This is a genomic window from Enterococcus moraviensis ATCC BAA-383 (genome assembly GCF_000407445.1).
In the GTDB taxonomy this organism is placed as follows: domain Bacteria; phylum Bacillota; class Bacilli; order Lactobacillales; family Enterococcaceae; genus Enterococcus_L; species Enterococcus_L moraviensis.
The window spans coordinates 57,672-173,014 of record NZ_ASWB01000003.1 but is presented as its reverse complement, the minus strand read 5'-3'; the positions used below and the strand labels follow the sequence as shown (position 1 = coordinate 173,014).

At 36.2% G+C, this 115,343-nt stretch carries 92 protein-coding genes and 1 CRISPR repeat array (2 of these 93 cut by a window edge); of the genes, 75 read left to right on the top strand and 17 right to left on the bottom strand.

Annotated elements, in window-relative coordinates; all coding sequences use genetic code 11:
- Both I586_RS10820 and I586_RS10815 read left to right on the top strand, forming a co-directional pair.
- Positions 1 to 946, top strand: the 3' portion of a protein-coding gene (locus I586_RS10820; protein ID WP_010766194.1) for an MFS transporter. It extends 284 nt beyond the left edge of the window; only the last 946 of its 1,230 coding nucleotides appear in the window; its start codon lies off the left edge, out of view; its stop codon occupies positions 944 to 946.
- A gap of 93 nt (positions 947 to 1,039) precedes the next feature.
- Complete coding sequence (locus tag I586_RS10815; RefSeq protein WP_010766193.1) at positions 1,040 to 2,431, top strand: MFS transporter; 1,392 nt, start codon at positions 1,040 to 1,042, stop codon at positions 2,429 to 2,431.
- A 367-nt stretch (positions 2,432 to 2,798) separates the two neighbouring features.
- Here the strand turns inward: I586_RS10815 and I586_RS10805 are convergent, their stop codons facing one another.
- Both I586_RS10805 and I586_RS10800 read right to left on the bottom strand, forming a co-directional pair.
- A complete protein-coding gene (locus I586_RS10805) occupies positions 2,799 to 4,574 on the bottom strand; it encodes an ABC transporter ATP-binding protein (protein WP_010766192.1) in 1,776 nt (591 codons plus the stop codon).
- A 5-nt stretch (positions 4,575 to 4,579) separates the two neighbouring features.
- Positions 4,580 to 6,316 (bottom strand): ABC transporter ATP-binding protein, encoded by a 1,737-nt coding sequence (locus I586_RS10800; RefSeq protein ID WP_010766191.1) that lies wholly within the window; start codon positions 6,314 to 6,316, stop codon positions 4,580 to 4,582.
- 98 nt (positions 6,317 to 6,414) lie between these two features.
- Here I586_RS10800 and I586_RS10795 point away from each other — a divergent pair, with 98 nt between their 5' ends.
- The 17 genes from I586_RS10795 to I586_RS10715 all read left to right on the top strand — a co-directional run bounded on the left by I586_RS10795 (position 6,415) and on the right by I586_RS10715 (position 29,635).
- The gene (locus I586_RS10795) at positions 6,415 to 7,182 is read left to right on the top strand and encodes a MerR family transcriptional regulator (protein WP_010766190.1); all 768 of its coding nucleotides are present in this window, start codon (positions 6,415 to 6,417) and stop codon (positions 7,180 to 7,182) included.
- A gap of 72 nt (positions 7,183 to 7,254) precedes the next feature.
- A complete protein-coding gene (locus tag I586_RS10790) occupies positions 7,255 to 7,587 on the top strand; it encodes a thioredoxin family protein (RefSeq protein ID WP_010766189.1) in 333 nt (110 codons plus the stop codon).
- A gap of 218 nt (positions 7,588 to 7,805) precedes the next feature.
- Positions 7,806 to 8,642: a BglG family transcription antiterminator LicT gene (gene licT / locus I586_RS10785; protein WP_010766188.1), complete on the top strand. Its 837-nt coding sequence runs from the start codon at positions 7,806 to 7,808 to the stop codon at positions 8,640 to 8,642.
- 110 nt (positions 8,643 to 8,752) lie between these two features.
- Positions 8,753 to 10,633, top strand: coding sequence for a beta-glucoside-specific PTS transporter subunit IIABC (locus I586_RS10780; protein ID WP_010766187.1), 1,881 nt, complete (start codon positions 8,753 to 8,755; stop codon positions 10,631 to 10,633).
- A complete protein-coding gene (locus I586_RS10775; RefSeq protein ID WP_010766186.1) occupies positions 10,630 to 12,054 on the top strand; it encodes a 6-phospho-beta-glucosidase in 1,425 nt (474 codons plus the stop codon). The genes I586_RS10780 and I586_RS10775 overlap by 4 nt, the downstream gene beginning before the upstream one ends.
- Positions 12,055 to 12,167: 113 nt before the next feature.
- Entirely contained in the window at positions 12,168 to 13,481 is a 1,314-nt protein-coding gene (locus I586_RS10770) for a metallophosphoesterase (protein ID WP_010766185.1), read from the top strand.
- Between the two features lie 173 nt (positions 13,482 to 13,654).
- Positions 13,655 to 14,032 (top strand): OsmC family protein, encoded by a 378-nt coding sequence (locus I586_RS10765; protein WP_010766184.1) that lies wholly within the window; start codon positions 13,655 to 13,657, stop codon positions 14,030 to 14,032.
- A 36-nt stretch (positions 14,033 to 14,068) separates the two neighbouring features.
- Positions 14,069 to 15,709: a peptide ABC transporter substrate-binding protein gene (locus I586_RS10760; RefSeq protein WP_010766183.1), complete on the top strand. Its 1,641-nt coding sequence runs from the start codon at positions 14,069 to 14,071 to the stop codon at positions 15,707 to 15,709.
- Between the two features lie 243 nt (positions 15,710 to 15,952).
- Positions 15,953 to 17,908 (top strand): heavy metal translocating P-type ATPase, encoded by a 1,956-nt coding sequence (locus tag I586_RS10755; protein WP_010766182.1) that lies wholly within the window; start codon positions 15,953 to 15,955, stop codon positions 17,906 to 17,908.
- 244 nt (positions 17,909 to 18,152) lie between these two features.
- Positions 18,153 to 18,986: a BglG family transcription antiterminator LicT gene (gene licT / locus I586_RS10750; RefSeq protein ID WP_010766181.1), complete on the top strand. Its 834-nt coding sequence runs from the start codon at positions 18,153 to 18,155 to the stop codon at positions 18,984 to 18,986.
- Between the two features lie 96 nt (positions 18,987 to 19,082).
- On the top strand, positions 19,083 to 20,945 hold the full coding sequence (locus I586_RS10745; protein ID WP_010766180.1) for a beta-glucoside-specific PTS transporter subunit IIABC: 1,863 nt from the start codon (positions 19,083 to 19,085) through the stop codon (positions 20,943 to 20,945).
- Between the two features lie 22 nt (positions 20,946 to 20,967).
- Positions 20,968 to 22,374 carry a glycoside hydrolase family 1 protein gene (locus I586_RS10740; protein WP_010766179.1) on the top strand — a complete coding sequence of 469 codons (1,407 nt, stop codon included), beginning with the start codon at positions 20,968 to 20,970 and terminating at the stop codon, positions 22,372 to 22,374.
- Between the two features lie 869 nt (positions 22,375 to 23,243).
- Positions 23,244 to 24,416: a coiled-coil domain-containing protein gene (locus I586_RS10735; RefSeq protein WP_010766178.1), complete on the top strand. Its 1,173-nt coding sequence runs from the start codon at positions 23,244 to 23,246 to the stop codon at positions 24,414 to 24,416.
- A 17-nt stretch (positions 24,417 to 24,433) separates the two neighbouring features.
- Positions 24,434 to 26,236 carry a glucosaminidase domain-containing protein gene (locus tag I586_RS10730; RefSeq protein WP_010766177.1) on the top strand — a complete coding sequence of 601 codons (1,803 nt, stop codon included), beginning with the start codon at positions 24,434 to 24,436 and terminating at the stop codon, positions 26,234 to 26,236.
- A 24-nt stretch (positions 26,237 to 26,260) separates the two neighbouring features.
- Complete coding sequence (locus tag I586_RS10725; RefSeq protein ID WP_010766176.1) at positions 26,261 to 27,493, top strand: hypothetical protein; 1,233 nt, start codon at positions 26,261 to 26,263, stop codon at positions 27,491 to 27,493.
- A gap of 435 nt (positions 27,494 to 27,928) precedes the next feature.
- Entirely contained in the window at positions 27,929 to 28,516 is a 588-nt protein-coding gene (apf, locus tag I586_RS10720; RefSeq protein ID WP_010766175.1) for an aggregation-promoting factor, read from the top strand.
- A 303-nt stretch (positions 28,517 to 28,819) separates the two neighbouring features.
- Positions 28,820 to 29,635: an LssY C-terminal domain-containing protein gene (locus I586_RS10715; protein WP_010766174.1), complete on the top strand. Its 816-nt coding sequence runs from the start codon at positions 28,820 to 28,822 to the stop codon at positions 29,633 to 29,635.
- A gap of 22 nt (positions 29,636 to 29,657) precedes the next feature.
- Here the strand turns inward: I586_RS10715 and I586_RS10710 are convergent, their stop codons facing one another.
- Positions 29,658 to 30,290: a YczE/YyaS/YitT family protein gene (locus tag I586_RS10710; protein ID WP_010766173.1), complete on the bottom strand. Its 633-nt coding sequence runs from the start codon at positions 30,288 to 30,290 to the stop codon at positions 29,658 to 29,660.
- A 159-nt stretch (positions 30,291 to 30,449) separates the two neighbouring features.
- Here I586_RS10710 and yeiL point away from each other — a divergent pair, with 159 nt between their 5' ends.
- Positions 30,450 to 31,124, top strand: coding sequence for a transcriptional regulator YeiL (gene yeiL, locus I586_RS10705; RefSeq protein WP_010766172.1), 675 nt, complete (start codon positions 30,450 to 30,452; stop codon positions 31,122 to 31,124).
- Positions 31,125 to 31,429: 305 nt separating this feature from the next.
- Complete coding sequence (locus tag I586_RS10700) at positions 31,430 to 33,715, top strand: glycosyl hydrolase family 18 protein (RefSeq protein WP_010766171.1); 2,286 nt, start codon at positions 31,430 to 31,432, stop codon at positions 33,713 to 33,715.
- A gap of 51 nt (positions 33,716 to 33,766) precedes the next feature.
- On the opposite strand, the gene I586_RS10695 is transcribed toward I586_RS10700, so the two are convergent.
- Positions 33,767 to 34,558 (bottom strand): MurR/RpiR family transcriptional regulator, encoded by a 792-nt coding sequence (locus I586_RS10695; RefSeq protein WP_010766170.1) that lies wholly within the window; start codon positions 34,556 to 34,558, stop codon positions 33,767 to 33,769.
- A 161-nt stretch (positions 34,559 to 34,719) separates the two neighbouring features.
- Between I586_RS10695 and I586_RS10690 the strand changes: the two genes are divergently transcribed.
- The 10 genes from I586_RS10690 to I586_RS10645 all read left to right on the top strand — a co-directional run bounded on the left by I586_RS10690 (position 34,720) and on the right by I586_RS10645 (position 50,021).
- Complete coding sequence (locus tag I586_RS10690) at positions 34,720 to 36,168, top strand: glycoside hydrolase family 1 protein (protein ID WP_010766169.1); 1,449 nt, start codon at positions 34,720 to 34,722, stop codon at positions 36,166 to 36,168.
- A 203-nt stretch (positions 36,169 to 36,371) separates the two neighbouring features.
- Positions 36,372 to 37,220, top strand: a complete 849-nt coding sequence (locus tag I586_RS10685; RefSeq protein ID WP_010766168.1) for a PRD domain-containing protein — start codon at positions 36,372 to 36,374, stop codon at positions 37,218 to 37,220.
- A 4-nt stretch (positions 37,221 to 37,224) separates the two neighbouring features.
- On the top strand, positions 37,225 to 39,081 hold the full coding sequence (locus tag I586_RS10680) for a beta-glucoside-specific PTS transporter subunit IIABC (protein ID WP_010766167.1): 1,857 nt from the start codon (positions 37,225 to 37,227) through the stop codon (positions 39,079 to 39,081).
- Between the two features lie 49 nt (positions 39,082 to 39,130).
- Positions 39,131 to 40,558, top strand: coding sequence for a family 1 glycosylhydrolase (locus tag I586_RS10675; RefSeq protein WP_010766166.1), 1,428 nt, complete (start codon positions 39,131 to 39,133; stop codon positions 40,556 to 40,558).
- A 1,108-nt stretch (positions 40,559 to 41,666) separates the two neighbouring features.
- The gene (locus I586_RS10670) at positions 41,667 to 42,758 is read left to right on the top strand and encodes a tyrosine-type recombinase/integrase (protein ID WP_010766165.1); all 1,092 of its coding nucleotides are present in this window, start codon (positions 41,667 to 41,669) and stop codon (positions 42,756 to 42,758) included.
- A gap of 336 nt (positions 42,759 to 43,094) precedes the next feature.
- Entirely contained in the window at positions 43,095 to 46,376 is a 3,282-nt protein-coding gene (locus I586_RS10665) for a KxYKxGKxW signal peptide domain-containing protein (protein ID WP_010766164.1), read from the top strand.
- A 374-nt stretch (positions 46,377 to 46,750) separates the two neighbouring features.
- On the top strand, positions 46,751 to 47,764 hold the full coding sequence (gene lplA / locus I586_RS10660) for a lipoate--protein ligase (RefSeq protein WP_010766163.1): 1,014 nt from the start codon (positions 46,751 to 46,753) through the stop codon (positions 47,762 to 47,764).
- Between the two features lie 15 nt (positions 47,765 to 47,779).
- Positions 47,780 to 48,511, top strand: a complete 732-nt coding sequence (locus tag I586_RS10655) for a methionine ABC transporter ATP-binding protein (protein ID WP_010766162.1) — start codon at positions 47,780 to 47,782, stop codon at positions 48,509 to 48,511.
- Complete coding sequence (locus I586_RS10650; protein WP_010766161.1) at positions 48,508 to 49,182, top strand: methionine ABC transporter permease; 675 nt, start codon at positions 48,508 to 48,510, stop codon at positions 49,180 to 49,182. The genes I586_RS10655 and I586_RS10650 overlap by 4 nt, the downstream gene beginning before the upstream one ends.
- 17 nt (positions 49,183 to 49,199) lie before the next feature.
- Positions 49,200 to 50,021 carry a MetQ/NlpA family ABC transporter substrate-binding protein gene (locus tag I586_RS10645; protein ID WP_010766160.1) on the top strand — a complete coding sequence of 274 codons (822 nt, stop codon included), beginning with the start codon at positions 49,200 to 49,202 and terminating at the stop codon, positions 50,019 to 50,021.
- 57 nt (positions 50,022 to 50,078) lie between these two features.
- Here I586_RS10645 and I586_RS10640 read toward each other — a convergent pair whose 3' ends face one another.
- Both I586_RS10640 and I586_RS10635 read right to left on the bottom strand, forming a co-directional pair.
- Positions 50,079 to 50,261 (bottom strand): hypothetical protein, encoded by a 183-nt coding sequence (locus I586_RS10640; protein ID WP_010766159.1) that lies wholly within the window; start codon positions 50,259 to 50,261, stop codon positions 50,079 to 50,081.
- A gap of 12 nt (positions 50,262 to 50,273) precedes the next feature.
- Entirely contained in the window at positions 50,274 to 51,479 is a 1,206-nt protein-coding gene (locus I586_RS10635) for an MFS transporter (RefSeq protein ID WP_010766158.1), read from the bottom strand.
- A gap of 244 nt (positions 51,480 to 51,723) precedes the next feature.
- Here I586_RS10635 and I586_RS10630 point away from each other — a divergent pair, with 244 nt between their 5' ends.
- The 5 genes from I586_RS10630 (at position 51,724) to I586_RS10610 (ending at position 55,000) form a co-directional block, all read left to right on the top strand.
- Positions 51,724 to 52,380 carry a Crp/Fnr family transcriptional regulator gene (locus tag I586_RS10630; RefSeq protein ID WP_010766157.1) on the top strand — a complete coding sequence of 219 codons (657 nt, stop codon included), beginning with the start codon at positions 51,724 to 51,726 and terminating at the stop codon, positions 52,378 to 52,380.
- 171 nt (positions 52,381 to 52,551) lie between these two features.
- A complete protein-coding gene (locus I586_RS10625; RefSeq protein ID WP_010766156.1) occupies positions 52,552 to 53,487 on the top strand; it encodes a helix-turn-helix transcriptional regulator in 936 nt (311 codons plus the stop codon).
- Positions 53,488 to 53,741: 254 nt separating this feature from the next.
- Positions 53,742 to 54,380, top strand: coding sequence for a type 1 glutamine amidotransferase family protein (locus I586_RS10620; protein WP_010766155.1), 639 nt, complete (start codon positions 53,742 to 53,744; stop codon positions 54,378 to 54,380).
- 126 nt (positions 54,381 to 54,506) lie between these two features.
- Complete coding sequence (gene relB / locus I586_RS10615; protein ID WP_010766154.1) at positions 54,507 to 54,728, top strand: type II toxin-antitoxin system RelB family antitoxin; 222 nt, start codon at positions 54,507 to 54,509, stop codon at positions 54,726 to 54,728.
- The gene (locus I586_RS10610) at positions 54,725 to 55,000 is read left to right on the top strand and encodes a type II toxin-antitoxin system RelE family toxin (protein ID WP_010766153.1); all 276 of its coding nucleotides are present in this window, start codon (positions 54,725 to 54,727) and stop codon (positions 54,998 to 55,000) included. The genes relB and I586_RS10610 overlap by 4 nt, the downstream gene beginning before the upstream one ends.
- 54 nt (positions 55,001 to 55,054) lie before the next feature.
- Here I586_RS10610 and I586_RS10605 read toward each other — a convergent pair whose 3' ends face one another.
- The 3 genes from I586_RS10605 to I586_RS10595 all read right to left on the bottom strand — a co-directional run bounded on the left by I586_RS10605 (position 55,055) and on the right by I586_RS10595 (position 56,010).
- Complete coding sequence (locus I586_RS10605) at positions 55,055 to 55,408, bottom strand: type II toxin-antitoxin system PemK/MazF family toxin (protein WP_034702362.1); 354 nt, start codon at positions 55,406 to 55,408, stop codon at positions 55,055 to 55,057.
- On the bottom strand, positions 55,392 to 55,625 hold the full coding sequence (gene mazE, locus I586_RS10600) for a type II toxin-antitoxin system PemI/MazE family antitoxin (RefSeq protein WP_010766151.1): 234 nt from the start codon (positions 55,623 to 55,625) through the stop codon (positions 55,392 to 55,394). Before mazE ends, I586_RS10605 begins: the two co-directional genes overlap by 17 nt.
- Positions 55,626 to 55,737: 112 nt before the next feature.
- Positions 55,738 to 56,010, bottom strand: coding sequence for a hypothetical protein (locus I586_RS10595; protein WP_010766150.1), 273 nt, complete (start codon positions 56,008 to 56,010; stop codon positions 55,738 to 55,740).
- 929 nt (positions 56,011 to 56,939) lie between these two features.
- On the opposite strand from I586_RS10595, the gene I586_RS17260 reads away from it, so the two are divergent.
- The 26 genes from I586_RS17260 to I586_RS10465 all read left to right on the top strand — a co-directional run bounded on the left by I586_RS17260 (position 56,940) and on the right by I586_RS10465 (position 87,414).
- Positions 56,940 to 57,089, top strand: a complete 150-nt coding sequence (locus I586_RS17260; RefSeq protein ID WP_425250067.1) for a type I toxin-antitoxin system Fst family toxin — start codon at positions 56,940 to 56,942, stop codon at positions 57,087 to 57,089.
- A gap of 848 nt (positions 57,090 to 57,937) precedes the next feature.
- Positions 57,938 to 60,367, top strand: a complete 2,430-nt coding sequence (locus tag I586_RS10590) for a CRISPR-associated helicase/endonuclease Cas3 (protein WP_010766148.1) — start codon at positions 57,938 to 57,940, stop codon at positions 60,365 to 60,367.
- Positions 60,368 to 60,506: 139 nt separating this feature from the next.
- Positions 60,507 to 61,238 carry a type I-C CRISPR-associated protein Cas5c gene (cas5c, locus tag I586_RS10585; RefSeq protein WP_010766147.1) on the top strand — a complete coding sequence of 244 codons (732 nt, stop codon included), beginning with the start codon at positions 60,507 to 60,509 and terminating at the stop codon, positions 61,236 to 61,238.
- Complete coding sequence (gene cas8c / locus I586_RS10580; RefSeq protein ID WP_010766146.1) at positions 61,238 to 63,160, top strand: type I-C CRISPR-associated protein Cas8c/Csd1; 1,923 nt, start codon at positions 61,238 to 61,240, stop codon at positions 63,158 to 63,160. The genes cas5c and cas8c overlap by 1 nt, the downstream gene beginning before the upstream one ends.
- Before the next feature lie 3 nt (positions 63,161 to 63,163).
- Positions 63,164 to 64,027, top strand: coding sequence for a type I-C CRISPR-associated protein Cas7/Csd2 (cas7c, locus tag I586_RS10575; RefSeq protein WP_010766145.1), 864 nt, complete (start codon positions 63,164 to 63,166; stop codon positions 64,025 to 64,027).
- Position 64,028: 1 nt separating this feature from the next.
- Complete coding sequence (cas4, locus tag I586_RS10570) at positions 64,029 to 64,682, top strand: CRISPR-associated protein Cas4 (protein ID WP_010766144.1); 654 nt, start codon at positions 64,029 to 64,031, stop codon at positions 64,680 to 64,682.
- Positions 64,679 to 65,707, top strand: a complete 1,029-nt coding sequence (cas1c, locus tag I586_RS10565; protein ID WP_010766143.1) for a type I-C CRISPR-associated endonuclease Cas1c — start codon at positions 64,679 to 64,681, stop codon at positions 65,705 to 65,707. Before cas4 ends, cas1c begins: the two co-directional genes overlap by 4 nt.
- A 55-nt stretch (positions 65,708 to 65,762) precedes the next feature.
- On the top strand, positions 65,763 to 66,656 hold the full coding sequence (locus tag I586_RS10560) for a hypothetical protein (protein ID WP_010766142.1): 894 nt from the start codon (positions 65,763 to 65,765) through the stop codon (positions 66,654 to 66,656).
- Positions 66,657 to 66,669: 13 nt separating this feature from the next.
- Entirely contained in the window at positions 66,670 to 66,960 is a 291-nt protein-coding gene (cas2, locus tag I586_RS10555) for a CRISPR-associated endonuclease Cas2 (RefSeq protein ID WP_010766141.1), read from the top strand.
- A gap of 169 nt (positions 66,961 to 67,129) precedes the next feature.
- A CRISPR array of direct repeats spans positions 67,130 to 68,171; the repeat unit is 33 nt; unit sequence GTCTAGCTCTGTTTAGAGCTAGTGGATTGAAAT.
- Between the two features lie 164 nt (positions 68,172 to 68,335).
- Complete coding sequence (locus I586_RS10550) at positions 68,336 to 69,043, top strand: response regulator transcription factor (protein WP_010766140.1); 708 nt, start codon at positions 68,336 to 68,338, stop codon at positions 69,041 to 69,043.
- Complete coding sequence (locus tag I586_RS10545; RefSeq protein WP_010766139.1) at positions 69,030 to 70,406, top strand: sensor histidine kinase; 1,377 nt, start codon at positions 69,030 to 69,032, stop codon at positions 70,404 to 70,406. The genes I586_RS10550 and I586_RS10545 overlap by 14 nt, the downstream gene beginning before the upstream one ends.
- A 108-nt stretch (positions 70,407 to 70,514) precedes the next feature.
- The gene (locus I586_RS10540) at positions 70,515 to 71,135 is read left to right on the top strand and encodes a PepSY domain-containing protein (protein WP_010766138.1); all 621 of its coding nucleotides are present in this window, start codon (positions 70,515 to 70,517) and stop codon (positions 71,133 to 71,135) included.
- A gap of 187 nt (positions 71,136 to 71,322) precedes the next feature.
- A complete protein-coding gene (locus tag I586_RS10535; protein ID WP_010766137.1) occupies positions 71,323 to 71,859 on the top strand; it encodes an HdeD family acid-resistance protein in 537 nt (178 codons plus the stop codon).
- A gap of 486 nt (positions 71,860 to 72,345) precedes the next feature.
- Positions 72,346 to 73,173, top strand: a complete 828-nt coding sequence (locus I586_RS10525) for an AraC family transcriptional regulator (protein WP_010766136.1) — start codon at positions 72,346 to 72,348, stop codon at positions 73,171 to 73,173.
- 113 nt (positions 73,174 to 73,286) lie between these two features.
- A complete protein-coding gene (locus tag I586_RS10520; protein WP_010766135.1) occupies positions 73,287 to 74,555 on the top strand; it encodes a PTS sugar transporter subunit IIC in 1,269 nt (422 codons plus the stop codon).
- A 2-nt stretch (positions 74,556 to 74,557) separates the two neighbouring features.
- Complete coding sequence (gene bglX / locus I586_RS10515) at positions 74,558 to 76,774, top strand: beta-glucosidase BglX (protein ID WP_010766134.1); 2,217 nt, start codon at positions 74,558 to 74,560, stop codon at positions 76,772 to 76,774.
- A 281-nt stretch (positions 76,775 to 77,055) separates the two neighbouring features.
- A complete protein-coding gene (locus I586_RS10510) occupies positions 77,056 to 77,685 on the top strand; it encodes a nitroreductase family protein (RefSeq protein ID WP_010766133.1) in 630 nt (209 codons plus the stop codon).
- 28 nt (positions 77,686 to 77,713) lie between these two features.
- Positions 77,714 to 78,805, top strand: a complete 1,092-nt coding sequence (locus I586_RS10505; protein ID WP_010766132.1) for a FecCD family ABC transporter permease — start codon at positions 77,714 to 77,716, stop codon at positions 78,803 to 78,805.
- Positions 78,806 to 78,807: 2 nt separating this feature from the next.
- Positions 78,808 to 79,572: an ABC transporter ATP-binding protein gene (locus I586_RS10500; protein ID WP_010766131.1), complete on the top strand. Its 765-nt coding sequence runs from the start codon at positions 78,808 to 78,810 to the stop codon at positions 79,570 to 79,572.
- A 37-nt stretch (positions 79,573 to 79,609) separates the two neighbouring features.
- On the top strand, positions 79,610 to 80,617 hold the full coding sequence (locus I586_RS10495) for an ABC transporter substrate-binding protein (RefSeq protein ID WP_010766130.1): 1,008 nt from the start codon (positions 79,610 to 79,612) through the stop codon (positions 80,615 to 80,617).
- A gap of 673 nt (positions 80,618 to 81,290) precedes the next feature.
- Positions 81,291 to 82,229 (top strand): phosphate/phosphite/phosphonate ABC transporter substrate-binding protein, encoded by a 939-nt coding sequence (locus I586_RS10490; protein WP_034702350.1) that lies wholly within the window; start codon positions 81,291 to 81,293, stop codon positions 82,227 to 82,229.
- Between the two features lie 83 nt (positions 82,230 to 82,312).
- Positions 82,313 to 83,077: a phosphonate ABC transporter ATP-binding protein gene (gene phnC, locus I586_RS10485; protein WP_010766127.1), complete on the top strand. Its 765-nt coding sequence runs from the start codon at positions 82,313 to 82,315 to the stop codon at positions 83,075 to 83,077.
- Entirely contained in the window at positions 83,077 to 83,856 is a 780-nt protein-coding gene (gene phnE / locus I586_RS10480) for a phosphonate ABC transporter, permease protein PhnE (protein ID WP_010766126.1), read from the top strand. Before phnC ends, phnE (I586_RS10480) begins: the two co-directional genes overlap by 1 nt.
- A complete protein-coding gene (gene phnE / locus I586_RS10475) occupies positions 83,856 to 84,635 on the top strand; it encodes a phosphonate ABC transporter, permease protein PhnE (RefSeq protein ID WP_010766125.1) in 780 nt (259 codons plus the stop codon). Before phnE (I586_RS10480) ends, phnE (I586_RS10475) begins: the two co-directional genes overlap by 1 nt.
- Before the next feature lie 17 nt (positions 84,636 to 84,652).
- The gene (locus I586_RS10470; RefSeq protein WP_010766124.1) at positions 84,653 to 85,861 is read left to right on the top strand and encodes a metallophosphoesterase; all 1,209 of its coding nucleotides are present in this window, start codon (positions 84,653 to 84,655) and stop codon (positions 85,859 to 85,861) included.
- 26 nt (positions 85,862 to 85,887) lie between these two features.
- Complete coding sequence (locus I586_RS10465; RefSeq protein WP_010766123.1) at positions 85,888 to 87,414, top strand: bifunctional metallophosphatase/5'-nucleotidase; 1,527 nt, start codon at positions 85,888 to 85,890, stop codon at positions 87,412 to 87,414.
- A 110-nt stretch (positions 87,415 to 87,524) separates the two neighbouring features.
- Here I586_RS10465 and I586_RS10460 read toward each other — a convergent pair whose 3' ends face one another.
- Positions 87,525 to 88,073 carry a LysM peptidoglycan-binding domain-containing protein gene (locus tag I586_RS10460; protein WP_010766122.1) on the bottom strand — a complete coding sequence of 183 codons (549 nt, stop codon included), beginning with the start codon at positions 88,071 to 88,073 and terminating at the stop codon, positions 87,525 to 87,527.
- A 414-nt stretch (positions 88,074 to 88,487) separates the two neighbouring features.
- Here I586_RS10460 and I586_RS10455 point away from each other — a divergent pair, with 414 nt between their 5' ends.
- The 3 genes from I586_RS10455 to I586_RS10445 all read left to right on the top strand — a co-directional run bounded on the left by I586_RS10455 (position 88,488) and on the right by I586_RS10445 (position 92,915).
- The gene (locus I586_RS10455; RefSeq protein WP_010766121.1) at positions 88,488 to 89,924 is read left to right on the top strand and encodes a glycoside hydrolase family 1 protein; all 1,437 of its coding nucleotides are present in this window, start codon (positions 88,488 to 88,490) and stop codon (positions 89,922 to 89,924) included.
- 105 nt (positions 89,925 to 90,029) lie between these two features.
- Positions 90,030 to 91,361 (top strand): dihydrolipoyl dehydrogenase family protein, encoded by a 1,332-nt coding sequence (locus I586_RS10450; protein ID WP_010766120.1) that lies wholly within the window; start codon positions 90,030 to 90,032, stop codon positions 91,359 to 91,361.
- Positions 91,362 to 91,658: 297 nt separating this feature from the next.
- The gene (locus I586_RS10445; RefSeq protein ID WP_010766119.1) at positions 91,659 to 92,915 is read left to right on the top strand and encodes an MFS transporter; all 1,257 of its coding nucleotides are present in this window, start codon (positions 91,659 to 91,661) and stop codon (positions 92,913 to 92,915) included.
- 72 nt (positions 92,916 to 92,987) lie between these two features.
- Here the strand turns inward: I586_RS10445 and I586_RS10440 are convergent, their stop codons facing one another.
- The 4 genes from I586_RS10440 to I586_RS10425 are packed head-to-tail and all read right to left on the bottom strand — an operon-like array spanning position 92,988 to position 96,407.
- Entirely contained in the window at positions 92,988 to 94,157 is a 1,170-nt protein-coding gene (locus I586_RS10440) for a hypothetical protein (RefSeq protein WP_010766118.1), read from the bottom strand.
- A 30-nt stretch (positions 94,158 to 94,187) separates the two neighbouring features.
- The gene (locus I586_RS10435; protein WP_010766117.1) at positions 94,188 to 95,033 is read right to left on the bottom strand and encodes a YitT family protein; all 846 of its coding nucleotides are present in this window, start codon (positions 95,031 to 95,033) and stop codon (positions 94,188 to 94,190) included.
- Entirely contained in the window at positions 95,030 to 96,169 is a 1,140-nt protein-coding gene (locus tag I586_RS10430; RefSeq protein WP_010766116.1) for a M20/M25/M40 family metallo-hydrolase, read from the bottom strand. The genes I586_RS10435 and I586_RS10430 overlap by 4 nt, the downstream gene beginning before the upstream one ends.
- A gap of 28 nt (positions 96,170 to 96,197) precedes the next feature.
- Entirely contained in the window at positions 96,198 to 96,407 is a 210-nt protein-coding gene (locus I586_RS10425) for a hypothetical protein (RefSeq protein ID WP_010766115.1), read from the bottom strand.
- 313 nt (positions 96,408 to 96,720) lie between these two features.
- Here I586_RS10425 and cls point away from each other — a divergent pair, with 313 nt between their 5' ends.
- Together cls and I586_RS10415 are read left to right on the top strand one after the other, a co-directional pair.
- Positions 96,721 to 98,217 (top strand): cardiolipin synthase, encoded by a 1,497-nt coding sequence (cls, locus tag I586_RS10420; RefSeq protein ID WP_010766114.1) that lies wholly within the window; start codon positions 96,721 to 96,723, stop codon positions 98,215 to 98,217.
- Between the two features lie 110 nt (positions 98,218 to 98,327).
- Complete coding sequence (locus tag I586_RS10415) at positions 98,328 to 99,809, top strand: AcpB/EbpR/MafR family transcriptional regulator (RefSeq protein ID WP_010766113.1); 1,482 nt, start codon at positions 98,328 to 98,330, stop codon at positions 99,807 to 99,809.
- Between the two features lie 67 nt (positions 99,810 to 99,876).
- Here the strand turns inward: I586_RS10415 and I586_RS10410 are convergent, their stop codons facing one another.
- From I586_RS10410 to I586_RS10400, 3 genes are read right to left on the bottom strand one after another with little or no spacing between them, the layout of a single operon-like run.
- Positions 99,877 to 101,022: an ArgE/DapE family deacylase gene (locus I586_RS10410; RefSeq protein WP_010766112.1), complete on the bottom strand. Its 1,146-nt coding sequence runs from the start codon at positions 101,020 to 101,022 to the stop codon at positions 99,877 to 99,879.
- A gap of 13 nt (positions 101,023 to 101,035) precedes the next feature.
- Positions 101,036 to 102,436, bottom strand: coding sequence for an MFS transporter (locus I586_RS10405; RefSeq protein ID WP_010766111.1), 1,401 nt, complete (start codon positions 102,434 to 102,436; stop codon positions 101,036 to 101,038).
- A 2-nt stretch (positions 102,437 to 102,438) separates the two neighbouring features.
- Positions 102,439 to 103,635: a M20 family metallopeptidase gene (locus tag I586_RS10400; protein WP_010766110.1), complete on the bottom strand. Its 1,197-nt coding sequence runs from the start codon at positions 103,633 to 103,635 to the stop codon at positions 102,439 to 102,441.
- Between the two features lie 189 nt (positions 103,636 to 103,824).
- Here I586_RS10400 and I586_RS10395 point away from each other — a divergent pair, with 189 nt between their 5' ends.
- The 8 genes from I586_RS10395 to I586_RS10355 form a co-directional block, all read left to right on the top strand.
- Positions 103,825 to 106,164 (top strand): helix-turn-helix domain-containing protein, encoded by a 2,340-nt coding sequence (locus tag I586_RS10395; RefSeq protein WP_010766109.1) that lies wholly within the window; start codon positions 103,825 to 103,827, stop codon positions 106,162 to 106,164.
- A gap of 80 nt (positions 106,165 to 106,244) precedes the next feature.
- A complete protein-coding gene (locus I586_RS10390) occupies positions 106,245 to 106,718 on the top strand; it encodes a glutathione peroxidase (protein WP_010766108.1) in 474 nt (157 codons plus the stop codon).
- 565 nt (positions 106,719 to 107,283) lie between these two features.
- A complete protein-coding gene (locus tag I586_RS10385; RefSeq protein WP_010766107.1) occupies positions 107,284 to 107,538 on the top strand; it encodes a SemiSWEET family transporter in 255 nt (84 codons plus the stop codon).
- A 456-nt stretch (positions 107,539 to 107,994) separates the two neighbouring features.
- Positions 107,995 to 109,677: a potassium-transporting ATPase subunit KdpA gene (gene kdpA / locus I586_RS10375; RefSeq protein WP_010766105.1), complete on the top strand. Its 1,683-nt coding sequence runs from the start codon at positions 107,995 to 107,997 to the stop codon at positions 109,675 to 109,677.
- A 19-nt stretch (positions 109,678 to 109,696) separates the two neighbouring features.
- Positions 109,697 to 111,757 carry a potassium-transporting ATPase subunit KdpB gene (kdpB, locus tag I586_RS10370; protein WP_010766104.1) on the top strand — a complete coding sequence of 687 codons (2,061 nt, stop codon included), beginning with the start codon at positions 109,697 to 109,699 and terminating at the stop codon, positions 111,755 to 111,757.
- 145 nt (positions 111,758 to 111,902) lie between these two features.
- Entirely contained in the window at positions 111,903 to 112,421 is a 519-nt protein-coding gene (locus I586_RS10365; RefSeq protein ID WP_010766103.1) for a potassium-transporting ATPase subunit C, read from the top strand.
- A 44-nt stretch (positions 112,422 to 112,465) separates the two neighbouring features.
- On the top strand, positions 112,466 to 115,120 hold the full coding sequence (locus I586_RS10360; protein ID WP_010766102.1) for a sensor histidine kinase: 2,655 nt from the start codon (positions 112,466 to 112,468) through the stop codon (positions 115,118 to 115,120).
- A 5-nt stretch (positions 115,121 to 115,125) separates the two neighbouring features.
- Positions 115,126 to 115,343, top strand: partial view of a response regulator transcription factor gene (locus I586_RS10355; protein ID WP_010766101.1) — the 5' end (the start) only. 469 nt of this gene lie beyond the right edge of the window; 218 of the gene's 687 nt are visible here — the first part of the coding sequence; the start codon lies at positions 115,126 to 115,128; its stop codon lies off the right edge, out of view.

Genomic DNA, 115,343 nt, shown 5'->3' with positions numbered 1-115,343 from the left:
ATTAGGTGCAGCGATCGGGTTCTTGGTTTTTGGGATCGGCGGTTCTTTATGGGTGTTATTTGCTGGTCGAATCATTGAAGGAATAACAGGAGGAAGTATTAGTACGATTTTTGCTTATTTTGCTGATATCACGCCAAAAGAACAGCGAACAAAGTATTTCGGATGGGTCAGCGCCATTGCAGGTGTAGGTTCTGTTATGGGACCAACTTTGGGTGGACTAATAGCAGCAAAATTTGGGTATGCTGCACCATTGTATTTTGGCGCAATCATCACCTTGTTGAATGTAGTTTATGGTTTCTTTTTTATGCCAGAAAGTCTAAACGCAAGCAATCGTTTAAAAGAAATTCCTTTTTCAAGGCTGAATCCATTTCTACAACTCTTCAGTGTATTGTCGATCAAGAAATTAAATCGTTTGCTTATTGCTGGATTCTTACTATGGATTCCAAGTGGCTCGTTACAAGCAATTTTGTCACAATTTACAATCGACACATTCAATTGGAAACCTGCTCTGATTGGTCTAGTATTTTCGATTATGGGTATTCAAGATATTGTTTCACAAGGATTGATTATGCCACGATTATTACGCAAATTGAATGACAAAAAAATTGTTATTTTAGGAATGGTTTCAGAAGTTATCGGTTATGGGTTGATTGGTTTGTCAGCAGTATGTTCTTTTTATCCTTTTTTTATCATAGGAATGTTTATCTTTGGTTTTGGGGATTCGATTTTTGGCCCTGCATTTAATGGAATGGTCTCTAAATCTGCTAACGCAAGTGAACAAGGGCGTGTTCAAGGTGGAAGCCAATCAATTCAGTCTTTAGCAAGAATCATTGGTCCAATTATTGGTGGACAATTGTATGTAACGTTAGGGTCTGCTGCGCCAGCAGTTATGGGAGTATTTTTGCTTATAATAGCAATCACTGTTTTAGTCAAGGACAGAGTGTAAACAAATGGAACTAAAAAAATAACTAGACCCGCTTATTTCTTATGGTAAACTAATAGTTACAGGGTTTGTCAAAAGGGAGTTTTTGATGATAAGTTGGGAGGAATTGGTATTATAAAATTTAAAAAGTTAACAAAAACAGCGGTGTTATTGCCGCTCTTGATTTTTATCGTAACATTTATCTACGGAGCGTTGAAATTTGATTTTTCAGGGAACACGCCGAATCAGCCATACGGATTGATTTATTCTTTTGTGATACTACAATTTGTTTTTATTGGTTATATCGTTTCGTTTATCGTAAATGGCGTTGTGGCGGTCTTTTTTTTGAAAAAAATGAATCAAAAGGAGCCACAAGTTCAACGGTTGATCAGTATTTATGTAACATCTTGGCTTTTATTACTCGTTTTATTTTGGAAGATTGGCTATTCTTCTCTGTTTCCGTATACGACACTTTTTAGTCCTGGAACAATCGGTGTAGGGCTAATGGTGCTTTTTGTAGCTATAACGGGTTGGCTAGTTGTTGATCGTTCACGTGATTTTACGGGGGATAGAGTAAAATCTATTCATGTAAAATCTGTTGTTTTTGGCGGGATGATTCCGATTGTCCTTATCCTTTTGACCGTTGGAACACGTCTAGGCTTCCTTACCTATGCTCAAAATAATCGAAATGATGAATACCAACAAGTAATTGAAGAAAAGCTTCATAGTGTTGGAACAAAAGGAGACGTACAGATTGTCAAAGCGTATGATTCTTCAAATTCGACACATGTTCAGCTGGATTATACGGTAACGCAAGAAGGTATTTCTGTATCTGCTAAAGGAGTCTTGGAACGATCGAATCTAAAGGATAAGTGGGAACTAACGGATAGTACTCTGACTACGTATGATCACTCAATTCAAACGATTCTTCAAGTACCGGCACATTCAAAAGAAGCGAAAGCATTTCTAGATGGATTTTCAGAAGAAGTTGAAAAGAGTATTGCTAAGAGTGGATTGACAAAAGAGATAGGGGTAAATACACCACTTGAAAAAAATGAGATTCGAACAGCTTATGACTTGCCTTATCTAGCCTATAATAATGAAGGTAGTACTAAAAAAATCAAGCAATGGGCGAAAGAAAATAGTCAATCTACAAATAAAAAACAGTCCGTTTTTGGTGGGTATGCAGCAGTGACAGTCAAACAATTGATGAAAAGTCAGATGATCATTGCGAATGTCCCAATACAATATCCTTATGTGGAAGAGAGTGATTTTGATGAACGAGAAGAAAATGCGATAAAGTATCGTGATGAAGTCATAAAAAATCTAGATTACTCCAAGTTAATGGATGGGTATTATGAGATAAAGGTTGACTCATCGAGTTATCCCCGATTGTTTCTTGTGAAAAATCATCAGATGAGTGAAGTTGACGGACTTTTAAGTAGTTCGATGTTACGAGAACCAACGGATGATTTAGGAAGTTTTGGTTCTGATTATAAAGAATGGTGATAAATCGACCAGTGAAGAACCAATAAGCAACAATAAAAAGAGGTTGGGACAGGAGTGTTTAACCCCGAGAAATAAGAAGGAATTCACGAAAATTGCACTTCCGATTTTTGTGAATTTCAGCTTATTTCCGAAGGGGTTGCTTCTGCCTCTACGGTTCTCGTTTCACTCCGATCCTCGAAGCATCGAGGACCATTTGCTCCCACCGTTTATTCGTATACTAGGTGTCTGGGATATGACTCGCAGAGTTATGTCCCAGACACTTTATTATTCATTTGTACATGCGTTGACTGGTTTTCTTTTTTTTTGTGTTTTATATAATAAGAATGAGCGGCCTAAACGTTATAGCAATCACCTTTTAGAATGGTAGTTAAGTTTGCTGAAACTGGCTATTATACAAAGAGGCATATAACGAAGGTTTGGCCAGTAGTTCTTGATGATTTCCTTTTTCCACGATATCGCCATCTTTCATCACTAAAATCAAGTCCGCATTTTCAATCGTAGATAAACGATGTGCAATCACAAAGCTAGTCCGATTATTCGTTACCTCATCCATTGCTTTTTGGATATGCGCTTCTGTTCTCGTATCCACGCTAGAGGTTGCTTCATCCAAAATAACCACAGGGGGATTTGCCAAAATGATTCTGGCGATCGTCAATAGTTGTTGCTGTCCTTGTGACAATGAGCCGTTTTCACTTGAAATGATTGAATCATAACCGTTAGGCAATGTTCTAATAAAGTGGTCACATTGTGCGATTTTAGCCGCTTCAATCACTTCTTCTCGGGTTGCATCCATGCGTCCATACGCAATATTCTCTGCAATTGTACCTTCAAATAACCACGTATTTTGTAAAACCATTCCAAACATTGCACGTAGATTTGTTCTTGAAAGGTCTGTGATATCTACGCCATCAAAGGTGATACGACCTCCATTTAACTCGTAAAAACGCATCAATAAGTTTACTAATGTGGTTTTACCCGCACCAGTTGGGCCAACGATGGCTACCATTTGTTTTGGCTTTACAGTGAAATCAACTTGCTTCATCAATATTTTTTCTTTAGTATAACCAAATTGCACGTTATCAAAAGTTATTGCACCAGTTGGATGATCGATGAGTTGGATGTTCGCTTTTTCTGGCACATCGTCTTCTGCATCTAAAATTTCAAAAATCCGATCAACAGCTGCCAACGCTGCTTGAATGGAGTTGATAACATAAGAAGCTGTAGAAATCGGTTCAGATACTTGATTGATATATTGTAGATAAGCTTGAAGCAAACCAATTGTGATTCCGCCTTGTAGAACCAAGAAGGCGCCGATGATCGCACTGACGATAAACGCTAATTGATTGATCAAACGAATTGCAGGATAAATCGCAAAGTTCATAAATTGAGCACTTAAAAAGGCTTTGTAGTGCTTTTGATTTGTTTGAGAGATGACGTCTTTTGCATGATTTTGTTGATTGAAGGTTTTTGTCACTAAATTCCCAGATAAAAACTCTTCAGTTTTGTTGTTCAAAATCCCAAGTTCTGACTGACTTGCTTCGGCTAGTTTCTTATTTTTATTGGCAATTTTGCCAGTTAGGAATGAGCTTCCTGCAATCAAGACAACAACGATCAAAGTTAGTTTTACATCAATATAGAACAACATGATCCCAGCAAAGACAATCGTTGAAATCGAAGTGAAAAATTGATTGATCCCAGTTAAGAAAACTTGAGACAACTGGTTTAAACTGGTCGTTGTTCGGCTGAGAATATCTCCAACTTGATGTTGATCAAAAAACGCCATCGGCAATGATTTGAATTTTTTTGTGACTTCTTTTCGGACTCTTAGGGTGATCCGTTCGCTTAAAGATGCCATCACACGTTCTTGTGTATAAGACATCAAGCTACTGATGATCGAAAAGACAATCAAAATCAAAACAGGTATCAATAAAGCATCTTGAACCATCAAAAATGTGATATGACCGACTCCGTGAGTTTTGATCAGTGTAAGCAAATCATCAATAGCGATACCCATAATAAATGGCATAGCGATGACTAAAGCATTCCCCACTAAGCTACATAAAATCAAGCCGAAAAATATCGGGCGTTCAGGTCGAATCAATTGAAAGAACCGTTTTAGTGTTTGTTTATTTAATTTTTCCATCATGACTATGCTCCTTCCGTGATAATCCCTTGTGAGCGGGCAAACTCTTGGTAGGTTTTATTTTGTTGTAACAGTTGGCTATGTGTTCCTTGACCTACAATTTTTCCCTCATCTAAAACGATGATTGTATCAGCTTGTTGGATTGTGCTTAAACGTTGAGCGACGATCAGTAAGGTTTTATCGGACATTTCTTCTTTTAATGCGAGTCTTAATGCAGCATCCGTTTTATAATCAAGTGCTGAAAAACTATCGTCAAAAATATAAATATCTGCAGGTTTGATCAAGGCGCGGGCGATACACAAACGCTGTCTTTGTCCACCAGAGAAGTTAGTTCCCCCTTGAGCCACAAATGAATCATAACCATCTTCTAATGTAGCGAGGTAAGAAGAAAGCTGAGAAATTTTGGCTGCTCGATCCATATCAGCTTTTGTTGCATCAGGATAGCCCATCAATAAATTACTCTTGATCGTTCCGCTGAATAGAAACGCTTTTTGAGGAACATAACTGATTTTAGAGCGTAATTCTTCTTGTGTAACATTTCTAATATCTATGCCATCAAATAAAATCGCACCTTCTGAGACATCACTAAGTCTTAGCAGTAATTTGGCAACCGTACTCTTACCAGAACCTGTACCACCAACGATTGCGGTTGTTTTTCCTTTTGGAATACTGAAATGGATATCCTCTAAAACGGGTTCATCCGCTTGATCATAACTGAAGGTTACGTGATTTAAATTGATCAAGGCATCTTGCGGTTCCGTTTCTTCAAGTAAAACAGGTTGATCAGTATCAAGAATTTGGTCTTGGGTATTTAAAATTTCTTCAATTCTTTTTACTGAAGCAAGGGATCTAGGTAACATGACTAACACCATTGCTGCAATCATTAAGTAAGCAAGCGTTAGTAAAGAATATTCAACGACGGCAGAAACCGTACCAATTTGCAAGGTACCAAGTGCCACAAAGTTTCCACCAAACCATAAGATAGAAGAGAACACCACACCCATTAATAAGAAGGCAACTGGTGTAATAAACGCGAAAATACTGTTTACGCGGATCATGCCGTTTGCATAGTCAGAAAATGTTTTATTTGTTCGTTCTTCTTCATATTCTTGATTGTTAAAAGCTCGAATCATATTAATCCCAGTGAAAAATTCCCGCAAGGTTACGATGATTTTATCCATTTTAGGTTGGATCAATAATGAAAGTGGCGTTCCTTTTTTCATCAAGATATAGACGATCAACCCAAAAGCTGCGATTGCAATCAGTGGTACCAAAGCCAATGTCGCTGAATAAGTGTACGTCATATAAAGTGAGAAAATCGCAATGATCGGTGCAGGTAAAATGAGTTGTAGAAACAAAACGATCATTTGTTGAATATTATCAACGTCATTTGTCATTCGTGTTAGTAGGGAACCTGTTCCAAAGTTATCTGCATCTTTAATAGAAAATGTTTGTAGTTTTGTAAAAAACATTTCTCGAGTTTCCAATCCAAATTTTGCAGCTACTTTAGCGGAAAGATAACTTCCAGCAATGGCTGAGAGCGCACCAAATAAAGCCATTGTGAGCATTTTAAGCCCAATCATTTTTATGGATTGTTCATCGCCGCTAGCAATCCCAACGTCGATCAATTGTGCTACGAGTAACGGTACACCAAGTGTTCCGATAATTTGTAAACATAAACAAAGAACTGTCGCTAAAATAAGTGTCAGATTCTTTTTAATGAAAAACTGAATGATTTTCATATAAATTCCTCCTTTTCAAGACTCAAAGGGAATTCTACACCTTCAAGCTACTTGAATGTCAACGGTTTTTGTTTATAATTAAAATTAGAGGTGAGAGTATGGAAAAAGAGAAGTTATTAACTGTAGGACAAGTAGCTGAAATTATGAATTTACCAAAATCGAAGATTCGCTATTGGGACGATATGAACCTATTGACATCCTCTAGAAATAGACAAAACGGTTATCGGCTTTTTGATATGGAGGATATTTTGACGATCAGTGATATTGATTTTTACCGCAGACTCGATATCCCCATTAATAAAATGACCAATCTTTATCGGAAATCACCAGAGGAATTATGGACGATATTAGATGAAACAGAAACACGCGTTACGGCAGAATTAGCGGAACTAAAGAAAAAAAAGCAAGGAATAAAACGCAGAAAAGATCAACTGTTGAGTTTGATAGAACTAAAAGAAAAAGAATTTATTGATGAGCCGCTAGATGTCGAACGAATTATTCCAATTGATTTAAAAGATCCCGATGAATTGCAGACCTACATTGATAATCCATCAAGCTTAGTAATTTACAGTGACTCTAACTATGAAAAAGAGCTCACATACGGATTTGCGGTAACACCCAAAGAATTTATGGAAGAAGAGACAATTTGGCAACAATCAGAGCAAACGAACCCCCAATACAAACAATTCTTACTTACAATCAAATCAGACAGTCCGTTAGAAAATAATTTCAAATTTATAAAAGAGAAATTAGAAAAACATGGGTATCAAACAGGTACAATGATTGGGCGGTTTATCATGACAGCAGAAGACGAAGATGGCTTTTATAGAGATTATTATAAAACCTGGGTGGAAGTGAGTAAGTGACATGGGCATAAATATCGTAATCTTCCTGATAAGGTGCTATGATTTAGCCAACTAAAAAAGGATGATTGGTCTATGAAAAAAATACAAACAATACAAGAGGTAATAACCTTTATAGAGAACAACCCACTTGCATTTTTATATGTATCACAAGAGGATTGTTCGGTGTGTCATGCACTTAGACCCAAATTGATGGAGCTATTAAAAAACTATCCTACTATTGAACTGAGAGAAGTGGAAGCAGACAAAGTCAAAGAAATTTCGGCTGAATATTTGATTTTTTCAGCGCCAACCTTACTTTTTTTCGTTGATGGAAAAGAGTATATTCGTGAAGGAAAGTTTGTTCAGTTTAAAAAACTAGCGAACACAATTGATAGGATTTATTCGTTCGAAGAAAGCCGAATCTAACACGAAATCAATAAGGACAAGGCTCAAAGTTATGTGTGAGGTAAAGTCTTGCCCAAATGTAAGCGTACTATTGACAAAGAAAATAAGACGTTGTATACTTTGGTCAACGGATCGTTACTGGTTAAGCAGGCGTGACCTCTCACATTACTTTTTTTGGTGATGTTTGATATGGTCAGGTCTTTTTTCGTTTTTCAAGTCAAGAACAGGAGATAATTGCAATGAAAATACTGAAAGTTTTTAATAATAATGTTTCTTTGATCTTAAATGATGATAGCGTTGAAGAAATCATTATGGGCAAAGGCGTCGGCTTTAACAAGTGTGAAGGTGACGTGATCGATCCTGTCTTGATTGAAAAAAGATTTGTTCTAGAAGGTAACAATTCCGTCAGCAATTTAGATAATCTACTTGCAAGAATCGACATTGAAGATATTGAACTGGCCAGTGATATTATTCAATTAGGTGAAACTGAATTAGAGCAAGCAATCGATGACTCCATATTGCTGACATTATCCGATCATATCGGTTTTGTCTTAAATCGTGCGGCAGAGGGCTTACAAATGCGCTCGCCACTAGAATGGGACATTAAACAAATTTATACAAAAGAATATGCCTTTGCGTTGAAAGCCGTTCAAATGATGCGGGAGAAAACAGGCATTGAGATTCCAGACCAGGAAGCCGCTTTTATTACCCTTCATTTTGTGAATGCCTATAATTCTACGAGCAATATGAACGAAACCATGCTGACAACCAAAATCATTCAAAGCATTATCGACATTATTAAATACCATTATGGCAAAGAATATGATGAAACATCTTATGATTTTACTCGTTTCATTACCCATATTCGTTACTTTGTCAAAAGGCAGCTAGATAAAGAAGTATCGTCAAATGAGGATTCGTCTTTGATCAATCTGATCGCTGTCAAATACGAACAAGATTATCAGTGTGCAGTCAAAATCAAAACATTTTTGGCCCAACAATATGATTGGACGATTTCCAATGATGAATTGATGTACCTAACACTTCACTTAAATCGCTTATCAAGCAATCAATAGGATCGTTACTGGTTAAGCAGGCGTGACCTAAGAAAAACACTTAGTCTATAAGTGTTTCTTCTTGGGTCACTTTTTTTCTAAAAAATGAATCAAAGAGAGGAATTACTATCATGCGTTATGAAGAAGAAAGTAAAAAAATCATTGAACTGGTCGGCGGTAAGTCGAATATCAATAGTTTAGTTCATTGTGCGACACGTTTAAGATTTAGCTTGAAAAATACGAAAAAAGCGGACAAAGAAGCATTGGAGAACTTACCCTATGTGATGTCCGTTGTAAATAGCGGTGGACAATACCAGGTCGTGATTGGTAGTAAAGTCCCTGATTATTATGCAGCGATTCAGTCGCTCGCAGATTTAAACGAAGATGCACCTAAAACAGAGAAGAAACTAAGCTTTAATTATGTGTTCGAAGTGATCTCTGGAGCCTTTTCACCGCTGATTCCAGCAATGGCGGGATCTGGCATGATCAAAGCAGTTTTAACGATTTTAGTTGAAATGAAATTATTGGCTGATACTAGTTCAACGTATATGGTATTAAGTGCGGCTAGTAATGCAATCTTTTACTTCTTGCCTGTTTTTCTAGGGATCACCTTAACGAAAAAAATCGGTGGAAATATGTATGTTGGTGGTGTAATCGGTGCGGCCTTGCTGGAACCGTCATTCACTGGAATGATTGGTCAGGAAAAGCTTGATTTTCTAGGAATCAATTTAAACGTTGTTGATTATGCAACGACGATTTTCCCGATTTTTGTAGCGATTTTCATTTATTCATTCGTGGATAAATTCTTACGTAAAATTATTTTTAGAGACCTTCAATTATTCGCTGTTCCGATGTTTAGTTTGATGATCATGGTGCCTTTGACTGCGTTGCTTTTCGGCCCATTTGGAACGGTGATTGGGGATGCGTTATCTCAAGGTGTCATGTGGTTGATCGGTAAAAGTGCGTTACTTTCAGGGATCGTTTTAGGTGGCGGCATGCCATTTATGGTTATGTTTGGTTTGCATTGGGGCTTTTCACCGATCACACTGGAAAACTTGACAGTGATGGGTGGCGATCCGATCGAAGGTATGGCTGTGGCAGCTGTATTTGCACAAATCGGGATCGCAATTGGGTTCTATTTAAAATCTAAAAAACATTCTAAAATGAAAGCTTTAGCTGGACCATTAGCGTTGACAGGTTTATTTGCAGGTGTAACAGAACCAATTGTATATGGTTTGATTTTAAGATATAAACGCTTATTACCGATCGTTGCGATTTCAGGTGCGATTGGTGGCGCAATTTGTGGAGTGACAGGTGTGACGATGAATGCCTATGTGTTCCATAACATTTTCTCTATTCCAGTGTATACACCGAAAATCGGGTATTTCATTGGCGTCGGTTCAGCTTTGATTGCGGGCGCTGTATTAACCTATTTCTTCGGAGTGAAAGAAGACGAAATGACTGATTTCTTGCCTGAAACTGATCAAGGAGAAGATGATTTTCAAGAAACAGTAACAGAGGTACAAGAGCATCCAGAAACAACTGTTTATGCGCCGTTTGCAGGAACTGTGATTCCTTTGAAAGAAGTAGAGGACGATGTATTTTCTAGTGAAATTGCTGGAAAAGGTGTGGCGATTATCCCGACTGCTGATAAAGTTGTGGCACCATTCGATGGAACAGTTGTCGCCATTTTCCCATCAAAACATGCGATTGGGTTAAAATCAACTGGCGGTAGCGAGTTATTGATCCATATCGGAATTAATACAGTGAACTTAAATGGCGAACATTTTGAAACGAAAGTTGCAATGGGGGATACGATCACACGGGGCCAAACATTAGTAGTTTTCGATCGTGAAAAGATCGAGCAAGCAGGCTATGCGATGACATCGCCAGTTATTTTAACAGACGCACCAAGTATGGAATCATTGAATATTATCAATGATAGCGATAAAGTGACACCAGAAACAAAATTATTTGTTGTTGGAACGAGCAAGGAGGCTGACGGTCAATGAGAAACGATTTTCTGTGGGGCGGCGCAGTTGCGGCTCATCAAGTAGAAGGCAGTTTTAATCAAGGCGGCAAAGGAATCAGTATTGCAGATGTAATGACGGCGGGGTCAAAAGATCATGCTAGAGAAATTACTGACGGAGTTATTGAAGGAAAGTTTTATCCTAACCATGAAGCAATCGATTTTTATGGGAACTATAAAGCAGATGTCCAACTATTTGCAGAAATGGGCTTTAAATGTTTAAGAACCAGTATTGCGTGGACAAGAATTTTTCCAAATGGCGATGAGCAAGAACCAAATGAAGCTGGGTTAGCCTTTTATGATGATCTATTTGATGAATTATTGAAATACGGAATCGAGCCTGTGATTACGTTGTCTCACTTTGAGATGCCCTATTATTTAGTTAAACACTATGGAGGTTGGCGTAGCCGCGAATTGGTCGGCTTTTTCACTACATTTGCTGTGACTGTGATGGAGCGTTATAAAGATAAAGTAAAATATTGGATGACGTTCAATGAAATCAATAATCAACGCATTTTGGAAAATCCTATTTATTCATTTACCAACTCAGGTATTCTTTATCAAGAAGGCGAAGACAAATTAAAAACGATGTACCAAGCTGCGCATTATCAATTTGTAGCTAGTGCAATCACTGTAGCTGAAGGAAAGAAAATCAATCCTGATTTCCAAATTGGTTGTATGTTAGCAGCGACACCAAATTATCCCTTGACGAGTGATCCCGAAGATATTATCGCAGCACAACAAGAGGACGAAAAACAGTTATTTTTTACCGATGTCCAAGTAAGAGGAAATTATCCACGTTGGGCACTCAAAGAGTGGGACAGAAATGGCTATCAATTGGATATTACGGCTGAAGATCTACAATTACTAAAAGCTGGAACAGTTGATTATATCGGTATCAGCTACTATTTAAGTAATACGATTTCAACACGTCCTGAAGCCGTTCGTTTAGAAGATGACTTGCTTGGAGACAGCTCTCTTGTTGAAAATCCTTATGTAAGTAAGACAGAATGGGGCTGGTCGATCGATCCAGCTGGATTACGTCACTATTTAAATCTTTTAAGTAATCGGTATGAACGTCCTATTTTTATTGTGGAAAATGGATTTGGGTATGCAGATAAACTGGTAGAAGATCAAATCCATGATGTGGAACGAATCGACTTTCTTAGTCAACATATCAAAGAAATGAAAAAAGCCATTGAGATAGATGGTGTAGATGTGTTAGGTTACACTGTTTGGGGCTGTATTGATCCAATTTCGTTCACTACTGGTGAAATGCGGAAACGTTACGGTTTTATTTATGTGGATCGTGACAATCAAGGAAATGGCTCATTGAAACGAATAAAAAAAGATTCATTTGAGTGGTATAAACACTTGATCCAATCAAATGGTGCCAATATATAAGTTGCCATTTAAGGGGTTCTCTCATTGTATTTTAGTAAACTAAATACAGTGAGAGCTTTTTTGTGTGAAAAAGCATAAAATAGAGTGGACAATAAAGAATGGGGAATCAATGCATGAAAAAGAAACTGGGGATTATATTACTAGGGCTACTCGTTGTTTTTACTACAATCATTTATTTTAACAAGGATAAAATGCCAAAAGAGGAAACGCTTCTCCAAAAAGAAGCAATTGAATTTTGGGTGGTCAGTGATCCTCATTATATCGATAAAAGTTTGACTGATTCAGGCGTGGCTTTTAAAAAAATCAAACAGACTGCGGCTGGAAAAGAACTCGATTATCAAAAAGAAAGCTGGCAAGCATTTTTGACTAAAGCAATCGAACAAAAACCAGATATGTTGATCATTACAGGAGATTTGACATTAAATGGTGAAAAGGTTAGTGCAGAAAAATTAGCAGAATTACTTAAACAACTAACTAATAAAGGAATCCACGTTTTTGTTATCCCTGGAAATCATGATGTCAACGATGGCTGGGCTAGAAAATTCGTTGATGACCAGCAGGAAAAAACGGACTCCATTTCAATTGCGGATTTTAAAGAGATATTTGCGGATTTTGGGTATCAAAATGCAACAAATTACGATAAAAGCTCATTAAGCTATTCAGTGGCAGTCAACAAAAAATACAATTTTCTCTTCCTTGATTCCAATCTTTATCCAAAAGACAATCAACCACAAACGAGACCGACAACAGGTGGAACGATACGTAGGAAAACGATGAATTGGGTCAAAGAACAATTAGAAGAAGCAAAACAAGAGAAAAAACAAACACTGGTTTTTATGCATCATAATATTTATGCACATAATAACCTATTATCAACGGGCTTTGTCATCAATAATGCGGATGAATTTAAACAAGTTTTAGCGGACTATCAAGTTCCTATCGTCTTTTCAGGTCATATTCACGCACAAGATATCATGACCGAAACAATCAAAGAGCACCAACTAACGGAAATTGTCTCGAGCTCATTTTCAATTGCACCCCAAGCATACGGTGTGGTGAAACTGGATGGAAATTCATTTCATTATCAAAAAAAAGAAAATACACATTCTGTTTCAAAAATAGAAAATTATTCTGAGTATATCAAGGACCTTTTTGTTGAAGATGGTAAAAGACTGGGCTATAGCCAGCTGATTGATTCAGGTGTTTCAGACAGCCGAAAATTAGATACTGCTGCCGAATTCATGGGGCGAGTAAATTATCGCTTTTTCTCTGGAAATGACTTTATTACAGATGAAGAAGTTGAAACACTCAAAGCGGAGGAAGGGTATCAAATTATTGCAAAAAATAGCAAATTTTTAAAAGAATATATTGATTCCATCATTCAAGATAAAAATCAAAATGACAATCAATTGAAGCAAAAATTTTAATAACAGACCGCTTCCCGTGTTCTAATTGAACGCGGGGAGTTTTTTATTGATAGCTTTTAGTTATCATACCTACTAAATAACTATTATAATGTTTCACTATTTTGTACTATGATAGTAAGATAAAAGAAAACGCTATAAAAATAGATAGGTAAGCAAGAAAAGGAGTGGAAGAAATGGAATTGATTTCAAGTGAAAAAGGATTTGAATTGGTGCATCAAAGTGGCAACTGGGTGTTGAAAAAAGAGATTGGATTTTCACCAGTAGAAATGTTAGTGGCCTCTATCGGTGCATGTGGCGCGTATGTTTACGAAAAAATATTAACGAATTCTCACATCGATTTTACAATTGAGAAAGTAGATATTTCTTATGAAAGAACAGAGGAAAAACAAGCTAAGCCTTTGAGTAGCGTTGCCATCACCTTTTCAATTAAAGTGGCTGAAGAAAAACAAGGTAAAGCTGAACGCGCATTAAAATTGATTGGGAATAATTGCCCAGTAATACAATCATTAGATCCAGAAATAACGGTCGTTGAAAATGTGATTTTTGTCTAAGGACTAAAAGCATTCGAGTATATCAGGAGGAATAAAATGAAGAATTTTTTTACAATTAGCACGTTGGCGCTGTTGGTATTTATAACAGGCTGCAATTCAACTGGTAAAACAGAGTCGAATGAAACGAAAAAAGCAGTCGTTCACTTCACCGAACCAGCAGAATTATTAACGTTGGATACCACACAAGAAGAAGACTTTACGAGTTTCAATGCTCAAAACCAGGTCCTTGAAGGTCTTTACCAATTGAACGAAAAAGACGAAGCAATCCCGGCGGTAGCCAAAGAATTACCGCAAATCAGTGAAGACAAACAAACATATACTATCTCTTTACGAGACGATGCAACATGGTCAAATGGAGAACCTGTCACAGCCAACGATTTCCTTTATGCTTGGCGCCGTGCAGTCACGCCAGAAACAGCACCATCCTATGCTAGTTTATTTGTTTCTTCTATAAAAAATGCTGATGCTATTTACCAAGGGAAAATGAAACCCGAGCAACTAGGCGTTGAAGCGCCAGATGAACATACGTTAGTAATTCAACTGATCAAACCAGTTCCTTATTTTACTTCTTTACTAACATTTGAAACCTTTTTCCCAATCAATCAAGCTTTTGCTGAGAAACAAGGCAGTGACTATGGAACTTCAGCTAAAACAACATTGTATAATGGACCATTCGTTTTAGAAGGTTGGGAGCAAAATTCTGATACATGGCAGTACGTAAAAAATTCTAAGTATTGGGATAAGAAAAATGTGAAGATAGATGAAATTCAAACAACTGTTGTGAAATCAACAAGTACAGCAGTGAATTTATATCAAACCGATGAATTAGATCGAGTTGTTTTAGATGGGGAATTTTCAAAACAATACAAAAATGATGCAGATTTCCAAAATCAAAACGATACAAAAATGGGCTATCTTCGCTTTAATCAAGGCGAAGGAAAACCTTTAGAAAATGTTAACTTACGAAAAGCAATTTCCTTAGCAATCGATCGAGAAACGTTTGTTAAAAATGTCTTAGGAGATGGCTCGATTGCGGCGACAGGTTTTGTCCCAGAAAACTTCGTTCAAAATCCAAAAACAGGGGAAGATTTCCGCAAAGAAAATGGCGTTCAACAAAAATTTGATAAATCTGCTGCACAAGCTGCTTATGCAAAAGCAAAAGCCGAATTAAAAAAAGAGGACATCACTTTAGTCTATTTAACGAAAGATACAGATACAGAAAAGAAAACAGCTGAATATCTGGCTAGTCAAATTGCTGAAGTGTTGCCAGAAATCAAATTTGAAATCACTACATTGCCAAGTAACAATTTACAAGAACGCTATCTGTCAGGTGATTACGATATTGCTTTTGGACAATGGATGCCTGATTTTAAAGATGCTATCACCTTTTTAGATATGTTTGCTTCAACATCTGGATTGAACCACGTTAATTACAAAAATTCAGAGTACGACCAATTGATCAACGCAGCTTCTGAAACAGATGCGGCAAATGAAGAAAAAAGATGGGCAGATCTTCTTCAAGCAGAACAACGTTTATTGGCAAAAGATTACACGATTGCACCAATCTATCAACAACAAACGGCGTTACTGCAAAATAAAAAAATCAGTGGTGTTGTAAAACATAGCTTTGGTTCACCTTATAGTTTTAAATATATCCAAGTAGCAGAAAAAAACTAAAGAAATGGGACGAAACAAAGCACATATTGTTTTTTCCGACCATTTGTTTGAGTTTAAAGAGCTGAGACATAACTCGAAGAGTTGTGCCTTGGCTCTATTTTTTTGTAATAAAAAAGAATCGATTTTCACTTGACACATGAATGGTCGTTCATGTATTATGAATATACGATATATGAATGATTACTCATTTGAAAAACGAGAGTGTATTTTTTCAGAAAACAACCAAAAAGGAGGAAACATAAAATGGAAACAACAACACATAATCACGATTGTTTAAACGAAAAAGGCCATCAACATGACCATGAAGGCGGTCATGGACATAGTCACAGTCACGGGAAATCTCCTGTCGTTTTATTTTTTACAGGATTAGTTCTTTTTATTGGTGCATTTTTTATTAATGAAGGTTCTCTGCTGCAAAGTATTCTTTTTGTCAGTGCCATGCTATTATCCGGTTATCACATTATTTTAGAAGGTATCGTGGATACAATCAACGAATCAAAGGAAAAAAGAAAGTTTGTACCGAATGTTCATATCTTGATGACCTTAGCCGCATTTGGTGCGACCATTATTGGCAATTACGAAGAAGGTGCGTTGTTGATTATCATTTTTGCAGCTGCTCATTTTCTTGAAGAATATGCAGAAGGCCGCAGTAAAAGAGAAATCACCAACCTACTTAAAATGAACCCAACAGAAGCTCGTTTGATTCAAGCAGATGGCAGTGTGAAGACAGTCGATGTAAGTACGTTAAAAATTGGAGATAAGCTACAAGTATTAAATGGTGATCAAATCGCAACAGACGGAGTGATCTTATCGGGACGAACATCAATTGATGAGTCTTCTATTAATGGTGAAAGTATTCCTAGAGAAAAAACAATCGGTGATGAAGTATTTGGCAGTACGATCAATGGTTCTGGGACGTTTACAATGGAAGTTACTAAGGATAGTAGTGATACAGTCTTTGCTAAAATCCTTCAATTGGTCAATCAATCCCAATCTAATTTGTCGAAGACGGCTACTAAGATTCAAAAATTAGAACCCTATTATGTAACGGTCGTCTTGATTTTAGTACCGATTTTTATAGCAGCAGGTCCGTTTATTTTTAATTGGTCATGGAATGAAAGTTTTTATCGTGGTATGGTGTTCTTGATTTCAGCCTCTCCTTGTGCATTGGCTGCTAGCGCAGTGCCAGCAACATTATCAGGAATTTCTAACTTAGCTAAACGAGGTGTTTTGTTCAAAGGTGGTTCTTATCTAGCCAACTTAGCTACCATTAAATCAGTCGCTTTTGACAAGACTGGAACATTGACGAAAGGAAAACCCTCTGTTACCGATTTTTATTTCTTAGCCGATTCAGCTCAAGTAACCGAACAAACCTGTATCGATTTAATTGTTGCAATGGAAAAAACAGCAAATCATCCACTAGCAAATGCGATTTTAGATAAATTTAAAGCCGAGACAGAACTAAGTTTAAATGTCGAAAATGAAATCGGTAAAGGGCTGGTTACTGAATACCAAGGAGATACATATCAAATTGGTAAACCAGAAATCTTCAGTTTAGTAAATACTCAAATCAATGCGCATAATGAACAATATGCCAAAGAAGGAAAAACAGTCGTTTATTTTGCGAAAAATAATGAAGTGATCGGGTTGATCGCAATGATGGACGTACCTAATGAAAATGCTAAAACTGTAATTAGTTATCTGAAATCACAAGGAATTCATACCACAATGATTACGGGTGATGCAGAATTGACAGGACAAGCAGTGGGGCGTCAAATTGGAATCGATGAAGTTGTCGGAAATGTAATGCCAGAAAATAAAGCAGCAATCATTCAAGATCAACAAGCCCGATTTGGGAATGTTGTGATGCTGGGTGATGGCGTCAATGATGCTCCAGCTTTAGTAACAGCAGATATCGGTGTTGCGATGGGTGATGGTACAGATATTGCGATTGATGTTGCAGATGCTGTCTTGATGAAAAATGATTTAACGAAATTTAGCTATGCACACAAGATTTCTAAACGTCTAGATCGAGTTGTTTGGCAAAATATCATTTTCTCAATGTTTATCGTTGTCTTGCTGATTACATTGAATATTCTTGGAAAAATGGATATTACGATTGGTGTTATCGCCCATGAGGGAAGTACTTTGTTGGTCATTTTAAATGGATTACGGTTATTGATCCCCTCAAAAGAGTAGGAAAAAGAAGTGCTGATGAGCACTTCTTTTTTTTGTTGTCCATTTTACCTTAAATTTAATATTGACAGCCCTTCCAATATTTGCTATGCTAAGCAACAAGCAATGGATGTTATTACTTCGGGTAAGCATGCCATGCGTGTTTAGAAATTATTTAATTGGATGTTATCACGAAAGTGAGCAGGACCTATTTGCACCGTTATTTAGCGACGGGTAAATGGGATTTTTTTGTAATTGGGGACTTATTATGATCATAAAACGAGTACTAAACAACAATACAATCATCTCCATCAATAGTAAAGGTGTGGAAGTTCTGTTAATGGGAAAAGGCATTGCTTTTGGGCAAAAAAAAGGACAACCCGTTGATCTAGAATTGGTCGAAAAAACCTTTCTATTAAGAGATAAAGATACACAAAATAAATTTACAGAACTGTTGATCGATGTGCCGATGGAGCATATCTTAGTAGCAGAAAAAATCATTAATTTTGGTAAGATCAAACTTGGGAAAAATCTAAGTGAAACGATTTATGTTAATTTAACAGATCATATTCACTCAGCTGTGGAACGTTATCAAGAAGGCATTATCTTGAAAAATCCTTTAAGATGGGATATTGAGCGTTTTTACCCAGATGAATACGCAGTTGGTGAAAAGGCGATAGAAGTCGTTCGCAAAGAATTGGGTGTTGAATTTGTTATAGACGAAGCGGCATTTATCGCTATCCATTTTGTCAATGCAGAACAGTCTAAAAGTTTTGATTTAGCATATGAAGTGGCAGAAATCACTAAAAATATCGAAGATATCGTCAAAAGAGCATACAATACAGAGTTTGATGAGTCATCATTAGATTATTATCGCTTCATAACCCATGTTAAATTTTTTGCCCAAAGACTATTGACGGGTGAGCACTATGAAGATGACGATTCTGAACTACTGGATACACTCAAGAAAAAATACGAACTGGAATATCGCTGTGCGTTAAAAATTGGCGAGTACGTAGAAGAAACGTTTGAGTATTGTTTAAGTTCGACAGAATTGGTTTATTTAACTGCACATATCAGAAGAATCACAAAAAATTTATAAGCAAATAGGATTGTTATCCATCAGGAGCATGACCTAAAACAGTATCCATAGAGATGGGCTGATTTAGGTCTTTTTTACGTAGAAAGGAAGAAAGAAATGAACCATAAAGATTCAGCCAAACAAATACTAGAGTTAGTCGGTGGGGAACAGAATGTTCAGTCCGTAACACATTGTATGACACGATTACGCTTTGTGCTACACAAGGAAGGGTTAGTTGAAGACGCCCGTATTAAAGAAATTCCAGGCGTGATGGGCGTAATGAGAAAAGGTGGACAATATCAGATTATTATCGGAAATGATGTTGCGTCTTATTATAAAGAGTTGCAAAAACTAGGTCATTTTAGCAATCAAGCGCCAAGTGGTGAGACTGGGGAAAAGAAAAATTTATTTGAAGCGTTTGTGGATGTGATTTCAGGTTGTATGTCACCTTTAATACCTGCAATGCTCGGTGGTGGAATGATCAAAGTGTTATTGATTTTACTACCATTGATGGGGATTTTAGATGATAGTAGTCAAACATTTTCTATCTTATCATTCTTCGGGGATGCACCCTTTTATTTTATGCCAATCATGTTAGCTTTTACGGCTGCGCAAAAATTTAATGTAACACCAATGTTAGCTGTAACGGTAGCGGGAATCATGTTACATCCAAACTTCGTAGAGATGGTCAATCTTGGAGACCCTATTCATTTTCTAGGTTTACCAGTGACACTTGCATCGTATGGCTCCTCTGTGATCCCAATTTTGATTATGGTCTGGCTAATGAAGTATATCGAAAGCTTCTTTGATAAAGTAATTCCAACTGTAATCAAAAGCTTTACAAAACCATTACTTATTTTGTTGATTTCAGGGCTATTAGCATTAATTGTAGTTGGACCGTTGGGAACATTTGCTGGACAATTATTATCTTCTGCCATTATTTGGATACAGAGTAAAGCTGGTTGGTTAGCATTGGGCTTGATGGCAGCCTTTATGCCATTGATTGTAATGACTGGTATGCATTGGGCATTTGCCCCGATTTTCCTGATAGCTTCACCAGCCACTCCAGATATTTTGATTCTTCCAGCAATGTTAGCAGCAAACTTAGCACAAGGTGCAGCAGCACTAGCGGTTTCAGCCAAAACGAAAGATAAAAACCTAAAACAAGTGGCTGCGGCTTCAGGGATTTCTGCATTATTAGCAGGTGTCACCGAACCAGCACTTTATGGTATTACACTGAAATATAAAAAACCATTGTACGCCGCAATGATTTCAGGTGCGATTTGTGGTGTCTATATGGGAATTACTGGATTAGAATCATATGCCTTTGCAGTACCGTCACTTGTATCACTACCTCAATTTATTGGAGGGCAAGGAAATGGGAACATCATCAATGCGATTATTGTTGCAGTGATTTCAATCGTCTTAACATTCATTTTGACGTGGGTATTTGGAATCGATGAAGCAGAAAAAATAGAGTCAGACCAACTAGTTGAAATTTCAGAAACCGTTGAAACTGGCAGCAATGATCCAAAAAAAATCTATGCACCGGTAAAAGGTCAAGTGATTCCATTAGAACAAGTTAATGATTCTGCGTTTTCAGGAAAAATGATGGGAGAAGGAATTGCCATCATTCCAGAAGAAGATACACTTACAGCACCTTTTGACGGGGAAGTGACAGCGTTATTTCCTACAAAGCATGCAATTGGTTTAACCAGTGAGAATGGAATCGAGCTTTTGATTCACGTAGGAATTGACACGGTAGAGTTAGCTGGACAACATTTTACAGCATTTGTTGAGAGTGGCGATAAAGTAAAAAAAGGGCAAAAGATGTTATCAGTAGATTTTGCTAAAGTAAAAGAAGCTGGCTATGATATTACAACGCCGATCGTTGTAACGAACACAGATTCATTTATTGATGTTGTAGCAAAAGAAATCACTGAAACAAAGAACCAAGATACGGTACTTTATGTTGTATAAAAAGAATAGAGGAGAATCAACTATGTCAAAATTTCCAAAAGATTTTTTATGGGGTGGCGCGATTGCTGCCAACCAATGTGAGGGAGCCTATAATGAAGATGGCAAAGGATTAAGCGTTGAAGATGTTGCGCCACTTGGCTGGAAAGGACTACCAACAAGTGAGCCAACTTCTGATAATATGAAGCTTATTGGAATTGATTTTTATCACCGTTATAAAGAAGACATCAAGCTATTTGCTGAGATGGGCTTTAAAGTTTTTCGATTATCGATTGCATGGTCACGAATTTTCCCACAAGGTGATGAACAAGAGCCAAATGAAAAAGGGTTAGAATTTTACGATAAAGTGTTTGATGAATGTCATAAATATGGAATGGAACCACTCGTTACGTTATCACATTATGAAACACCTCTTCATTTGTCTAAAACTTATGATGGATGGCGTAATCGAAAAATGATCGACTTTTTTGAACATTATGCTAAAACAGTTTTTACACGTTATAAGGGGAAAGTAAAGTATTGGTTGACCTTTAATGAAATCAATTCGATTACACATGCTCCCTTTTTGAGCGGAGGAATCTATACACCAAAAGAAAAACTTTCAAAACAAGATTTATATCAGGCAATCCATCATGAACTAGTAGCAAGTGCTAGAGCAGTAAAAGCGTGTCACGAAATACTGCCAGAAGCGAAAATTGGGTGTATGATTTTAGGGATGCCAGTTTATCCATTAACACCAGCTCCTGCTGACGTCCTAGCCTCTTTACAAACAGAAAGGGAAAACTTCTTCTTTTCAGATATTCAAGTAAGAGGTGCATATCCTGCTTACACAAAACGATTTTTTAATGAAAATAATATTTGTCTTGAAATAACGGAACAAGATCGACAAGATTTACTTGAAACGGTTGACTTTATTTCTTTTAGTTACTACATGAGTACATGTGAATCGGCAGATACATCTTTAGAAACTGGAGAAGGAAATATTTTGGGCGGTGTTCCGAATCCCTATTTGAAAGCGAGCGAATGGGGCTGGCAAATCGATCCAGAAGGGCTACGTTACTATTTAAATATCTTACATGATCGTTATCAAAAGCCTGTATTTATAGTTGAAAATGGGTTTGGCGCAGTGGATGAATTAGTAGAACTGGAAGATGGAACAATGACTGTAATAGATGACTATCGTATCGATTATTTAAATGACCACTTAGTTCAAGTTGCAGAAGCAATTGAAGATGGCGTTGACATCATGGGATACACGTCATGGGGATGTATCGATTTAGTTAGCTTTACAACGGCGGAATTAAAAAAACGTTACGGCTTTATCTATGTTGATAGACATGATGATGGAACGGGGACTCTGAACCGATACAAAAAGAAAAGCTTTAGTTGGTATAAAGATGTGATTGCTACAAATGGAGAAAATCTTGTGTAATCATAATTAGTTATTCGTAAACATAGGATCTTAATTGATTAAAAAATGACTTCATAGTATAGTTGGGTTAGAAAATGCTAGTTTAAAATGTGAAAAAAACAAGGAATTTATATGAAGAAATAGTGAATGGTGAAAAAAATGTTACGATCGCTAATCTAATTATTATTAAATTAATAACAAATAAAAAATGATATAAAACAAGAATGTATTTAATTGTTTTTAATTTTTAGAAAGAGTGGTTTCTTATTTTTATAGGAAACCACTCTTTTTTTAATCTGCTTATAAAGATTGAAAGGATAAAATATTATGCGGAAATAAGGAATTTGTTAGGTTTTTCATATGTAAGACGAAGATTTTTTTTGATGTCTGGCCGAGAATTAAATAAATATTATTTTAGCCAGAAAAGTAGATTGGTATATAAAAATAAAAAATAATAACCTAGTTCCGAAATTTATAATAATAAAAAAACATGTGGAAAATTGTTTATATATATATTTAATTAGAAAATAAACTAGAGAGCGATTTTAGTTCCATGAAAATGAAAATAAACCGCTAAATCAGTTTGTTTGTTGAAGCTTTATCTGATAAAATAGAAAGAGGTAGGCATGTTTTAAAGTTTTTTTATGTAGCTTTTTTATCGTTTGAATAATAACTAACTATGTTGAATATGATTAAACGAATGAGAAGAGTTTAATGAACTAAGAATGGTACCTAAAATGAAAAGGATTATTTTTAAGAAATTAAGATTACTACACTTGTCACTGTAGTTACACATATAGCAATCTACATAATTTACTTAGTATTGAACTTGACACATTAAAAATAATCAATTAAAGAGAGCGTCTTATTTTTTAGAAGGAAGTGAGAATATGCTGAAAATTTTTGGCAAAGGTAAAAAAAGAAAAAAATATGAAGATTACGATGATGAAGATTACGATGACGATGAATATGATGATGACGAAGATTATGATGACGACGACTACGATGACGACGAAGATTATGATGATGATGACGACTACGATGACGAAGATGATGACTACGATGACGAAGATGATGATGACGACGACTACGATGACGACGAAGATTATGATGATGACGACGACTACGACGAAGATTATGATGATGATGACGACTATGATGACGATGACGAAGATTATGACGACGATGAAGATGAAGCACGTCCGTTATTCTCACTGAAAAAGAAAAAACAAGCTCCAGCACCTAAAAAAGCAAAACCAAAAGTAAAACCAAAGAAAAAGAGCTTGCCAGTCAATGAATTCATCGATGATGATGAGCTGGAAGAACTACAAGAAGAGAACAACCAACTTCAAAATCAACTTCGAGAATTGAGAACAGAGCTACGTAAGAGTAAAAGAGAGGTTTCTCAATTACAAAATGAAGTAGAAGCAGTACGTCAAACAAATGAATCTTTGGAAAATGAATTATCGATGGTACAAGCAGTACCAAAAGATTACGATGCTCGAATGGCAGAGTTAGAGCAAGTAAAAAGCAAATACAACAGTTTATTGCGTGATAGCAATCGTCAAATCGATGAAACTGACTTGAACCGTAAAAAAGCAGAGCGCTTTGCAAACAAAATCAGACAGTACGAACAAGAATTACTAGCGAAGCAAGAAGAAATCGACAAGCTTTCAGAAGATCGTATTGTGATTATGGCATCTGACACTCCAACGGATACAGGGGCTTACGAAGAATTAGCAAAAGTTCGCCAAGAACTAGATGCAACAAAACGTCAGCTAGCTCAAAAAACGCTGGATGTCGATCAACAATTATCTAAAGAAGATATTGGTGAGGTTTTACTGGAAGCGAAAAGACAAGCAAAAGAAATTGTCAATCAAGCACAACAACGTGCTCAGCTTATAAACGAAGAAACAAAGAAAAAAGCAAGCGTCCTAAAACGTTTAGAACGTGCCGAACAAGAATACCAAAACTACTACAAACGTATTAAAGATGTTAAGGAAGAGTCAGAACATGCATTTAATCAAATCATTAATTTGGTGAAAGACGATCCTTATCAATAAGAAAGAGAGGACACAAAATGAAAAAAAGAAATCTAAACAGTAAAAAGTTACGATTATTAAGTGTAGGGTTGCTTACTTCAAGTGCTGTCCTTTCTGTTACAGATGTCCAACCAATCGTTGCGAAAGAAATCGACGAACAAGCACTAGCTTCCGAAGAAGAACAAGTAGAGATTTTATCTTCAACTAAAGAACTGGAAACAACAGAAAGTACCGTAGAAGGGATACAAACTAGCTCAACAACTGATACTAGTACAACATCTTCAACAGAAGAGTCAACAGACGAAACAAGTAGCGATTCTTCTGATACAACCGACACAACAGATGATACTAGTACAACAGATCCTACGGATGATACAGGAACAACTACTGATACAACCGACACGACAGGGACAACTGATACAACAGGAACAACTGACACAACAGGAACAACGACAACAACGACTGAACCAACAAAACCAAGTAAGCCAAAACCAAGTAAACCAAAACCAAGTAAGCCAAAACCAAGTAAGCCAAAACCAAGTAAACCAAAACCAAGCAAGCCAGCACCAAGTAAACCTACACCACCAATTCAAGGACCGATTCAACAACCAAGTGTACCAACACCACAGCCAGGTATACCATCTGTTGGACCTTCCGTTGGTACAACAAATGGAATCAATACTGGCGGTAGTTCAGCTAGTGGTTCGGATCAGGTGTTCCATATCAGTCCTAACCTGACAACAAAAAGCTTTGTCAAAGTAATTGGTGAAGATGCACGCTCCATTGCTGGTGAAAATAATTTGTATGCATCAGTAATGATTGCACAAGCAATTTTAGAAAGTGCCTCTGGAAACAGCGCCTTGGCTTCTGCGCCAAACTATAACTTGTTTGGTATAAAAGGGAGTTATCAAGGTTCAAGTGCTAATTTCTTGACGAGCGAAGATAACGGATCTGGAAGTATGTTTACGATTCGTTCTGACTTTAGAAAGTATCCATCATACAAAGAATCATTAGGTGACTATGTGAAGTTACTTCGTGGTGGCACCGATTCGAGCAGCGCCTTTTACAACGGCACTTGGAAGAGTAATACGCAATCATATAAAGATGCAACCAAATTTTTAACTGGACGTTATGCGACAGATACAAGTTATAACTCAAAGTTGAACGGTTTGATTGATGCTTATAATTTAACGCAGTATGATACGCTAAAAGACAATAAAAAGTCTAAAAAAGCTAAAAAAATTACGCTGAATACTTCTTTTGATAAATTAGAGAAGAAAGATAATCTAAAAGACCAAAACATTGAATACCTTACACATATTGTGAAAAAAGGTGAGTCACTTAAATCAATTAGTGAATTATATAATATTTCAACGCTAGCAATTTTAGAAAAAAATCAATTAGATCGACGTATGCTGTTTATTGGTCAAAAATTAAGTGTTCCAAAACAAGAAGAAACGGTAACGACTGTCGTAAAAGAGGACGCAGTAGACCGTTCGTTGGATATGGTGCAAAACCTATCGAATGCATTCAAAGGACAAGAAACGACCAAATCAACAGCTAAAAAAGAAGTAACGAATAAAAAAGAAACAAAAGAAAAGAAAACAACCAAACAAACGAGTGAATCAACAACAAAAGAATCAAAAGAGTATCAAGTAAGTGCAACTCGTAAAAAGACAAAAGAAACTTATGAAGTGAAAAAAGGCGATACGTTAGCGAGTATTTCGAAGAAAACAGGTGTTTCAGTGTGGTCGTTAAAAGAGTGGAACGACTTGGAACAATATTTCTTAACTGAAGGACAACAGCTAATTTTAGCGCCAGCATATGATCTTCAATCATAAAAAACAAGAAAGGAGAACGGTCAAATGAATGATTATTTCGATGTGTTTTTTCATCAACAAGCAATTCCCTTCACGACTGGGGCCGTTCTCTACCAAAAAGATAATACAGAAGAAATTGTTGAAGCGGCTGAAACACTCTATGAACGCTCAACAGGAGATTTCCTAACTTTTCGAGAGAATGATGAACTTTCTCGAAAAGTTATTTCTTCGCCTATAAAAAAACATGTAGAGATTCAGTTTTTTCATGCTCAGTTGAATTGGGATGTTTTACTTGAAGAATTAGAAATGCTTTTTCCACAGTTTATTTGGACGAAAATAGTAGAAGAAGTTGATGGAGCTTTTAGTACATATTTTTGTGAGTTGATTCCAATTTCTTTTAGTTCTGAAGAAGAGCCGATACAATTTGTTGTTTCTGCTAGTTTAGAACAAATGAACTACTCAAAAGGCGAATCTATTAGCAGTATCCTGGAGGCAAAACTTCTTTCTATCTTTCAAGAAGAAGAAGAAATTCCTTTATCTGGAGAAACACTTAGTTTTCCTGTAGAAGTATCTATAGAAGAAACTGTTGAAGAAGAAGAAATAGAAGAACCGAATGATCGTTTTTTAGAAAATGAATTTTCAGATAAAGAAATTTTTGAATTAGAACCACTAGATAAGACGGAAGAGATGGACGTTATTCGTTCGGAAGAAAGTGAAGTTCTATTTCTAAAAGAAAGTTTAAAGCGAGAAAAAGCGTCAAAGGAACGCGTGCGGGTGGCAAAAGAAAAATTGGAGTACGAGCTGCTCGCCATAGAAAACAGCTTACTCGTTAGTGGCTTAAAACGATTTAAGAAACACCAAAAAAGTTCAATTGATGAAGAAGACTGGTATAAACCAGTCCGTATAGATCTGATTCAGTATGATGATTTGTATAAAAAAGCTAAGTTTATTGAGCAATCGTGGCGGTTGAATCGTCAATTGGTTACAATCACTGAAAAAATGACAGTTACTAAAGATCAATGGGTCTATGAAAGAGCGCGCATTGAAAAAATTAAAAATAGTGTGTCAGAAATGGATTTACAATCAATGATGGAGCAATGTCATTTGATTAATGAGCGAGTTAAAATACGTCCAGGCTTCTTATTTTTCAAACCTAGAGTAAAGCTTTATCAAATTGATTTCGAGCAATTGGAGAAAATCAGTGCCTTTTTTGATATTATCCAAACAGAAAATCGATTGTTAGAATCAGTGATTGAGCAAAAAGATATTAGTCTATAAATATGATATGGAAAACAGAAACACTAGAAAACTAGAAGTGTTTCTGTTTTTTTGTGCATAAAAATGCTAGAAGTCCGTCTTATTTAGTTCTGATTTGCAAAATGAAACGACATAAACAGAGCCGAAAATGGCTTTTTTTATGAGAAAACTTCCCAAAATTCTGTAACAATTCCAGAATTTTGTAATATGACGTATGTTATCGAGGACGTCAATGGCTTTTTTTTAGAAAAAATCATGAATTTTCTCAAACGAAAAGTTGCAGCAAAATACAGTGCGAACAAGTGTTTCAATGCTTGTATTTTACAAGCTGTTACGAAATGAAAACACTCGTAACGAATTGTCACTGTATCTTCACCTATGAAATATTTTTAGATGTTAAAGTATGCAAAGTCGATAAACAAACGACAAAAATATTTTTTACAAAGGAGAAACAACATGAAATCACTTAAAACGATTTTATTAGCAACAACTTTGACTGCAGGATTTGGCATTTTTATGGGAACGACTGACGCGCACGCTGATAGCTTATATACAGTAAAATCTGGAGATACATTATCTACTATCTCTCACCAATTCAGCGGAGACAATAGCATGATTGATCTAATTGCAAAAGATAACAGTATTTCTAATATAAATATGATCTTTGAAGGAGATCAATTAACAATCCGTACAGCTGAAGAAGCTGCACAAAAACCAGTACAACAAGAAGTAGCTCAACAAGAAGTAGCTGCGGCTCCTGTACAAGAAGAAGCACAAGTGCAAACAGCACCAGTTGAACAAGCAGAAGCAGCACCAGCTGCAACGACTTCTTCTGCAAAAGAATGGATTGCTCAAAAAGAATCTAGCGGTTCTTATGATGCAACGAATGGTAAATATATCGGTAGATATCAACTAGATGCTTCTTACTTAAACGGTGACTATTCTCAAGCGAATCAAGAACGTGTTGCAGATAGTTACGTAGCAGGACGTTACGGTTCTTGGGAAGCAGCACAAGCTTTCTGGATGGCTAACGGCTGGTATTAAACAAAAAAATTAACCATGAATACTCACTAATTTTCGAAGAGGTTGGTGCAAATGTTTCGTTTTAAAGGAATGATTTTTGCTCCCACCGTTTATTCGGATTCCTTGAGGTTGAGATATGACTCGTAGAGTTGTGTCTCAGCCTCTTTTCTTTTTATTTAATAAGTAGTGTGTTAATAGGCGACTTTATTTCAGAAGTGAGTATAATTTAGTTAGGTGCATTCTAAGAATAATCAATACAATGGATGGACCGTTATTATTCGGAAAAAGAGGCAGAGTGATTCGTTAGAAAAAAGGAGGAATTAGATGAAAAAACAATCATTGTTAAATAGTACGTTTAGAGTCCTTCGATTTCTTTTTATTGTATTTTTAGGATATTTAGTTTATAAATCCTTATTCGCGGAAATTTTGACACGTAAAATCCATATTTTTTTGTATATCTTTTTATGGCTATTTAGCTCTTATTTGATGATTCCGTTTATCAACAAACTGATGACAGGCCGTTATTTACCAGATTACTTTATTGGACGTTCTAGGACAAGTGATGGACTTCTCGGTGATCCAATCAACCTGGCATTTATAGGATCTGAAACAGAATTGGAAGAACTCTTTATAGAAGCTGGTTGGACGAAAGCAGAACCGTTATCTTTACAATCTAGTTTTCACATGGTCACTGCTAGTGTGTTTGGTAAGTCTTATCCGAGTGCACCTGTCAGCTCATTATTCTTATTTAATAAAAAACAAGATATGGCTTTTGAAAAGGAAATTGAAAATAATCCAAGAAGAAGACACCATATTCGTTTTTGGCAAACACCTGATAACTGGTATTTACCAGGAGGAAGGAAAGCAGACTGGTTGGGTGCAGCGACATATGATAAAAAAGTGGGTTTTTCTGTTTTTACAGGACAAGTCACACATAAAATCAATTCAGATGTCGATCAAGAACGAGACTTTGTTTTAGAGACACTCAAACAATCAAATCAATCAATTTCTGTTGAAGTAGTGGAACATTTTACAACGAGCTATCATGGAAGAAATGGTGGTGGAGATGAGATCTTTACAGATGGAGCGCTCCCTTTTATTAAGCAAAAACATAATAAAGAGAGCAGAAAAATGGTTTAAATGACCGTTTTCTGCTCTTGTTCTATTTAGCTACTTTTTGGTTAGGTAAGTAGGGTTCAAAATTTATTTTTGTAAAAGAAATTACACCAGATAATAAAAATAAGCTGATAAGCGTACCTTCTCGCACAAAAATTTGTAAATTATAAATCATGGAAAGTAATAAAGAAACTGTAACGGAAAATAGATCGATCCCATATCTAAATTTAGCAAAAGAATAACCAGTTGATTTTGATAAGACAATACAAACACTTTCAATCGGAAACGGTAAAACATCAAGTGAAATCACCATGCCAGTCGCAAAACCGGCCACACAAGTGCCTAAGATAAAGAGTGCTAATTTCAGAAAATAATTTTCTATGTTTACAGGAGCCAATAGTGTATAGGAAAAAAAGTTAATAATACTGCCCAAACACAGTACCGAAAGAAACATGAATAAATATTTTGAGTATTGCTTTTGCTTTGATAAAAAAATAAAAAGAATTAGAAATAAAGTGTTCATCAAAATGGTGATTGTTCCTACTTTGATCTCGCTTATGGAAGCAATTGCTACGTTTAAAGAATTAAAACTACTAACGCCGATATCCGCTTTTAATGTTAGGCTAATCCCTATTCCGCTAAGTGTATAAAAGAAAAGAGAAGACAAAATTTTTTTCATAATAACCCTCCTAATATAAGAGTAAAATAGGTTTCTTCATATAAATGACTTGTTTTGATCAGTCATACTAACAAAAGAAAACGAATAACCTCTTAGTAGTAATTTAACGGATACTCAGTCATAATAATAGGAGATATCTCACGTTTGGAGGAGAAAAAAATGAATATATATCATTTGAATCAATTAACTGACTTAACGACAAGGAAAGAGATAAACGTATCCGACTATTTTTCAGATTCGGTATTAGAGCAGGCGAAAATCTACGTTTACGATAAAAAAGAGTACATTGTTCGTTTTGACAAACAGATCGATCATCTATTTTTTTTGCTTGAGGGACGAGCGAAAATTTATAAAATCCATGAAAATGGTCGACGTTCGTTGATTCAATTCATAGGCAAAGGTGATTTTATTGGTGAATTATCTTTATTAGAAGTAGAAGAACAAGTAAAAGATGTACAAGCGATTGATAAATGTATTTGCTTGGCGTTGCCTTATCATAAAATAAAAAAAGAATTATTGAACGATCCTCATTTTTTGAGACTCATTGCGCAATATTTAGGTAGAAAGGTTTTATTAAGAGTAGAACATTTTTCAAATAATCAAAATTATGAATTAAAACATCGTCTAGCTGCTTATATGCTACAAACAGAAGTGGATGGAGTATATAATGAAAAACAAACTGAAACCGCCGAATTTTTAGGCGTTAGTTACCGACATTTGATTTATACACTAACAGAATTTCAAAAATCTGGATTGGTTATAAAAAACGGTAGGAGCTACCAATTAAACCAAGAAGAATTACAGGTCTTAGCATCAGGTCTTCTTACGTTGTAGCCGTACCAAGATTCGCAACAACTTTATATTCACTAAGAAAACGTACTTTATTATAGAGAAGTTCGTTTTTTTTTGCGTAGAGTGATTGAAATGTTTGAGTTAAATATTTTTTAGATAATGAATTTATATTTTTTAAAGAGTGTTTTGTTAGCGGTTTCATCCTAAATGTTATAATATTAACGAGTAAGATCAAAAGAATATCAGGAGGTGCTATCTAGAGTTAAAATCGGTTTTCTAATTATAGAAGACAGATGGGTAGTTAATAGGGGAATACGTAAAACAAAACTTAGAACGAGGTGGAAAATTTGAAAAAAGTGTTTAGAAAAGAACTGACTATTTTATCCATTGCATTACTGGTTGTTTCAAGTTTGATGTTATCATTATCTGTATTAATACCAAATAAAACTGTAGAGGCTGCGGAACCTTCGCCATATCGTAACGTGATGTATTACGGCGACTGGTCTATCTGGGGTGGAGAGGATAATTTTTATCCTAAAGATATTCCAGCGGATCAATTAACACATTTAAACTATGCTTTTTTAGATTTTGATAGTAGTGGTAATTTGAAATTTACAGATAAAGACGCGGCAGTAGGTGCACCTGTTGGACAAGATGGTGTTCAGTGGAACAGTGCCAGTGCTGGGGTTTTAAATGCCATTCAAGATATTCGAGCTAAAAATCCTAATTTGAAAATCGGTATTTCGATCGGCGGCTGGTCTAAATCAGGAGATTTTTCTGACGTTGCATCAAATCCAACGGTTCGAGCAAATTTTGTCCGTAATATTACTAAGTTTATTAAGTATACCAATATGGATTTTGTCGACTTGGATTGGGAATATCCTGCCTCTGTTCGTGAACCTGATAAGGTCGATAATACCAATGATGAAGGAACACCACATGCCAAACCTGAAGACAAACAAAACTTTATCACATTGTTACAAGATATCCGTACAGCAATCGACAAGCAAGGAAAAGATTTAGGAAAGACCTATGAATTATCTGTTGCCCTACCAGCGGCACAAACTACTTTGAAAAATGGGGTAGATGTGGGCCAACTATTTAAAGTAATCGATTTTGCGAATGTGATGACGTATGATATGAACGGGGCTTGGACACCGAACAGTGCGCATCACAGCGCATTGTATGGTAATCCAGCTGACCCTAATTATGCGAGTGGTTTTTCTGTTGATCAAACAGTGAAATATCTACAAGCTAATGGAGCACCGTCCAGTAAAATTGTGATTGGTGCGGCCTTTTATACTCGTGGATGGAACAAGGTAGCGCCAGGCACAAATGCGGCTCAACCAGGCTTATTCCAAGCAGCAGAAAAAAATAATAAAGATGCAGATTTAACACCAACCTATGGTGCTAATAATAAAAATCCACTAAAATCTGGTGATGGTGGTCGTGCGGGTGGCGTTTGGGCATACCGTAATATTGCGGATCTTAAAGTAAAATCACCTGATTTAAAAGAGTATTGGGATGATGTAGCAAAAGCGCCCTATATGTATAATCAAAAAACAGGTGAGTTTTACACATATGATAATCCTCGTTCGGTTGGTTATAAAGCGGAGTATGTGAAGAATAACCAATTAGGCGGCGTCATTTCATGGATGCAATCACAAGACAAAGCAACAGATACAACAAAGCGTGATGAATTAACAAAAGCGATCAAAACAGGTTTGTTTGGTTCAACGAACTTACAAGCAAATAAAACTGTTTATGCAGATTTAAATGTTAAAGCAAGCATTACACCATACAATGAAAATGGTGCGGGATATGAAATTACAATCAAGAATAATGAAACCACTGGGGAAACAGGCGAAGTCTTAACGGCTGTTGAAGCGGCTTTTGAAACAGTGAAGTTACCAAAATTGTATATTCCAGTAAATACCGCAGAAACGTTGACTGCAGGCGATTATAAGGCTGGGACTGTAACCGTTGATCAAGGAAATGTCGTAGTAGATCTATCATCTGTTTATGATGCGCAACAAATTCCACAAGGTGCGAGCTACACATTTAGATTAAAATCTAGTGCTGCCGCAGTTGACGTCAATCGAATCAGCAGTATTACATTAACACAACGCATTGCTAAAACGGGTGCTGAACTTAGCAAACAAACAATTTACGGTGGAGGAGCAGTCAATCCAGATCCAACAGATACAACACCACCGACGACTCCTGGAAATCTTACCGCTGTATCTATTACAGAATCTACCGTTGCTTTAAATTGGTCAGCTTCTACAGATAATGTGAAGCTAGCTGGATATAAAGTGTATCGGGACAATGTTTTGGTCAATACAAGTGGTGAAACGACCTATACGGATACAAACTTAAAAGCAAATACTACCTATAGTTACAGTGTAAAAGCGTATGATGCCGCTGGAAATCTTTCTGCGGATAGTAATTCAATCTCTATCAAAACCAAAGAAAGTACGACACCACCAGTAACGAATGCATGGGATGCAGCGAAAACGTATAATGCAGGTGATACCGTAACGTATCAAGGAAAAACATACAAAGCGAAATGGTGGACACAAGGCAACGTACCAGGTGCAGAACAATGGGGACCTTGGGAATTAGTAGGCTAATAAAATAAAAGGTTAGGCAAAACAATCATTGTTTTGCCTAACCTTTTTGATTTATTGGTATAAACTTGTATAGCGTCGTACAAAGTAATCTAAAAAGAAACTCAAAGGATAACTACCGATGCGGACATAATTAGTAGTTGTTACATTAACGGATAGATCAAACTGGTTCGTCAATGTATTTTGGGTATGTTGTGTTAAAAGAATTGATTTAGCAGGACTATCATTTATTTTTCTCATTAACTCACTACTTCTGTTGAGAACGGAGCCATAAGATGAAATGACAATTATAACAGAGTCTTTGCTTAATTCTTCTACAAAAGCTTGCTGTGTTTCCTCTGTTTCGCCGACAAAAATCAGCTTTTGACTTAGGAGAAAAGAGGTTTGTAAATCTTTGGCCAAATCAAGTGTAGAACTGTAGCCAATCAAAATAACTTCTTCTGCTTGGTGGATATCCGCTAATATGTTATCTACTTGTGCAATATCGATCGTTTCTAAGACGTCATTTATTGCTGTGATAATCTCAGTCCCATAGGAAGCTAAATAGCTTTTGGGATCATTCGTAAGATCTAGTAGTTCTTGTTCTTTCATTCGTAATCCACTGTGTTTTTTCATGGAAGCTAAAGAAACCAGTGATTCTCGTAAAGAAGCAAAATTTGAAATACCAAAATGACGGCAAAATCGTGAGAGTGTTGCAGGGGAAACAAAACAGCGATCCGCAATCTCGGTAATAGTCAATGTCCGAATTTCATTAAGGTGATTAAAGAGATAAATGATGATCCGAGAATATGTTGCATCTCGTTTATTTGTATTTAAATAATGTAGAAAATCAAAAAGGTCAAGCATCAAAAAACTCCTTTACAGTGCCCCATTTTCACGATGGTGAAAATAAGACGAAATAATGAAAATAACACCCAAAACATAAAAATAACTCTGTAACTTCTCGTGTTAAGATAAGTTTGTTAAGACAATTATACACTAAATCAATAACCGAGAGGATGAAAAATATGAGCGGATTTCCACAAAATTTTTTATGGGGCGGCGCAACTGCAGCCAATCAATTTGAAGGGGCATTTTTAGAAGATGGTAAAGGTTGGTCAACAGCGGATACTGCACGTTTTATCAAAGAAAATGGAATCAATATGACTGAGCTATTAAAACCAACAACCAAAGCGGATGTCGAATTTGCAATGAATGATAAAGAAGGTGTTTATCCTAAACGTCATGGAATCGATTTTTATCATAGATACAAAGAAGATATTGCATTATTTGCTGAAATGGGGTTTAAAACGTTCCGTCTATCCATTTCTTGGCCACGTATTTTTCCAAATGGTGATGAGTTAGAACCGAATGAAGCTGGTCTCGCTTTTTATGATGCGGTTTTTGATGAATGTTTGAAGTATGGTATTGAACCGTTAGTGACGATTTCTCACTATGAATTTCCATTAGGATTAGCATTTAAGCAAAATGGTTGGCAAAGTAGTGAGACGATTGAAGCATTTGAACGGTATGCTCGTGTTCTATTCAATCGTTATAAAGAAAAAGTGAAATATTGGTTGACCTTCAATGAAATCAATATCATTGGCATGACAGGGTATTTAAGTGGTGGTATTTTAGCAGATGGGCAAGAAAATATGTTGCAAGCGCAATACCAAGCAGCGCATCATCAATTTGTCGCGAGTGCCTTAGCAGTCAAAGCCTGCCATGAAATAATTCCAGATGCACAAATCGGCTGTATGTTAGCAAGAATGGAAGCTTATCCAGAAACGAGTAATCCGCTAGATGTGATGGAAAGTGTGAATAGTGATCATACTAACTTATTCTATTCAGACGTTCAAATTCGTGGTTATTATCCAAGTTATATGAATAAATTCTTCCGTGATCATGCTATTACGATTGAAAAAGAAGCCGGTGATGAGCAAATTTTACGTGAGGGTACTGTTGATTTTATGTCATTTAGCTATTACATGAGTAGTATTGCTTCACACGATAAAGAAGGAGATGTTACGAGTGGCAACTTACTTGCATCTAAGAAAAACCCATATTTAGAAGCGAGTGATTGGGGCTGGCAAATTGATCCAATTGGACTTCGTGTTACCTTGCATAAATTATATGACCGTTATCAAGTACCGTTGTTCATCGTAGAAAATGGATTAGGAGCCAAAGATGTTGTTGAGGCAGATGGTAGTATTCATGATAGTTATCGTATCGATTATTTAAGAAGTCACATTGAACAAATGGAACTAGCGATCGATGAAGGTGTTGATTTAATGGGGTATACACCATGGGGCTGTATTGATTTAGTCAGCGCAAGTACAAGTGAAATGTCAAAACGCTATGGGTTCATCTATGTTGATTTAGATGATGAAGGCAAAGGAACTTTAGAACGTTCTCGTAAAGATTCATTCTATTGGTACAAAAAAGTAATTGAAACAAATGGGAATGAGTTAAACTAGAGAGTTGATTTGGATTAGAAATCTGATGAAAGCGTTGCAAATCAAAAGAAAATGCATTATACTAAAAACAAGAAAAAAAACGTTAATGGCGAAGCAGTCATTTTATAGAGTATGTTACTGAATAATGCAGGCAGAACTCAAATTACCTAGGAATGTCCTTTCCTGGGTAGTTTGAGTTTTTTTTCTGGAAAGGAGTAAAGCAAGTGAAAGTAAGTCAAATTTTAAACAACAACGTAGCAATCGTAAGTCGAGGAGATAATGAGGTCATCGTCTATGCTAAAGGATTAGCATTTAGAAAAAAAGTTGGACAGGTGATCCACGAAAATGAAATTGAAAAGACGTATGTATTAGATTCCAATGATATGCTGGAACATTTTAGTTATTTGTTGTCTCATTCAGATGCTAGTCACATTACATTAGTCAATCAAATCATTGCTTACGGAGAAGAAAAGTTGGGTGAAAAATCAAATGATTATCTAAGTTTGACCTTACTGGATCATATTGAATTTGCATTGAAACGTGCAGCCAAAGGACAATTTATTCGCAGCCCTTTAACTTGGGAAGTAAAGAAATTTTATCCGCAGCATTTTGACATTGGCATGTATGCATTGGATTTGATCAATGAACAATTTCAAGTGACATTTCCAGAAGACGAAGCTGTTTCGATTGCGTTACACTTTGTCAATCTGCAAGAGGATAAGAATAACCTAGACGAAACGATCCGCTCGATGGAAAGTCTAAGAGATATCTTATCGATCATTCAGTACCATTTCCAACTAAAATTAGATGAAGGCTCCATGAACTATATGAGGCTGATGACCCATCTGCAATATTTTATTCAACGAATCATGACCAAAAGTAGTTATGAAGAAAGTGATACGATCTTGAACGAACAAATCAAGTTGATGTATACGAATTCGTTTGAATGTGTAGAAAAAATCAGAGTCTATGTTCAGCAAAAGTACGCCTGTGATCTAACGATCGACGAAGAAACCTATCTTATGCTCCATATCCATCGCGTGACGCATCGGAGTCAAAAAGAGAGGACATAAGAAAATGAAATACCAAACTTTTAATGAAGAGATCATCCGCCTAGTAGGTGGGAAAGAAAATATCCAGGCTGTCGTTCACTGTATGACACGTTTACGTTTTACGTTGAATGATCGCTCAAAAGCTAAGACAGAGGAATTAAAAGCACTTGATGGTGTAATCGACGTAGTCTCTAATAATGTCGCGTATCAAATCATCATTGGAACACATGTTAATGAAGTGCATGCTGAATTGATCAGTATGTTGGGGATTTCACCAACTTCAACTGAAGAAACAGAAGTAAAAGAGAAGAAAAATCCGTTGAAAGCAGCGATGGATTTGCTCTCAGAAACAATGACACCTGTAATCGAGCCGATCATTGCTTCTGGATTACTTGCCGGTTTCCTATCATTATTTTCAATTACAGGACTCATTTCTGCAGATAGTCCAACGTATCAATTATTAGATTCAATTCGTTCAGCAGTATTTTTCTTTTTACCGATTTTTATCGCAATGTCTTGTGCAAAACGTTTGAAAGCAAGTCCATATTTAGCAGTGGCTTTAGCAGCAACGTTGGTATCAAGCTCAATCAATGATGTAGCTGGATTGAGTATTTTTGGGATTCAATTACCACAAATGGTTTACGCGAACTCATTTATTCCGATTATTTTAGCCGTTTGGTTTATGGGACAATTAACCGTTTTACTGAAAAAATATGTGCCTAAATTTTTACAGTATTTTTTAAATCCATTATTAATCATGGTGATTTGTTTGCCTGTGACATTATTGATTTTTGGTCCAATCGGTATTTGGATCGGTGACGGTATTGGCTGGTTCTTTGAAGTTCTTCATAATACTTTTGGCAGTTGGATTGTTGTAATGCTGTATGCAGCGTTTCAGCCATTCTTGATCATGTTAGGTGCAGGAAACTTTATGATGCCATTAGCATTGAACTTTGTTAATAAAATGGGCTATGACCCGATTTTCTTAGCAGCAGCAACAATTTCTGATTTAGCTGTATCTGGCGCAATGTTAGGATACTTTTTAAGAGCGAAAGATTCTAAACAAAAACAATTATTTGGAACAGTCAGCTTTAGTGCTTTAATGGGTGTGACAGAACCTGCGATTTATGGTGCGTTTATTAAATTTAGAAGACCGTTCATTGCCGTTATGATCGGTGGTGGTCTAGGTGGTTTATTTGCTGGTTTAATGAATGTCAAAACGTACTCTATTGTTTGGGGATTGATGGGATTACCATCGTATGCTGATAATCAAGATTTCTCAAATTTAGTTTTCATGATCATTAGTGTAGTGATTGGCTTTGTTGCAGCAGCAGTTTCGGCCTATATCTTAGGAATTCCGCAAGAGGAAAAAGAAAACAAAAAAAATAAAAAAGAGGAAGAAACGACCGAAAAAACGAGTGAATTAAGAAAAGTTCCATTAGCTTCAGTTGTTGCAGGAAAACTAGTTCCATTAGCTGAAATCAAAGATCAAGCATTCTCAACAGGTGCTTTAGGAAAAGGCTTAGGAATCATTCCAACAAGCAATTCAATAGTTGCACCAGTTTCAGGTGAAATTTCTGCTGTGTTCCCAACAAAACATGCAATCGGAATTAAAACAGAAGAAGGAATAGAAGTGTTGATTCATATTGGAATCGATACCGTTGAACTGGATGGAAAGCACTTTGATACGATTGTCAAACAAGGTGATGAAGTCAAACAAGGGCAATTGTTATCAACTGTTGATTTTGAAGGGATACAAAAAGATGGTTATGATCCAACTGTGATCGTGGTTATTACAAATACAATGGATTACTTAGATGTCATCGCAGCAACAAATGAAAATTTAGTAGCAGATGATGAGTGTTTGACGGTCATTTTATAAGAATAGATAAGCGTTCGTTCTTTTACGAACAGATCAAGGAGGTACGTTAATGAAAAATAATGAGTTTTTATGGGGTGGCAGCATTGCTGCTCACCAATGTGAAGGTGCTTGGGACAAAGATGGTAAAGGTGTTGCTATCATGGATCTTGTTACGCAAGGCACGTACGAAACACCGCGTGAGATTTGCCAAACCATTGAATCAGGAAAATATTATCCATCTCATGAGGGCATTGATTTTTATCATCGATACAAAGAAGATATTGCACTATTTGCCGAGATGGGGTTTAAAGCGTTACGTATTTCAATTGACTGGTCAAGAATTTATCCTAAAGGGGATGAACAAGAGCCAAATCAATTAGGAATTCAATTTTATCAAAATGTTGTTGAAGAGTTGCTTAACAATAATATTGAGCCGATCGTGACATTATATCATTTTGAGATGCCTGTTCACTTAGTCAGAGAATATGGCTCATGGACGAATCCTAAGGTAATCGACTTCTATTTAAACTATTGCAAAACCATGTTTGAAGCGTTGAAAGGAAAAGTACGTTACTGGGTAACGTTTAACGAAATGAATCATATCGATCCGCAAACAGAAGCATCAGATATTTTCACGTACATTATTGCAGGATTGAAATATACAGAGATGGAAAATAAAAAACAAACACTAGCAACGATTAGTTATAATATGACATTGGCTAGCGTAAAAGCTGTTAAGTTAGCGCGTTTAGTTGATCCTACCAATCAAGTCGGATGTGTGTTTGGTTTAACACCAGCGTATCCTTTAAATTGTGATCCGCAAAATGTTATGAACTCATTGAAAGAAACAGATCGTGAATTTTATCAAATAGATGCTATGTGTATGGGGAAATTTCCAGAATACAAATTGAAAGAATACCAAGTACAAGGAATTGACTTGAAGGTTTCAAAAGAAGATCAGTTAGCTTTTAAAGACGGAAAATTAGACTTTATCGGCTTGAATTATTATTCTTCCAGTGTGGCACATTATGAAGGCGATGAGAACAATGAGGAAACCTTGTTCGGCGGAGTTCAGAATCCTTATTTAGAGCAAAGTAAATGGGGATGGGCAATCGATCCTACTGGGCTAAGATATTTGCTAAACTATGTATACAGAAGATATGGATTGCCAATTATTATTACGGAAAATGGCTTAGGCGCTGTTGATCAAATGAATTCAGATGGAGTAGTCGAAGATGACTATCGAATTGAATATGTACAAAAACATTTGGAACAGATGGAAAAAGCAATCGTTGAAGATTATGTCGAATGTTTTGGTTACTTGATGTGGGGACCGATTGACTTGGTCAGTGCAACGACTGGAGAAATGAAAAAACGATACGGTTTTATCTATGTTGATAAAAATGATGATCAAACGGGGACATTAACAAGGTCAAAGAAAAAATCTTTTGACTGGTATCAAGAAATCATTAAAAACAACCCAACCTTTACTAGCTAAAAAGGGTAAGAGAACAGGCTATGCTAAAACAAGAAATGTTTTAGCATAGCCTGTTTATTATTTCATAAATCACTTGATACTTTATCAGAACTAGTACCAAGTCTTACTTTCATCAACTGAAGAATCAGTCCTAGCTTTGAGTTGCTAGAAGAAATAAAGTAAGGAATTAAAGAATATGAAAAAAACTAAAAAACTACATTTAAAAAAACAAATAGTAACGATTGAGAAAAAAATGTGTTTAGAATGTTCCGAAACTAAAAGGAAGAGATACTTCTAATTTTTAGGAAATGCTAAAATACTGCTATCAAAAGGATAGATAGGCAGAGTATATACATAGAAATAAGTGTAAAATATAAAAAAAAAATATTTATCTAAATTATTTTTTTGAGAAGGAAAGAAAAGATTAAAATAATAAAAATGGTTGGTATCTTTAGGCTGGATACTCTAGTATTATTAATAACAGTAGTAATTGTTTGCATGACAGTTGAATGTAGTTATGGTTGTTTAACTGGAAAAGGAGGTTGATAATGAAAAATAATTAGGTTGGTAGATATTGGTTAAAATAAGGAATAGTTTAGAAGAAAATTTATTTGGTAGGTTTAAGTATTTTGCTATGGTATATGTAAAAAAGGTAGAGGGAAGAATGAAAAATAAGAGGTGAAAGTAAGTAAGTTACTCAACTTTATTTTTAGAAATGAGTGTTGTATTTTTCTTGTTCTTTGTAGGAACAAGAAATGAGAAAATGAAATTTTGATGAATAAAAAATGTTGGTTTTAGAAACAGTCTTATTCGCTCAACACCTAGTATTGTACTATTTTAGTATGTTCAATGTCAATAGGTATTGGTGTAATTGGTTTTATAAAAAAAAATCTTAATCTCTTATGTTATTAAAAAACATTCATAATGTTAAATTTCAGCGGACACGAAAACATTTAAAAGGAAATGTATTTCGCCATTTTGATATTTTATGAGTGACTAATTCTTCCCTAAAAATTGGGAATACGTATTTTAAGTTGATAAAAAGCTGAAAAATCAATGATTTGAGCATTTTATTTCAACGCCGTCAAATACGCCGTCACAAAACAAAAATGAGAGAGGGATTTTCAGCATGGCAAAAAGAGGAGAAAACATATATAAGAGAAAAGATGGTCGCTGGGAAGGCCGCTATATAAAAGGACGGAAAATGGACGGGAGAATCCGTTATGGGTATATTTACTCAAGAAAATATTTAGATGTGAAACATAAATTAATGATGCTAAAAGCAGACACATTAAGAGAACCGGAATTTCAGTCACTATATACTGGAACACTGAAAGAGTGGTTTGAAATTTGGCTTGATACAATCGTTAAAACAAAAGTTAAATTAAGTACGTATAATAGTTACAAAAGTAAAATTGAACTGCATATTTTACCCAGTATAGGCGCGATACGGTTAAATGAATTAGCACCAACAGACGTAGATCAATGGATTTTAAAATTAAGTTTAACATTGTCCCCAAATTCTGTTCACGCAGTTTATCGTGTTTTAAAAAATGGTCTATCTCAAGCGGTTCAACAAGATGTATTAAAAAAAAATCCTGCGTTAAACATCGATTTGCCAAAATTAGAAAAACAAAGAGTCCGAGCTTTTTCATTGGAACAACAAAAAAAAATCAAGGAAGCTGTGAGTACAGATGAAAAGTACTTGCCGATTATGTTAGCTTTAGAAACAGGTATGAGAATCGGTGAAATCAGTGCATTGCGGTGGACCGACATCAATTTTTCTGAAAAAACAATCCATATTCAGCGAACGCTGCAACGTTTGCAAGTGGATATAGGAAAAACTGCTTTAGTTGAAGGAACACCAAAAACATTTCAATCAGAACGAATATTACCTTTGTCAAACCAACTAGAAGTTTACTTGAGGACTATCAAGAAATCTTCAAAAAGTTTATATGTTGTTGGCCTAGATGATTCTTGTACTGAACCTCGAACGATTACGTATCGTTTTAAAAAACTTTTAGAACAACTTCAAATAACACAATTACCCTTTCATGCTCTGAGACATACGTTTGCAACCCGCTGTTTAGAGTTGGGCGTAAACATTGCTACAATAAGTTCAATGCTAGGACACACATCAACTAAAATGACATTAGATATTTATACAAATTCTTTTATGAAAGACGAGCGGGAAGCTATTGAAAAAATTTCGACTATTTAGATCGATTATTTATTCTAATAAAAAAACATAATGAATGAAGGTCACTTGATAAATTCAAGTGGCTTTTATTGTGCTTGTTTTTCGCTTGAGATATCAACTTTAACCGTCAACAAAGCCGTCAAAAACAATATTAAGTGTATAGAATCAATAACAAAAAACCATTTCTTGTTCCTACAAAAAAGAAGAAATGGAAAACTAATAGGATATAGCTTAATCTAATATGTTATGTATTATATTATATGTATTTTTTTGGCTGTGTCCATTATTTTACTTTGCGTGAGTACTAATTCAAATTGGTATTTAACAAAAAAATTATTATTATGGAGGTAATGGTTCATGAAAAGTAACAAAAAATTCAGAAAAGACGATTTAAGTCCTGAAAACAACACGAAGAAAATCTACAAAATGTACAAGAGAAAAAAACAGTGGGTGGTAGCACCTGTATTAATTGGATTATTACTTAATGCATTCAGTCCTGTTGCAGCATTTGCAGTAACTGAGATTGAACAAGCGAATGCTGAAATGGCTCAATCAAGAGTAGTGGATGAGGAAGTTCAAAAATTAATAACTCAAGCGATTACTAATATTCAAGAATTAGTTTCTTTAAAACCAGATGAAAAAACAACATATGTTAAAGAGGTTAAGGAGGCTGAAGATAAAACAACAGTTGACAGCATTTTAGTGCAAGCTTATCAAGCAGATATTGCACAACAAGCTATCAATATTGAGACCGAATATATTGCAAAAATTGATGGACTAAGTTCGTTAAAAGAAGATGATCGTGAGACGCATAAAACCTCAGTGATTAACAAACTTGACTTAGAGACACTAAAATCAACATTTAATCAACTTACTGATCCTACGAAATACGGAGAGGCGAAAAAAGCCTTTGAAACAAGCTTACTTGCGAACAAATTAGAAGCAGACAAAATTGTAGAAACTGTTAAAGCGGAGAATGAAGCGTTAGCGAATCTTCCTAAATACAAAGAGCAACAGAAAAAAATTATTGCCGATATGACTTATTTATCTGCTATAGAAAAAGACAACTATACTACAAAAATTACAAATGCGGAAAATAAACAAGCTGTTGACAAGGTAGTAGATGAAGCGCAAGCTGCTAACAACGAGGTATTAACAGGTTTAGTTAACGAAAAAGCAAGAGAATTGGAAGAAAAATTAACATTATCTTCTCTAGCTGAGAACATAAAGGCTAATTTCACTAAGAGTATTAACGAAATTAAAGACAAACAAGATAAAATCGATGCGGATCTAGTAGAATTAGCTACTATCTCTTCAGACATAGATAAAGCCATTGCAGACAACACATCTGCAGAGCTAAGTGCACAAAAAAATGATGTAAAAGCACAAATTACTAAAGCAGCAGAAAAGTTTGTTAAACAAGCTGATGTAAAACGATTCCACAATAAAGTAGATGCTGCGACGACCAAAGAAGCTGTGGAAGCTGTTAAGAAGGAATGGGATCAATTCCTTGCAGTTGAAACAATCAAACAACAAGAGAACCTAAAAAAGGCCCAAGAAGAAGCAACAAAACAAATAGACTTATTAGGTTTAGAAGATGAGACGACTAAAACAAATTATATAGCACATATTAGCGTGGCCACTAGTCCAGAAGAAGTAGCTGGAATTTTAGCTGAAGCACAAGCAGTTAAGAAACAAGAACTGGTTGCTCTAGTAGCTGTCCAAGAGGCCGCAGTCAAAGAAATTCAAGCTCTTTCCAATCTAACTAATGAGGAGAAGGCGAAATATGTTGAGGAAATCAATAAGACTATAACGTCTAAATCAGTAAAAGAAACGTTAGATAGTGCAAAATCTGCAGATAAACTTCAAGAAGTTGTTAAAGCTAAAGTAGCTGCACTTAAAGAGCTTGATACGCTAGAACTACCCACTGAAAAAGAAACTTATATTGAGGAAATCACTGCAGTAGAGAATCAGGATCCAAATGCATTAAAACAAATTGACGATATTATGGCACAAGCAACGAAAAAAAGTGATATTAACAAAATCAACGCTGCAGACTTATCTGATGCAAAAACAATTGCAGCAAATGCAGTCAAAAAACTTGATGAGTTAACGGCAAGTCAAGTAACTGCAGCATTGAAATCCATTAATGAAGCTAAAAACGTTACCGATGTCGCAAAAGCATTGGACACTGCTTCAGAATTGAACGATATAAATAAAGGCGTAAAAAATAAAGCGGCAGAACTTTTAGATGCAAAAAATAAAGCCAAAGAAGCAATCGATGCAATGGAATATCTTTCAGTAGCAGCAAAAGAAGGCTATAAAGCTGAAGTTAATGCTCAAACAGAAATTGGACCGATTGAAGTTATTCAAGGTAAAGCAGATAAAGCAAATAAGACCATCAAAGAGAAACAAAATGAGATTCAAGCAGCTAAAGTTGCTGTAGTAACTATGATCAATCAGGCGCCAGAATTGACGGTAGCCGAGAAATTACAATTTTCAAATCAAGTATTCAAATGTTCAACTGAGGCAGAAGTGGATATCATCAAGAGTAAAGTCAGCCAACTGATTAATGATCGCAAGGTTGCAGCAGCCAAAGAGGCAGATGCAATTGCAACGATTAATAAAGCAATTTCTGATTTAGAAAAAGAAGGATTAGACTCTTCACAAGTAAGGGCATATCAAGATAAAATTAAGCTTTTATCTAAAAAAGAAGATATGGTTGCAGTTTACGAAGAAGCCAAAGCCGAAACAGTCAAGATTCATGATAAAAAATTAATAGTTACTATTGATTCATTAATTGCGTCTGGTTCATATGTACAAGCGCAAGAATCAATTGATAAATTAAAATCAGATAATACTCGTAAACAATATCAAACGAAACTGAATAACAGTATTGCACTGTCAGAAGCAAAAGCTGCTGCAAATGAACAAATCGATGCTTTAGAGAATTTAACTGTAGAAGAAAAGAAAACTGCCAAAGAAGACATCGCTAAATTGACTACAAAAGCAGCAGTTGACAAGGCAGTTGAAAAGTTAGTAAAAGCAGATAATCTTGTTCATGATAAAACATTAATCGAATTAGCTGAAGCACAAATCAAATCGAAAGACTTTGATAAAGCCGCTAAAACAATTGAAAAAATTCGTGATGCAGATACAAAAGCTAAATTACAAAAACAATTAGAAGATGCTCAAAAAGTGGCACCAACAATCAAAGGAACTGGACATGTAAGTAAGATTGGTTGGCAAAAAACTGTTGCTATGAATGAAATCATTGGTACAACAGGTAGAAAACTTGCACTTGAAGCAGTTAAATTGAATTTAGCCGATGTGGATATGCCGGAATCAGCTAAGAAAATCGAAGGTGGTATTCAATATCGTGCTCACGTTCGTAATATTGGTTGGCAAGGATATAAGGCAAATGGTGCTTTAGCAGGTACAACAGGTAAATCATTACAAATGGAAGCCATCCAAATCCGATTAACAGGTGAATTAGCGAAAAGATATGATGTTCAATATCGTGCTCATTCTAAAGATAAAGGTTGGAGTAGCTATGTTTCAAATGGTGCAACTGCCGGAACAACTGGTAAGTCACTAAGAATGGAAGCTCTTCAAATTCGTTTAGTAGAAAAAAAATAATGAAGTACTCGTCTCGTTCATTATTTAGGTAATTCTTACAAACAAAAATAATAGTTTAATGTAAAGAAAGGGCACACTAAGCAGAAAAATTTCTGTCTAGTGTGCTTTTTTTTATTGTTATAGAAATAGCCTGATTCTTGATTCTTTCTGTGTACTAAAAACTGTTTCAAATAAAATTCTGTTATATAAAATATTGTTTTTTCTTATAAAATAAAGCTTTTTTAAGCAAATATATGTAATTTTATAAGTGAGAATGATAGACTAGGTTTGTTATTGGAATTATCAGAATCTTTTCAGATTTTATCGTGGAAGCACGTTTATAGATAACTGTTATGATGTGTAAAAAATTAGGCAGTGAGATAGGAGGAATAAAAATGTATTACGTCATTATGTCTTCCAAAGACATACGTCAAAATCTAGCAACAGAGCAGTATTTACTAAATCAGCGAGAGTTTGATGAGCCATTAGTTTTATTTTATATTCAAAAACCTTGTGTCATTGTTGGGCGTAATCAGAATGTACGGGCTGAAGTAGATTTAAATTATGCTAAAGAAAATCAGATTACTATTACGAGAAGATTATCTGGTGGTGGCGCAGTGTATGACGATTTAGGGAATTTAAGTTTTAGTTTTGTGGTCAATGCAGAGCATGAATCATTTGGGGATTTTAAACGATTCACTCAACCAATCATCGATGCGCTACATGAAATGGGTGCAGTCGGAGCACAGATCAGTGGACGTAATGATCTATTGATCGATGGGAAAAAATTCTCTGGAAATGCCATGTATACGAAAAATAAAAAGATGTATTCTCATGGTACATTAATGCTAGATGTTGATTTAAATGAAGTTAGTCGGGTCTTGACTGTCTCAGAAAAAAAGCTTGCCTCAAAAGGTACGAAATCAGTTAGAAGTCGTGTAACGAATCTCAAACCTTATTTGAACGAAGAATATCAAGCGATTTCTACCGAAGCATTTCGTGATCGGTTGTTATTACATCTGTTTGAGGCTGATACACTGGAGGAAATCAAGGAAAAAGAATACCATCTAACGAAAGAAGATAATGAGGCAATCGATCGACTAGTATCAGATATTTATGGGAATGATACTTGGATATTTGGTGAAGAACCTAAATATACAATCAAAAGAGAAGAGAAGTTCAAAGGTGGTCTGATAGAAGCCAATATTTCTGTAGAAAAAGGTCGAATTGCTGCACTTACAATATATGGTGATTATTTTAGCCAAAAAGATACAAAGGAAATAGAAAAACGGTTAGTTGGTTGTAAGTACGATCAAGAATCAATTAAAGAGGTATTATCTGAAATTACAGTAAGTGATTACTTTAGCAATGTTTCTAAAGCAGAATTTGTTGAGTTGTTGGTTGATTAAGTTGGAGGAAATAAAATGATTACGTTTGAACATGTTTCAAAGAATTATAGCCATAATGGGTCTATCATCAAGGCGTTGGATAACGTTGAATTGAAAATCAATGAACAGGAAGTATTCGGAGTAATTGGAGAAAGCGGCTCTGGAAAATCGACTTTGTTGCGGATGATTAATACTTTAGAATATCCGAGTGAAGGGCAAGTCAAGGTTGCAGGAGTTGATTTAATGCAGCGAAACGAAACTGAACAACGACAAAATCGAAAACAAATCGGGATGATTTTTCAACAATTCAACTTACTGTACAATCAAACGGTTAAAGAAAATATCGGACTTCCGTTACATCTGAATAAAAGCTACGATCAAAAACGAGTGGAAGAAGTGTTGAACTTTGTACGATTAGGAGAAAAAGGAATGCATTATCCAAGTCAACTAAGTGGGGGCGAAAAACAACGCGTGGGAATTGCGCGTGCATTGATCACACAGCCAAAAATTTTACTTTGTGATGAACCAACCTCTGCATTAGATGGGCAAAATGCTTATGATGTCATGGAATTATTGAGAAAAATAAATCGAACCTTCGGAACAACGATGGTTATTGTGAGTCATGAGCTAAATCTGATCAAACAATTGTGTGATCGAACAGCGATTTTAGAAAACGGAAAGGTACTGGAAACTTTGGCTATTCAAAAAGAGCAACAACAGCAAAGGTTCGGTTCTTATTATGAACGTGTACGGGAGAATTTAGGATGATGACAGCATATATAGAAAAAATTAGTTATTATCTTCCGGAGTTGAATAAGGCCTTAGCAGAAAGTGGCAAGATGATTTTACTTTCAATTTTGGCCGCAATCGTATTCGGTTTGCCTATCGGAACGTTTGTCTATCTATCAAAGAAAATACCGAATAGATCCAATCGTTGGATAGGTGTCTTGTTAAATGGGTATATCAATATCGTCCGGTCATTTCCATTTTTATTATTTGTTGTCGCGCTGATTCCCTTCACACGTTTGGTATTAGGAACAGCATTTGGAACCTATGCAGCTGCATTACCTTTGAGTTTTGTAGCGGTTGCTTTATACGCCAGGTTAGTTGAACAGGTTCTTTTGGAAATACCAAACGAGATTTTAGAACTTGCTCGATCTTTAGGGTGTACAAAATATCAGTTGATTTTTCGTTTTCTCTATATTGAAGCAAGATCAGGACTAGTCTTGTCGTTGACATCGGTCATTATTAGCATGGTTTCATATTCTACAGTCATGGGTGTGATTGGTGGTGGCGGAATTGGTGATTTTGCATTGCGTTATGGTTATCAGCGATACGAGTATGAGGTGATGTACACAGCAATCGTTCTCATGATCCTTTTTGTAAGTTTTATCCAAATCAGTGGTAGTAAAATAGCTAAAAAAATAAATAAAAAATAGTAGTTAGGAGCAAAAACATGAAAAAGAAATTATTGATCAGTATGTTAGTCGTAGCGGGGATGGTCGTTGTAGGATGTAACGGTCAAAAAAAAGCCGCTGACACAGAAAAAAAAGAAGATAAGGTGATCAAAGTTGCTTCCCATATCCCATCAACTGTTGAAGTTGTTGAATTGGCAGGTAAAAACATCGAAAATGGTTATAAAGTAGAGTTAGTGCAAGTCAATGACAACATTCAATACAATGAATTATTGAATGCTAAAGAAATTGATGCCAACTTTGCACAACATGAGCCTTTCATGCAAAAATTTAATGAAGAAAAAAAAGGAAATTTAGTTGTCGTTCAAAAAATATATAATGCTAAAGTTGGATTTTATTCAAAAGAATATAAAGATATTAAAGACCTTCCAGAAGGGGCAAAAATAGCTTTACCAAGTGACGTTTCGAATGAGGGACGTGCGTTAGCTATTTTGGATGATGCTGGTTTGATTGAATTGAAAGATGGAGTAGGGTTTAACGGAACAATCAAAGATATTGTTGCAAATCCTAAAAATTTCGAGTGGGTTTCTGTGGATCTATTAAACTTAGCGGAAGCTTATAATGAAAAAGATATCGCCATGATTTACAATTATCCAACCTACATTGCGAAAATTGGTTTAACACCCCAAGATGCGATTTTACTGGAACAAAAAGTAGATGATCGGTTTGCTATTAGTTTAGTTGCTAGGGAAGATAATCAAGATTCAGATAAAATCAAAGCATTGAAAAAAGCAATGACCAGCGATGAAGTACGTGAGTTGTTAGAAACAAAATACAGTGAAACATTGACGCCAGCATTTTAGAAAATAGAAATTAAAAGAGGGACAAACTTAGCTTTCTAAGTTTGTCCCTCTTTTAAATTAACCCATAATATTGTTATTTTCAGTAGCAATTTCTATTTCTTTAGCGTAATGATCTATGTTGGTTTGATAATGGTCTATAGATGTAAGATCATGTTCAATATGCCCCAAGCGTGTATTTAATTCTTCTATTTTCACTAGGGTTTTTTGTAAAACATCTAACATACGTTCATCTGTACTCATGTTGATCCTCCTTTATTTGGCTGGTAATTCTTTAAAATCCGTTTCTTTTGTCCGATAGAATAATGCGTAAAGTATGATACAAACAACAGGTATAACACTTGCAACTAAATATAAACCTGAGAATGAGGTAAAGCTGCGTAGCTCACCTAGTAGATAGGGCCCAACCCCTAATCCTAGATCTAAACCAATAAAGTAAGTAGATAAAGCAATTCCGATACGGTGACTGTTTGGACTGACCTTTAAGCAAATCGCTTGTCCGTTAGACATGAAAGTCCCGTAACCTAGCCCAATCAATCCTCCTGAAACCAATAACATCCAACTGTTAGTCGTCATGCTTAGTAAAAGTAAACCAGTTGTTAAAAAAATGAAACTAGGATACATAACCGCATTTTCTCCATGTGCATCAAAAATTCGACCAGATAAAGGACGCGTAGCTGTAATCACTAAAGCATAAACAACAAAGAAAAATGAACTTGCACTAACAAGGTCGATTGCTTTAGCGTAAGAAGAAAGAAATGATAGAACACTTGAATACGAAAGACCCATTAAAAAGGCGATAAATGAAATAAATAAGACTTTCTTTTCAATAAAACTATCAACACTCCAACGAGCTAAACTTGCTTTATGTTCAGGACTTAATTGAATATTTTTGACTGGGAAAATAAAACAAGCAATTGTTGTAAGTAAAATGAGAATGATTGAGAATAAAATAATAAAATAAAAACTCATCGTATTTAATAAAATCATTCCAATAAATGGACCGATAGCTGCCGCTAAGCTTGTGCTTAAACCATAATAATTGATTCCTTCACCATGTTTTGATTTTGGAATATAGGCAGTTACAATAGCATTTGTTGCAGTTGAGACAGTTCCGTACCCAAATCCATTCAATAAACGAACTAGATAAAGAATCCCAATACTTGGAATATATAGGTAAGCGATTGTAGTAATAAGATAAAATAAGGCGCCATATCTAAGTACCGCTTTTCGACCAATCAATTCCAATAATTTACCCATAAATAATCTGGCAAACAAGGTTCCGATAATGTAGATCCCAGAAGCAAGACCCGCTTGGCCTAATGACGCATGGAGCGTATCCTGAGCTATCACAGCGATGATGACCATCAATAAGTAATAAACAAGATAAACCACAAAATTGATCAAGGTAATGCTAATAAATCCTTTGTTAAATAACTTCTCTTCCGACTGCTCCGACATTGTTGATAATTCCTTCTTTCGTTGTTTTTAATACTATTTATTGAAAGTCCAAAAAGTTTTCTGAAATTTCTCTGTATGTGTTACTATACAAAAAAAAGACCCATAAAAAATGCGGATTTGTATTAAAAAAAAGATAATAACAAAAAAAGATGACAAAAGTCATATACATTTGTTGTTGCTTTTAGATGTGTTATCATCTTAAATAAGAATAGAAAATGTTCAACAAATGAAGAGGAGTTACTAAATGGACAGCCATGTGCTACAAGAATACTTAGATGACCATTCATTTCCAATAGTGGTTAAGAAAAAAAGAACCTATCTTACATACGAAGGGTTGCAAGATCGTTATGCCTATATTCTAAAAAGTGGCATAATTAAAACAAGTGTCATTTCGCCAGACGGACGAGAATTTAATCTGCGCTATATCAACAGTCTGGAAATTGTTTCCCTTTTGAGAGATGAATATTCTCAATTTATCGATGCACCTTTTAATATTCGAATTGAATCAGAGCAAGCTGAATTGTATCAGATCGATCGTGTTCAGTTTTGGAAGGATATCAATCAAAGTAAAGAGCTACAGATGTATGTGAAAGATTATTACCGTGTTCGTTTGATGTATTCGATGAAAAAGATGCAACAAATGTTGATGAACGGGAAGTTTGGTGCGGTTTGTACACAAATCTATGAGCTATATGATACATTTGGAGTTCAGATTGAAGATGGTTTGTTGATTGATTTTGTGGTGACAAATGAAGAAATCGCTCATTTTTGTGGAATCACTTCCGCTAGTAGTGTTAATCGGATGATGCAACAGTTGAAAGATCTCGGTGCGATTAGAATCCAGGATCGGAAGATTGTGATTACGGATTTAGATGTTTTGAAGGACAATATTATTTTGTAGAGAGACGTATAGGATAGTCCGATTTTGGTGCGTCCGCTGCCTATCTCGAATTGTACTATAGCCAATTACACAGTATAATGATGATATAAAAATCAAGAAAGAAGGAATCGATGAGCGTTTAGCAAATGGATTCCTTTTTTATCTGTATAGATTCAGTGAAAAGGAGAAATTATGAAAATCGATCGCTTACTCAGTTTGGTAAATTTGTTAACGGAAAATGACCGAATGACGGCCAAAGGATTGGCTGAACGGCTTGAGGTTTCCAAACGAACGATTTATCGCGATATTGAAACGTTAAATTTAGCAGGGATTCCGGTTATTTCTTATTCCGGTATTCGTGGGGGATATGGGATTGTAGAGGGATATAAAGTGAGTAAACATATTTTCTCAACAGAAGACATTTCGACGATTATGACTGGACTTTCAGCAATTCAAAGCATTTCAGAATCCGTTGAAATCAGCCCTTTGTTGGCAAAAATTGCACCGAATACAACCTTACAACAACCACAAAGTGATTTGCTGATTGATTTATCTTCGTGGTATAAACCAAATGACAGTAAAAATAAAATAGATGATTTACGACAAGCGATAGCAATGCAGCAAATCGTTGTAATTCAATACCACTCTAAGAAAGGTTATTCTGAAAGGGAAATAGAGCCATATAAACTTATTTTTAAAGCTTCCCATTGGTATCTGTATGGTTTTTGTTTAAAAAGAAAGGCGTTTCGCTTATTTAAACTGACGAGGATTCAAACGTATACGATGTTAGACGAACGATTTGAATCTAGAGCGTTAGATACTGTAGCGTTAACCATGGAGTCTGAAAATGAGGATTTAGAAGCAATGGTATTACCAGAAATGCAACAAATCATCTTAACCTATAAGCAAAAAGATAAATTATATTTGATCGATAAACTTGGCGCAGAATTTTTTCAGGAGCATGAAAAAGAAGCGACTGGAACGATTGTATTTCCGCTACTAAACCTAAAAAAATCAGTCGATTTTATTTTACGTTTACAAGATAAAGTAAGAGTCATTGAACCACCAGTATTAGTAAATGAAGTTAAAGAGAAAATCGAAGAAATGTATTTTCTTTATAAAAGCTGACAATCAGTTGTCACACTTCTGTTGTATGATGAATTCCAAGAGGTATCTAGCTTGTCTTTTTTCAGTCGAGCCTGAACGAGCTCGCTTCGCTTTTGCTTTGAAACATGCCAAGAAATACAACGAAGTTATGAGTTGATATTGATGGGTACAAGGTGACTGAAAGGAACATTGCTTCCTTCTGTTATTAAGATGTTAGAAAGTACAAGGTGTAGCGTAGCGGAACGTTGTTACCTATATATAAGGAGGAATAAATCATGACAGAAGTGTTTTTTGTACTATTAGAAGGCTATGCAGATTGGGAATCGGCATCGATTGCGGCTGTGTTGAATCAGCAAGAAGGGGTCACGGTTAAAACTGTTTCAAATGAAAAACAAGCCATTCATTCGATGGGAGGTTTTTCGATATTACCAGATTATACGTTTGCGGAAGCGTGTCAAAAAGACTTTGATGCCTTGATTTTAATTGGTGGAACGTCTTGGCGAACGGATAAAGCAGAAGCTGTTGATGCTTTAGTGGAAAAAGCGCAAGAACAAGGTGCGGTGATTGCCGCGATTTGTGATGCGACTGTTTATCTTGGAAAGCTAGGATTGTTAAATGATCATAAGCATACGAGCAACCAATTACAAGATTTACAGGATTACGCTGGCGAAAAGTATAAGGGAGCCAATCAGTTTGTTGAAGTTCAAGCAATAAAAGAGAGCAACCTCATTACAGCGAATGGGACAGGACATTTAGAGTTTGCGAGAGAAATTTTGCTGACATTAGAAGTAATGACTGAAAAAGAAGTAGAGCAATGGTATAACTTTTTCAAGTTAGGTTATTACGAAGCGTTGAAACAAGAACTGAGAACAGCAGGTGATACTCCTAATGATCAAAAGGACCTTTTAGCTTGATTTTGTGATTGTGGATTAGAGTGTCTGGTATAAAGACTCCGGAATGTAAGGATGATCCCTTTAAATATGTACACGTTTGTGTTACAATGATTAGTAAGACAAACGTGTACAAAAGGAGGTAATGAAATGAGCACTGTGACATTTAGATTATCTGATGATGAAAAAGAATTCATGCAAAAAATGGCTGATTTTAATGGATTATCTTTATCTGAGCTTGCTAGAACTAAAATTTTGGAAAGTTTAGAAGATCAAATTGATTTAGAAACGTACAATAAACTGATGAAAGAACATCAAACGAAAGACGAAAGTATTTCTCATGCGGAAATGATGAAGGAACTTGGTTTATGACGGTGAAAAAGTATGTTGTTCGGTATGAAAAGGAAGCACAAAAAGTATTAAAAAAGATGGACCGATTTCAAGCAAAGCTAATTCTTTCATGGATTGATAAACATCTCGAAGGTATTGAAAATCCTAGAATGATAGGCAAGGGATTAGTTGGTAACAAAGGTGGACAGTGGCGTTATAGGGTTGGCGACTATCGTATTATTGCGGATATAGACGATGAGACAATAACGATTCTTGTTGTGGCAATAGGACACAGGAAAGATGTTTATAAATGAATAGTAGACAAAGGCTTAGAAAGTGAATAGTTGCTTCTAAGCTTTTTGTCTGTTTTAAAAAGGAAAATTGAAGTTTAGTAGGAAATGCTGGGCAATATTTAAAAATTCTTTTGTTTGTAGGTGACCGATCACTTGAACATTACGTTCACCTTTTTCTGTAAAATCCAGTGAATAAACCTGTTTTGTATTTACTTTGCTTTCTTTCTCAAAAACCTCATTGTGTATTGAAACAAAGTAAGGTTGTTTCGACTTAGTTGAAGTGATTGGGCAGACAATAATTAAATTTGAAGAAAGGTTGTATTCATCACGACTCATGACTAAAGCGGGACGTCTTTTTTTTATTTGACTGCCTTTTGAAGGCTCAAAATCAATAATTACAATGTCTCTTTGTTTAATCATCCAGTTCATTTCCTATAGGTATAAAATCAGTTGCTAAATGGTCATCGCTGTCTGTAAATTGACCTGGTTTAGCATTAGCAAAGTAATCATCAACTTTTGGAATGAGAGAAATAATTCCTTCATTATCTTTGGAGTAAAAAAATTCCTGACCTTCTTTTACGGCTAACTTACTTGATAAGGTAACCATGATTGCATTGCCTTGTTTTCTTGCTTTTACGGTATCCATGAGATGACCTCCTTTTTACAATTACATGATTGTTGTGTTAAATTTTTAAACGATCATTTTATCCCTTACACTATCTAAATACGCAAAAGATCGTCTTTTTTATTTTCTTTAATCAAATCTTTTGATTCTGGATAATAGTAGCCAATTGATTTTGCGATTCGTCTATAAGTAACTCAAACTCTTTATTAAACGTCTCAAACAATTTGGCACTAGCGTAATACTGTTTTACGACCTGTTTTTTGTTGATTGGTGTCGTTGGGTTGGTAAAATAGTTTTCCAGAACTTCCAACGGTTCTTTCCAAGATTCTAAACGTTCGAGTGAATCCTGAAGATTTAGAATCTCTTGATACGGGACAGTTTTAATGCAGATGGCGGAATTTTTCATGGTAATTCTCCTTTTCTTATTATTATGTAGAGTGAAAGAAAAAGTGAAAGCTGTCCGTCTCTATGGTTGAATTATGCCAGTATGTAGGGAACTTCTTCGTGTAAACAGAGAAAAATTCAAAAAGTGTCTAGAAATTCTTACAAGAATTAGGTACAATAAAGAAGCTGGTGCTACGGTACTGGCAAATAGGCAACTTGGATAGAGAGGTGCTACTTTCTATTCAGGGCTTCATTGAACGGTTGGCGCCGAACAATGAAGTGCCTTTTTTGCTTTGAATCACTACGCTGTTGCTTCGATCGCATCAATTTCTAAGAGATAAAGCTCTAAGAATTGAAGGACTGCGATTGGTTATAAGACAGAGCAGATGATGAAAAGTACAAGGTGAATAAAATGAACGTTGTTCCCCTGAAAGTTCTTCTTCGTCTCAAATTTTCTAGGATAGAAATAAAAAAAGACGATCCACAGGTGACCTGTAATCGTCTACAAATAGGCAAGATAAAGACACTATAAAATGTGTCGTCACTATGAAAGTGTACAACAAAAATAGATCGATTCTTACGCTATTGGCAAAGCTGTTTGACAGGTGCTACTGTTTAAACAAGGCTTCTGGTTTGGTTGGCGCCAGACCACGAAGAGCCAATTTATTTATTTTTAATGTTAGTTATTTCTATCCTATGCGTTTTATTATACAGAAAGAGTGGCTTGTTCACAATGAATTTTTTTGAGGGGAGGGATTAAATAACACGAAATTTAGGTTCCTTATATATAAGGAAAAATAACAAATTTTTTTTTGAGTTGGCTGACTATTTCTGCTGAGTGTAAATTAGAGTAAATGATCAAATCAGTCCAAAAAATAGGACAAGTTTGACAAAATCAGAATTATTTATAAGGAAAAAGTAGCGAAGGATAAAAAGTTTGATAAGCTGAAAATGGTCGCTTTCTCTTTTGCGATGGCGATACGTATCGCAGAAAGGAGGTGCATGACTATTCTTCTGTTATTTACCACGATAATTGGTCCGGTTATTGTCGGAGTGGTCTTAGGACTGTTCAAACATTGGCTTGATAATCGACAAGGCTAGAAAGCGACTAGAAGCCAAAATAAACCCCATCACTCTCAGAAAGTGATGGGGTTTTTGGTGTATGACCATTCTTCTTTTATACGTATAAGATACATGAGAAAAAGAGTGTAGTCAAGTTTATTTTTCTATGAACATATTTATTATGAAAACAGTAATTCTGACCACTCATCGGGCTCATAAAATTCACCTTCGTAACCTTCAGCAAAAGGATCGTCGATTATCGATTCTTTAGTTAATTCATTTTTATTTTCAATACAAGTAGAAAAATCTGTGGGCTTTGTAATTTTTTGTCTACGAATAATATACTTGTCACTCCTATTCTGTATAATTTACTAGATCTATATTAGTGTTGCTAGATTTTTATAAAGATATCGGCCCAGATTTTATATTCTGGGCTGCCGATAGTTGGAGAAAATAGATATAGAATTTTTTCAATCCACACATAAAAATGTGACATGTTAAAATTATTATACCATATTATTCGGTGTTTGAAAAAACAATTTTAAAGAAAAAAATATTTGACTAAAAGTTTATATTTTGATATAGTATATATTGTCAAAATAGATATTGAATTGAAAGGATAAATGTATGAATAATAAAGAATCATTTGAAAAGTTGTTGTTTGTGATTATTGCAGCACTTCTTACAGTTATGGTAAATAAACTTTGGAAACGTAAAATTGAATTCTCTAATTTGTTTATACTAGCATTAGTAATTTTACTAGTCGTCTATTTTTTTCTCTATCAATCAAAAAAATAACGCAACTATTTAAATTTTTAGATAGTTCTTTTTTTTATAAATGATATAATGTATTTAAGACATTTAGAAATTAATTAAGGAGATTAAGTATGTATATAGCCCATGTGAGAAAGTCAGATGGAGAAAAGCAGCTTTTAAAGGATCATCTAACAGAGTGTGCCGAACTGAGTGCTGATTGGGGAGGAAAAATTGGGCTGAGAAAAACTAGTTATTTAGCTGGTTTACTTCATGATCTAGGAAAATATTCAAATGAATTTCAGGTGTACTTGAAGAAAGCTGTTGCTGATCCGAAAAGTGTGACACGAGGTAGTGTGGATCATTCAACAGCTGGTGGTAAGCTTCTTTTTGATTATTGCCACAAAAATAGTCGGGATCCATTTTCATATATTCTTGCTGAATTGGTGGGGAATGCAATTATTTCTCATCATAGCAGTCGAGGTCTGCAAGACTTTTTTACCCCAGAAGGAGAAGCGAATTCAGATTATCTCAGACGAGTAGATGAAATAGAGGTTGTTGATTATGAACAAATCAAAAGTCGTTTTTTCCAAGAAATAATGTCAGAAGAACAGTTTCAGAAATTACTGTTGGAAGCAATAAAAGAATTGAAAGGGTTTTATCAAAAAGATGGAAAAAGTCGAGTTAAACAAAACGATACCTTTTTCCTCTTGAAATTCATCTATAGTTGCCTTTTGGATGCGGACCGAACGAATACGATGTTATTTGAAGAAAATAAAGTATTTAAACGGCATGAAAATGACGTATTACTTCAATCCTATAGTCAAAGCTTAGAAGAATATATTGCAACATTTACAGCCGACACACCAATCAATCAGCTTCGAGGACAAATGTCAGATCAATGCAAAGCTTTCGCTGAAAGAAAAACAGGAATTTACACCCTTTCGATTCCAACAGGAGGCGGAAAGACGTTAGCCAGTTTACGTTTTGCGTTGAATCACGCCATCAAATATGGAAAAGAACGCATTATTTATGTCGTGCCATTCACAACAATTATTGAACAAAATGCTGCGACAGTCCGAGAGATTTTAAAAGATGAGGTAAATATTCTAGAGCATCATTCTAACGTTTTTACGGATCAGGAAGAAATGAAAGAGAGGCAAACAGAAGAATCAGAAGCAGAAAAAGAAGCGTTAGAGCAGAAACAAGCATTACTGAAAGATAACTGGGAAAGTCCAGTAATCTTTACCACAATGGTGCAGTTTCTAAATACGATATACAGTCGAGGAACCCGAAATCCACGTCGTTTCCATAACTTAACAAATGCGGTGATTATTTTTGATGAAGCACAAGGTGTTCCAACAAATTGTACTCATTTATTCAATGAAAGCTTGAACTTCTTAAAAAATTACGGCACAACGACAAGTGTTTTATGTACTGCAACTCAGCCATCTTTAGAAAATGTCGGTAGAGCATTAGCCAAAGAATCCGATGGCGAAATGGTCGCCAACTTGTCAGAAGTAGAATCAAAGTTCAAACGAGTAGAGGTCATTGATCGGACAACAGATGATACTTGGACGCTTGAAGAGTTAGCTGAATTTAGCCAAGAAATTTTAACAGAAAAAGAAAACCTGCTGATTATTTTAAATACAAAAAAAGCTGTTCGACGTCTCTATCAATATTTGGAAAATAAGCCATTAGAAAATATTGAATTGTACCATTTGAGCACCTCGATGTGTGCCAAACATCGGAAAAATTTATTGGATGAACTACGTGAAAAGCTAACAAATAGCGACACAAAGCTCATCTGTATCACAACACAATTAATAGAAGCGGGTGTGGATATCAGTTTCCAATCCGTCATTCGTTCAGCAGCAGGATTAGACTCAATTGCGCAAGCGGCAGGACGTTGTAATCGTCACGGCGAAACCAGACAGCAACCAGTCTATCTAATCAATCTTTCAGCAGACCTTGAAAATCTGACTCATTTACCAGAAATTAAACAAGGTCAAGAAATTACGCTAGATATTCTTAAAGAAAGCAGTGAACTAGAACAAAAGGAATTACTTTCTCATGATGTTCAAAAACGGTATTTTGATCGATATTATGATTGTTTTAAGGACGAATTAAATTATCCCGTAAAAAAGACATCACTCAATCTCTTTAGTCTATTAGGTGAAGGTGCTAATGCACTTGAACATTACAAACGAACACACGGCTCAGCGCCTTTATTAGCTTTTAGAAGTAGCCCAAAAACAGTGGGAAAATATTTCCAAGTCATTGACAGCCCAACAACATCCGTACTCGTTCCATATGAAAAAGGCAATGATCTAATCGCTGATTTAAACGGAGAACTGAGACCAGAAGAGTACGCCCCTACTTTAAAAAAGGCGCAACAATATATGGTCAACGTGTTTCAGCACGAACTGATGGAACTTCAAAAAACAGGCAGTATTTATCCACTTCTAAATGGAGATGTTTTAGCCCTAACGAGCAATGCATACAATTTGAAATTTGGGATCGATTTAGAAGCAGAAGCTGCGAGCGGTTATTTAGGATTTTAGTTTTATCTAGCTGCATGGGTTAGTCTCTCGGGAAAAAGATAAAAATGGAATGAGGTAAAGAACACCTCAGTCAATTTTTCCTATTTTCCAGTCGGGACTGAATGAGCCCATTCCACATTAAAATAAGGAGGAATCATCAATGAAATATAAAAATCAAATTTCTTTTAGAGTAGAAGGTGAGTATGCTCTTTTTACGGATCCTTTGACCAAAATGGGTGGAGAGAAAATGACTTATCAAGTTCCTACCTATCAAGCCTTAAAAGGAATTACCGAAAGTATCTACTGGAAACCATCAATTGTTTATTACATTGATGAGGTACGTGTGATGAAATCCATTCAAATGGAATCTAAAGGCATGCGCCCAATGAAATACAACGACAGCAGTGCGAGTGATTTAGCGTATTATACGTATTTGAAAAAGCCAGTTTATGAAGTGAAAGTCCATTTTGAATTTAATCAACATCGACCTGATTTAAAAGGCGACTGGAATGAGGATAAACATTATCAAATATTAAAACGTTCAATCAAAGCTGGCGGGAGAAGGGATATTTTTCTAGGTACGCGAGAATGTCAGGGATATGTGGAACCTGTTGATTTTGGTGTGGCAAGAGGGGACTATGATGCATATGAAGGTGAGCTGCATTTTGGCACAATGGTGCATGGGTTATCCTATCCAGATGAAACCGGGAAAGACGAACTAGCTGTTCGCTTGTGGCATCCGATTATGGAAAAAGGGATTATTCAGTTTCCACGCCCAGAAGCCTGTACCTTAGTTCGATCACTTAGAACGATGCAAGCTAAACCATTTGAACTTTCAGAAATAGAACCCGTCGATCAGCTATTTGAATCCTTGGAACAGGAGGTTGAATGATGAGTTGGTTGAATGACTTATATGAAACGTACAAAGAAAATGCTGACCAAGTAGGAAAAGTTCAACGAACTTCGTATGGAAAAGAAATTGTTCTTTTGCCTATTGCACATGCATACCAAAATGCTCAAATCGAAGTAACCATAACGCCAGAAGGTGAATTTTATTCAGCAAGTGTCGTTCCAAAAGAAGACGCACAAACAATGATTCCAGTAACGATCGAGTCTGCTGGAAGAGCTGGTTCAACGTCTGCCCCACATTTAATCCATGATAATTTAGTTTATGTTGCTGGGGATTTTGAGCGCTATGGTGGTGTTTACAAAAAAAATAAAGCTGGAAAAAATTCTTATCAGATGTATTTAGAAAACTTGCAAGCATGGTGTGAATCAGATTATGCTCAGCCAGTCGTTAAAAGTGTTTTAAGCTATTTAGAAAAAGGCAAACTAATTGAAGATTTAGTACAAGCAAAGGTAATGGTTGAAAAAAATCAGCAACTCATTCCCAAATGGTCAAAGGAATTAGAAGCAGAATTTGGTGAAAAACCAGCATTATTTAGTGTAGTAGTTGGAGAACAAGCAACCTCTTTTGTTCGATTTGCTGTTCAAGAACAAGGGACAGGAAAACGACCACTTTGGGGAGATTCAGAAATCATTGACTCCTTTGTCGCTTATTATACAAACGAACTGACAAATGAAGGACTGGATTATGTAACAGGCGAAATGTTGCCTCTGACAGAAAATCATCCCTCAAAGGTACGTTATGGCGGTGATATGGCGAAAATCATTTCTGGTAATGATTCGGTGAATTTCACCTATAAAGGTCGTTTTACAGATAAAAATCAAGTGGCTTCGATCAGTTACGAAGTCTCTCAAAAAGGCCATAACGCATTGAAATGGCTGATTGGTAAACAAGCATTTATTTTAGATGGACGAGTCTTCTTGACTTGGGGAAGAAAAGAAACAGAGGTACCTAATCCAGAAGAATCCAGTGCTGATGTTCTTGATTTTGACGCTATTTTTGCAAAAGATGAAGAAGCAGAAGTTTTATTAAACCCAGACACAACCCATCAGCAGTTTTCTGAGTTATTTAAAAAAGCTTTGAATGGTTATAGCGTGAAGCTTGCGTACCATGAACCAATTTACATCATGATTCTAGATGCAGCTACTCCAGGCAGAATGGGGATTCTTTACTATCGTTCGATTGAAAAAGAACAATACTTTGCTCGAATTGAAGATTGGCACCACACTTGTTTCTGGCGACATACTTACGGTAGTAAAAATAAGCAGCGCTACACTTTTTGGGGAGCGCCATCTTTGCGGGATATCGCCGAAGCAGCATACGGCTCACGAGCGAGTGACACGCTGATAAAAAATACAATTCATGAACTATTTCCTTGTGTTGTAGATGGGAAAAAGATTCCAATAAATCTAGTTCGAAATCTCCTACAAAGAGCATCGAATCCCGTAAGCATGGAGAAATGGGAATGGGAAAAAACGTTAAGTATTGCTTGTGCTGTAATGAAAAAGCACTTTAATTTTAAAGAGGAGGAAAAAAATGTGGCTCTAGATAAAAATCAGAAAGATAGAAGTTATTTGTTTGGAAGAATGTTGGCTGTCGCTGATGTGTTGGAAGAACGTGCCTTATACAAGGCCGGTATCAATAGAAGTACAAATGCGATTCGCTATATGAATGCTTTTAGTAATCATCCGTTAAAAACGTGGAGGATCATTCAAGAAAATTTGATTCCGTATCAAGCTAGATTAAGAGGCAAAGGAAGTTATTATCAAAAAATATTAGACGAAATTGGTGATTCTTTTGAGTTTGAACACTTTACGGATAAGGCTTTAGACGGCAAATATTTATTAGGCTATTACAGCCAACGAGCAGATTTGAAGAAAAAAACAGAAGAGAAAACGGAGGAATAAATCATGACAGTTTTAACACACAAAATCGACTTTAAAGTAATCACTTCAGTGACAAATGCAAACCCAAATGGTGATCCATTAAATGGAAACCGTCCGCGACAAAATTTTGAAGGATATGGTGAGATTTCTGATGTTGCAATCAAACGTAAAATACGGAATCGTTTGCAAGATATGGGTGGAAAAATTTTTGTCCAGTCAGATGATCGAGCAGATGATGGACTAAAAAGCTTGAGAGATCGTGTCGATTCAATTGAAGAATTAAACAAAATCGCTGCGGATAAAAAGAAAGCAGATGTGAACCGATTTAGTGAAGTAGCTTGTGAAACGTGGATCGATACACGTAGTTTTGGGCAAGTTTTTGCTTTTAAAGGATTAGAATTATCTGTAGGTGTGCGTGGTCCTGTATCGATTCAAACTGCTGTCAGTCTCGAACCAATCGACATTAATACGATGCAAATCACGAAAAGTGTCAATTCAGTCAGCGAAGGCGGAGGTAAAAGCTCTGACACCATGGGGACCAAACATTTCGTAGATTTCGGAGTATATGTCTTCAATGGCAGTATCAACGTCCAACTAGCCGAAAAAACAGGTTTTACCGAAACAGATGCAGAAAAAATCAAAGAAGCCCTAACCACTCTTTTCGAAAATGACGCATCATCCGCTCGTCCAGATGGCAGTATGGCAGTCGAAAAAGTGTACTGGTGGGAACACCCAAGCAAAATGGGCAAAGCATCATCTGCGAAAGTCCATCGCTCAGTAAAAATCGAAAAAATTCCTGAAATTGATCGCGCAAAATCATTTGACGATTACAAAGTAACCGCGGAACCACTAGAAGGAATCGAGCTAACTGTCATCGAAGGGCTGTAATATGTACGATGAACAAGATTATTTAATGATTTCAGGTATCCAACATTTTCTGTTTTGCCGTCGTCAATGGGCGTTGATTCATATCGAGCAGCAATGGCAAGAAAATGTGTTGACGTTGGAAGGACAATATTTACACGAAAAAGCCGATCAGCCAACGATTCGTGAAAAGCGTAAAGATCGTTTGATCGTTCGTGCGTTGCCAATCCATTCACCGACTTTAGGAATAACTGGAATCTGTGATGTAGTGGAATTTGTGCAAGATCCGAATGGTGTGCCTCTAAACGGAGAAACTGGAACTTTTTTACCAATTCCTGTCGAATACAAACACGGAAAGCCTAAACGAGAACTCAGCGACATTTTACAACTAACTGCACAAGCCGTTTGCTTAGAAGAAATGCTTGTTTGCGAAGTGCCAAAAGGGTATCTCTATTATCATGAAACCAAACGTAGAGAAGAAATCGAAATTACACCTGCTTTACGTGAAGAACTCAAGAAAAATGTAACTGAAATGCATCAGCATTGGGCAAGACGTTACACACCTAAAGTTAAAACGGGTAATTTTTGCAAAAAATGTTCCCTACAAAATATCTGTCTACCTAAATTAATGAATGTTCAAACGGTTAAAGGCTATTTAGATCGGAGGTTATGCGAGTGAAAAAACTGTTGAATACCTTATTTGTAACAACCCAAGATGCCTATTTAGCTTTAGACGGTGAGAATATAGTTGTTAAAATAGATGAACAGAAAAATAGAGTTCCGCTTCATAATATAGAAGCCATTGTCACTTCTGGTTATTTAGGTGCTAGTCCAGCGTTGATGCGCAAGTGTGCTGAAAAAAATATTGGGATTACTTTTTTAACGAATTCTGGTAAGTTTGGCAGTCGAGTGACTGGTGGCACAACTGGAAATGTCACGTTACGGAAAAAGCAATATCGTTTATCAGATAGTGAAGAAGAAAGCGTGGAAATTGCTCGTCATTTTATTATTGGTAAATTGTATAATCAACGTTGGATGTTGGAACGAATGACGAGAGAAAACCCGATGAGAATTGATGTTGAACGTTTTAAACAAATTTCTGGGGAATTAAAAAAATACATTGAAGATATTCGTCAAGTTGGAGATTTAGAATCGTTAAGAGGAATCGAGGGACAAGCCGCGAATCGTTATTTTCTATTGTTTGATCAAATGATTTTGCAGCAGAAAAATGATTTTGGTTTTTATGGTAGAAATCGCAGACCGCCTTTGGATAATGTAAATGCCATGCTTTCTTTGGCGTATACTTTGTTAGCGCAAGAATGTGCTGCTGCATTAGAAACAGTTGGACTTGACCCCTATGTTGGTTTTCTTCATCGAGATAGACCGGGTCGAGCGTCATTAGCTTTGGATCTAATGGAAGAGTTGCGAGGTATCTATGCAGATCGTTTTGTCTTAACCTTAATCAATAAAAAAATGGTCACTGGAAAGGATTTTGTCAAAAAAGAAAGTGGAGCAGTGATTTTGACGGATGATGGTAGGCGAATATTTTTTCAAAAGTGGCAAGAGAAGAAACAAGAACAAATCCAACATCCATTTTTAGGAGAAAAAATCAATTGGGGTTTAGTTCCTTATACGCAGGCATTGCTGCTAAGTCGTTTTTTAAGGGATGATTTAGATGGCTATCCACCATTTTTATGGAAGTGAGTAATCCCATATACTGAACTGAAAAAAGTAAAAAAGAATAAAAGGAGTTAGCAAAATGAATACCGAACTTGGAAAAATAATAGGTACATCTGAAAAAGAAATAGTCACAGAGCAGTTAACCATAAAGGATAATTTACTGAAGTTTAACGATATGACGATGCAACTTAGTAATATTTCACAAATTTATGATGGTAAGTTGAAATTTCAACTCTCTAAAGGGGTTATATTTCTCCTGATTATTTCATTAATGGGAGTATCTACAGAAACCTTTAGGACGATTAGCTTTTTGGGTTTACTTTGTTCAGGAGGATATATTTTCTTACTGTATCAAAAATATATGGAAAATAGAATTTACTTATTCTTCATTCTGAATTCTGGTCAAACTTATCGCTTGATGTTTAAAGACAAAGTATTTTTAGATGAAGTAAAATTAGTAATTGAAGCTTCGTTCAATAATAAGCATAGTGATTATACGATAAATGTCGCTGAGCAAAAAATTGTAAATGGAAATCAGCACATTATTAATGGAAGTCATAGTAATGTAAACTTTGGCGTCCAAGAAGATCATTCTCATACTAATCATATTTCGGAAAGTTTTAATCAAGCTGATGACCATTCTTTTAATGTTGGTGGAAATGTGACAAATAGTTCCGTTCAGTCTGCTACATCTGAGAGTGAAATGGCTACATCTATCCAAGAAAACAAAGTAGACCCATATGATTGGGGAATAATTGAGGACTCTTTGGAAAAAGTTATAGAAACAATCAAAATTGCTAGTCCAGTAAAACAAGCAAGTGAAGAAGCGTTGGAAGCGGCTAGAGCACAAGATGTTAATAAATTTGAGTCAGTCATTAAACGTCACAAAGCTGAGTTTCTTTCAGAGCTTTTCCAAAATACGGTTAGTGGAGTATTGGCGCAAGTAATTACTAAAATTTTTGGATTAGGATAGTAGGTGAGACTAAGTGTTAGTTTTGATTACTTATGATGTAGCAACCAGTTCGGATAATGGAGTCCGTCGTTTGAGAAAAGTAGCAAAGAAGTGTCAAGATTATGGACAGCGAGTTCAGAATTCTGTTTTTGAATGTGTTGTTGATACTACAGAGTTAACTAAGCTAAAAAAAGAGTTGATTGATTTAATTGATGAAGATGTTGATAGTTTGCGTATTTATCGATTAGGAAATAATTATCAAAGTAAGATAGAGCATATTGGAGCGAAAGAAAGTTTTGATGTAGAAGCGCCATTGATATTTTAGAGAAATATTTAGTGCGAACCCCAAGCGCACACTAAATCACTAGGGGATTCGCACCAAACTTTGACTGATTTTTATCAATAATAAGGTGGTTTTCTCATTTGAATTTAATTTTTTGATAAATAGTTTGTGGAATAGTAAAAATATGTTATGTATTTTTATCAAATTCACAGTCTAGCTCTGTTTAGAGCTAGTGGATTGAAATTGGTTGCTCTCGGCAAACTTTAAAAAAGTTATAGAGTCTAGCTCTGTTTAGAGCTAGTGGATTGAAATGGATGCAACAACAGCTGCTGCAGATGCCGCCGCCGTCTAGCTCTGTTTAGAGCTAGTGGATTGAAATCCTAAAACAAGCGTTTCTGCAGAAGTTCCGTCATCGTCTAGCTCTGTTTAGAGCTAGTGGATTGAAATTTGATACTGTTGATAATTGGATTCCGCTATGGAAGTCTAGCTCTGTTTAGAGCTAGTGGATTGAAATTGTAATGTCGCATCGAGTCGCCTCAGATAAGCGACGTCTAGCTCTGTTTAGAGCTAGTGGATTGAAATATCTTGATCCTCTTCTGATGGCGTCTCTAACCAAGTCTAGCTCTGTTTAGAGCTAGTGGATTGAAATACAGTCCATATAAAATCGTGGTCATTTGTAGTGAGTCTAGCTCTGTTTAGAGCTAGTGGATTGAAATCTAAAACACGGTAGAGAATGATATCTTCAATAGAGTCTAGCTCTGTTTAGAGCTAGTGGATTGAAATGTATAATCTATTTGGGCATTCATCAGTTTATTTCGTCTAGCTCTGTTTAGAGCTAGTGGATTGAAATCAATCAGGAAACTAAAATACTCTATTCTGTCGCATGTCTAGCTCTGTTTAGAGCTAGTGGATTGAAATTCTAAATCAAGCTAACGAAAAAAGACAAGCAAAAACGTCTAGCTCTGTTTAGAGCTAGTGGATTGAAATGATAGTCCTTTATTATTAGAGTTAGATTTATTTGTCTAGCTCTGTTTAGAGCTAGTGGATTGAAATAGTAATATCAATTGATAGATTACCATTTTTTGAGTCTAGCTCTGTTTAGAGCTAGTGGATTGAAATGAATCAGTTAATAGGCAATTAAAAATGAATAAAAGTCTAGCTCTGTTTAGAGCTAGTGGATTGAAATTGTCCATTCACGAGCTTTGAAATAGGACCATACAGTCTAGCTCTGTTTATAGCTAGTGAATTGAAATAGTGCGCCGTTTGTATTTTTATAAACTGTTGTTGGTCTACCTCTGCCATTTTATTCCTTTCTCTTCTCAATTGACTCTCTTCAAAAAAATGAAGAATTTTTCATTATGATTTGCTTGACCAAGCGAAAAATAGTAGGTACGCTATGTAAAAAGGCGGTGGACGAATGAATAAAGTAGTCATTTTATTAGTGGAAGATGAAGCGAGTTTAGCTAATTTTATTTCAGAGGAACTTAAATTTGAAGGATATGAAGTGCTTTATGCTCCTGATGGGGAGCGGGCGTTAGAATTATACAAACAAAACCAAGCGACTATTATCCTGATTTTATTGGATTGGATGTTACCCAAATATGATGGTATTACGGTTGCGAGAAGGATTCGCCGTAATAGTCAAGTTCCAATCATTATGATGACTGCTAGAGATCAGTTGGCGGATAAAGTGAGTGGACTGGATGCTGGAACCGATGATTATATCACGAAGCCGTTTGATATAGAGGAATTATTGGCGAGAATCAGAGTTATTCTAAGACGTACGGAACAGCAAGAAAAACTTCAGCAACAATTGGTTTACCGGTACAATGACCTGTCGCTAGATTTGACGAAGCGAACGGTTGAACGCTTTGGGGAGTTAATTCAATTAACGCAAAAGGAATTTGAACTATTAGCAGAATTGATCAAACAGCCAGAAGTTGTTTTAACTCGAGATGAATTGCTCAATGCAGTTTGGGGGTATGATTACTTTGGTCAGACTAACGTTGTAGATGTTTACATACGTTCATTGAGAAATAAAATTGACCATGACCCAAAACAGCGTTTGATACAAACGGTTCGAGGTGTAGGATATGTGTTGAGGTCAAACGATGGAGAACATTAAAAAGAGTTTCTATGAACGAAAAAATACCACTCAATTTCAATTGACAATTCGTTTTATTGGTTTACTTGTTTCTGCTGTATTGATTTTGAGTTTGGCCATTATGGGAATCACGATTGCCGAACTGTATGAATCGACGGAAGAACAAACCGTCCTAGTGGAAGAGTCGCTTAGAAATGGGGAGAGAAAGACTGCAAATGACTGGCAAAACGCATTAGCTGGATCGGTTTCTAAAGAGAATTCTCCTTATCTGATTCGGGTTGGGCTAGGCGATGGTGAGGTGATTTTTTCTTCTGAGGATGCAAAAGAATTGTATGATGAATTTTCTACGCTGAAACAATTGATGTTCATTGACCGTGTTTTGTGGACAAGTGATATGGAACCCTATTATTACGCTAGTTTTCAGATAGGACAGACGAAAGTCACCATCTTAGTTGAGATGGAGGATCAAGTTGAGGTCATTAGTAGAATTTTTTTATTCACTATTTTTTTAACCTTATTTGTGATTATCATTGGCTCTTTTGTTACCTATCGTTTTTCTAGGAAAATCAGTCGAGCATTAGTTGGAATGAATCAAGAAATCAGTCAACTGGAAAGTTCGTCTGCTGAACAACGATTAACAGTACCTAAAACACCGCTGGAAGTTCAAAATATAGCGAGTTCATTTAATGTATTACTAGCAAAACAGCGTGCATCGTTGAAAAGAGAACAGCAATTTGTAACGGATGCGTCCCATGAACTACGGACGCCACTTGCGGCTATTCGCGGGCATGTCAATTTGATTAAACGCCGAGGGAGCACACATCCTCAAGTAATTCCAACGTCACTCGATTATATCGATAAAGAATCAAAACGAATGGAAATCCTTGTTGAACAAATGCTGACTTTAGGGCGCTTGGAAAATCAATTGCAAACAGAACAAATTGACCTATCCTCGTTGATAAATCAAACAATTGACGAGTTAAAAGTCATGATGACTCAAAACTTGACTGTTCAAATTGAAGTAGGACTAGCTATCAATGGAAGACCAGAACATTTTTATCAAATGACTCGAAACTTGATTGAAAATGCGATGAAATATACCGAAACTGACGGCCTGATCAGTGTTAAGCTAGTGTCTGAGAATCAGAGTATTGTCTTAATGGTTGAGGATTCTGGAATCGGTATTTCGAATGAAGAAAAGAGCAAGGTGTTTGAACGATTTTATCGAGTAGATCGATCTCGATCAAGTGAAATCCCAGGTACAGGAATTGGGTTAGCAATCGTTAAGGAGCTCGTTGAATTGTATCAAGGCAAAGTTTTAGTAACCGATGCGACGCCTGTAGGAACTTGTTTTACACTCGTTTTTACAATAACTCATCCATAAAAAATGAAGATTTCTTCATTTAACTTTCACATAGATTTATTTTTTCTTTTGAGCCTAGTTGGTAAGATAAGAGTGTAAAGCAGAGGAAAATCGAAAGGAATGAGCACTATGAATAAAAAATTGATTATTGGAACGGTCTGTTTAGGATTTATTTTGGCAGGTTGTACAAGTAATAACAAGTCACTAGAAAACAATGAAAAAAGTCAGGTCAGCAGTGAAAAGCTCGATCAGTCAACGACAAATGATTCGAATACAAAAGTAACTGAGTCAGCTAAATTATCTGAAATAAAGGTAACAGTTGATGAGGCGATCAAAGCGTATGAAGAGGCATATCCAAATACAACGATTACGTCTTTGGATTTAGATACTTCGTTTGGCTCATATTATTATGAGATTCAAGGGGTCGATGATACAACAGAATATGAAGTGAAAATCAACGCAACAGATAAGAAATTAACGAAAGAGCGAGAAGAAACACTAGACCGTGAAGATCAAAATGGTGTAGAAAAAGAAAATGAAGCGTTAGATTTAAAAAAATTGAAATCATTAGAGGAAGTCTCGAAAATAGCACAGGAGAGTGTTGGGCAAGGCGAAGCGTTTGAATGGTCTTTAGATAGAGAATTGTCTATCACGTATTGGGAAGTCAAAGTACGTTCTGGAAATGATGAAGTTTCTGTAAAAATCAATGCTCAAACAGGTGAAGTAGTTGAAAAGGAAATCGATGACTAGTTCGTTATTTGAACATGGAAAAAAGAAATAGCTTAACAGTTATAGGCTTTTTTAGAGGAAATAATCGTTATCCAAGTAAAGGACTGTTATAAAATAGTGTGAAATCAGACCATATCATTCGTCTTATTCCAAGAAATTCTATACAATTAAGTAGGAAACGAAGTAAGATGTTAATGGAGGGATAATGATGAATAACGTTATGGAACAATTAAGAAAATATGCACTTTTGCGAGGAATTGTTTATATGATCTTCGGACTGTTGATCGTGATCAATCCTAAAAGTGTTTTCCAAATGGCTGTCTATTTTATATCTGCGTATATTGCAATTATGGGTATACTAAATTTGTATGATGGATTTAAAGTCAAAAAAGCAACAGGGACTTACGGTATGAGTTTTCTAGGTGGAATTGTTTTACTTGTGATGGCAGGAATCGTTTTGGTTTTTGCAAAAGGAATCGTTAGTATTTTACCAATTTTCTTAGGTCTCGTGATTGTGATCGTCGGGGTTACTCGAGCAATTCAATCGGTCAATTTACGGACATATGTCAATGTTAGCTGGATGCCGATGTTTATTTACAGCGTGATTTTGATTATTGCTGGTTTGGTTTTGACGTTTAATCCATTTAGTAGTTTATTAGTACTATTCCAATTGTTTGGTGGGATTCTTATTTTTATGGGAATTGGAGAAATGGTATCTTTCTTCCAATTACGCAAGATTAAATAACGAAAAAAAGGAGCTGATTTTCAGCTCCTTTTTTATTTGCTCCATTATTTCAAAGCATTTAATTCCGCTTCAGAAGCAGTTAATTGTCCTTCAAGTTCTTCCATTCCGTCTTTACCTAAAGTGACTCCTTCATCATAATTCGCTTGTAAATCTTCAAAAGTATTGTCAGCCGGGATTTGTTCAGCATCTTGTTCACGTTTTTTTGTTTCTTTTTCAAATTATTCTTCTTTCGCACTGTCAGAATTTTTTTAGTCTCATTCGAATGATTACAGCCAACCAACGTCAACATAGATAAAGTAATGAGTCCAATCCTAAATTTTTTCATTTTTCTCTTGTTCTCCTAACTAAAATAAGCGTAAATTAACACAGAAAATGTTCAATTTCACTCTTTGTTAAATGGTAAGGCACTCAACATGAAAAAAGTGGTTTCTAACGAAAAATGGCTTATAATCTAATCATTCAATTAAAACGGAAAGAGGAATAAATATGAAACATGAAATGATTTCACCAAGTAAGGATTATCCATTCAAACTATTTTCTTTTACTTCAAGAAACCCTGATCGGTTAATTTCTACCCATTGGCATGAAAGTGCAGAATTATTGTACTGTCTAAAAGGAAACTTAGAAGTCCGTTTTCCACAGGTAACTTATTTGTTAGAACCAGGGGATACTTTATTTATCAACTCTAACATTATTCATTCATCGAGAAGTCCACGTCCAAATGAAGTTTTTGTGATGCAGTTTCCTCTAAAGTTTTTACAAGAAATGACGCAAAATCAGTATAATGACCAATTTGTATTTAATGTAATTCCCTTGAAGAAAAAAGATGAACGAATGCAAGCGTTACTAAATCAAATTTTTCAAGAGTATCAACTCAACGATTTGGCAACGAATTTACTAGTTAAGAGTCGGACGTTGGCTTTTTTAGCATTAGTGACAAAAGAGTACAGTATTCCTATAGCAACTAAAAAAACAATCAAAAGTTTGAAACATTTAGAACGATTGAAACAGGTGAATGATTATGTACTAGAAAACTACAATCAGTCATTAAAATTAGAGCAAGTGGCGGAAGTGTTCAACTATGATCCAGCTTATTTTTCCCGTTTTTTCAAAAAGTATATGGGTATTCCTTTTTCGGAGTACGTTAATACTGTTCGTTTAGAAAAAGCCTATTATCAATTGCGAGATACAGATATGACCGTTTTAGATATTGCGATGGCAAATGGTTTTCTCTCAGTGAAATCCTTCTACAATGTGTTTAAAAAAAATTACACCTTGTCTCCTCAACAATATCGGCAAAAATATTTCAAATAAAAAAGTCATTATTTTTCCGATTTGAAGACGAAATTCGCACAGAAAAAAAGGGGAATACTCAGTATACTAAAATTAAGTAAAGCGCTTACTGGATATTGAGAGGGGAAATAAACATGAAGAAAAAGTTGATCGGTTTTTTTGATAAGGTAAGTCCATTTTTTGATAAGATGGGAAATAATTCTTATCTTCAAGCCATTTCGGGTGCAATGATGTCAACGTTGGGTCCAGTATTTATCGGTTCGGTTGCGGTATTATTAGTTGTTTTTATGAATATGTCTAAAACGTTGCAAGGATTTACACAAGTTATTTCACTATTAGGGAAAGTCAATACCTTTACAATTGGTTCTCTGGCATTATATATTTCTGTTTTGATGGCTATAAATTTGGTTCGTAAATTAGATGAGAAAGAAGATTATGTTGCAGCTGGAATTATTTCATTGATGAGTTTTCTTTTGATTACACCATTGGATAAAACGGCTGATGATGTTGCAGCATTGCCAACTACTTGGTTAAGTGCGCAAGGTGTCTTCTCAGCAATGATCGTAGGATTAGTCGTAGGTCGCTTATTTATAGCAATCAAACGGAAAGGCTGGACGATCAAAATGCCAGAAGGCGTGCCACCAATGGTAACACGGATGTTTGAATCGTTGATTCCTACCGTATTGATTGGGATTTTATTTATTTTGATTGATTTTGGGTTTAGTATGACTTCATTTGGTAATATGCACCAGTTTGTTTACACCATTATTCAAGTGCCGCTAAAAGGAATCGGTGGTTCGATCGGAGCGATGATTGTTTTAAGTTTAATCCAACAAATGCTTTGGTTTTTCGGGATTCATGGGACAAATGTGATCTTGCCTTTAGTGACACCGTTGTGGATGGCGATGGATGTTGAAAATATGAATGCAGTAACGGCTGGTCAAGTGCCACCGAATATTGTGGGACTAGCATTTTTTAATATTATTACGTTTGGTGGTATGGCATTAGGGTTAGTGCTATTGATGTTGCGAGCAAAAAGTAAGCAGTATCGAGAAGTTGGGAAGATTTCCATCGTACCAGCATTGTTCGGAATCACTGAACCTGTGATTTTCGGAATGCCGTTAGTGTTGAATTTTGATTTAGCGATTCCGTTTATTTTCAATAATAGTATTGGGTTGATTTTAGCGTATGTCTTAACAAAAATCGGGCTGGTTTCAAAATTTGTCGGGGTACAAGCCATTTTTGGATTGCCGATCGGATTTCATGCAGCGGTTCAAGGCAGCATCTCTGTGATTATTTTACAGTTAGTGATTCAACTAGTATTGTCACCAATTCTTTGGTATCCGTGGTTCAAACGGTTAGATAAAAAAACGTACCTAAACGAACAAAGTGAAGAGGTGTAAAAATGGAAGAGAAAAAATTAAAAGAACTACTCAATTCATTGACTTGGGAAGAAAAAATCGGACAACTTGTTCAGTTGTCAGGGGACTTTTTCCATGCAGATGAATTAGCGGTTGGACCACAGAAAAAATTAGGAATCGATCAAAAAATCGTTGATCAAGTTGGTTCAGTGCTCAATGTCACCGGAGCGGATAAAACGAAGGAAATCCAAGAACGCTATTTAAAGAAAAGTAGACATAAAATTCCATTGCTGTTTATGGCGGATATTATTTATGGCTATCGTACGATTTTTCCGATTCCATTAGGATTAGGTGCTACTTGGAATCCAGAGTTGATCGAGCTTGCTTATCAACAGACAGCGGAAGAATCTAAGGCAGCGGGAGCGCATGTGACGTTTGCTCCGATGGTGGATCTAGTTCGTGATGCACGTTGGGGTCGATGTTTGGAATCTACTGGGGAAGATCCAGTATTAAATTCAGCCTTTGCCAGAGCAATGGTCACAGGATTACAAAAAGATCTACTAAATGGCGGTGGTATTGCGGCTTGTGTGAAACACTTTGCCGCATATGGCGCAGCAGAAGGTGGTCGTGAGTATAATACGGTTGATATGTCAGAACGTAGACTACGTCAAGATTATCTCCCTTCATATAAAGCGGCAGTTGACGCTGGTTGTCAATTAGTGATGACGTCTTTTAACACGTACGACGGTATGCCTGTAACAGGTAACAAGTTCCTTTTAGAAGATATTTTGCGCAAAGAATGGGGCTTTGACGGGGTAATCATATCTGATTATGCTGCTATTCAAGAGCTGATTGCACATGGTGTAGCTGTGAACGACCGTGAAGCGGCAAAATTAGCCATTGAAGCGACAACCGATATTGACATGAAAACACCATGCTATGCAAAAGAATTAGAACCGTTGATCGAAGCAGGGGAAATCAGTGCCGACTTAGTAGATCGATCAGTTTATCGTGTGTTGAAACTAAAAAATGATCTGGGGTTATTTGAAGATCCTTATCGTGGCGCAAGTTCTGAGCAGGAAGAGCAAGTCTTTTTAACAGAAGAAAAACGGCGATTAGCTAAAAAAGTTTCGTCTGAATCAATGGTATTACTGCAAAATAAACATGATATTTTACCGTTGAAGCCAAACAAGGAGAAAGTGCTGCTGGTAGGGCCTTACGGAGATAATCAAGAGCTGATCGGTTTATGGGCCGTTCATGGAAAACGGGAAGATGTCGTGACGATCAAAAAGGGATTCGAAAATTATCTTGATTCAGAGCATTTACTTTATACACAAGGCTGTGACATGTTGGAAGATTACACCTTTTTAGGTGAATTTGGAGCAACGAAAGATCAAATTGAGCAAATCGGTTTGAATGACCAAACAAAAGAACAAGAACTTACGAATGCCTTGGCACTAGCGAAACAAGCAGATACGATCGTGTTTGCATTAGGTGAACATACGATGCAAAGTGGTGAAGCAGGCAGTCGCACAGAAATTACTTTACCAAAAATTCAACAAGAGTTTTTACAAAAATTAACCGTCTGGAATAAAAAAACAGTCTTGATCGTCATTAGCGGCAGACCACTCGTTTTAACAAAAGAAGTCGAACAAGTAGACGCAATCATCCAAGCGTGGTTTCCTGGAACAGAAGGAGGAAATGCGTTAGCAGATATTATCTTTGGGCAAACAAATACAACGGGGCGTTTAAGTATGAGTTTTCCTTACTCCGTTGGACAATTACCGATTTATTATAGTGAGTTTAAAACGGGTCGTCCATTAACTAGTACGACGCACAAAGGGCGTTTTGTTTCCAAATATTTAGATAGCCCAAATGACCCATTATTTTCATTTGGCTATGGCTTATCTTATAGTCAAGTGGACTATTCTGGATTGACATTAAGCAGTAAAAAAATGGAAGAAACACTTGAAGTATCAGTCAAAGTGAAAAATAGCTCAGAGCGCACGACGGTTGAAACAGTCCAACTATATGTTCAAGATGTGACCGGCTCAGTTGTACGGCCTGTCAAAGAGTTGAAAGCATTCAAAAAGGTCGAACTTACTGCTGGTGAAGAAAAAGAGGTTGTCTTTACAGTAACAAGAGAGGACTTGAAATTTTACACAAAAGAGATGGTGTTTAAAGCAGAAGCAGGGGAATTTATCGTTTTTGTCGGTGCAAACGTAAAAGAAACGCAAGAACAATCATTTGAGTTAGTATGAGTAAGTTAGTATAAAAAGTTGAGACAAAGCGTATCACTTCAAGAAAGAATCCGCTGATTGTTCTCACCGTTTATTCGGATTTAGTGCCTTTGACAAAACGAATTGTTCGTTTTGTCAGGTGCTTTTTTTTTACATTCAAAAGCAAAAAGAGACTTGCAAAAAAAATAGTGAAATGGTACTCTTAATTTCTAATTGAGAATGATTTTCATTTTCAGTGAGAAGTGAGAGTATAAAGGAAGGTTCTTTTTATCATAAATTGAGTAGGGAATAGGAGGAATAAGATGGAAAAAAGTACAATTGAGCAAATCGTCAGAGAACGTAGAACGATTCGAACATTAACGAATCAAACGATCTCTCTAGAAACAATACATGATCTATTAGAAAGTGCCAGCTATGCACCTTATCACTCTAAAGAAGAGCCTTGGGAAGTGATAATTGTCAGTGAGGAACAAGAACGACAAGTATTTGTGAAAGAAATCATGAATAGTTACGATCGATTAGATATCTGGGCACGTTATGAGCAAGAGTATCTTGAAAAGGCTAAGAAGAGAACAGAGGACTATTTCTTAGATGTTCCTGTAACATTGATTGTAACGGCGCCTATTTGTGAAAGTGAAAAGTCGAACTTGGAAGCAATCAGTGCAGTATCAGCGTTTATTCAAAATTTTCAATTAGTAGCGTGGGCTCAGAAAATCGGAGTGACTTGGCGTACGATTCCAGTGATTTTTGATGAAGTATTCAAGCAAAATAGTGGTGTAGCAGCTGAGCGACAAATTATCGGATTACTTGATATTAGTTTCATAGATGAGAATATAAAAATACCTAAAAGCCGTAGAAAACCTGTAGCACAGTGGACGAAGGGCTTAAATGAAAAAGTAGCAGAAATGAATAAAGAGAACAAGGAATTGTGAGTTTCAGGTACACAGGAGGCGTATTTTTTTGCAGGCAATCAAGACAAATGATGGAAGGATCAAAGCGAAAACACAGCAATACTATCCATTGATCCTAGTATTTTTAGTAGCACTTATTTTTTTATCAATCGTCTATTCATTGATCAATGGACAGGCGAATATTTCTATTGAAGATATCGTTCAAATTCTTTTAACAAAAGTTTCTGGCGGTAGGTTAGGTTCATTGGATGGAATAACCAGTAACTCTGCGGTAAATATTATTTGGTTTGTGCGGACACCAAGAGTGATCTTAGCTGTTTTTGTTGGGATGGGCTTGGCGATTACGGGTGCTGTGATGCAAGCGGTCGTTCAAAATCCTTTGGCAGACCCTTACATTTTAGGGATCTCTTCAGGGGCTTCACTGGGTGCAACGTTTGCGATTCTTGTAGGGTTTGGGACAGGAAGTATTTTTTCTCAGTTTGGCTTGGCATTTGGCGCATTTGTCGGTGCAATGGCTGCGGCGTTTGGTGTGCTTGTTTTATCAGGAATTGGGGGGCGAATGACCTCTGTTAAGTTGGTTCTCTCTGGTTCAGTGATTGGTGCATTATGTAGTTCGATTTCAAGTTTTATTGTTTATCTAGCAAATAACGCAGAAGGCATGAAGACGGTGACGTTTTGGGCAATGGGAAGTTTAGCGTCTGCAAGTTGGAATAAATTAGGCGTATTATCAGTTGTGGTCGTATTGATCACGGGGTTCTTTTTGTTTCAGCATCGGATTTTAAACGTGATGTTGCTAGGAGATGAAGCAGCGATTACGTTAGGTGTTCCGTTGGCAAAATATCGTCAGTTGTATTTATTGTTGGCCGCTCTTTTGACAGGAGTGATTGTGGCGTATTCAGGGATGATTGGCTTTGTTGGTTTGATTATTCCTCATATCGTACGCGGGTTGATTGGTTCTGATCATAAACGATTACTACCGATTGTGGCATTGTCTGGTGCGCTGTTTATGATTTGGGCAGATGTCCTTTCTCGAATCATGATTCCAAACGTTGAGCTGCCGATCGGAATCATCACATCAGTGATCGGAGCACCACTGTTTATCTACATCATTGTCAAAAAAGGGTACAATTTCGGAGGCTAGCTATGGAACTAAAGGTAAACGATTTAGAAATCATGATCGGACAAGAGGCGATCGTTAAAAGTATTTCTTTTCAAACACAAAAAAAGCAATTTGTTGGCATCATTGGTGCAAACGGCTGTGGTAAATCCACGATGCTTAAAGGAATCTACAAAGGAATCAAACCGAAAGCCGGACGTGTTTTTTTAGATGATTTAGATCTTCTCGCTGTTTCTGAAAAGAAGGTGGCGCAAAAATTAGGTGTGGTCAATCAATTCAATGAATTGAACTTTGATTTAAGTGTCTTTCAAATGGTTTTACTGGGAAGAACCCCGCATAAAAAACTCTTAGAATCAGATACACAAGCGGACATCGATATCGTGATGGATGCTTTAGCCAAAACGAACTTAGTCAGTTATGCAGAACGAAGTTTTCTGTCTTTATCTGGTGGCGAGAAACAGCGTGTCATCTTAGCACGAACGATTGCTCAACAACCCAGTTATATGATTTTAGATGAACCGACCAATCATTTAGATATTCGTTATCAACTGGAAATATTAAGCTGTGTGAAAAACCTTGAAATAGGTGTTTTGGCAGCTCTCCATGATTTAGAATTGGCGGCACATTATTGTGATTATATTTATGCGATGAAAGCGGGTAAGATCATTGCGGAAGGGAAACCAGAAGAATTATTTACAGAACAATTGATCGAAGAGATTTACGGTGTTCATTGTACGATTTATAAAAATCCAGTAACGAATCGTTTAGGCTTCGCCTATTCATTAGAGTAGTTACTAGAGTTAAAATAGAAGAAGAGGATGCGTAAAAATGAAAAAAGCATTTATTATTAGTTTATTAGGTTTAGCGTTTATCACAGGATGTGGACAAAAGGAACAAAAAACAACTGAGAAGAATCAAAGCGAAGGATATCCTGTAACGGTTCAAAATTTTTCTAAAGCAGAAGGTGCAGAAAGCTGGCAAAAGAAAGAGCAAACGTTTGATAAGGTTCCAGAAAAAGTATTAGCGAATACGCAGCCAGCTGCAGAATTATTACTACATTTAGGATTGAAAGATAAAATCGTTGGTGTCGGTGCTGTGTTTGGCGAACCAGATAAAGCCGTTGAAAAAGAGTTTAATGAATTGAATCATTTATCGACGGACTATATCGGAAAAGAAATGGCTTTAAGCGTTGATCCAGATCTAGTCTATGGACGTGGCGGTTTATTTGATAACCAAGATTGGGGTGTCGGAACAGTTGATACACTGAATGATATGGGAATCAAAACGTTTGTCTTGAATTCTTCTGTCACAGGGGGCACATTTGAGTCTGTTTACGATGATATCGACAATTTAGGGAAAGTATTCAACGTAACGGAAAAAGCGGATGCGTTTAAATCAGAGCTAAAGGAACGCCAAGCAACTGTTGATAAAAAGCTGACTAAAATTAAAGAGGACCAAACATTTGCTTATCTGCACACTTCAGATCCAGAAGAATTATACGTTTATCCCGCAAATAATGAAACGTTTTTCAACGATATTTTCAAAATGGTGAAACTGGACAATGTGTTTAAAGACGAAAAAGGTGAAGTCAGTGTGGAGAAATTGATCGAAACTGATCCAGATGTCTTGATCGTAGCAGATTGGAGCACGATGAAAGGTGGAATTTCAGGAGACACAATGATCGATGCTGTACTGAAAAATCCAAAACTTTCAAGTATGAAAGCAGTTAAAAATAAAAAGGTTTATGCCGTTGATTATAATTATATGTTTGGTTATGGTTATCAATCATTAGATGGAATTGAAAAATTAGCGGACGAGATGTATCCTGAAAAATAATCAAAGTAACTGATGTAACGCTGAAAGAGCGATGTGTCAGTTTTTTTAGTTGAAAGATATCATTCGATTTTGCTAGGTATTGGAACCAGCATCTACCTTTTTGGTTTATTGGTATATAGTGTTCTAACATTTTACTTAGGAATAAAACAAGATAAGAAATGGTTTTATCCTTATCTTGTTTTAGTATTACTGTGTTTGGGTGCGCCGTTGCTATTGATTTTTTATCTAAACTATTTTGGGAAATAAAGTAGACGCCGCTCACTGCCTTTTTCATCCTCATCTCATAAGATTAAAGCATAACAAGAAGTTCAGTGTAAATGAATAATAACAAATAGTAATGAAGGCTAAGAATCCTACAGAATAAAGGTTTAATTTACCTTTTTAATAAAAAGAATTATGAGTGAAAAATGAAAACTAGTCTAGAAAAAAGTCGAAATTATGCTATACTGATTTTAGCTTAGTCATTCATTTTTAATGAGAAATTCAGTGGAATTTACTGAAAAAAATCAAGTGTTTGTACTGAAGCTTGACATCAATAATAGAGAAGTGGGTTTCAGAAAATTTACACAATATTTACTTCGATATTATGATAAATTTACACCATTAAAATACAATAGGTATAACTAGAACAGGAAAAGAATCAATTGTTTTAGTAAAGCCGAAATGCGAAGGGATGGAAAAAGTGAAAAAGAGAACGAAATTGTTAGGGTTGCTGTCTGTTATTGGTTTGAGTGTAGGGTTACTTACGGGATGTGGGTCAGGTAGTGATAAAAAAGCTTCAGATGATACGAAACCACTAGAATTACAATTTGTCCCAACCAACAACGATGGCTCAATGGAAGCAAAAGCGAAACCTTTCGCAAACTATTTATCAGAAAAATTAGGCCGTGATGTCAATGTTACACTAGCGACAGATTATTCAACGATCGTTGAAGCAATGGCATCAGGAAAAGTAGATATCGGGATCATGCCCCCATCAGCATATGTTCAAGCACGTAATCAAAAAGCTGCAACAGCGATTTTATCTTCTGAATTAGGTGCGTATAATCGTGAAACAGGGAAGCCAGAAGCGGATAAATTATCTAGCACTTTCAAAGGCGAAGTTCTTGTAAGAGCAGATAGCGGAATCGATTCATTAAAAGACTTAAAAGGCAAAAAGATTGCTAGTTTAAGCCCAAATTCAGCAAGTGGATACATTTATCCAGTTGTTGAAATGAAAGAAGAAGGGATTGACCCAACGAAAGATGTTACGTTAACAACCGTTAATGATATCCCAAGTGAAATCACAGCAGTTTTAAATGGTCAACAAGATGCTTGTTTTGTGTTTGAAGGCGCACGTAATGTGTTTGCTTCAAAATTTGAAAAAGATGATTTATTTAAAGAGTTAAAAGTGTTGTATCTGACAAAAGGAGATATTCCAAATGATGCAATCGCTGTTCAACCGAAAATGGATAAAGACTTACAAGCTAAAGTCAAAGACGTTTTCTTGGCAATGCCTAAAGATACAGAAGGTGCTGAAGCGATGGCTATGTGGGGACACAAAGGCTATGTAGAAGCTGATGATAAAAATTACGATACAGTAGAAGACTATACAGAAAAAGCAGCAGAATAAAGCTTTGCTAGATTAATGAGTGACTGAAAAGCTGAACGTAATTTGTTCAGCTTTTCTATTTATTTGAATAAAAAGGAGAAATCATGATTCAGTTTGAAAATGTAACAAAAACCTATAATAACGGAGTCAAAGGGCTTAAAAATATTAATTTAACGATCAATGACGGTGAGTTTGTTTCAGTAATCGGATTAAGTGGGGCTGGGAAAAGTACGTTATTGCGTTCGATTAATCGTTTAAATGAAATCAGTGAAGGCAATATCACCATTGATGGCGTTTCGATCACGAAAGCCAATAAAAGAGATTTACGCAGAATTCGCAGAAATATTGGGATGATTTTCCAGCATTTTAACTTAGTGAAAAAAAGTTCTGTACAAAAAAATGTTATTTCAGGAAGATTAGGTTATTATTCAACATTTAAGAGTATTTTCGGAATTTTTTCAAAAGAGGATTACGCATTAGTCAATGATGCGTTAGGTCGTGTCGGCTTAGCGGACAAGCTTCATTCAAGAAGTGATGAATTAAGTGGTGGGCAACAGCAACGTGTGTCAATCGCAAGAACTCTAGTGCAACAAGCTTCAATCATTTTAGCGGATGAACCAGTTGCTTCACTAGACCCCATTACAACACAAAAAATCATGAAGGACTTGAAAAAAATCAATCAGGAATTGAATCATACAGTAGTAATCAATCTTCACTCGGTTGATTTAGCTCGTGAGTTTTCAAGCCGTATCATTGGTTTGCGTGATGGTGAAGTGGTGTTTGACGGAACAGCTGCGGAGGCGACAGATGAAGTGTTGACCAGTATTTATGGTGCGGATATTTTGAAACAAACTGAAGGTGTGGCGTAATGAAGTTAAAAGATACGATTCACCGCGATTTATATAAACATCTATTTATTGTGGCTTTGGTTCTTTTGTGCGTATTTTCGAGTGCGAAAGTAACAGGAGCACAGATGGCAGATGTTTTTAATAACCTAGATCAGATGGGGATTTTTTTACAGCGCTTCCTTAGTCCAGACTGGAGTTATATCCCGAAAATCATTGAGCCGATGTTAAAGACAATCAAAATGTCGGTTGTTGGGACAACGCTTGGCGTAGTTTTTGCCGTTCCGTTCGCTTTTCTAGCAACAACAGTCGTGACAAGAAACTTTTTTGTAACAACAATCATTCGTTTTTTAATGAGTATTGTTCGAACAATTCCTAATTTGTTGTTGGCAGCTTTGTTTGTTGCTATGTTTGGGATTGGTGAGTTTACTGGGGTTTTAACGATTGCTGTATTTACATTTGGGATGGTTTCCCAGCTCGTTTATGAAGCCATTGAAACCATCGATCATGGACCAATCGAAGCTGCTGAATCTGTAGGTGCTACAAAAACACAGATTGCATTTTGGTCGATTGCTCCGCAAATATCGCATCAAGTAGCTAGTTATTCTTTGTATGCATTTGAAGTCAATATTCGAGCTTCTACGATTTTAGGGTATGTTGGAGCTGGAGGAATCGGTGTGATCTTGAATTCTTCGTTAAGCTTAATGCGTTATGATCGTGTGTCGATTATTATCTTGTCTATTCTAGTTGTAGTGATCACGATCGACTGGATAAGTGAAATTATCAGAAAGAGGTTGGTATAATGAGCACAAATCGAAAATTAAAAAGCTATTTGCCAATTATCGTTGTGTTAGCGATCATTCTGTATTCAGCAGCAGGTATTGATTATTCGGAAGCAGGAAATATGTCATTCGATATGGTTAAATCTGTTCTTTCTGGATTATTCCAACCAGATTGGGGATATGTCTATGATGGTAGTGGAGAAGATTTACTAAGTTTGTTGTTGTTAACAATCGGCATTGCTTTTTTAGGAACAGTGATTGCGACTGTCTTGGCATTACCATTAACGTTTATCAGTGCACATAATCTATGGAAATCAAATACGATCGTTTCTAAAATCGGGAAATTTATATGTAATGTATTAAGAGCATTTCCAGAGCTTGTGTATGCCATTATTTTTGTAAAAATGGTTGGACCGGGCCCTTTTGCTGGAGTCTTGGCAATCGGTGTTCATCAAATCGGAATGCTAGGCAAGTTATATACAGAAGAAATCGAGTCAATGGATGAAGCACCAGTAGAATCAATGACAGCTGTTGGAGCTAATTTTTGGCAAACGATGTTTTACGCACGTTTACCACAATTGATCCCGACGTTTTTATCATTAGCATTAAATCACTTTGAAATCGCAGTTCGTAGTGCGGCTACACTTGGTTTAGTTGGTGCTGGTGGTATCGGTGCACCTATGATTTTTGCGATTCAATCAAGAGCGTGGGATAAAGTTGGGATTATTTTATTTGGGATCATCATTACAGTTTTCTTAATTGATGCTGTTACTGGTTATCTACGTAAAAAACTACAGTAATTCGTGAGGATAAAAAAATGGATGAATTAACAATACTAAGTACAACAGACGTCCATGGTTTTTTGACAGCGACTGCACAAAAAGAGAGCGGAATCTGCTCTCTTTCTGCAATTGCTGAAGATTATCATGAACCAATTTTGATTGACAATGGTGATTTTTTAGTCGGTAGTCCTCAGGCTACTTTTTTTAATACAACTTTCGAGGTTTCTCCTTTGATTGAGCTGGCAAATAAAATTGGATTTGATGTCATGGTTCCAGGAAATCATGATTTTGATTATGGTATTGCCTTTTTGAAACGTCAGGCTGCGGCTTTTCAGGGAAAATATGTTTGTGCAAATGTATTAGATGGTTCGGATGAGTTGATATTTGAACCCTATACCATCATTGAACGCGGTGAAGTCAAAGTTGGTGTTATTGGTGTAATAACGAGTGCGATGCCGCAAATAACAGATTATGATCAAATTAAAGACTTGAAGTTTATCAATGTAGTTGAAAGCTTAAAAAAATGGGTGCCGATTGTACGTGAGCAGGTAGACATCGTAGTCGTTAGCTATCATGGCGGGATTGAACGCGATATGGTCACTGGGCAGCCGACTCAGTATGATACAGGGGAAGACCAAACCTATCGAATCATTCGTGAGGTAGCAGGAATTGATGGGGTGATATGTGGTCACCAACATCGCGTAAATGCAGGCCTATTAAACAATACGGCATTTGTGCAACCAGGATATCGTGGGAATTATATTGGAGAATTGACGTTTTCATTTCAAGACCATCAAGTAATGAATAAAAAGGCACAATTGATCGATACCCAGAAATATCCTGTAGTAGGTAGCTCTATATACAAGGAAGCTGACTATGAAAAATGGTTAGATGAAGAGCTTGATTTAAGCTATTTTGATCACTATTTAAGAAAAAAAGTCCCAGGTACGTTTTATGCTGTAAGACTTAAAGGGACAACAAACCGAGCATTCTTAGAAAGTTTTACGGCGCCTTATACCCTTTCAACGTATCATCTATCAGCGTCTGAACTAGAAGGATTTTTAGAACTAAAGTTGATTAAAGGATTGCAGGTAGAAAACAAACAAATAATTCCGAAACAACCAGACTATCGCATAACAACTAATACGTCTATTTTCCCAAGTTATCGTCTGGAAGTGACGTATATTTACAATATTTTCGATGAATATATTGCTAGTGTAAATAAATGGATGAAAAGAGAATGACATAATCAAAAGCGGGGTGAACTAAAATGAAACAAGCACTAAAAATTTATTATACATCAGATGTCCATGGCTATTTATTTCCAACAAACTATGCTGACAAACAAGAAAAAGAGATGGGGCTTTTAAAGTGCATTCCCAATTTTCAAAAAGATGAAAACACATTGATCATTGATGGTGGTGATATGCTACAAGGGTCGGCTATGGCAACCTATTGTCAGGATCATCCAGAAGAAGGCTTTCCTCAAGCTAAAGTTTTAAATCATGCTGGATATGACTTTGTGACATTAGGAAATCATGATGTTAATTATGGTACAAGTTATTTGTATCGATATTTGGAAGAACTTGATGCGACGTGTGTCTGCGAGAATATATTTGATGCGAGTGGGAATGAGAGTAAATATCCATGGAAAATTAAAACCTTAGCCAATGGGTTAAAAGTTGGTATTGTTGGTGTGGTGACGGATTATATCAATGTTTGGGAAAAAGCTGAGAATATCCAAGATATCACAGTAAATGCCCCGTTTGCTGCAGCAAAACAGGCGTTAGCAGAAATTAAACCTCAAGTTGATTTAACGATTTGTATTTATCATGGTGGTTTTGAAAGAGATGTAAAATCAGGAGAAATTTTGTCTAAAACGAGTGAAAATGTTGGGTACAAAATCTGTAAGGAACTTGATTTTGATTTATTATTGACAGGTCATCAGCATTTACTGATCGAAGGTCAGTTTTTACATGGCACTTATATTGTTCAGCCTACATCTAATGCAATGACCTATTTTGAAATTCACATTGAAAAAGAACAAAACAACATGAACATAACTTCATCCATAGGCAGACCAACTCATTTACCAGAATCTGATTTACTAGAGCAATTACGACCATTAGAAATGAAGGTTCAAAGCTGGTTAGATCGCGCAATCGGTAAGTTAGATCGAGATGCCTTGGCAAGTGAAAAACTAGAGATGGCGTTAACAGGAAGTCCCGTTGTAGAATTGATCGGTGCTGTTCAATTACAAGAAAGTAATGCGCAAATTACAGTAGTTTCTTTAGCTAATACAACACCAGGATTCCATAAGGATGTAACAATGCGAGATATTATCGCGTCGTATCCCTATACCAATCAATTGATTACATTAAAAATCAATGGCGCGCAGTTAAAACAAGTTATAGATAAAAATGCAGATTATTTTGCGTTAGATGAGCAGGGTGAAATAATCATTTCGCCAACTTACTTATATCCTAAAGTCGAACATTATCATTTTGATTTTTATGTTGGTATTGATTATGTGATCGATCTTTGTAAGAACAAGGGAGAACGAGTAACAGAGCTGTATTATAAAGGTCAAATAGTTCAAGAAGAGGACGAATTTACGATTGCGTTAAGTGACTATCGAGCAAGTGGCGGTGGCGGATTTGACACATACAAAGAGTGCGAAGTGATCAATGAAGGGGCCAAAGAAATCGTAGAATCTATTGTGACGTACATTGAATCAAAAAAAGAAATAGTGATACCTCATCAATTAAATTACAAAATAATCCACTCTTGTAATTAAGAAATCATACACTAAAAAAGCGATACAAAGCTGTCTGTTATCAGTTTTGTATCGCTTTTTTATCAACGTGGATAGACTAATAATTAAATTATGTAGGGGAAAATAGTGACTTATTGCAATGATAATACTTGTCCAATATAAACCGTAGAATCTGTTAAATTGTTTTTCAACATTAAATCTTGAAGAGACAATTTGTTGCGCTCCGCAATTACAGAAAGCGTATCTCCTGATTGGACGGTATACGTAGTTGCGCTAGGCTGTGCTGTAGAAGGCTCTGTTGAGCGCTCAGTCTGTTGCACTGCAACTTCTGATGAAGAGGGAATCGTCGATTCAACTTTATCTGAAGAACTTTGTGCAATAGATGTAGATTCGCTGGTTGTACTTGTTTGTGTAGCACTTTCTCGAACAGGAACATTTTGTTCTGTGGTATTCGTGGTTGCTACCGAATTGTTAGTTCTTTGGCCATTATCAAGTTGATTGATTTGTTTTTCGATAGTGTCTAAATGTTCTTCTTGTTTGGCGTTTGATTGAACGTTTAAAAATAGTAAAAGGCCCAATACAAGTGTATTTATAAATAATAATAAAATAACAGTTATAACAGCCTTTTTTGATGTTGCTGCTGGACGTTGTTGTTTTCGCCGTGAGTATTCTTCTTCCAAATGTGTTCACTCCTTTTATAATAGATTAGCTAAATAAATACCTTAAACAAAGCAATATTAGTATATCATAATCTTGCGGTACTCTCAAAGTGTAAAATATATAACGGTAGTTAGGCTGATTTTATAAAATAAGGATTAATTGAAATAAAAAAACAATAAAGTATGAAAAAATATTTTTTATTTTGAATAAATAATTTATTTGTATCGTTGTTAGGAGTATATTTGTAATAAGTTTATTTTTTTGTTTTTTTCGAAACTTATTTATAAAGTCAAATGTTGAAGTAAAATAATAATTGTGGTAAATACTAGTAGAATTCCTCTTGTTAAGATTATAATAGAAAGAGAAAATAAGCATAGAATTTGAACGTGAAGGATACATTTCGAGTTCGTGCAATCAAACTGGAGGGAACGAAGATGGAGCATAAACAACTAGATCAATTTCCAAAAGATTTTTTATGGGGCAGTGCATCTGCGGCCTATCAAGTAGAAGGCGCTTGGAACGAAGCAGGGAAAGGTATTTCAGTCTGGGATGAATTTGTTCGTATTCCAGGTAAAACATTCAAAGGTACAAATGGAGATGTAGCGGTCGATCATTATCATCGTTATAAAGAAGATGTCGCTTTAATGAAAGAACAAGGATTGAAAGCTTATCGTTTTTCAGTAGCTTGGACGCGGATTTTTCCGAATGGGCGAGGAGAAATCAATCAAGCTGGGTTACAATTTTATATTAACTTAGTCGATGAACTGATCAAAAATCAAATCGAACCTGTTTTGACGTTGTATCACTGGGACTTGCCTCAAGTACTTCAAGACGAATATCAAGGTTGGGAATCTAGAAAAATCGTTGAAGATTTTACCAATTATGCGACCGTTTTATTTGAAGCCTTTCGTGGAAAAGTAAAATATTGGGTCAGTTTAAATGAACAAAATATTTTTATCAGTCATGGCTATTTGATGGCATCGCATCCGCCGGCAGTAAGTGATCCAAAACGCATGTATCAAGCCAATCACTATGCTAACCTTGCCAATGCTTCTGTTATCAAAAAGTTCCATGAAATGGGGATGCCAGGTGGGATTGGTCCAAGTTTTGCTTATGGCCCAAACTATGCGTTAGATAGTGATCCAAAAAATGTGTTAGCAGCAGAAGATTCAGAAGACTTGAATGCGCATTTTTGGATGGATGTTTATTTATTTGGGAAATATCCGATTGCAGCGATGAAAATGCTAAATGAGCAAGGTCTAGCACCTACGATAGAAGTTGGCGATGAAGAACTATTAGCAGCAGGGAAACCAGATTTTCTAGGAATCAATTATTATCAAACCAACACCGTCGTCTTTAATCCACTAGATGGTGTTGGACTTGGAAAAATGAATACGACAGGTGAAAAAGGGTCTACAGAAGAATCTGGTCTTCCAGGTGTTTTCAAACGAGTTGAAAATCCGTTTGTAGAAAGAACCAATTGGGATTGGGAAATCGATCCAGAAGGGCTGCGAATCGGACTTAGAAGAATTACCAGCCGTTATCGAATCCCTGTATTGATTACTGAAAACGGACTTGGAGAATATGATAAATTAACTGATGATAAAGAAATTCACGATGATTATCGTATCGACTATTTAAATCGTCATGTACATGCAATCAGAGAAGCCATAACAGATGGTGTGGATGTTTTAGGGTATTGTACATGGTCGTACACAGATTTGTTGAGCTGGTTGAATGGGTATCAAAAACGCTATGGTTTTGTTTATGTAGAGCAAGATGAAAAACAAGATGGTAGTTTGAATCGCTATAAAAAAGATAGCTTTTACTGGTATCAAAAAATCATTCAAGAAAATGGAAGCAATGTTTAGCCGAAAGTACTGATTCTTGTTATGATAGTTGACGTGTATTGAATAAGGAAAATCCATTATTGAGTAAGCTTTTGAAAAAGTTGAGAAATAAAGGAGGACGTTACGATGAAGAAATTTGATCTGATCATCATAGGTAGTGGCCCTGGTGGCATGGCGGCAGCATACGATTTATCTGCTACAGGAAAACAGGTTGCTGTGGTAGAAGCAGATCTTTGGGGTGGCACGTGTCCTAATCGAGGTTGTGAGCCTAAAAAAATCCTTTATGGTGCTGTTGAGGCGAGAGATAATCTGCTTCAATTAAAGGGTCACGGATTTGATACAACAGCAGAAATAAATTGGCGTGATTTATTGGCATTTAAAGAGACCTTTACTCAAGCTGTACCGAGTGAACAAAAGTCTGGGCTCAAACAGTCTGGTATTCAAACGATTACAGGAACTGCTCAATTTAAAGACAAACATACGATCATTGTAGGTACGGAGAGTTATCAGGCAGATCAATTTATCATCGCCACAGGACAGAAACCAGCGATTTTGTCCATTCAAGGAAAAGACAATTTTGATACGAGTACTGAGTTTTTAAACATGAAAGAATTACCTGAAAAAATCGTATTCGTTGGGGGCGGCTATATTTCTTTTGAATTAGCGAATATTGCGAACAGCTGTGGTAGTGAGGTACATGTAGTTCATCATAATGATAACCCCTTAAAAGGGTTTGATGCGTCATTGACAAAAGAGTTGATCAGAAATCTTATAAGTCGTGGAATCCAGTTTCATTTTAATGAGTCTGTTGAGGAAATCAAAAAAGAAGACCAACGTTTTGAAGTCAGGTTGACTAGTCAAAAAACAATAGAAGTAGATCGGGTATTTTGTGCAACTGGGCGTATTCCAAATGTTGAAAGTTTAAACTTAGAGGAAATCGGTGTGGACTATACGCATAGAGGAATCAAGGTAAACGAAAACTTACAAACAAATGTGGAAACTATTTATGCACTAGGAGATTGTGTAGACAAGAATACGCCTAAATTGACGCCAGTCGCTAGTTTTGAAGGAAGTTACCTTGCTAAGTTTTTGAGTGGGAAAGAGAACGCTAAAATCAACTACCCTGTTATACCAACGATTATTTTTAGTTCGCCAAAATTGGCTCAAGTTGGATTAACAGATAAAGAAACCGAAGAAAATGAGAAATACGCAGTGGAGAGTTTAGATTTATCTCAATGGTCTACGTATAAACATCTCAATGAATCGTTAGTCAAAGCTAAAATTGTGACTGAAAAAGCGACAGGAATCATCGTTGGAGCGACAGTATTAGGGAATGAAGCAGATCAATTAATCAACTTGTTTACGTTGATGATCAATCAACGAATAATGGCTGATAAAGTGAATGAGCTGATTCTGTTGTATCCAACCGTCTCAAGTGATGTAAGTTATCTTTATTAACTATAAATACAGATCAAAGAACGTGAGCCGATCTCAAAAAGTTAGACTAAAAATCTAATTTTTGAAGGTCGGTATTTTTATGGTTTATTAAAAAAATAGTTGACTTGCCATATGGGGTACGTAATAATAGAATAATTACTTTATAGGTAGCTGAAAATCGTACGTAAAAATCTGATTCATCAATAAAATTTATTGATTGTATAAAAATAAAGCATTAGATATTATAGACGATTCTTCTTAAACTATAGATAGTGAAATGTTGAGCAAAGTTAATTTTAAACAGCTAGGAGAATGGCAATGGACACAAAGAAAAAAAATTATACCCCTTTGATAGGCTCTTTATATACGAATTTTATTTTTCAAGGAATGGCGGCGATCATCTTATCGCAAAATCTCAATGCATTGATGGATAGTTGGCAAGCAACAGTACAACAAGTGACTTTAGTCATCAGTGGTATTGGGTTAGGACGAGTACTGATTTTGTATTTTGCAGGATATTTTTCGGATAAATTTGGCCGCAAGAAAACCGTACAATTAGGAATCATTAGTTATTTGATCTTTTTTATTGGTATCTTGATTAGTCAAAATTATTTACAAGGTCTCTTTTTCGCGTTATTTGCTGGATTCAGTAATGCCTTTTTAGACACGAGTACCTATCCAACCTTGATGGAAGCTTATCCAAACGAAAAAGATAATAGTTCGCTTAGTGTTTTGAACAAGGCATTTATTTCTTTAGGACAGTTTATTTTACCGCTGTTAACAAGATTTATGCTAAATCACGGCATTTATTATGGTCTTGTTTTTATAGGGTGTGCGTTAGGTTTATTCCTTAATTTACTTTATATATCTAGATTGGGCTTTCCTGAAAGGGAGTCAGTGGTTGAAAAAGAATCAGAAACCCTGAAAGAAGAAGCGAATGTCAAAGGTAAACAGCCACTATTTAAAGTCGAAGGCTTGGCATTATTGATTTTTAGTTTTACGTGTGTATCCACATTCAATATTTTTATCTTATGGGTCCCAACCTTTGCAGAATCACTAAATCTTATGAATCATTCAAACAGTCTCGTTTTAGTTAGTGCGTACAGTATTGGTTCGTTTGCTTCAGTATTCTTGACGTCATTGATTGTAAAACGAGGTGTGGCACCGACGCTGTTACTTGTTTGGTGTACATTGGTTTCGTTATTCTTGCTAATCGGTATGACACTGTTTCCAAGTGTCCCAATGTTTTTGATTGGTTCAATCGGTATTGGTGTATTTGCTGCAGGAGGGATTTGGCAGTTAGGACTAGCGGTCTTGCTAGAGTTGTTTTCAAAAGGAAAAGGGCGAATCACAAGCTATTATTCAATCGCAACATCAGTATCTGTGATGGTTATCCCTTATATTACAGGACAATTGGAAAAGATAAATGTCTCATTGATTTTCGGTTTAAACATTGCGTTGACAGCGATAGGTGTAGTTGCGGCAATGATCATCCGTTATCGTTATAAAAAAGTAATGAATGAATGTCAGACGAGTGATAAAGTCAGTGTTGAGTTAAAAGAAATTGTGGAATAATAAATGAAACCAAACTAAAAAGCAATGGACGTCCGAAGTGTAGTGACGTCCATTGCTTTTTAGTTTTTGCTATTACCCGATCAAATTGACTAAAATCCCTGTAATAAAAACGGAAGTGATCGTAACGGTTGAAAATCCTGCGATAACCATCTTAGGCAATATCTGACCTTCGATCAAGGCGATTTCTTCAGGCGTTCCATTGATACTTTTAGCCGCTTCTTGGCTTAAAATCATCGTGCCAGGGAAACCATACAGTGAAGTTAGACCAATCGCAATCGACATGGATAAACTGTAGCCAAGAAACTTACCAGCAATAGCTGCAAATAACACATTTCCTGTAACACCAACTAAAAATGAAAGCGTTAGTGGCAAGATCAAGTCAATTAAGTCATGAATAGAAATCGTTGCTAAAGGACCAAAGATAATAATCAGAATGGCAAGCATCATCAAACCATAAGCGTCAATACCATTTAGTATATTCGGTTTAAAGATATTTAACTCTCTTAACGCAATCCCGAACAGCAAGCAAAGAATAAAGGTATTGATCATACCGTTTGTTAAATTATTAACGAGTGTAGCCAACAAAACAGTAACACCAACAACAAAAAGTGTACCAGCTGTTGTATGGAAAAGCTCAGGTAAACGCGTCTTTTTCGGTGTTGTTTCTTCTATTTTTTCAGTGCTGGTAAACGCAGCAGGATTTTCTTGATATTCTTGATGCAGTCGATTGGCTTCTTTTCTTAAAATCAATGAGGTCAATGGAAAACCAATCAATCCCTGAAATGCAGAAATCAAAACAGGTAAGACAGCTACAGATAATAGCCCAGCGGCTATAGCAGCATCTTGAACCATAATGATTGAAATTGTTCCACCAGAAATTGCGCCAATTGCTGCAATCGCATAACTTTGGTCTTCAAATAAAGGGCCAACCAATAATAAAGCTGCAACGATCCCCAGTGTTGCGGCGACGCCAATTAAAAAGGTTCGCCATTGTTGTTTAAATTCGTTCAAACTAATTGTTGTACCGAGGTGGACGAGGATAAAACCGACTACAGTGCTCCCTAATGCTAATAATGATGAACTAGGCAATAAATCTTCTGGAAACAAGTTTGTTTTAAATCCAATCAAAAAAATCAATGAGGCAATCAATAATGTTGAGAGTAACGACTTTGTCTTTTTCGAAATATAATCACTAACTGTCCAAACCAACATAATTATCGTAAACGCTAACACAGAATTCATACTATAGATCTCCTTTTTAAAAAGTTATTTTTATTGAATGGGATGATACGTAAATCCTAAACCGTGGACTTCAGCAACATTTGAAACAATTACAAATGAACTTGGATCGATTTGATCAATCACTTGCATTACAGCAGGATATTCACTATTTGAACTGACGATCATGAGCATTTGATTTTCCTGTTGTGTTTTGCCGCCAGTAACATTGAAAAGGGTGATTCCTCGATTGACAGTTTGCAGTAACTCCTCTTTTATTTCAGCCGTTTTATCCTGACTAAAAATCAAAATGGACTTTCTTCGTTTTACTCCAGTTTCAATATACGTCATCACCACAGAGGTAATGATGATTGATAATATCGCAAACAGAAATGACTCAACCCCAAAAATGAATACGTTTAGTAAAACAATAAAAGCGTCTGTTACGAGTAACCCAGTGGATGTATTGATATGCCAATACTTTTGCAAAATTAGGGGAGGAATCGTTGTTCCCCCACTTGAAGCGCCGATTTTATAAAGAATCGCAACACCAATCCCAAAAATGGCGCTACCAAAAAGGACAGACAATAATCGATCGGATGTGACCATGATTTCTGGAACAATAGCCAAAAAGAAAGGAAAAAGTAAACTACCAATCAATGTATTGAAGAAAACTTTTTTTCCTAAAAAGAGAATGGTTAAAAGTAACATCACACAATTTAGTACCAAAACAACAATGGATCGATCGATGGAAAAAGCAGCTTCTGCTAAAATACCCAAGCCGCTCACACCGCCTGCTGCAATATGATGAGGCCCTAAAAACATATTGATCGCGATACTCAGTAGCAGAACTGCAAAGATGATCAACAGGATATTTTGACCTTTACGTAGCGCAGTCATTTTACTGACCTACTTGAAAGATAGCTATCTGGCATATGGTCTAGAATAGCCAATGCTAATTCAACGGATTTTACCATCTCATCAATGGGAATATATTCATTGACTGTGTGGATTTCTTCATAGCCAATCGACAGATTCAATGTGTGTTTGCCAGAGGCATTGAAGATATTAGCATCACTACCACCACCACTGATTTCAGAAACAAAACTTCGACCGATTGTTGTTGTAGCTACTTTTGCGATTTGAACTGGTGTTGAATCATTTGCTAAATGAAACCCAGTGGCTTTTTGATCGATTGAAAGAGTAAAATCACCACCATAGCGACTAGTTGCCTTTATAAAAGCTTGCTTTAAATCAGCAAGAAAATCACGAGCTTTTTCATCTGAAATCGATCGTACCTCTCCTTGGAGCTTCAATTGCTCCATCACAACATTGATTCCTGCACCACCTGAAATTTTTCCGATGTTTGACGTTGTGTGTTCATCTAATCTGCCAAATGGAATTCCATCCAGAGCTGATTGTAGGATTGTAAAAGCGGAAATCCCTTTTTCTGGTTCTAAGCCAGCGTGTGCAGCTTTCCCAGTTACGTCTATATCAAACATATATAAGAATGGGCTGGCGATAATTCCATGTCCAGCTGGTCCAGAATTATCAAGGACGTAACCAAATGTTGAATTGATCAATGACATATCTAAGGCGGCAGCTCCAATCAAACCAATTTCTTCACCAGGAGAAAAAACGAATTCGAAGGGGCCTGTTTCTATATTATTTTCTATGATCGTTTCAACCATTTCTAGAAGAATCGCAATACCAGCTTTATTATCAGCGCCTAAAATGGTTTCACCTTTGGAATAGAGAATATCATTTTTTTCAATGACCTCAATCCCTTCACCAGGCTCAACCGTATCTACGTGGCAAGAGAAGAAGACGGGTTCTTTTTCTAAATTTCCGGTGTATCTGGCGATGATGTTATTAGCGCCAAGCCCAGTTGTTTTCATTGAATCATCTTCATAGACTGTTAAACCTAAAGTCGTTAATTTATTCTTCAAGAGTTGAACAAAGTCTCCTTCTTTCCCCGAAACCGAAGCCACTTCAACTAATTCCGTAAATGTTGCTACTAATCTTTGTCTATTCATACAAAACATCCTTTCTTATTCAAACCTATTACTCTGCAACCATCCAAACTTCATCAATCAGCTTGATACGATGTAACTTAAAATCTTGTAATAAAGAGATATGAGAAATTATTTTTTCCATCGCTACCTCTTCATTTGGCTCCATCGAAACAAATTTTTTCGCAATCGTTTCACCATGTGTATTTAATAACTTGGCTTCGAATAGGTAACCATAAGAAAAATACTGTTCGATTTTCATGCCGGGTCCTCCCTTTGTTTTCTATGTCACAAATTTACCATGATGCCCTTCGTAAATGAATGGCAAAAAAAGCACAAAAACGATTTTTTTTGCCATTGTACTGTTTTATTTTAATGAAAAGTCAGTAGGGACTAAGGCTTAACTCTTGGCCCAAGTGATGAGTGTCATTTTTTTCTCTAAATCTGAAAAAAATGCCTTTATTATTGAGTTTCTATTCGATATTATAATACCTATAAGGTAATCTTTATGAATGCGGTATATGAGATAAAGAATCTTTTTTTATAAAACAAATGTTATTTAAAGGAGGATAAAGATGAATAAAACATTGCGTCAATTTATGATTTTTTTATTTGTTATACTAATCACATTAGGGGTTCTTTTTATTCTGTTTCCACAATTTCTTTTGATAGTATTTATGTTGTTTGAACTGATGGCTATTTTATTAAGTGTCTATATTTTATTTAAGCGGACTGATGTCACAAGTATTAAAATTGCTTGGATACTGACTTTGTATTGTGTGCCAATTGTTGGTGTATTTTTATACCTGTTTGTTGGAAGAAGCCAACTGAAAAGTACCATCATTCAAAAAGAAGAACAAAAAAAGCTACTTCACTACGTTCAAGGTCTAAAAACCATTGATTTGGAGCATCAAAGTCTGTTGGAAAGGAAAAATGAACGTCTATCAGGTAAAAAAGTATTAGGTGGTAATCACTTTGACGTTCTTACAGATGGACAAGAGACCTTTGAAGCTATTTTTTCAGAATTGAATGAAGCCAAAGAACATATTCATTTGTTTTATTTTATTATTAAAGAAGATGAACTGGCAGACAAACTTAGAAAAACATTGATCCAAAAGGCGCAGGAAGGGGTCAACGTTCGTTTTGCTGTAGATGGTTTAGGATCAGTGAAGTTATCAGATACCTATCTGGAATCATTGAAAGCGGCGGGAATGGAAGTAGCGGTTTTTAATCCAATCCGTTCGTTTTATCATTTTTCTAGAGCCAATTGGCGCAACCATCGAAAAGTAATCGTTATTGATGGGAAAGTTGGCTTTACTGGTGGTTTGAATATTGGGAATGAGTATTTAGGTATTACGTCTAAGTTTTCTCATTGGCGAGATAGTCATTTGAAAATAAGTGGCCCATTGGTTATGCAATTACAGGAAACATTTCTTTATGATTGGTTGTATATGAAAAATCTTGCTGGCAGTGCGAATGAGTTTATGGCTAAAACGTATTTTCCAACGAGTGTTGTAGGAAATGATGAGGGGCAAGTCATTTATGGCGGTCCGTATGACCAGGAACGAGTGGTGCGTGATGTTTTATTTAACTTGATTGATTCGGCAAAAGTCAAAATTTCCATTGCAAGTCCTTACTTTGTACCAGATGATGAAATGCTTGAGCTATTGCGGAGAACAGCGCGAAATGGCATCAAGGTGGACATCATCATACCAGGAAAAGGGGATAGGAAACTCTCTTATTATGGCAATGATTTTTATTTGGAGGCGCTCATCAGTGCGGGCATACACGTATATAAATACGACGATACAGCGTTTTTGCATTGCAAAGTAATGATCGTAGATGACGAAATAGCAACGATTGGCTCAACCAATTTTGACATTCGTAGCTTTGATATCAATCATGAAGTTTCTGCTATTTTATATAATGGAGAGGCAGTGCAAAAATTAGCTACCGATTTTACCAACGATTTGCAGAAGTCAAAAAGAATTACCGGAAATGATCTTTTGAAAAGAAGTCTTTGGCAGAAAATAAAAGGACGTATCTGTGGCCTTTTTGCCCCTCTTTTATGAGAAAGAAGAAATCATATCAAGCGTTTTTTTATAAGGCACATGCTATACTGTCTTTAAAGTAAGGAATTTTATTTGACAAGAAAATATGTTCACACTTAGGGGGCAAAAACATGCGGAAATTGTATATGGATTTAGTAACGGATAAAAAAGCGATTCGCCTGATTCATTTAATTTATTTTTTAGCTGATACCTCTGATTTATTAACAATGGAAGATGTAGCTGCTAACTTAGGTGTAACGAAAAAAACGTTAAAGAGTGATTTGGCGTTGTTACAGGAATATAGCCCAGTGATTGATGGATTTGTTCAAGTTAAAAAAGAAACCATTATCTTCAATCGAGACAGTACGTATACCATAGAAGAAATATTATCAGATATCATTGATCAACAGCCGCTTTTTACATTGTTAAGTGCACTATTGGATGGGGAAGAATATTCAATCGAAACGTGGTGCGAACGGATTTGGTTGTCTGAACGTACATTACGGCGCTATTTGCCTAGCCTAACAGAGGTTTTGGAACGCTATAATCTAACGTTGCAATTATCTCCATTTTTAGCGTTGATCGGTGAAGAAGCAAATATTCGGTATTTATATTTTGATTACACAAGTCAACGTGGTTGGAGAGAAGAAGATGTTCACTTAGATAAAACCATTCAAAAGTTTTATTATGAGTTTCAAGAGGCCTTTTTAACTAGATATCAGCGTGTTTTGACTTTAGATGCGAATCGAGCAAAATTGTGGCACCATGTTATCTTACAAAGAGTCACAAAAGGTTCATTTATTTTGCCAAGAACGAACGTCAAACAAAAATACCCAATGACAGAGCGTTTTGATGTGTTTTCGGAAATCTATGATCAATTAATGAAAAAATATTTTTCGATTGAGACATTGCCTTATGAAGAACATTTGTATGCATATGTTGTAACATTGGCTAGTGTGATTTATTTACCGCCTGAAGGTGAAATCTATTCAATCAATCTTACTCGTAAACATTCATACGAGAATCAATACAATACTATTTTTGATTTTAAAGGTAGTCTCCCTCTTGATTTGTCAAGAAGCAAAGAGATGTATCATTGTGTGAATTCATTCTTGGAAAATATCAGTTTATTATCAAGGGTAACGCCGTTATTTCAGCGGAACTCATTTGAATTGAATCAATATGCTCAAACTGAATTTCCGGAAATTTATCAATCTTGTTTGGCTAAATTAAACAAAGTTGAGTTGGCTCATGATGCACCGTTAGTCTACCCAGAAGATATTGCGACGAATCTAAGTTTACTATTTAGTTCATATTTGATCGATACGACAATAGAAAATAATAAAAAAATACTTTTAAGCATTTCTGGAGAAGCGTGCTATGTTCAGCATTTGATCGCTCTTTTGAAAAAGCGAATTCCTGGGAATTTTGATGTCGTTTGGGTATTCAATGAAAAAATTACGGAAGAGTATGTAAAAAGAGAAGGCATCGATGTGATTATTTATAATCATGTGATGTTGCTACCAATCGAAGATTGTTTGAATATTAAAGTGTCACAGTTTCCTGCAACAGGAGAGTTAGAAAGACTGACGAAAAAATTATTTGAGCTCTGAAATTGATAGTGTAAAAGATAAAAAGCCAAAATGAACTTTAACAAGTTCTTTTTGGCTTTTTTCACGTTTATTTCAATAATTCTTTTGCAATGTTTTCATTAATTGTGATCATTTGGTAAAAATCGTTGATCGCAACAAATTCATTCGGTTGATGAGCGTATTTTGTTTCACCTGGACCGAGTATCAAAATAGGAAACTCTTTTTTGACACGGCCAAATTGTGAGCCATCAGTATAACCAGTCATGCCAAATGTATTGGCTGTTTCACCTGTAACATTTGAAACAACTTGTTGTGTTAATAGGGTGAAAGGATCATCAAGTTCTGTTTTCATAGAAGGAAGATCATTGATAAATTCAATCTCAGCTTTAAAATTAGGCACAGTCGCCGTTAATTTATCAAGCATTGCGTTAAATTGTTGTTTTAATTCAGTATGATCTTGTGCTTTGATAGTACGAATATCGATTTCAACAGTACATTTGTCGGGAACAACGTTGGTCCCATTACCACCTTTGATAATATCAAGGCTAGATGTTGAGGCACCGACCAGTTCGTCTACTGATTGAGAAAAATCGAAGGTTTCTTTAAAAGCATTTAAAACGAGCAACATATGCTCGATCGCATTTACGCCTTGATCTGGCATTGAACCGTGTGCTGTTTTGCCATATGTTGTGATGCGAGGCCATAAAGCCCCTTTGTGTGCCACACCGATTTCAACATTTGTCGGTTCACCAATCACTAATGCGTCAAGGTCATCTGCGTATCCTTGATCAACTAATTGACCGGAACCGATGGCACTTGTTTCTTCTCCCACCGTAGCTAAAAGTTTTACCGTTCCTTTGAAATTTGCGCCTGCTTCTTTTAAACGAATCATTGCAACAACTGCTGCAATTAAGCCGGATTTCATATCACAGGTTCCACGACCATAAAGCAATCCATCTTTTTCAATCGCCGCAAATGGATCTTCCTCCCAAGGGATTTCCCCAACAGGCACCACATCCATATGACCAGAAAAACCTAGAACTGGACCTGTTTCACTACCTTTTAATGTTGCAACCAATTGATTCCGTCCTGCGCTATATTCGACTTGTTCACAAGGAATATCGTGCTGTTCAAATAGTGCTTGTAATTTATCCGCAACTAATTTTTCGTTTCCTAAAATACTTTTGATTTGTACAACTTCTTTCAATAACTGTAACGCTTCTTGATTATCCATGAAACTTCTCTCCCTACACTTGTTTTTCTTTTGGAATAATAAAAACGATGGAACATAAGGCTAAAACACAGAAAAGAATATTGGTCAGCAAACCAAATGTTGCACCTTGCGTGTAATTGCCACTCGCACTAAATCCGTTATAAACAGCAGCAGAAATCGCTACGCCTAAAGCGCCACCAAGGGAACTAGCCATTTTATAAATACCAGAAGCCACCCCTGCTTTTTCATTTGGTACACTTGAAATTGCAGTGTCTGTAGAAGGTGTAGCATACATTCCTAGTCCCATCCCAAACAAACTGTAACCAATGAAAACTAAGACAAAATAGGCAGTACCTGTAACCATGGTTAATGCCATCAGCCCTACTCCAGTACCAGAAAGAATGGTTCCCCACAACATGGGTTTCTTCGCTCCGATGGTTTGTAATAATTTTTCGCCGATTCGAATTGTGATCAAAACTAAACACAAGTAGCCAATTGATAACATCCCAGTTTTAGCTGAAGAAAGACCACGTCCTTGCTGAACATAGGTGTTGATCACAATCAAGGTACCAGCGACTGCATTTAACAAGAAATTAGAAATGGTTGCACCAAGATAACCGCGATTTTCAAATAAAGAGAACTCAACAAAACTATTATCGATGGCTTGCTCCACCTTATAAAATGCAATCAAACCAATGATAACGACTGCTGCTAAAATAAGTACGATTGGGCTAGTCCAACCTAATTCAGACCCTTTAGAAACAACAATATTTAAGGCAACCATAGAAACGATAAACAAAAGTAACCCAATTGAGTCAAATTTACTATTACTATCGTTAACGACTTTACTTTCAGGGGTACCAAAAATCAAGAGCGCGCTACAAATCGAAACGATAATTGAAAAAATAAAGACATAACGCCACCCTAAAGAACTAGCAACAGCGCCACCAAAGAATGAACATAACCCAGAACCGCCCCAAGAGCCAATCGACCAAAAACTTAGCGCACGTTGACGATCTTTTCCTTCATAATAGGTTTTGACTAATGCCATTGTCGCGGGCATGATACAAGCCGCTGATAATCCTTGTAGGATGCGACCGCCAATAAATAAAATAGGTCCATGTGCAACAACTAAAGCTGCTGAACCGATAACACTTAAAATAAGGCCAATATACGTTAATTTCATTCTACCTAATTTATCCGCTAAACCGCCAGCTACGACGATAAAGATACCAGAAAATAAACCAGTCATAGAAATTCCTATGCTTAAAACGCCAGAGGAAACACCTAAGTCACTTTGCACGGCTGGCGCCATATTCAGTAAAGATTGGGCAAATAGCCAATAGGTCAAAACACTTAATACGATCCCTATCAGTAATTTATTTGTCCCTTTATAGGTTGCAGCATCTGCTGCTGTATGTGTTGTTGCTTTCATGATTAAACTCCTTCAGATAAATAATATAAAACAGCTGCACCCATTGATTTTGCAGCGATCAATAGACAATCTTCGTCTATATAAAATTTAGGATGGTGATGTGGATACATTGGTGTTCCTTCTTTGTGTGCACCAACGAAAAAGAAACAGCTTGGGCGCTCTTTCGCATAATAAGCAAAATCTTCGGAAGGGGTTTGTGGTCCACACTCGATTAATTGTTTAACTTCCGGGATTTGTGCTTCGTTCAAGGCTTTTGCGACCATTTCAGTGGTTTTTGGATCGTTGACACAAACAGGGTAATCATTAGCGTAATCAAGCTCATAGCTGATGCCGAATGTGCGGCAGATACCATCTAGAATCTGTTTAAATTCTTTTTCAACGATTGCTCGAGTTTCTTCTTTCATAATCCGTACATCGCCCTCAAGTGTGACTGAATCCTTGATAACATTGGCTGACCCTTTACCGTCAAATGAACCGATCGTAACAGTTGCCGTATCAAATGGATCGATTCTGCGGCTGACGATGGTTTGAACAGCTGTTACAAATTGAGAAGCTGCAACGATCGTATCATTCGCATCTTGAGGTGTAGACCCGTGTCCACCTTTACCATGCATGACTACTTTGAAAGTTGCTCGACCAGTGTGAACAGATCCAGGGTGATAAAGGACATCGCCAAGTGGCATCATGCTCATTACGTGAATGCCCAACACATGATCTACACCGTCTAAACAACCCGCTTCGATCATTCCTTTGGCGCCACCGGGTGGTACTTCTTCAGCTGGTTGATGAATGACACGAATCGTTCCAGCAAGTTGATCTTTTAACTCAATCAGTGAATCAGCTAAAATCATCATGTAAGCGGTGTGTCCATCATGTCCGCAAGCGTGCATGACACCGTTGGTTTTTGATGAAAAAGGAAGTCCAGTATCTTCTTGAATCGGCAGCGCATCGAAATCTGCTCGAATCGCTAAGACTGGTCCTTTTTTTCCACCGTGAATATCGACTAAAATACCATTACCGCCACCAACATTTGTTTGAATCGTACAATCTTTGCCTTCATAAAAATCAGCAATATATTTTGCTGTTTCCGTTTCATGAAATGACAGTTCTGGATGTTCATGAAAATGTCGTCGAATGTTGATCATATCTGTTTCTTTTTGTTGAAGCTTTGTAAATAATTGTGTCTGTAAATCGTCCATTTCAAATTGCTCCTTTCAACTACATTACATATTCTATGCTTAATTAAAAACTTCACAATGATAGGAATTTCTAAATTTCAGAAATTAATTTTCAAAAAAAACAACAGGAAAATAATGTGTATATAAACGAACGATATTTTCTTGTTTGGGTGGTATAATGAACAATATATAGAAAGTTGAGGCGTCGAAATGATTGTAAATGAAAATTATCAGATTAGTTATCAACAATTAGAGAGTGAAAAGAATAGTTTTAGTAAAGAAACGACGATTTTGATTGTTTTAGAAGGGGCGATGCTCATTACGATGGATGAAATGACGACTCGTATAGAAACGGGTGAGTTATTTGTGCTCAATACAGGGGACCACTTTATGTTATCAGCCATTCCATCTGTTCCTTGTTCTTACTTAGAATTAGGCATCAATAACCTTTTTTTTGCGACTCAGTTTCCAGCGTTTTTTTATACTCATTTCGATTGTCAGCCTAAACAAAAAGAGCATGGGAAAATGTATGCGATCGCTTCATTGCGAAGACAAGTGGCTGACTTGTGCCTCGTAGAGTTTAGTGATGACCCTTTAAAACACTTAAAAGTAAATCTATTTTTAACGCAAATTATTCTGTCTCTTGTTCATAATTTTCAAAAAGAGAATGGTACGGACTATCATCTTTCTGACAATCAAAAACTCAGAGAAATCCTAGAATATATTGAAGAACATTATCAAGACGGTATTTTATTATCAGATACTGCGGAGCATTTCTTTATGTCTGAATCCTCGTTGTCTAAGTTTTTCAAAAAGGAAACAGGAGATTATTTTTCTCACTATGTACGGACGATTTGCATAAAACATAGCTTATCAGAATTATTGTATACGAAGAAAAGTATTGAACAAATTGCGTTGGATAATGGCTTTAGCAATAGTAAAACTTACCGTGAACATTTTAAAAAGCTCTTTAATGATTCACCTACTCATTATCGTTCGACCCACTTTCCAGAATCGGGGATGCCTAAAAAAAGCAATCAAAAATCCCAAGCTACTGAACTTAAAGTCAAGGAAATTTTGGTGCCATTATATAGTTATATTCAAATAGCGACAGAAGATGTACGGTCTTCAGAGTTATCACTAAAAACAAAACAATTGCAGATTACAACAGAAAAACAAACAACTGAATATCAGAAAAAAGAAATTATCATCCATATTGGGGCATGGGATGCTTTAGCCTCAAAAAAAATTCAAGAGGAAATTTTAGACGTAAAAAAACATATGTCGATCAAGTATATTAGTGTTCAAAGTTTAGTCAAACAGATTCCTTTATCCGTTCAAATTCATGAAGAAGCCGCCATGAATTCTTTTCCTGCATTTGAAAAGTGGGATTACATATTGACCTTTTTAGAAGCAAACAACCTAGCAGTTTTTTATCAATTGTCACTTGTAGAATTTAAAGCATTAAGTGTTAAAGTTAAAGACCTTTATCGACAATTTTTTCGGTATATTCAAAATAAATTTGGCACAAAAGTTACAAGTCAATGGAAAATCAACTGCTTATTCAAAGGAGAACCCCTTGCGGAATATCATCCTGTCTTTTTAGAAATAAAAAAAATGGTGGCAGATATCTCACCAAAAATTGAAATTGGAGCAGAAATTCCATTATCTGATCCATTTTTTGAGAAGGAGGAACAACAGCAGGTCTCAATTTTTTTTAAAACAATGGCAACGATTTGCGATTTTCTTTCATTTTCGGCTGAACCTAATTATGTATTTAAAAATTTAGATAGTTCATTTCCTGATCTAAAGAATTACCATCAATATGTGCTGAACAAGACGTTGTATATCAAACATTTGCTAAAAGAATACGAAATCAAATTGCCTTTATATCTTACAGAATGGAATACGTTAACTGGGATGACTAGAAATAGTAATGGCACATTTTTTAGAGGCGCAATCATCTTAAAAGATCTTTTGATGATCGATACTTTAGTAGAAGGCTTCGGTTTTTGGTTGAATATTGAGGTATATGAACAACAAACACAAAATAGACCGCTAAAAAATGATGGCTTGGAGTTGTTTCATTATTACAGCGGAAAACGACCAGCTTATTTTTGTCTATTGTTAGCAAGAAGAATGGAAGGGATGGTTTTAGCGCAGGGAGAAGAATATATATTGACCTATGAAGCGGGGCGCTATCAACTGCTTTTATTTAATACGAACTATTTTGATCCTCATTTGTCTTCGGAGGAAGCGTTTCTTAAAAGTCAAGCGGTGACCTTTGAAATCGAATTAACAGCTATTAAAATAGGCGCTTATCAAATCAAGCAAATTGAGTTTAACCGGCACAATGGTGCATTATTTTATACGTATGAGGATTTTCAGCAAGCTAAAATGTTAGATTTAGAGGCACAAAATTACATTGTGGATCGTACACGTCCTAAAATCAAAGTTTTTGATACGCAAATCGACGATACCTTTAATTATTATGTGACACTCGATACGAATGGGATTGTGTTACTCGAACTAACGCCGATCCTTAGCTAGCAGAAAGTTCGTTTCCTTGACGTAAAACGGTCTACTAGATAGTATTTAATAAAGCAAGCTACAGGAGAGGACGAAGTGAAATGAGTATTTATGACTATCAAGTGAAAACGACGAATGATGAAACAGCTTCTTTAGAAAAGTATCGAGGAAAAGTACTTTTGATCGTCAATACAGCAACTGGCTGCGGTTTTACCCCTCAATATGAAGGGTTAGAAGAGCTATATAAAAAATACCGTGAACAAGGATTAGAAATCCTAGATTTCCCGTGTAATCAATTTGGTCATCAAGCTCCTGGCACCAATCAAGAAATCAGTGATTTTTGTCAATTGACGTATCAAACGACATTTCAAACGTTTGGAAAAATCGATGTAAATGGAGAGAACGCTGATCCGTTGTATACTTTTTTAAAAGGTGAAAAAGGTGGGCTTTTAGGTGGTGCGATCAAGTGGAACTTTACGAAATTTTTAGTAAATCGTGATGGTAATGTTGTAAAACGCTTTGCACCAACTGTTGAGCCAGAAAAAATTGCTGGAGATATAGAAAATTTATTGTAAGAAATACTTTTTTTGTTATTTGATATTAAGAATTATTTCATGGTACAATCATTTTAGTAAGTTGGAACAAAAAAATGAGCTCCTATAGAATTAGGCTACCTAGGAGCTCTTTTTATATTCACCGACCTAAAATTTTGTTCTCTTTACTGCGAATCTTTTGGAATGAGTTTTCTAAAAGCGAGTAATAGAAAATTCTAAAACAGTGTATAATGAGGATACTCAAAAAAGATAAGAAAGAATGATAAATGAAAAAAATTTGTTTTAAGTGGAGTATTATTAGTTATTGATTTTTTATACTCACTATTTAAACTTTATGTAACCCTGTTTATCTTTTATCTATTTATCGATCTAGATTCGAGTAGAAATGGTCTAGGTATTTATCCGTTTTTTTCTATGATAAGGGAATTGTAGGTGTATTAGTAACAGCTCCTTTTGCACTCATCATGCTTATCATATACATGTGGTGTAAACATAGAATTCAGTCATAGATGATTTTGAAAAAGTTTCCTCGCAAAACGTTTCCCTAATTAAACGATTGAACTAAAAAAAGGAGAGAATGATTGTTATGGATAAATTTATTAAATATTTAAGTTGGATAGCAACTATAACAGCTATCTTAATGTACGTATCTTACATACCACAAATAGCGAATAACCTTAATGGCCAAAAAGGTAATCCAATACAACCAGTTGTTGCCGCAATTAATTGTACATTATGGACTTCTTATGGTTTCTTGAAAAGACCAAGAGATTATCCCATCGTAATTGCCAATTTTCCTGGCGTAATTTTTGGATTGATTGCTTTTTTAACTTCAATATGAAGTTAAAAACCATTGGTCTTTTAAAATCAACTTGAGGGTATTTACGGGGATGATCGTAAAAAAAATTAAATTACTTCAAACTAGAGAAATCGGATTCTCTAGTTTTTTTTTGCTAATATTACCAAATTCCCACGGGATTAAGACAGAAAAATACTACAAACAAAAAAATACCTCAGACTGGTTGCTAGACTCTAAGATAGGCGACAAAATAAAATACGCAAATTTAAGTATGAATTCTTTTTTAGAAATGCTTTTGCATTAAATGGATTGAAAGCCCTTACCGATGTAAAGATGGTATAAAGAAGCCCACTTAACTTTAACACTATCTTTATAGGAAAGTTGATATGCTATTTTTATCAAATGAAGGAGAGGGATTTTGATGACGATTATATCTTGAATAATTGCAGGATTACTGCTTATTTACTTATTTTACCAACTATTTTGGGGGGATCAACGGTGAGTACAATTATTATCCAACAAACAATCTTTTTTATTGTCTTGATTGGCTTAGCTATTCCACTAGGTTTTTATATTCATAAAGTAATGACAAACCAAAAGACAATTTTGACAAGAATGATCCATCCAATCGAAACGAAAATCTACCAATTTTTAGGAACACCTGCGCAAAAAGAAATGACAGCGAAGCAATATAGCTTGAGTGTTCTCTTTTTCAGTTTCTTTTCGTTTATTCTTTTGATGGCGATGCTTTTGGGACAGGGATTTTTGCCGCTGAATCCTGAAAAATTGCCAGGGACAAGTGTTTCATTAGCGTTTAATACTGCAGCAAGTTTTATCACTAATACGAACTGGCAAGCTTACGCGGGTGAAGAGACCTTATCGATCTTTACACAAGCTTTTGGATTAACTGTCCAAAACTTCGTATCAGCAGCTGTTGGGATTGCGGTATTATTTGTTTTACTTCGTGGCTTTACAAATCGGACAACAAAGCAAATTGGCAATTTCTGGCAAGATTTAACAAAAATTATTTTATATATTTTATTACCACTCTCTTTTATTGTTTCCTTACTATTGATTTCTCAAGGTGTTGTTCAAACGTTTGCTGGTTCCGTTGAAACGACCAGTATAGAACTCGGCCAAAAGATCTTTTTACCTTTGGGAACTGTTGCTAGTCAAGTTGCCATCAAACAATTAGGAACAAATGGCGGTGGCTACTTTGGTGCCAACTCAGCTCATCCATTTGAAAATCCTAACTTGATCAGTAATTTCATTGAAAATACTTCAATTTTATTGATTCCTGCGGCTCTGATCGTCGCTTTTGGGCTGTTTGTGAAAGATTGGAAACAAGGTCGAACAATCATGATCGTTTCTCTTGGCTTTTTGATGGCAGCTTTGATTGGTGTGACGTTAAGTGAATATTATGGACCACAATTTAGTCACGTTATCGGTCAAATGAACATGGAAGGCAAAGAAACGCGTTTTGGTATTGGTTGGTCAAGTCTTTGGGCAGTTAGTACAACAGCTGCTTCCAACGGTTCTATCAATGCTATGCTGGATAGCTTCACACCACTTGGCGGATTGATTCCAATGTTCTTGATGCAACTAGGTGAGATTATCTTTGGTGGTGCGGGTAGTGGGCTCTATGGAATGATCGTTTTTATCTTGCTTGCTGTTTTTATTGCGGGCTTATTAGTCGGAAGAACACCCGAATATCTAGGAAAAAAAATCGAACCTTTCGATATGAAAATGGCTTGCCTAGTGATCTTAACGCCGTTGTTATTGACCTTGATCGGAACGATGTTGTTTGTCTTGAATCCACAAGCAATGTCCTGGTTAACCAATCAAGGCCCACATGGTTTTTCAGAGATTCTCTATGGTTTTTCTTCATTAGCGAATAACAACGGAAGTGCTTTTGCAGGCTTAACCACTGATACGACATTCATGAATATTCTGGGTGGAATCATTATGATTCTTTCCCGTTTTATCCCAATGTTAGCCGTGATTTATTTAGCCTCTAATTTAGGGAAAAAGAAAATAGTTGCAACCGGGTCAGGTACACTTTCAACGACCAATGCAACGTTTGTAACGATGTTGATCATTGTGATTTTAGTGATTGGCGCGCTAAGTTTCTTGCCTTCAATGGCATTAGGACCAATCGCAGAACACTTTATGACAAAATAAAGCAAAGAAGGGGAAACAAGTGAAAAATACACAAAGTAAACGCAATGTTTATATAGAGGCTTTCAAATTGTCTTTCAAAAAACTAGCACCAACGATTCAATTAAAAAACCCAGTGATGTTAGTTGTTTATCTGGGCGCTATTTTAACGACGATTTTGTACGTTTTAACCTTTGCTGGCTATACAGATGCAGAGCCATTCTTTATTTTAGCGATTGCCATTATTTTATGGCTGACGATTTTATTTGCTAACTTTGCTGAAGCAATCGCAGAAGGTCGGGGAAAAGCTCAGGCAGAAAGTTTAAAACAAGCGAAGAAAGAAGTTACCGCACATAAAGTTGCTTCAATCGAAGACGCTACGGCAAAAAAATTCACTCAAATCAAGTCCTCTGAACTAAAAAAAGGAGATCTTGTTTATGTAGCGGCAAACGAACAAATTCCAATGGATGGCGATGTGATCGATGGTGCGGCTTCGGTGGATGAAAGTGCAATAACAGGGGAATCAGCTCCTGTTATTCGTGAGTCTGGTGGTGACCGTAGTGCTGTTACTGGTGGAACAACCGTTGTTTCAGATTATTTAGTGATTAAAGTGACAGCTGAAAATGGCGAATCCTTTTTAGATAAAATGATTTCTATGGTAGAAGGAACTGAACGGAAAAAAACACCGAATGAAATTGGGCTCCAAATTATTTTGATTATGTTGACGATTATTTTTCTAGTTGTTTCAGCCACATTAATTCCTTTTACAAAATTTTCAAGTGAACTGGTCGGAAATGGTTCTGCTCTAGCGTTAACAACGATCATCGCTTTACTTGTTTGCTTAGCGCCAACGACTATCGGTGCATTGGTTTCTTCTATAGGAATTGCCGGAATGAGCCGCTTAAACAAGGAAAACGTGATTGCAATGAGTGGACGGGCAATCGAAGCCGCAGGAGACGTAGATATTTTATTATTGGACAAAACAGGTACTATCACGCTAGGCAATCGTCGAGCAAGTGAATTTATTCCAGTGACAGGTATCAGCGAATATGACTTAGCAGATGCTGCTCAACTGTCCTCTTTAGCAGATGAAACGGCAGAAGGACGCAGTATCGTTATTTTAGCCAAAGAACAATTTGACATCCGTGGTCGAGAATTAAATCAGGTAGAGGTTGAATTTATCGAGTTTACAGCAAAAACGCGGATGAGCGGCATCAATTATCAAGGGGATGAAATTCGCAAAGGTGCTGCAGACACGATGAAACAATATGTAGAGGAAAAAGGCAATCGCTATCCAGAAGAATGTGATACGATCGTTCAACGTGTTGCAAACGAAGGTGGGACACCTTTAGTTGTAGTCAAAAATAATCAAGTATTCGGCGTGATTTATTTAAAAGATATCGTCAAAAATGGTGTGAAAGAAAAATTTGAAGACCTACGAAAAATGGGGATCAAAACGATCATGATTACAGGCGACAATCCAATGACTGCAGCAGCAATTGCCGCTGAAGCAGGCGTGGATGATTTCTTAGCAGAAGCAACACCAGAAAATAAAATGAGTTTGATTCGTGACTACCAAGAAAAAGGACATCTTGTTGCCATGACAGGTGACGGAACAAACGATGCACCAGCATTAGCCCAAGCAGATGTTGCGGTGGCCATGAATACTGGAACACAAGCCGCCAAAGAAGCAGGAAATATGATCGATTTAGATTCCAGCCCAACCAAATTGATCAGTATCGTCAAGATTGGGAAACAATTATTGATGACGCGTGGTGCATTGACAACATTCAGTATTGCCAATGATATTGCAAAATATTTTGCGATCATCCCAGTTTTGTTTTTCAGCATCTATCCAGCTTTGAATGCATTGAATATCATGAAACTAACAAGCCCGACAAGCGCAATTTTATCTGCGATCATCTACAATGCCATAATCATCGTAGCGTTGATCCCATTGGCGTTAAAAGGTGTTTCCTATAAAGAAAAACCAGCCAGTAAAATTCTAAGCCATAATTTACTTGTTTACGGGTTGGGTGGCGTGGTAGCACCGTTTATTGCGATTAAAGTAATCGATGTTCTATTGACACTCGTTTTGTACTAAACGTTACTTACCCTAGGTTCATAGGCTAGTCTTTCGGAAAAAAGATAAAAATAGAGTATGGCAGAGAGCACCATTCTCTATTTTTGCTATTTTTCTGTCAAGACTAAACGAGCCTATTCATCTTTAAAATTAAGGAGAAAATCTCATGAAAAAAATAATGATCGCTTCACTAAAAAGTATTTTATTATTTACGATAATCTGCGGTGCCATTTATACTGTAGCAGTAACAGCCGTTGGTCAAGTATTATTTCCAGCCCAAGCAAATGGCAGTTTAATCAAGGATGAAACAGGTATCACAGGGTCAAAATTGATTGGACAATCCTTCTCAGAAGAAAAATATCTCCATGGACGTCCTGAAAAAGTGAGCCAACTATCACCTGTATCGAAAGAACAAAAAAATCGTATTGAGAAACGTGTACAAGAACTTGACGTAAAAGAAGTTCCTATTGATTTGGTTACAGCATCAGCGAGCGGTATCGATCCTGAAATTTCAATTGAAGCGGCAATGACACAAGTCGAGCGAATCGCGACGAGTAGAAATATGAAAAATACCCAAGTCCGTGCTATAATCAAACAAAATATCACAGGACTTAAAATCGGACCAGTTGATTCACAACGTGTGAATGTTTTAGGTGTAAACCAATCATTGGATAAGTCTAAATAAATAATCAGACTATCTCAACCTCGAAATAAAGGATGGCATAAAAAGTGGAAGATGAACGTTTAGATCCAGAACACTTACTAGAAAAATGGAAAAAGAACGAACAAAGCCTGAGGTCTGGTCGACTGAAGGTTTTCTTCGGCTATGCGGCAGGCGTTGGGAAAACCTACGCGATGTTAAAAGAAGCCCATGAACAACTTGAAGAAGGAAAAACAGTTTTAGTAGGCTATGTTGAACCCCATGCTCGTCCTGAAACAGAAAGCTTAGTGGCAGGACTACCCGCATTGCCCACCAAAAAGTATGAATACAAAGGGATTGGGATCAACGAATTTGACGTGGATGCTGCATTACAAGCAAAGCCAGAGATTATTTTGGTGGATGAACTTGCCCACACCAATGCTATAGGCGCTAGAAATAGAAAAAGATACCAAGATATCGAAGAACTATTAAAAGCGGGGATCGATGTTTATACAACCGTTAATGTCCAACATATCGAAAGTTTAAACGACGTAGTGGAGCAAGTGACGGGGATTCATATTTCCGAAACCGTACCTGACACATTTTTTGAGACCAGTTCATTAAAAGTAGTAGATATTGAAACAGAAGAATTACTAGAACGATTGAAACAAGGAAAAATCTACCATTCCGAAAATGCCAAAAAAGCCATGGCCAATTTTTTTAAAACAGACAACTTAACAGTTTTAAGAGGCTTAGCCATTCGCAAAGCATCGGACCATATCAATACAACGAATCAGCAAGAAACACAAAAAAGTACGGGCATCCATTCTAAATTACTCACGATCATCGATGAAAAGAATCCAGATATGACAAAAAAATGTCTTCGTTGGACTGCTCGCTTAGCCCAAGCATTAGGAACGGAATGGATTGCACTGGAGATTTTAGAAGACATGTCTGAACATTCAGAGTCTGACAATTCAAAACTTGCAGCGAAACTTGGTGGTGAAGTGGTCACCTTAGAAAGTGACAATCAACGAGACACAATCATTCAATATGTGAAAATGAGAGGTGTTACCGATCTGGTTATGGGCAAAGTCATTAAGCGCTCTCGTTTTATCCGTTTATATCGACCAGATTTAGAAGATGAATTAGTTGCTTTTATTCCCGATGTAGACATTCATTTAGTTCCTTATCAATCCAATAAATATTTATTAAACAAGTATGCCACCAAGAAAAAGAACTTACAAAGTATTTTTACTTGGAAAGATTTTTATATGACGATTGGGTTACTCGCTGTGGCAACATTGCTTTCAGAGTTAGGTTCTTATTTTCATATTGGGGATCAAAATTTAATTTTGATCTATATTCTTTTTGTTTTGTTAGTAGCCCGAATAACGACGGGTTATCTATGGGCGGCACTTTCTTCGATTGCTAGTGTTTTGATGTTTAACTGGTTTTTCGTCGAACCGTTGTACTCTTTGACTGTTTACAAACAAGGGTATCCCGTAACGTTGATTTTCATGCTACTGGTTGCTTTATTAGTCAGTAATTTAATGATGCAAATCAAAAAACAAGCATTCTACGCCATGAAACGAGAGCATCAATTAGAGATTTTGTATGAACTGAATAAAAAATATTTAATTGCTCAGGACCAAAAAGAAATTTTTTCAACAACAGCTGAATACTTGTCTAATATGCTAGAGAGAGAAGTCGTTTTATATGGTGAACAAGAACTGAAAAATCCAGAAGGTGCACCAATCAAAGGACCGTTAAGAAGTTTGGAAGAATTAGCGGTGGCAAATTGGGTCTTTGTCAACCAAAAACAAGCTGGCTATGGAACAGATACGTTAATGGGCGCTAAAGCTCTCTATTTACCAGTTTTATCAAATGGCGTTACATTAGCGGTAATCGGTATCGAAAAAAGGAAAGAAAATCCAATCACAGATGAAATCATTAGCTTTTTAGAGTTGATTTCCACACAGCTTTCGTTAGCGATTGAACAAAATAAACTAACAGCAGAGCGCCAGCAAATCTTATTTGAAAATGAAAAAGAACGGATGCGGGGGAACTTGTTACGTGCAATCTCACATGATTTACGAACGCCGCTTACTGGAATATCTGGATCAGTTGAAACGATTTTAAATGATGATGAGACAGCCAAACTGCCGCAAGAAACCAAACGCAGATTGCTTGTTGGGATCAAAGAAGATGCAGATTGGTTGATCCGTATGGTAGAAAATTTATTATCGATCACTCGAATCAATGAAGAAACGATGAAAGTGGCTAAAAGCAAAGAAGCCGCTGAAGAAGTTGTTTCAACCGCGATCCAGCGGATTAGAAAAAGCTATCCTACTAGTGAAATCAAGGTCACATTACCTGAAGAGTTTATACTTGTACCGATGGATTCGATTTTGATTGAACAGGTCCTATTCAACTTGATAGAAAATGCGATCAGACATTCTGAGAGTGCTTCTCCGATTTTCGTTACCGTTACGCAAACTGAAAACGACGTGACTTTTGAAATAGCCGACCAAGGCAAAGGATTAACCCCAGAACAATTAAAATTATTGTTTAGTGGCATGACCCAACAACATACACCCGTCGATTCTAAAAGTGGCATGGGGATCGGATTATCAATTGTTAAAACGATTATTATGGCACATGATGGAACGATCACTGCGGGAAACAGACCACAAGGTGGCGCAATGTTTACTTTTGCTTTACCACTGGAGAGAAAGGAGTAACTGTAATGGCAACGATGTTGATTATTGAAGATGATGATGTAATTGCTGAATTCATGGGTGCTGTCTTAGAAAAAGAAAAGCATACGGTTCATCTAGCGCATTCGGCATTGGAAGGGCTATCGACCTTTCGGATGTGGCCGGTAGATTTGATATTACTTGATCTCGGGTTACCCGATCAAGATGGAATCGAAGTGTTAAAAAAAATCCGAGAAATCGCTGCTGT

Bases quoted from the DNA above. Each gene is read 5' to 3' on its own strand.
- I586_RS10445 (WP_010766119.1), top strand. From the start codon at position 91,659: ATGGACACAAAGAAAAAAAATTATACCCCTTTGATAGGCTCTTTATAT.
- I586_RS10520 (WP_010766135.1), top strand. From the start codon at position 73,287: ATGAAGAAAAAGTTGATCGGTTTTTTTGATAAGGTAAGTCCATTTTTT.
- I586_RS10630 (WP_010766157.1), top strand. From the start codon at position 51,724: ATGGACAGCCATGTGCTACAAGAATACTTAGATGACCATTCATTTCCA.
- I586_RS10740 (WP_010766179.1), top strand. From the start codon at position 20,968: ATGTCAAAATTTCCAAAAGATTTTTTATGGGGTGGCGCGATTGCTGCC.
- cas5c (WP_010766147.1), top strand. From the start codon at position 60,507: ATGAAATATAAAAATCAAATTTCTTTTAGAGTAGAAGGTGAGTATGCT.
- I586_RS10595 (WP_010766150.1), bottom strand. From the start codon at position 56,010: ATGAAAAATTCCGCCATCTGCATTAAAACTGTCCCGTATCAAGAGATT.
- I586_RS10730 (WP_010766177.1), top strand. From the start codon at position 24,434: ATGAAAAAAAGAAATCTAAACAGTAAAAAGTTACGATTATTAAGTGTA.
- I586_RS10545 (WP_010766139.1), top strand. From the start codon at position 69,030: ATGGAGAACATTAAAAAGAGTTTCTATGAACGAAAAAATACCACTCAA.
- I586_RS10415 (WP_010766113.1), top strand. From the start codon at position 98,328: ATGCGGAAATTGTATATGGATTTAGTAACGGATAAAAAAGCGATTCGC.
- I586_RS10655 (WP_010766162.1), top strand. From the start codon at position 47,780: ATGATTACGTTTGAACATGTTTCAAAGAATTATAGCCATAATGGGTCT.
- cls (WP_010766114.1), top strand. From the start codon at position 96,721: ATGAATAAAACATTGCGTCAATTTATGATTTTTTTATTTGTTATACTA.
- I586_RS10635 (WP_010766158.1), bottom strand. From the start codon at position 51,479: ATGTCGGAGCAGTCGGAAGAGAAGTTATTTAACAAAGGATTTATTAGC.
- I586_RS10800 (WP_010766191.1), bottom strand. From the start codon at position 6,316: ATGAAAATCATTCAGTTTTTCATTAAAAAGAATCTGACACTTATTTTA.
- I586_RS10395 (WP_010766109.1), top strand. From the start codon at position 103,825: ATGATTGTAAATGAAAATTATCAGATTAGTTATCAACAATTAGAGAGT.
- I586_RS10400 (WP_010766110.1), bottom strand. From the start codon at position 103,635: ATGGACGATTTACAGACACAATTATTTACAAAGCTTCAACAAAAAGAA.
- I586_RS10775 (WP_010766186.1), top strand. From the start codon at position 10,630: ATGAGAAACGATTTTCTGTGGGGCGGCGCAGTTGCGGCTCATCAAGTA.
- I586_RS10535 (WP_010766137.1), top strand. From the start codon at position 71,323: ATGAATAACGTTATGGAACAATTAAGAAAATATGCACTTTTGCGAGGA.
- I586_RS10790 (WP_010766189.1), top strand. From the start codon at position 7,255: ATGAAAAAAATACAAACAATACAAGAGGTAATAACCTTTATAGAGAAC.
- I586_RS10470 (WP_010766124.1), top strand. From the start codon at position 84,653: ATGGATGAATTAACAATACTAAGTACAACAGACGTCCATGGTTTTTTG.
- I586_RS10670 (WP_010766165.1), top strand. From the start codon at position 41,667: ATGGCAAAAAGAGGAGAAAACATATATAAGAGAAAAGATGGTCGCTGG.
- mazE (WP_010766151.1), bottom strand. From the start codon at position 55,625: ATGGATACCGTAAAAGCAAGAAAACAAGGCAATGCAATCATGGTTACC.
- licT (WP_010766181.1), top strand. From the start codon at position 18,153: ATGATCATAAAACGAGTACTAAACAACAATACAATCATCTCCATCAAT.
- cas8c (WP_010766146.1), top strand. From the start codon at position 61,238: ATGAGTTGGTTGAATGACTTATATGAAACGTACAAAGAAAATGCTGAC.
- I586_RS10690 (WP_010766169.1), top strand. From the start codon at position 34,720: ATGAGCGGATTTCCACAAAATTTTTTATGGGGCGGCGCAACTGCAGCC.
- I586_RS10410 (WP_010766112.1), bottom strand. From the start codon at position 101,022: ATGGATAATCAAGAAGCGTTACAGTTATTGAAAGAAGTTGTACAAATC.
- I586_RS10550 (WP_010766140.1), top strand. From the start codon at position 68,336: ATGAATAAAGTAGTCATTTTATTAGTGGAAGATGAAGCGAGTTTAGCT.
- phnE (WP_010766125.1), top strand. From the start codon at position 83,856: ATGAGCACAAATCGAAAATTAAAAAGCTATTTGCCAATTATCGTTGTG.
- I586_RS10440 (WP_010766118.1), bottom strand. From the start codon at position 94,157: ATGAATTCTGTGTTAGCGTTTACGATAATTATGTTGGTTTGGACAGTT.
- I586_RS10430 (WP_010766116.1), bottom strand. From the start codon at position 96,169: ATGAATAGACAAAGATTAGTAGCAACATTTACGGAATTAGTTGAAGTG.
- I586_RS10645 (WP_010766160.1), top strand. From the start codon at position 49,200: ATGAAAAAGAAATTATTGATCAGTATGTTAGTCGTAGCGGGGATGGTC.
- I586_RS10620 (WP_010766155.1), top strand. From the start codon at position 53,742: ATGACAGAAGTGTTTTTTGTACTATTAGAAGGCTATGCAGATTGGGAA.
- I586_RS10665 (WP_010766164.1), top strand. From the start codon at position 43,095: ATGAAAAGTAACAAAAAATTCAGAAAAGACGATTTAAGTCCTGAAAAC.
- I586_RS10405 (WP_010766111.1), bottom strand. From the start codon at position 102,436: ATGAAAGCAACAACACATACAGCAGCAGATGCTGCAACCTATAAAGGG.
- I586_RS10560 (WP_010766142.1), top strand. From the start codon at position 65,763: ATGAATACCGAACTTGGAAAAATAATAGGTACATCTGAAAAAGAAATA.
- I586_RS10770 (WP_010766185.1), top strand. From the start codon at position 12,168: ATGAAAAAGAAACTGGGGATTATATTACTAGGGCTACTCGTTGTTTTT.
- I586_RS10500 (WP_010766131.1), top strand. From the start codon at position 78,808: ATGGAACTAAAGGTAAACGATTTAGAAATCATGATCGGACAAGAGGCG.
- I586_RS10525 (WP_010766136.1), top strand. From the start codon at position 72,346: ATGAAACATGAAATGATTTCACCAAGTAAGGATTATCCATTCAAACTA.
- I586_RS10755 (WP_010766182.1), top strand. From the start codon at position 15,953: ATGGAAACAACAACACATAATCACGATTGTTTAAACGAAAAAGGCCAT.
- I586_RS10765 (WP_010766184.1), top strand. From the start codon at position 13,655: ATGGAATTGATTTCAAGTGAAAAAGGATTTGAATTGGTGCATCAAAGT.
- I586_RS10590 (WP_010766148.1), top strand. From the start codon at position 57,938: ATGTATATAGCCCATGTGAGAAAGTCAGATGGAGAAAAGCAGCTTTTA.
- bglX (WP_010766134.1), top strand. From the start codon at position 74,558: ATGGAAGAGAAAAAATTAAAAGAACTACTCAATTCATTGACTTGGGAA.
- I586_RS10795 (WP_010766190.1), top strand. From the start codon at position 6,415: ATGGAAAAAGAGAAGTTATTAACTGTAGGACAAGTAGCTGAAATTATG.
- I586_RS10605 (WP_034702362.1), bottom strand. From the start codon at position 55,408: ATGAACTGGATGATTAAACAAAGAGACATTGTAATTATTGATTTTGAG.
- I586_RS10650 (WP_010766161.1), top strand. From the start codon at position 48,508: ATGATGACAGCATATATAGAAAAAATTAGTTATTATCTTCCGGAGTTG.
- I586_RS10490 (WP_034702350.1), top strand. From the start codon at position 81,291: ATGGAAAAAGTGAAAAAGAGAACGAAATTGTTAGGGTTGCTGTCTGTT.
- phnC (WP_010766127.1), top strand. From the start codon at position 82,313: ATGATTCAGTTTGAAAATGTAACAAAAACCTATAATAACGGAGTCAAA.
- licT (WP_010766188.1), top strand. From the start codon at position 7,806: ATGAAAATACTGAAAGTTTTTAATAATAATGTTTCTTTGATCTTAAAT.
- I586_RS10495 (WP_010766130.1), top strand. From the start codon at position 79,610: ATGAAAAAAGCATTTATTATTAGTTTATTAGGTTTAGCGTTTATCACA.
- yeiL (WP_010766172.1), top strand. From the start codon at position 30,450: ATGAATATATATCATTTGAATCAATTAACTGACTTAACGACAAGGAAA.
- I586_RS10695 (WP_010766170.1), bottom strand. From the start codon at position 34,558: ATGCTTGACCTTTTTGATTTTCTACATTATTTAAATACAAATAAACGA.
- lplA (WP_010766163.1), top strand. From the start codon at position 46,751: ATGTATTACGTCATTATGTCTTCCAAAGACATACGTCAAAATCTAGCA.
- I586_RS10625 (WP_010766156.1), top strand. From the start codon at position 52,552: ATGAAAATCGATCGCTTACTCAGTTTGGTAAATTTGTTAACGGAAAAT.
- apf (WP_010766175.1), top strand. From the start codon at position 27,929: ATGAAATCACTTAAAACGATTTTATTAGCAACAACTTTGACTGCAGGA.
- I586_RS10390 (WP_010766108.1), top strand. From the start codon at position 106,245: ATGAGTATTTATGACTATCAAGTGAAAACGACGAATGATGAAACAGCT.
- I586_RS10540 (WP_010766138.1), top strand. From the start codon at position 70,515: ATGAATAAAAAATTGATTATTGGAACGGTCTGTTTAGGATTTATTTTG.
- I586_RS10435 (WP_010766117.1), bottom strand. From the start codon at position 95,033: ATGACTGCGCTACGTAAAGGTCAAAATATCCTGTTGATCATCTTTGCA.
- I586_RS10715 (WP_010766174.1), top strand. From the start codon at position 28,820: ATGAAAAAACAATCATTGTTAAATAGTACGTTTAGAGTCCTTCGATTT.
- cas4 (WP_010766144.1), top strand. From the start codon at position 64,029: ATGTACGATGAACAAGATTATTTAATGATTTCAGGTATCCAACATTTT.
- I586_RS10680 (WP_010766167.1), top strand. From the start codon at position 37,225: ATGAAATACCAAACTTTTAATGAAGAGATCATCCGCCTAGTAGGTGGG.
- I586_RS17260 (WP_425250067.1), top strand. From the start codon at position 56,940: ATGGTCGCTTTCTCTTTTGCGATGGCGATACGTATCGCAGAAAGGAGG.
- I586_RS10725 (WP_010766176.1), top strand. From the start codon at position 26,261: ATGAATGATTATTTCGATGTGTTTTTTCATCAACAAGCAATTCCCTTC.
- I586_RS10735 (WP_010766178.1), top strand. From the start codon at position 23,244: ATGCTGAAAATTTTTGGCAAAGGTAAAAAAAGAAAAAAATATGAAGAT.
- I586_RS10710 (WP_010766173.1), bottom strand. From the start codon at position 30,290: ATGAAAAAAATTTTGTCTTCTCTTTTCTTTTATACACTTAGCGGAATA.
- I586_RS10510 (WP_010766133.1), top strand. From the start codon at position 77,056: ATGGAAAAAAGTACAATTGAGCAAATCGTCAGAGAACGTAGAACGATT.
- I586_RS10465 (WP_010766123.1), top strand. From the start codon at position 85,888: ATGAAACAAGCACTAAAAATTTATTATACATCAGATGTCCATGGCTAT.
- cas7c (WP_010766145.1), top strand. From the start codon at position 63,164: ATGACAGTTTTAACACACAAAATCGACTTTAAAGTAATCACTTCAGTG.
- I586_RS10365 (WP_010766103.1), top strand. From the start codon at position 111,903: ATGAAAAAAATAATGATCGCTTCACTAAAAAGTATTTTATTATTTACG.
- I586_RS10805 (WP_010766192.1), bottom strand. From the start codon at position 4,574: ATGGAAAAATTAAATAAACAAACACTAAAACGGTTCTTTCAATTGATT.
- I586_RS10760 (WP_010766183.1), top strand. From the start codon at position 14,069: ATGAAGAATTTTTTTACAATTAGCACGTTGGCGCTGTTGGTATTTATA.
- relB (WP_010766154.1), top strand. From the start codon at position 54,507: ATGAGCACTGTGACATTTAGATTATCTGATGATGAAAAAGAATTCATG.
- I586_RS10640 (WP_010766159.1), bottom strand. From the start codon at position 50,261: ATGAGTACAGATGAACGTATGTTAGATGTTTTACAAAAAACCCTAGTG.
- I586_RS10455 (WP_010766121.1), top strand. From the start codon at position 88,488: ATGGAGCATAAACAACTAGATCAATTTCCAAAAGATTTTTTATGGGGC.
- I586_RS10425 (WP_010766115.1), bottom strand. From the start codon at position 96,407: ATGAAAATCGAACAGTATTTTTCTTATGGTTACCTATTCGAAGCCAAG.
- I586_RS10450 (WP_010766120.1), top strand. From the start codon at position 90,030: ATGAAGAAATTTGATCTGATCATCATAGGTAGTGGCCCTGGTGGCATG.
- I586_RS10745 (WP_010766180.1), top strand. From the start codon at position 19,083: ATGAACCATAAAGATTCAGCCAAACAAATACTAGAGTTAGTCGGTGGG.
- I586_RS10780 (WP_010766187.1), top strand. From the start codon at position 8,753: ATGCGTTATGAAGAAGAAAGTAAAAAAATCATTGAACTGGTCGGCGGT.
- I586_RS10385 (WP_010766107.1), top strand. From the start codon at position 107,284: ATGGATAAATTTATTAAATATTTAAGTTGGATAGCAACTATAACAGCT.
- I586_RS10610 (WP_010766153.1), top strand. From the start codon at position 54,725: ATGACGGTGAAAAAGTATGTTGTTCGGTATGAAAAGGAAGCACAAAAA.
- I586_RS10675 (WP_010766166.1), top strand. From the start codon at position 39,131: ATGAAAAATAATGAGTTTTTATGGGGTGGCAGCATTGCTGCTCACCAA.
- phnE (WP_010766126.1), top strand. From the start codon at position 83,077: ATGAAGTTAAAAGATACGATTCACCGCGATTTATATAAACATCTATTT.